80 protein-coding genes (2 of these 80 only partly in view) are annotated in these 115343 nt (G+C 34.0%); 24 read left to right on the forward strand and 56 right to left on the reverse strand.

Features of this window, described 5'->3' with window-relative positions:
* Positions 1-3719, reverse strand: partial view of a leucine-rich repeat domain-containing protein gene (locus OLM54_RS17420; RefSeq protein ID WP_264535836.1) — the 5' portion only. Its footprint begins 1741 nt before the window's first position; only the first 3719 of its 5460 coding nucleotides appear in the window; the start codon lies at positions 3717-3719; the stop codon falls past the left edge of the window.
* A 268-nt stretch (positions 3720-3987) separates the two neighbouring features.
* Here OLM54_RS17420 and OLM54_RS17425 point away from each other — a divergent pair, with 268 nt between their 5' ends.
* Positions 3988-5622, forward strand: coding sequence for a S8 family peptidase (locus OLM54_RS17425; RefSeq protein WP_264535837.1), 1635 nt, complete (start codon positions 3988-3990; stop codon positions 5620-5622).
* A gap of 62 nt (positions 5623-5684) precedes the next feature.
* Positions 5685-7565: a M1 family metallopeptidase gene (locus OLM54_RS17430; RefSeq protein WP_264535838.1), complete on the forward strand. Its 1881-nt coding sequence runs from the start codon at positions 5685-5687 to the stop codon at positions 7563-7565.
* A 70-nt stretch (positions 7566-7635) separates the two neighbouring features.
* Here the strand turns inward: OLM54_RS17430 and OLM54_RS17435 are convergent, their stop codons facing one another.
* From OLM54_RS17435 to OLM54_RS17445, 3 genes are all read right to left on the reverse strand, one after another.
* Positions 7636-8835: a DUF418 domain-containing protein gene (locus tag OLM54_RS17435; protein ID WP_264535839.1), complete on the reverse strand. Its 1200-nt coding sequence runs from the start codon at positions 8833-8835 to the stop codon at positions 7636-7638.
* Positions 8836-9026: 191 nt separating this feature from the next.
* Entirely contained in the window at positions 9027-10790 is a 1764-nt protein-coding gene (locus OLM54_RS17440; RefSeq protein ID WP_264535840.1) for a DUF885 domain-containing protein, read from the reverse strand.
* A 105-nt stretch (positions 10791-10895) separates the two neighbouring features.
* Positions 10896-11834, reverse strand: a complete 939-nt coding sequence (locus OLM54_RS17445) for an L-threonine 3-dehydrogenase (RefSeq protein ID WP_264535841.1) — start codon at positions 11832-11834, stop codon at positions 10896-10898.
* Positions 11835-12223: 389 nt separating this feature from the next.
* On the opposite strand from OLM54_RS17445, the gene OLM54_RS17450 reads away from it, so the two are divergent.
* On the forward strand, positions 12224-12850 hold the full coding sequence (locus OLM54_RS17450) for a hypothetical protein (RefSeq protein WP_264535842.1): 627 nt from the start codon (positions 12224-12226) through the stop codon (positions 12848-12850).
* Entirely contained in the window at positions 12843-16208 is a 3366-nt protein-coding gene (gene mfd, locus OLM54_RS17455; protein WP_264535843.1) for a transcription-repair coupling factor, read from the forward strand. Before OLM54_RS17450 ends, mfd begins: the two co-directional genes overlap by 8 nt.
* Positions 16209-16344: 136 nt before the next feature.
* Here the strand turns inward: mfd and OLM54_RS17460 are convergent, their stop codons facing one another.
* From OLM54_RS17460 to OLM54_RS17515, 12 genes are all read right to left on the reverse strand, one after another.
* Positions 16345-19446, reverse strand: a complete 3102-nt coding sequence (locus tag OLM54_RS17460) for an Ig-like domain-containing protein (protein ID WP_264535844.1) — start codon at positions 19444-19446, stop codon at positions 16345-16347.
* A 322-nt stretch (positions 19447-19768) separates the two neighbouring features.
* The gene (locus OLM54_RS17465; RefSeq protein ID WP_264535845.1) at positions 19769-21949 is read right to left on the reverse strand and encodes a glycoside hydrolase family 97 protein; all 2181 of its coding nucleotides are present in this window, start codon (positions 21947-21949) and stop codon (positions 19769-19771) included.
* 45 nt (positions 21950-21994) lie between these two features.
* A complete protein-coding gene (locus OLM54_RS17470; protein ID WP_264535846.1) occupies positions 21995-23374 on the reverse strand; it encodes an alpha-amylase family glycosyl hydrolase in 1380 nt (459 codons plus the stop codon).
* Between the two features lie 103 nt (positions 23375-23477).
* Positions 23478-24590 carry a SusE domain-containing protein gene (locus OLM54_RS17475; protein WP_264535847.1) on the reverse strand — a complete coding sequence of 371 codons (1113 nt, stop codon included), beginning with the start codon at positions 24588-24590 and terminating at the stop codon, positions 23478-23480.
* A gap of 11 nt (positions 24591-24601) precedes the next feature.
* Complete coding sequence (locus OLM54_RS17480) at positions 24602-26116, reverse strand: RagB/SusD family nutrient uptake outer membrane protein (RefSeq protein WP_264535848.1); 1515 nt, start codon at positions 26114-26116, stop codon at positions 24602-24604.
* Between the two features lie 8 nt (positions 26117-26124).
* Positions 26125-29340, reverse strand: coding sequence for a TonB-dependent receptor (locus OLM54_RS17485; RefSeq protein ID WP_264535849.1), 3216 nt, complete (start codon positions 29338-29340; stop codon positions 26125-26127).
* Positions 29341-29530: 190 nt separating this feature from the next.
* A complete protein-coding gene (locus OLM54_RS17490; protein ID WP_264535850.1) occupies positions 29531-30709 on the reverse strand; it encodes a FecR family protein in 1179 nt (392 codons plus the stop codon).
* 400 nt (positions 30710-31109) lie between these two features.
* A complete protein-coding gene (locus OLM54_RS17495; RefSeq protein ID WP_264535851.1) occupies positions 31110-31673 on the reverse strand; it encodes an RNA polymerase sigma factor in 564 nt (187 codons plus the stop codon).
* A 393-nt stretch (positions 31674-32066) separates the two neighbouring features.
* Entirely contained in the window at positions 32067-32723 is a 657-nt protein-coding gene (locus tag OLM54_RS17500) for an aspartate kinase (protein ID WP_042564741.1), read from the reverse strand.
* A gap of 114 nt (positions 32724-32837) precedes the next feature.
* The gene (locus OLM54_RS17505; RefSeq protein WP_264535852.1) at positions 32838-33209 is read right to left on the reverse strand and encodes a YraN family protein; all 372 of its coding nucleotides are present in this window, start codon (positions 33207-33209) and stop codon (positions 32838-32840) included.
* A 175-nt stretch (positions 33210-33384) separates the two neighbouring features.
* Complete coding sequence (locus OLM54_RS17510; protein ID WP_264535853.1) at positions 33385-34284, reverse strand: S66 peptidase family protein; 900 nt, start codon at positions 34282-34284, stop codon at positions 33385-33387.
* 159 nt (positions 34285-34443) lie between these two features.
* Positions 34444-35517 carry a serine hydrolase domain-containing protein gene (locus OLM54_RS17515; RefSeq protein WP_264535854.1) on the reverse strand — a complete coding sequence of 358 codons (1074 nt, stop codon included), beginning with the start codon at positions 35515-35517 and terminating at the stop codon, positions 34444-34446.
* 136 nt (positions 35518-35653) lie between these two features.
* Here OLM54_RS17515 and OLM54_RS17520 point away from each other — a divergent pair, with 136 nt between their 5' ends.
* The 3 genes from OLM54_RS17520 to OLM54_RS17530 all read left to right on the forward strand — a co-directional run bounded on the left by OLM54_RS17520 (position 35654) and on the right by OLM54_RS17530 (position 37951).
* Positions 35654-36754: an endonuclease/exonuclease/phosphatase family protein gene (locus OLM54_RS17520; RefSeq protein ID WP_264535855.1), complete on the forward strand. Its 1101-nt coding sequence runs from the start codon at positions 35654-35656 to the stop codon at positions 36752-36754.
* 154 nt (positions 36755-36908) lie between these two features.
* Complete coding sequence (locus OLM54_RS17525) at positions 36909-37448, forward strand: 3-hydroxyanthranilate 3,4-dioxygenase (protein WP_264535856.1); 540 nt, start codon at positions 36909-36911, stop codon at positions 37446-37448.
* 191 nt (positions 37449-37639) lie between these two features.
* Positions 37640-37951 carry a hypothetical protein gene (locus OLM54_RS17530; protein WP_264535857.1) on the forward strand — a complete coding sequence of 104 codons (312 nt, stop codon included), beginning with the start codon at positions 37640-37642 and terminating at the stop codon, positions 37949-37951.
* Positions 37952-37953: 2 nt separating this feature from the next.
* Here OLM54_RS17530 and OLM54_RS17535 read toward each other — a convergent pair whose 3' ends face one another.
* Complete coding sequence (locus tag OLM54_RS17535) at positions 37954-38244, reverse strand: type II toxin-antitoxin system RelE/ParE family toxin (protein WP_264535858.1); 291 nt, start codon at positions 38242-38244, stop codon at positions 37954-37956.
* Between the two features lie 86 nt (positions 38245-38330).
* Entirely contained in the window at positions 38331-39290 is a 960-nt protein-coding gene (locus OLM54_RS17540) for an MBL fold metallo-hydrolase (protein ID WP_264538580.1), read from the reverse strand.
* Positions 39291-39472: 182 nt separating this feature from the next.
* Between OLM54_RS17540 and OLM54_RS17545 the strand changes: the two genes are divergently transcribed.
* The gene (locus OLM54_RS17545) at positions 39473-41026 is read left to right on the forward strand and encodes an aldehyde dehydrogenase family protein (RefSeq protein ID WP_264535859.1); all 1554 of its coding nucleotides are present in this window, start codon (positions 39473-39475) and stop codon (positions 41024-41026) included.
* A 76-nt stretch (positions 41027-41102) separates the two neighbouring features.
* Here OLM54_RS17545 and OLM54_RS17550 read toward each other — a convergent pair whose 3' ends face one another.
* The 19 genes from OLM54_RS17550 to aspS form a co-directional block, all read right to left on the reverse strand.
* On the reverse strand, positions 41103-43937 hold the full coding sequence (locus OLM54_RS17550) for a T9SS type A sorting domain-containing protein (protein WP_264535860.1): 2835 nt from the start codon (positions 43935-43937) through the stop codon (positions 41103-41105).
* Positions 43938-44524: 587 nt separating this feature from the next.
* Positions 44525-45298, reverse strand: coding sequence for a Bax inhibitor-1/YccA family protein (locus OLM54_RS17555; RefSeq protein ID WP_264535861.1), 774 nt, complete (start codon positions 45296-45298; stop codon positions 44525-44527).
* 165 nt (positions 45299-45463) lie between these two features.
* The gene (locus OLM54_RS17560; RefSeq protein WP_264535862.1) at positions 45464-46855 is read right to left on the reverse strand and encodes an NADH-quinone oxidoreductase subunit N; all 1392 of its coding nucleotides are present in this window, start codon (positions 46853-46855) and stop codon (positions 45464-45466) included.
* Positions 46856-46918: 63 nt separating this feature from the next.
* A complete protein-coding gene (locus OLM54_RS17565; RefSeq protein WP_264535863.1) occupies positions 46919-48358 on the reverse strand; it encodes a complex I subunit 4 family protein in 1440 nt (479 codons plus the stop codon).
* Positions 48359-48368: 10 nt separating this feature from the next.
* Complete coding sequence (gene nuoL / locus OLM54_RS17570; protein ID WP_264535864.1) at positions 48369-50252, reverse strand: NADH-quinone oxidoreductase subunit L; 1884 nt, start codon at positions 50250-50252, stop codon at positions 48369-48371.
* A gap of 6 nt (positions 50253-50258) precedes the next feature.
* Positions 50259-50579, reverse strand: coding sequence for an NADH-quinone oxidoreductase subunit NuoK (gene nuoK, locus OLM54_RS17575; RefSeq protein ID WP_026982591.1), 321 nt, complete (start codon positions 50577-50579; stop codon positions 50259-50261).
* Complete coding sequence (locus OLM54_RS17580) at positions 50579-51118, reverse strand: NADH-quinone oxidoreductase subunit J (protein WP_264535865.1); 540 nt, start codon at positions 51116-51118, stop codon at positions 50579-50581. Before OLM54_RS17580 ends, nuoK begins: the two co-directional genes overlap by 1 nt.
* A complete protein-coding gene (locus OLM54_RS17585) occupies positions 51119-51664 on the reverse strand; it encodes a NuoI/complex I 23 kDa subunit family protein (RefSeq protein ID WP_264535866.1) in 546 nt (181 codons plus the stop codon).
* Positions 51665-51874: 210 nt separating this feature from the next.
* Positions 51875-52156, reverse strand: coding sequence for an ORF6N domain-containing protein (locus OLM54_RS17590; protein ID WP_264535867.1), 282 nt, complete (start codon positions 52154-52156; stop codon positions 51875-51877).
* A 93-nt stretch (positions 52157-52249) separates the two neighbouring features.
* The gene (gene nuoH, locus OLM54_RS17595; protein ID WP_264538581.1) at positions 52250-53302 is read right to left on the reverse strand and encodes an NADH-quinone oxidoreductase subunit NuoH; all 1053 of its coding nucleotides are present in this window, start codon (positions 53300-53302) and stop codon (positions 52250-52252) included.
* Positions 53303-53307: 5 nt separating this feature from the next.
* Positions 53308-54339: a 2Fe-2S iron-sulfur cluster-binding protein gene (locus OLM54_RS17600; protein ID WP_264535868.1), complete on the reverse strand. Its 1032-nt coding sequence runs from the start codon at positions 54337-54339 to the stop codon at positions 53308-53310.
* A gap of 82 nt (positions 54340-54421) precedes the next feature.
* Complete coding sequence (gene nuoF / locus OLM54_RS17605) at positions 54422-55789, reverse strand: NADH-quinone oxidoreductase subunit NuoF (protein ID WP_264535869.1); 1368 nt, start codon at positions 55787-55789, stop codon at positions 54422-54424.
* Position 55790: 1 nt separating this feature from the next.
* Positions 55791-56321: a complex I 24 kDa subunit family protein gene (locus tag OLM54_RS17610; protein ID WP_026982598.1), complete on the reverse strand. Its 531-nt coding sequence runs from the start codon at positions 56319-56321 to the stop codon at positions 55791-55793.
* A 160-nt stretch (positions 56322-56481) separates the two neighbouring features.
* Positions 56482-57720: an NADH-quinone oxidoreductase subunit D gene (locus OLM54_RS17615; RefSeq protein ID WP_264535870.1), complete on the reverse strand. Its 1239-nt coding sequence runs from the start codon at positions 57718-57720 to the stop codon at positions 56482-56484.
* 25 nt (positions 57721-57745) lie between these two features.
* Positions 57746-58267, reverse strand: coding sequence for an NADH-quinone oxidoreductase subunit C (locus tag OLM54_RS17620; protein ID WP_264535871.1), 522 nt, complete (start codon positions 58265-58267; stop codon positions 57746-57748).
* Position 58268: 1 nt separating this feature from the next.
* Complete coding sequence (locus OLM54_RS17625) at positions 58269-58817, reverse strand: NADH-quinone oxidoreductase subunit B (protein WP_041516812.1); 549 nt, start codon at positions 58815-58817, stop codon at positions 58269-58271.
* Positions 58818-58970: 153 nt separating this feature from the next.
* Positions 58971-59336, reverse strand: a complete 366-nt coding sequence (locus OLM54_RS17630) for an NADH-quinone oxidoreductase subunit A (RefSeq protein WP_264535872.1) — start codon at positions 59334-59336, stop codon at positions 58971-58973.
* Between the two features lie 241 nt (positions 59337-59577).
* Entirely contained in the window at positions 59578-59772 is a 195-nt protein-coding gene (locus OLM54_RS17635) for a cold-shock protein (RefSeq protein WP_007137066.1), read from the reverse strand.
* A gap of 286 nt (positions 59773-60058) precedes the next feature.
* Entirely contained in the window at positions 60059-61810 is a 1752-nt protein-coding gene (gene aspS, locus OLM54_RS17640) for an aspartate--tRNA ligase (RefSeq protein WP_264535873.1), read from the reverse strand.
* A 157-nt stretch (positions 61811-61967) separates the two neighbouring features.
* On the opposite strand from aspS, the gene OLM54_RS17645 reads away from it, so the two are divergent.
* Both OLM54_RS17645 and OLM54_RS17650 read left to right on the forward strand, forming a co-directional pair.
* Entirely contained in the window at positions 61968-62960 is a 993-nt protein-coding gene (locus OLM54_RS17645) for a TlpA family protein disulfide reductase (protein WP_264535874.1), read from the forward strand.
* Between the two features lie 208 nt (positions 62961-63168).
* Entirely contained in the window at positions 63169-63516 is a 348-nt protein-coding gene (locus tag OLM54_RS17650; RefSeq protein ID WP_264535875.1) for a toxin-antitoxin system YwqK family antitoxin, read from the forward strand.
* A gap of 49 nt (positions 63517-63565) precedes the next feature.
* Here OLM54_RS17650 and OLM54_RS17655 read toward each other — a convergent pair whose 3' ends face one another.
* The 8 genes from OLM54_RS17655 to OLM54_RS17690 all read right to left on the reverse strand — a co-directional run bounded on the left by OLM54_RS17655 (position 63566) and on the right by OLM54_RS17690 (position 76407).
* Positions 63566-64681, reverse strand: a complete 1116-nt coding sequence (locus tag OLM54_RS17655) for a PepSY-associated TM helix domain-containing protein (protein WP_264535876.1) — start codon at positions 64679-64681, stop codon at positions 63566-63568.
* Between the two features lie 61 nt (positions 64682-64742).
* A complete protein-coding gene (locus OLM54_RS17660) occupies positions 64743-66296 on the reverse strand; it encodes a PepSY-associated TM helix domain-containing protein (RefSeq protein ID WP_264535877.1) in 1554 nt (517 codons plus the stop codon).
* A 3-nt stretch (positions 66297-66299) separates the two neighbouring features.
* The gene (locus tag OLM54_RS17665; RefSeq protein ID WP_264535878.1) at positions 66300-66602 is read right to left on the reverse strand and encodes a hypothetical protein; all 303 of its coding nucleotides are present in this window, start codon (positions 66600-66602) and stop codon (positions 66300-66302) included.
* A 16-nt stretch (positions 66603-66618) separates the two neighbouring features.
* The gene (locus OLM54_RS17670) at positions 66619-66951 is read right to left on the reverse strand and encodes a hypothetical protein (protein ID WP_264535879.1); all 333 of its coding nucleotides are present in this window, start codon (positions 66949-66951) and stop codon (positions 66619-66621) included.
* A 61-nt stretch (positions 66952-67012) separates the two neighbouring features.
* Positions 67013-69439: a TonB-dependent receptor gene (locus OLM54_RS17675; protein WP_264535880.1), complete on the reverse strand. Its 2427-nt coding sequence runs from the start codon at positions 69437-69439 to the stop codon at positions 67013-67015.
* Positions 69440-69599: 160 nt separating this feature from the next.
* Positions 69600-72080, reverse strand: a complete 2481-nt coding sequence (locus OLM54_RS17680) for a TonB-dependent receptor (RefSeq protein ID WP_264535881.1) — start codon at positions 72078-72080, stop codon at positions 69600-69602.
* Positions 72081-72298: 218 nt separating this feature from the next.
* Entirely contained in the window at positions 72299-73555 is a 1257-nt protein-coding gene (gene odhB / locus OLM54_RS17685) for a 2-oxoglutarate dehydrogenase complex dihydrolipoyllysine-residue succinyltransferase (protein WP_264535882.1), read from the reverse strand.
* Between the two features lie 77 nt (positions 73556-73632).
* Positions 73633-76407: a 2-oxoglutarate dehydrogenase E1 component gene (locus tag OLM54_RS17690; RefSeq protein ID WP_264535883.1), complete on the reverse strand. Its 2775-nt coding sequence runs from the start codon at positions 76405-76407 to the stop codon at positions 73633-73635.
* 117 nt (positions 76408-76524) lie between these two features.
* On the opposite strand from OLM54_RS17690, the gene OLM54_RS17695 reads away from it, so the two are divergent.
* Positions 76525-77082, forward strand: a complete 558-nt coding sequence (locus OLM54_RS17695) for a hypothetical protein (protein WP_264535884.1) — start codon at positions 76525-76527, stop codon at positions 77080-77082.
* A 354-nt stretch (positions 77083-77436) separates the two neighbouring features.
* Here OLM54_RS17695 and OLM54_RS17700 read toward each other — a convergent pair whose 3' ends face one another.
* A complete protein-coding gene (locus OLM54_RS17700; protein ID WP_264535885.1) occupies positions 77437-77793 on the reverse strand; it encodes a hypothetical protein in 357 nt (118 codons plus the stop codon).
* Positions 77794-77834: 41 nt separating this feature from the next.
* The gene (locus OLM54_RS17705; protein ID WP_264535886.1) at positions 77835-78860 is read right to left on the reverse strand and encodes a LacI family DNA-binding transcriptional regulator; all 1026 of its coding nucleotides are present in this window, start codon (positions 78858-78860) and stop codon (positions 77835-77837) included.
* 164 nt (positions 78861-79024) lie between these two features.
* Between OLM54_RS17705 and OLM54_RS17710 the strand changes: the two genes are divergently transcribed.
* The 3 genes from OLM54_RS17710 to OLM54_RS17720 all read left to right on the forward strand — a co-directional run bounded on the left by OLM54_RS17710 (position 79025) and on the right by OLM54_RS17720 (position 84948).
* The gene (locus OLM54_RS17710) at positions 79025-81664 is read left to right on the forward strand and encodes a TonB-dependent receptor (protein ID WP_264535887.1); all 2640 of its coding nucleotides are present in this window, start codon (positions 79025-79027) and stop codon (positions 81662-81664) included.
* Between the two features lie 208 nt (positions 81665-81872).
* Entirely contained in the window at positions 81873-83093 is a 1221-nt protein-coding gene (locus tag OLM54_RS17715; RefSeq protein ID WP_264535888.1) for an MFS transporter, read from the forward strand.
* On the forward strand, positions 83083-84948 hold the full coding sequence (locus tag OLM54_RS17720; protein ID WP_264535889.1) for an alpha,alpha-trehalase: 1866 nt from the start codon (positions 83083-83085) through the stop codon (positions 84946-84948). The genes OLM54_RS17715 and OLM54_RS17720 overlap by 11 nt, the downstream gene beginning before the upstream one ends.
* A gap of 176 nt (positions 84949-85124) precedes the next feature.
* Here OLM54_RS17720 and OLM54_RS17725 read toward each other — a convergent pair whose 3' ends face one another.
* Positions 85125-86099 carry a polyprenyl synthetase family protein gene (locus OLM54_RS17725; protein WP_264535890.1) on the reverse strand — a complete coding sequence of 325 codons (975 nt, stop codon included), beginning with the start codon at positions 86097-86099 and terminating at the stop codon, positions 85125-85127.
* 278 nt (positions 86100-86377) lie between these two features.
* On the opposite strand from OLM54_RS17725, the gene OLM54_RS17730 reads away from it, so the two are divergent.
* From OLM54_RS17730 to OLM54_RS17750, 5 genes are all read left to right on the forward strand, one after another.
* On the forward strand, positions 86378-86899 hold the full coding sequence (locus tag OLM54_RS17730; protein WP_264535891.1) for a YceI family protein: 522 nt from the start codon (positions 86378-86380) through the stop codon (positions 86897-86899).
* A 107-nt stretch (positions 86900-87006) separates the two neighbouring features.
* Complete coding sequence (locus OLM54_RS17735) at positions 87007-87606, forward strand: TetR/AcrR family transcriptional regulator (RefSeq protein ID WP_264535892.1); 600 nt, start codon at positions 87007-87009, stop codon at positions 87604-87606.
* A gap of 10 nt (positions 87607-87616) precedes the next feature.
* Positions 87617-88951, forward strand: a complete 1335-nt coding sequence (locus tag OLM54_RS17740; RefSeq protein ID WP_264535893.1) for a TolC family protein — start codon at positions 87617-87619, stop codon at positions 88949-88951.
* Between the two features lie 9 nt (positions 88952-88960).
* On the forward strand, positions 88961-90028 hold the full coding sequence (locus tag OLM54_RS17745; RefSeq protein ID WP_264535894.1) for an efflux RND transporter periplasmic adaptor subunit: 1068 nt from the start codon (positions 88961-88963) through the stop codon (positions 90026-90028).
* Between the two features lie 71 nt (positions 90029-90099).
* Entirely contained in the window at positions 90100-93276 is a 3177-nt protein-coding gene (locus tag OLM54_RS17750) for an efflux RND transporter permease subunit (protein ID WP_264535895.1), read from the forward strand.
* Positions 93277-93373: 97 nt separating this feature from the next.
* Here OLM54_RS17750 and OLM54_RS17755 read toward each other — a convergent pair whose 3' ends face one another.
* From OLM54_RS17755 to OLM54_RS17785, 7 genes are all read right to left on the reverse strand, one after another.
* On the reverse strand, positions 93374-97000 hold the full coding sequence (locus tag OLM54_RS17755; protein WP_264535896.1) for a T9SS type A sorting domain-containing protein: 3627 nt from the start codon (positions 96998-97000) through the stop codon (positions 93374-93376).
* Positions 97001-97125: 125 nt separating this feature from the next.
* Positions 97126-102543, reverse strand: coding sequence for a T9SS type A sorting domain-containing protein (locus OLM54_RS17760; RefSeq protein WP_264535897.1), 5418 nt, complete (start codon positions 102541-102543; stop codon positions 97126-97128).
* A 48-nt stretch (positions 102544-102591) separates the two neighbouring features.
* On the reverse strand, positions 102592-103029 hold the full coding sequence (locus OLM54_RS17765) for a retropepsin-like aspartic protease (protein ID WP_264535898.1): 438 nt from the start codon (positions 103027-103029) through the stop codon (positions 102592-102594).
* Entirely contained in the window at positions 102981-105647 is a 2667-nt protein-coding gene (locus OLM54_RS17770) for a CHAT domain-containing protein (RefSeq protein ID WP_264535899.1), read from the reverse strand. The genes OLM54_RS17765 and OLM54_RS17770 overlap by 49 nt, the downstream gene beginning before the upstream one ends.
* Before the next feature lie 71 nt (positions 105648-105718).
* On the reverse strand, positions 105719-107671 hold the full coding sequence (locus OLM54_RS17775; protein WP_264535900.1) for a PKD domain-containing protein: 1953 nt from the start codon (positions 107669-107671) through the stop codon (positions 105719-105721).
* 300 nt (positions 107672-107971) lie between these two features.
* A complete protein-coding gene (locus OLM54_RS17780) occupies positions 107972-108961 on the reverse strand; it encodes a hypothetical protein (protein WP_264535901.1) in 990 nt (329 codons plus the stop codon).
* An 83-nt stretch (positions 108962-109044) separates the two neighbouring features.
* A complete protein-coding gene (locus tag OLM54_RS17785; protein ID WP_264535902.1) occupies positions 109045-109344 on the reverse strand; it encodes a hypothetical protein in 300 nt (99 codons plus the stop codon).
* A 131-nt stretch (positions 109345-109475) separates the two neighbouring features.
* Here OLM54_RS17785 and OLM54_RS17790 point away from each other — a divergent pair, with 131 nt between their 5' ends.
* Both OLM54_RS17790 and OLM54_RS17795 read left to right on the forward strand, forming a co-directional pair.
* Positions 109476-110060, forward strand: a complete 585-nt coding sequence (locus tag OLM54_RS17790; protein WP_264535903.1) for an RNA polymerase sigma factor — start codon at positions 109476-109478, stop codon at positions 110058-110060.
* A 2-nt stretch (positions 110061-110062) separates the two neighbouring features.
* A complete protein-coding gene (locus tag OLM54_RS17795; protein WP_264535904.1) occupies positions 110063-110788 on the forward strand; it encodes a tetratricopeptide repeat protein in 726 nt (241 codons plus the stop codon).
* A 36-nt stretch (positions 110789-110824) separates the two neighbouring features.
* On the opposite strand, the gene OLM54_RS17800 is transcribed toward OLM54_RS17795, so the two are convergent.
* Complete coding sequence (locus OLM54_RS17800; RefSeq protein WP_319802289.1) at positions 110825-110980, reverse strand: hypothetical protein; 156 nt, start codon at positions 110978-110980, stop codon at positions 110825-110827.
* Positions 110981-111545: 565 nt separating this feature from the next.
* Here OLM54_RS17800 and OLM54_RS17805 point away from each other — a divergent pair.
* The 3 genes from OLM54_RS17805 to OLM54_RS17815 all read left to right on the forward strand — a co-directional run.
* Positions 111546-113198, forward strand: coding sequence for a S41 family peptidase (locus OLM54_RS17805; protein ID WP_264535905.1), 1653 nt, complete (start codon positions 111546-111548; stop codon positions 113196-113198).
* Positions 113199-113422: 224 nt separating this feature from the next.
* On the forward strand, positions 113423-114202 hold the full coding sequence (locus OLM54_RS17810) for a TatD family hydrolase (RefSeq protein WP_264535906.1): 780 nt from the start codon (positions 113423-113425) through the stop codon (positions 114200-114202).
* A gap of 64 nt (positions 114203-114266) precedes the next feature.
* A protein-coding gene (locus OLM54_RS17815) for a 1-acyl-sn-glycerol-3-phosphate acyltransferase (protein ID WP_264535907.1) crosses the window boundary here: on the forward strand, positions 114267-115343 show its 5' portion. The gene runs 60 nt beyond the window's last position; only the first 1077 of its 1137 coding nucleotides appear in the window; its start codon is at positions 114267-114269; its stop codon lies beyond the right edge, outside the window.

Raw genomic sequence — 115343 nt, forward strand, 5'->3', positions numbered from 1 at the left:
GTTGTACTGTAAACAGCGATATTATCCTTACTTTTCCAGTTATAACTAGCAAACGAGGCGTTATCAACAAGAATACAAGTTAAATTTGGGTTTAACGTAAAATTAGTATCGTATAATGCAGTGTTGTTTCCGTTTTTTAAATTCAGACTTTCAAGCTGATTAGCATTACAATACAAAGTACCGAGCTCTTTGTTTTTAGTGAAATCAAGATTTTTTAATTGATTATGATCGCAACGTAACACGTTCATAGCTGTATTGGCAGAAAGATCCAGATTTGTTAATTGATTATTTCCGCAAATCAGTTCGTTTAATAAAGTATTTTTTGAAAGATCCAGATTTGTCAATTGATTTTTTCCACAGTAAAGAGAAGCTAATAACAGGTTTTTAGATACATCAAGAGTTGTAAGTTTATTGTCTTCACAGTTTAAAACCTCCAGGCTTTTAAAGTCTTCTATACCCGTTAAATCTGAAATAGAACTTGAAATAATAAATAATTGAGAAATTGAAGCAATACTTTTAGTCAGTACTTTTCCATTTTTTCCATCAGTGTCAATTTCATATTCGATAAGTTTATCTTCAAAATTAGAATCAGGAATCAAGGTAAAACCAGTGTCACAAAAAGTATCAGAATAAGTTGCTTCTTTATCTTTTTTCCATGTGATATAATTAGCAGTTGCTACAGCTGCATTATCAACCAAAATACAAAACAGGTTAGGATTGTACCCAAATGAAGCTCTTATTATTTTATTATTGTTTCCGTTTTTTGCATTTACATATTCAAGATTATTTGTACTGCATTCAAAAATGGTCAATGCAGTATTTTTAGAAGCATCCAGGCTTTTTAATTTATTATCGGTACAGGACAATTGTTTCAACTCAAGATTACCGGAAACATCTAAAGTTGCTATTTTGTTATAATTACAAAGAAACCATGTTAACGTTATGTTTTTCGAAATATCGAGATTCGTTAATTGATTTGTAGAGCAATTTAAATTTATCAAAGCCGTATTTTGACCAACATCTAAAGTCGCTAATTGATTTTGAGAACAATCTAAATAAGTCAATGCCTTATTTTTTGACACATTTAAACTTGTTAGTTTATTTCTGTCGCAAGATAAGGTCGTTAAAGCCGTATTTGATGAAAAATCAAGATTTGTAAAAGAATTAGAATAACAGGTTAATTTTGTTAAAGCAGTATTTTTAGAAAGATCCAGAGCTGTCAGTTTGTTCGATGGAATGAGCAATTCTGTTAAATTGGTGTTTTTTGACAAATCTATCGTTGTCATGATATTACTGCTACAATTTAAAACATTCAAATCTTTAAAACTTTGAATTCCTGTTAAATCAGATATTAAACTGCTCGCCACATTTAAAGAAGTTACGCCTAAAACGCTTGATATAGCGACCTGACCATTTTTACCATCTTTATCAATACCCAATTGAATTAATTTATCTTCAAAATAAGAATCCGGAATTAAAACAGAACAAGTAACTTCATTATAGCTTGCGATATTCTCTTTTGAATCTGCCCAATTTATATTAGAATAAGAAGCATTGTCTACTACAATACAAGTCAGTTTTGGGTTGTTTTTAAAATCCGGTTCAATCAGAAGATTGTTTTTACCATTTTTCAAATTCAGGTATTCAAGTTTATTTCTGTTACAGTTTAAATCGACTAGAGTAGTGGTTTTAGAAAAATCCAATACCGCAAATTGATTGCCCCCACAGTCTAAAGTTTTTAAAACTGTGTTTTTAGAAATATCTAATGTTTTTAATTGATTTCCATTAAAATTAAAACTAAGCAGTTTTGTGTTTTTAGAAACATTAATGTTCAAAAGCTGATTGCTGGCACAATTGAAATTGATAACATTGATATTCTGCGAAACATCTATAGAAGTTAAATTATTATTGCTGCAGATTAAATCTGTTAACAAAGTGTTTTTAGAAAGATTTAAAAAAATCAAATCATTTTTATCACAGTCTAAATAAGTCAGGTCATAATTTTGAGAAAGATCTAAAATACTTATGCTGTTTTCAAAACATATTAACGTTTTCAAAGAAGTAAAATTTTCAATACCCTTTAAATCGCTAATTGAACTTGCAGATACATCCAGCGTTGTTATCGTACTAATATTTGCAGTTAACACCTTTCCGTCAATACTGCCGGAATCAATGCCAAGAGCAATTAATTTAGTTTCGAATTTAACATCTGGAATTAAAGTATAAAGATCGCAAGTAGAGTGATTAAAGCTTGCTGAAGCATCTTTTTTAGTTGCCCAGTTTGTATCAGAATACGATTTATTATCTACCAGAATACAGCTTAACGATGGATTTGTTCTTAAATCAATAGTTTTTAAAATACTATTGTTGTTATTTTTTAAATTCAAACCCGTCAGACTATTATTGGAACAGTTTAAACTTTTTAAAGAAGAATTCAGGCTGAAATCTAATTGAGTTATTTTATTAGAAGCACTTGAAAAATTAACCAATGCTAAATTTTTTGATGTATCAAGTCCTGTCAGTAGGTTAGAATCGACTTTTAAATCAGTCAGCGCAATATTATTTGTAACATTCAGATTTGTCAACTTATTTGATGATGCATCTATATTAAACAATTTTAGATTTTTAGAAACATCTAAATTTGTCAGCTGATTAGAGGAACAATATAAAACTTGTAAATCGGCAAAATCTTCAATTCCCGTTAAGTCTGCAATAGAACTAGACGCAATACTAAGTGATCCAACTCTTGAAATACTAAACGTTAAAACTTTTCCGTTTTTTCCGTCCTTATCAATGCCGTCAGCAATTAATTTATTTTCAAAATTTGAGTCAGGAATCGCGGTATAACCATAACAATTTGTACTAAAAACAGATGTTGCTTCTTTTAAACTTAGCCAATAACGATTAGAATAGATTGGATCGTCGACCTGAACGCATGAAAGACCATAATTTCGTCTAATATCAAAAACAGTAAAATTGACATTATTGCCATTTTTTAAGTTTAAAGAAGTCAGAGAAGACACATCATTACACTTGAATGCCGTTAATTTTGGGCAATAAGAAATATCGATACTTTTAATTCCTGAACCTGAACAATCTAAATTAAGTAACTCCTTATTTTTAGAAAGATCTAATACCGTTAATGTTGGATTCGAGCAGATTAGACTTTTCAATGCCGTATTGCTAGTTACATCTAAACTTGTTATTGGGCAATATGAACTGTAAACATCGGTTAACAATACATTTTTAGAAATATCTATACTTGTAATTTTATTAGCGCCAAAATAAAAGGTTTTTAAGGCAGTATTGCTGGTGACATCTAAACTAACTAATTCACTTTTTTGAAGATCTAACGAATTTAAGTTAGTATTCTTTGAAAGATCAATTGTAGTTAACTTACTGGAAGAAACAGACAAAGAAGTCAAAGCTGTTAATTTTGTAATATCTAATGTTGTAATGTTGTTTTCGCCACAACTAAGCGTTACTAAACTAACAAAGTCCTGAATACCTGTTAAATCCGTAATGGAACTATTATGTACATCTAAAACTGTTAATTTAGAAATTTTAGAGGTAAGAACTCTACCGTCAGTAACACCAGAATCAATACCGGAAGCGATTAATTTTTTCTCAAAATTAATATCAGGAATTAAAGTGTATTGGGCGTAAATAGAAAAATTGGTTAAGAATAGAAATAAAAATAAGAGTAAAGTTTTTTTCATAAATCAGGTTTAGGTTTGCTACTACAAGAATACGAATTACAATTGAAGTTTTATTACGGAAAGGCGTATTAAAAAGGCTTTTCGTTTAATCTTAATATTAATTCAAAAAACCACAAAAATCAGTTTGTAAATAAAAGCTTTCTTTTACCGATAAAAATGCCTTAAATTGCCGCATTTAAATCATAACACAGTGTTAATCGTTAGTTTTTTGTAACAAAAAAGTATAATTTAGACCCATCTTTTAACTTTACATTTATAATATAGATACATGAGTCATATAAAACCTCTCAAATTATCTGCTTTTGCATTACTTGTACTTGCAGGCTGTAGTGTTAGTTTGCAAGCACAAACATCTACTACCAAACAAATAATTACAGCTCCTTTAACAGTTGTTAAAAAAGCACCTCTTAGCGAAAATGAACTAAAAAGATGGAGTCATCTTGACCTGATCAAAGATTCAATTCCGGGAATGAGCGTTGACAGGGCTTACGCCGAATTACTGCAAGGAAAAACAGGTAAAAAAGTAATTGTAGGTATTGTTGATTCCGGTGTTGATATCGAGCATGAAGATTTGAAAGGAATGATCTGGACAAATCCTAAAGAAATTGCAGGTAACGGAATCGATGACGATAAAAATGGTTTTATTGATGATGTTCACGGATGGAATTTTCTTGGAAACGCCGTAGGTGAAAATCTTGAAATGACCCGTATCATCAAAAAGAAAGATGACGGTTCTGCCGAATATAAAGAAGCTTTAGCGCAGTATACAAAAAAATATGAAGACGCTTTACAAGGTAAAGAAAGAATTGATTATTTATTGAACGCACATAAAACAGTAAAGGCAACTTTAAATAAAGACAAGTATACGATTGAAGACTTAAAATCTATTACTTCAACAGATCCAAACGTTGTAGATAGTAAAGATTTAATGATAAAAATTCTTACCAACGCAGGTCCAACATTTGATCCTGAGGCGGAATTTGAAGATTACAGAGAATATATTTACGATCAGTTAAACTACAACTTAAACAAAGAATTTGACGGAAGAAAAGTCGTAGGAGATAATCCGGAAGACATTAAAAACAATCATTACGGAAATAATATAGTTTTTGGTCCGGATAAAGAAAAAGCACTTCACGGAACTCACGTTGCCGGAATTATTGCACAAGTTCGTGGTAATAATTTAGGTGGAGACGGAGTTGCCAATAATGTTGAAATTTTAACTGTTAGAGCCGTTCCGGACGGAGACGAATATGATAAAGATATTGCTTTGGCAATTCGCTATGCAGTTGATAATGGAGCAAAAGTAATCAACGGAAGTTTCGGAAAAAGTTTTTCTCCACACAAACAATGGGTTTATGACGCCATAAAATATGCTGCTAAAAAAGATGTTTTAATAGTTCACGCAGCAGGAAATGACGGTTATAATATTGATGAAACAAAAAACATCAATTATCCAAACGACGCTGAAGATAACATCAAAGAATTTGCTGATAACGTGCTTACAATTGGTGCCATTAATAAATCATACGGACCAAATGTAGTAGCTGAATTTTCAAATTTCGGAAAAATAAATGTTGACGTTTTTGCTCCGGGAGAAGAAATCTATGCAACAGTTCCAAACAATAAATACAAATATTTACAAGGAACCTCAATGGCGTCTCCAAATGCAGCAGGAGTTGCAGCGTTGATTCGTTCTTATTATCCAAAATTAAAAGCATCACAAGTAAAACACATTTTAATGGATTCAGGAGTGGCACTTCCAGCAATGGTAGTTTTGGGCGAAAATCCAGATCCGGCTCAGGAACCAACACCGGTTTCATCTGCTGAATCATCAAAAACAGCTAAAATGGTAAACGCTTACAACGCTTTATTGATGGCAGAAAAAATGTCTAAAAAATAAAAAACATACAGTACTAATCCAATGGAAGAGTGTAAACTCTTCCATTTTTTATTATAACAACTATGCATAAAATTATTCTACTTTCTTTTTTGAGTTTTGGTTTAAACTCAGCGTTTGCACAAAATGCTCCGTATTGGCAACAACATGCCGATTATAAAATGGAGGTTTCGATGGATGTAAAAAACTATCAGTATAAAGGAAAACAAGAATTGGTTTATACCAATAATTCATCAGATACTTTAAAGAAAGTATTTTATCATTTATATCCAAATGCGTTTCAGCCGGGAAGCGAAATGGATGCGCGTTTGCATTCTATAAAAGATCCAGATGGAAGAATGGTAAACAAAGTAAAAGGTGCAGATGGTAAAGATGTAAAACAAAGCCGCATTGAAACGTTGAAACCAAATGAAACAGGATTTTTAAAAATCACAAATTTCAAACAAGATGGCGCAACGGCAGAAACAAGAACGTCGGGAACAATTTTAGAAGTGACTTTGGCGAAACCAATTTTACCAAATTCTAAAACAACATTTACGTTAGATTTTGACGGACAAGTTCCGGTACAAATTCGTCGTTCAGGAAGAAATAATAATGAAGGAATTGAACTTTCAATGTCACAATGGTATCCAAAATTGGCCGAATTTGATTTTGAAGGCTGGCATGCAGATCCATATATTGCGAGAGAATTTCACGGTGTTTGGGGAAATTTTGATGTAAAAATTACAATCGACAAAGACTACACAATTGGCGGTTCAGGATATTTACAGGATAAAAACGAAATTGGTCACGGTTACGAAGATGCCGGTGTAACAGTTACTTATCCTAAAAAAGCAAAAACATTAACATGGCATTTTATTGCGCCAAATGTTCACGATTTTACCTGGGCAGCTGACAAGCAATATACACATGATGTTGTAAAAGGACCAAACGATGTTGATTTGCATTTTTTCTATAAAAATGATCCAAAAACAACTGCAAATTGGAAACAATTAGAACCTTTAATGGTAAAAGTAATGGATTATTACAACCATAAAGTTGGTGCTTATCCGTATAAACAATACTCATTTATTCAAGGTGGAGATGGCGGAATGGAATATGCAATGTGTACTTTAATGTTAGGAAGCGGAACTCTTGAAGGAATTTTAGGAACTGCAACACACGAATTAGGACATTCATGGTTTCAGCATATTCTGGCTTCAAACGAATCAAAACACCCGTGGATGGACGAAGGTTTTACAACCTATATTGAAGACAGCGCTTTGAACGAACTAAAAGGAGATAAAAAAGAAGTAAATCCGTTTAAAGGAAATTATAACGCTTATTATAGCTTGGTAAATTCCGGAAAAGAACAGCCACAAACAACACACGGTGATCGTTACGACGAAAACAGACCTTACAGTATTTCAGCTTATGTAAAGGGAAGTATATTTTTGTCGCAATTGGCTTATGTTATTGGACAAGAGAATTTAGATGCCACTTTAAAAAGATATTTTAACGATTTTAAATTCAAGCATCCAACTCCAAATGATATCAAAAGAACAGCAGAAAGAGTTTCAGGAGCTGAATTGGATTGGTATTTAATTGACTGGGCAGAAACGGCAAACACAATCGATTACGGAATTAAAGACGTAGCTGATAATGCAGGAAAAACGACGGTAACTTTAGAAAGAATTGGAAGAATGCCAATGCCAATTGATTTGACTGTAGAATATACAGACGGAATTTCTGAAAGTTTTTATATTCCGTTAAGAATGATGAATTTCATTAAACCAAATCCAAACCCGAACGTAAAAAGAACCGTTTTGGATGACTGGGCATGGGCAATGTCGAACTATAGTTTTACTATCGATAAAAGCAAAACAGCAATTAAAAAAATCACCATAGATCCAAGCGGATTAATGGCTGATGTAAAAGCCGCCAATAATGTTTATGAGGTGAAATAAGCATCTAAATAAGCTAAAAGAAAAAGCCCTTAAAATATTTTTAAGGGCTTTTCTTTTTAAAATAAATCTATCAAACAGGTTTTACATCTGTTATAATTTCGCTTTGTGCTGTCTTTTTTAATGGAAACATCTTTCGGTAACTTAATACCCTCCAAAGCCATTCTACAGGACCATAATTGTATTTTGAAAGCCACCATTTGCTTATAAATAACTGAATTGTAAAAACGAAAATAGCCAGGAAAAAGTAAAACCAATAAGGCAGAGTATTGTAAATTTTGAAACCCATTCCCGAAAAAAGAAAAGCAGCAATAATATTTTGCATTAAATAATTGGTCAAAGTCATTTTGCCGCTAACCCTGAAATAACTAAAAATTGTTTTCAGTTTTCCATTGGTATATAATAAACAGATTCCCGATGCAATAAATATCATGGTATTTATTATGATCCAAAAAACAGGATGAAAATATGTAAAAACAAATTTCTGTTTAATTGCGATTTCAAAAAGAACACCAGCAATTATGGCTAAAATCAGTGTGATAATAACCGTTTTTTTTAATCCTTTTTTAAATTCAGGCAAACGATTAAAAAAGTTAATTCTTTGAGCATAAAAACCTAAAAGCATAAGAGCAAACATCACAACGTGCACCGTAACAGCATAACCAAGACTAATCATTTCCTGATAATAAGTGCCCAGCAAATTAAATTTGAATACATCGAGCCAGTTATCAGAGTAAAATAATTTTAAGTATGTAGCGGTCGATTGCACATCCGGCAATGTTTGTTTGATCGAATTAATATAGGCACTAAGAAACGGAATTATTAAAAGAAGTATTCCGCACGTTCTTAGAATTGTTTTAGATGAACTCTTATAAAAGAATAAAAGCAATAACCCTAAAAAAGCATAATCTTTTAAAATATCACCCAGCCAAAAAGCCGAATTTATAAAAGCAAAAATAAAAAGGATAAACATTCTCCAGCAAAAAAAAGAAACAGGATTTTTGCCTTTCTCCGCAACATTATTAATAAGAACAGCAAATCCATATCCAAACAAAATGCTTAACAAAGTCCAGGATTTAGCAGAAAAAATATACAGATTAAAATAGCTGATAATCTGAGAAAAAAGACCTTTTTTTAAAATAAAACGTTCTAATCCAATATAGCGATAATCAACATAATTTCCTATTGCGACTCCCAACAGGGCCCAGCCTCTTAAAATATCAACAATAGCTGTTCTTTTATCTTCCTGAATTGGCAAAAATGAATTTGTCATAGATTTAACTGGTTTTTTGGTTTTTATAATTATTTTGGTTTAAACTATTAGTAAAAGAGCTTCAAAAGTAAGAAAATTATAAGACCATGCGTTTTTATCTGAAAATAAAATTCATAAAAAAAAGCCTGTTGTTTCAGAAATTTTTTTCTCAAACAACAGGCTTTTTCAAAATAAAAAACGTTGCATTTTAACTACAAAATAGCGCCCCAGGTTTTTTCGTCTTTCAATAATATTTCTCTCAGGATTCGTATTGGCGGAGTTCCGTTATCCAGCATTGCATCATTAAATTTCTGCAAACTATAATTGCTTCCTTCCTGCTTTTTATAATCTTCTCGAAGTTTTAAAATCTGCAATTTTCCTAAAGTATAAAATAAATAACCCGGATCATAAGTACCGCGCATTGCCTCTTGTCGCGAAGGTTTATCGCCCTGGTACCAATTGTCCATAAAAAATTTTGTCGCTTCATCAACCGTCATTCCGTGACAATGCGTTTTTATAGAAACACATAAACGACAAATACGCAAAAGCGCATCTCCGGATTGTGCCAAACGATATTTAGCCGCTTTAACAGGATCTCCGGTATTTCCGTATCCGGCATCAATCATCATTTTTTCAGTATAATGCGCCCAGCCTTCCACATAAGCGTAACTCATAAATACCTTTTGAATTTTAGAAGTTTTAGCAGCATTCGAATGTAAAAACTGCGTGTAATGTCCCGGATATGCTTCGTGAATGGAAACAATATCTGTCGTATAATAATTAAACTGCGCCAGCCATTCTTCCTGTTGTTGCGGAGTCCATTTTGGATCTACAGGAGTGATATAATAAAAAGCCTGAGTCGCTTTCGTTTCAAACGGGCCGGGAGAATCCATTGAAGCCGTACTTGTTGCTCTTGCATAAGCCGGAGTTTCCTGAATTTTAACACGAACATCAGAAGGCATCGTCGTAATTTTATGATCAATTACATATTGACGAATTGCTTCAATATTCTTTCTTGCATGCGGAATCAAATCGGCAGCAGTTGGATGTTCTTTTTGCATGTCATTATAAACATCAACCGGTTTTTTATTCGGGTTGATAATTTTTGCTGCATTATTAAAAGATTGCTGTTCTTTTTTTAATTCTTGCAAACCAATGGCTAAAATGGCATCTGGAGACAATTTAATTTCTTCCTGATACAGCAGCATTTTTTTATAATTTTCTACACCAATAGCATATTTGTTGTTCGCTTTAGGTAATTTTTCTTTTTCTAAATAAGAAGCGTAATCATTAATGGCAGCGATTGCTTTTTTATTTGTTTCATTAAAAGCCTTCATTAAACTATCATTTTTTACCCCTTTTAAAGCTATTAAAAGATCGTTTCCTAAAAATGAAGCGGAACCTCTTGCAATGTTAATCGCTAAATTAATATGTGGCAGCGCCAGAGAATCCTGCAAAGTTTCTTTAGCTTCCTTAAACAATCTTGGAGCCTCTTTTTCAATTGCAATAATCGATTTTATCTGTTGTTCGATAGGAGCAAAATTGCGTTGAATATAAATATTAACATCAATAACTCCGGCATAAACCATTGGGTTTTTATGGTAAACCTTTAAATCTTCAATGCTGTATAATTCACTCTTTGCATTCGATTTAAGGATTTTCCAATCGTAATACGTTTTTTTACTTAAAGCAGAAGAATCAATTGCGGTCAATTCCTGATCGAACTTTTTAAGAGAAGCAGTTCGTTTGTCCAGATCACTTTTGCTGTAATGACCTAATTTGCCATCATATTCATGCAATCCCAAATAAACACCCAATTGCGGACTCCATTGAAGACTTTCAGTAATATATTTTTCAGATAATTTTAGAAAAGCTTCGTCGCCGGATCCGGAAGAAGCATCAGTATTGTCTTGTTTTTTGTTGCAGCTAAAGAGAACAAAAAGCAAAGTAAAAGAAAAAATAAGCGGTTTTTTCATATAGTTTTGGATTTGAAATTTTATGGTTTAACAGAATGATATTCAGTAAAATATCTATATCAAAAATAATAAAATTTCAAACCCAAAACAGAAATAGGAGTATTATTATCCCAAATGTTCCAACATATCTTTTGTCATCGATTCAAGATCAAAAGTATGTTTCCAGTTCCAGTCTTCCCTTGCTTCAGCATCATCAATACTTGCCGGCCAGCTATCTGCAATTTTCTGACGGAAATCAGGTTCGTAAGTAATCGTAAATTCAGGAATATGTTTTTTAATTTCAGCAGCAATTTCAGTTGGCGTAAAACTCATAGCCGCTAAATTGTATGAAGAATGTATTTTGATTTTTTCTTCCGGAGCCTGCATAATAGCAATAGTTGCATTAATTGCATCATCCATATACATCATTGGCATTTTTGTTTCTGATGATAAAAAGCATTCGTATTTTTTATCGGCAATAGCCTTATAAAAAATATCAACAGCATAATCAGTAGTTCCGCCGCCGGGAGGAGTAGACCAGCTAATTAAACCCGGATAACGAATGCTTCGAACATCAACACCGTAAATATTATGATAATATTCGCACCATCTTTCTCCCGCCTGTTTGCTAATTCCGTAAACCGTAGAAGGCTCCATAATCGTATATTGAGGCGTATTTTCTTTAGGCGTAGTTGGACCAAAAACAGCGATGCTCGAAGGCCAGAAAATCTTTTTTATTTTTTTTGCTTTCGCCAGATTCAAAACATGAAAAAGAGAATTCATATTTAAATCCCAGGCAAATGCAGGATTTTTTTCGGCTGTAGCCGATAAAAGTGCCGCCATCAAATAAATATCCGTAATTTGATGTACTTCAACAAGATGTTCTATTTGATTGAAATCTAAAGCATTGACAACTTCAAAAGGACCTGAATTAACAACGTCAGTATTTAATTTTCGAATATCAGAAGCAATTACATTTTCTGTTCCGTAGATTTTGCGTAATTTTTGGGTTAGTTCTGTCCCAATCTGACCGCAAGCCCCAATTATCAATATTTTTGGATTCATTTGTGTAGATTTTAGTATTGCAAATATAACGTTTTCGCAAATAATTTTACTTTTCAGAAACTAAAATTATAAAATTAACAACAATGAAGTTGGTTTTTTAGATTATTCTCTATCAGTTAAACTTTGTGTATTGCTTAGAAAAAGGTTTGCCACAGATTAAAAAGATTAAAAAGATTAAAAAGATTTTATTTTTTAGAAATAGAAATATTTTTTCACACAGATTTAACAGATTTATTTTATTTTCTGATCTGCTGAATCTGCAAAATCTGCGGGAAACCTTTTTTTACTTTATCCCGACATCGCTAGCTTATTTTTTAAAATCTTTAGCAAAAATCAGAATTCGTAATTGTAAATTTACTTTGTAACTTTGTAGCTTAATGTTTTACCAAATGAAATATAAAATATCTCTTTTTTTACTTTTGATTTTCGTGCTAAATTCATGTCAGGATGAAAATGAAAAACGCCGTGCTGAAAACGAAAAAGAAGCCAAAAAGAAAGAAAAAATCTTTAATAACATTAATAAAGCCTGGGTTTTTATTGATGAACCAATCAATGAAGTTTCAGAAAAAAATGCCGGCGAATGGAAAGAATGGCGTGATTTTTTAGAAGAAATTGGAGAAAAACCACGAAAAACAATTGGAGCATTTCAAAAAAAAGCAACAGCAATTTCCAAGAAAGCGTTTGCATTAAATAATAATATTCCGTCGCAATTTAATCAGCCCCAGATAAAAAGCCGAATTTCTATTTTGATTACAAAAGTCAAAATGATGGATTTATTTATTCATTTAAATCAAATTCCCGATGAGAAAGTAACTTTTTTAATTGGAGACATTAATAAAGAATTAGTTTCTTTAGAAAGACAAATGGATAACATTGTGGTAAAAAGTAAAATTCCTAAAGAACAGGGAGAAGAAGATTTCCTTAGAATGTTAGATACAACACGTGCTATTCCGAACACAAATACAGTTCCGGTTCCACCACAAAATATAGATCAAAAACCAGTAAAAGTTGAGTAAAAACGCCTTATATACTACATACGACAATTTGCCGAAAACACAGCAAATTGCCACACATTTACTAGAAAGTGGTCCCGTAAAAATGCATCTTAACGGATTGTTAGGATCGGCTATATCGTTTATAATTCGTGGTATTTTCAAAAAAACCGAACTGCCTTTTTTGATTGTCTTAGACAATAAAGAAGATGCGGCATATTATCTGAACGATCTCGAACAAATGATTGGTGAGCAGGACGTATTGTTTTATCCCGCTTCATTTCGTCGTCCGTACCAAATTGAAGAAACAGATAATGCCAATGTTTTGCTTCGCGCTGAGGTTTTAAACCGAATCAATTCGCGCAAAAAACCAGCCATAATTGTTACATATCCCGAAGCACTTTTTGAGAAAGTAGTGACGCGTCAGCAACTCGATAAAAACACATTAAAAGTCGCTTTAAACGATAAAATTTCGATTGATTTTATTAACGAAGTTTTATTCGAATACGAATTCAAAAGAGTAGATTTTATTACAGAACCCGGCGAATTTTCGGTTCGTGGAGGAATTGTCGATGTGTTTTCTTTTTCAAACGATCATCCGTATAGAATTGAGTTTTTTGGAAATGAAGTAGACAGCATCAGAAGCTTTGATGTAGAAACTCAATTATCTGTTGAAACACATAAAAAAATTACGATTATCCCGAATGTTGAGAATAAAATATTTCAGGAAAATCGCGAAAGTTTCTTAGATTATATTGCTGAGAAAACGGTCATTTTTATTCAAAATACTGACGGACTTTTTAGTCAGTTAGACAAACAGTTCGCAAGAGCAGAAGAAGCTTTTGAGAAACTTTCGGGAGAAATAAAACATGCTACGCCGGAACAATTATTCTTAAATCAGGCTTCGTTTATTAAACGTGCTTTAGATTTTTCTGTTGTAGAATTGGCTTCAAAGCCCATTTTCAAAACGACTAAAACATTCGATTTTCATATTCAGCCACAACCATCTTTCAATAAACAATTTGATTTATTGCTGAATAATCTAAGTGATAATCATTTCAACGGATATAAAAATTATTTATTCTGTTCGAATGAAACTCAGGCTAAACGTTTTCATGATATTTTCGAAACTTTAGACGAAGCTAATTCTGAGAATATCCGCAAGCAATATCATACTATTGTATTGCCTTTATATCAGGGTTTTATTGACGAAGAAAATCAGATAACGGCTTACACAGATCATCAGATTTTTGAGCGTTATCATAAATTCAACATCAAAAACGGCTATTCTAAAAAGCAAAATATTACGCTAAAAGAATTAACCTCGCTTTCGGTTGGGGATTATGTAACACACATCGATCACGGAATTGGTAAGTTTGGCGGATTGCAGAAAATTCAGGTTGAAGGAAAAACGCAGGAAGCCATTAAGTTGGTTTATGCAGATAATGATATCGTTTATGTAAGCATTCACTCGCTTCATAAAATCTCTAAATACAACGGAAAAGACGGAACGCCGCCGAAAATTTATAAGTTAGGATCGAACGCCTGGAAAATTTTAAAACAAAAAACCAAAGCGCGCGTCAAACATATTGCTTTCAACTTGATTCAGTTGTATGCAAAACGCCGTTTAGAAAAAGGGTTTCAGTTTGCGCCGGACAGTTATCTGCAAAACGAATTAGAAAGTTCGTTTATTTATGAAGATACGCCGGATCAAACCAAATCGACACAAGAAGTAAAAGCCGACATGGAAAGCGATCGCCCGATGGATCGTTTGGTTTGCGGCGACGTAGGTTTTGGAAAAACAGAAGTTGCGATTCGTGCCGCTTTTAAAGCGGTTGACAATAGCAAACAAGTCGCGATTTTAGTTCCAACAACTATTCTAGCGTATCAACATTACAGAACTTTTACGGAACGATTAAAAGATATGCCTGTTTCTGTAGGTTACTTAAACCGATTTAGAACAGCAAAACAAAAAGCGCAAACCCTAAAAGATTTAGCCGAAGGAAAACTTGATATCGTCATTGGAACGCATCAATTGGTAAACAAGAATGTAGTTTTTAAAGACTTAGGTTTATTGATTGTCGATGAGGAACAAAAGTTTGGAGTAAACGTAAAAGATAAATTGAAGACCATTGCAGCAAATGTCGATACGCTGACATTAACGGCAACACCAATTCCGAGAACTTTACAATTCTCATTGATGGCTGCAAGAGATTTATCTGTAATTACAACACCTCCGCCAAATCGTTATCCGATAGAAACAAATGTTGTTGGTTTTAATGAAGAAATTATTCGTGACGCGATTTCGTATGAAATTCAGCGAAACGGGCAAGTTTTCTTTATCAATAACAGAATCGAAAATATAAAAGAAGTCGCAGGAATGATTCAGCGTTTGGTTCCAAATGCCAGAGTAGGAATTGGTCACGGACAAATGGAAGGTGCCAAACTCGAAGAATTGATGTTAGGTTTTATGAACGGAGATTTTGATGTTTTGGTAGCAACCACAATTATAGAAAGTGGTTTGGATGTACCAAATGCCAACACAATTTTCATTAACAATGCCAACAATTTCGGATTATCAGATTTGCATCAAATGCGTGGACGAGTAGGACGAAGCAACAAAAAAGCATTCTGTTATTTCATCTGTCCGCCATATTCATCCATGACCGAAGACGCCAGAAAACGTATTCAGGCTTTGGAACAATTCAGCGAATTGGGAAGCGGTTTTAATATTGCCATGAAAGATCTTGAAATTCGTGGTGCAGGAGATTTATTAGGCGGCGAACAAAGTGGTTTCATAAACGAAATAGGTTTTGATACGTACCAAAAAATCATGAATGAAGCCATTGAGGAATTAAAAGAAAACGAATTCAAAGATTTATATCCGGCAGAAAACGATATTGAAACCAAGGAATATGTAAAAGATTTACAAATCGATACTGATTTTGAGTTGTTGTTTTCTGATGAATATATCAATAATGTCACCGAGCGTTTGAGTTTGTACAACGAGTTGGGCGGCGTGAAAAATGAAGCAGAATTGGTCATTTTCCAAAATAAATTAATTGACCGTTTCGGTCCAATGCCTCCGCGTGCCAATGCTTTGATGAATAGTATTCGCATCAAATGGATTGCGACCAATATAGGAATTGAGAAGCTGGTGATGAAAAAAGGTAAAATGATTGGCTATTTTGTTTCAGATCAACAGTCGGATTATTACCAATCGAAACGTTTTCATAAAGTGATAAAATTTGTGCAAACGCACAGTAATATTTGTACAATGAAAGAAAAAGAGACTTCAAATGGGTTACGTCTTTTATTGACTTTCGAGAATGTAAAATCGACCAAACGAGCTTTGGAGTTGATGGAAATGTTGGGAGAGTAAAAAAAGTTGCCACGAATTTCACGAATTTGGTGTTAATTCGTGAAATTCGTGGCAAAAAAAATAAAAAAGGGCGTATGAAATTTTCATACGCCCTTACTTTTTAAATATTAATTCGTGGAATTAGTGGTAAAAAAAATTATTTAACAATCAGTTTTTTAGTCACATTAAATTCATTCGAATTAATATTTACGATATAAATTCCTGAAGATAAATGATGATTAATTTGTCCTGAAGTTGAAAGTTTTTCTGTTAAAACAGTTCTTCCGTTCATGTCTGAAACTGTAATTAAAGCGGTATCGCCATTTTCTAATTCTGGCAATAATATATGAAACTGATTGTCAGTAGATGGATTTGGATAAATACCAATTACTTTTTCAGAACTTAAAATTTCTTCTGTTTTAATAGATTTTCCTGTTCCAACAGTTGTTGGTTCTAATTGCCATTGTGCACTGTACCAGCCATCTTGCGAGTTTCCGTATTGAGCAGAACCTGTTTGGTTTTCAACATGAATAATGTTTCCTGTTTGCCATCTGTTTCTGATTCTAACCCATGTTCCGTCGATATAATCACTAGACCATTGTGCACTCCAAAAAGTAGTATCGGTTACATTAGCCTGAACACTTCCGGTTTGACTTTCGATATTCATTAATTCGCCAGTTGCTACATTTTTAAGTACAAAATAAGTGGCATCGATCGCAATCTTTTGCCATTTGTAATTATTGTTTGCAATAGTTGCTCCGTAACCCACATTTGCTCCGGCATCAGATAAATAAGCGCCAGTCCATCTGTTTTTGATGGTGTAATAATTTCCTGTTGGTGTTGACGCATTTACAGTTACTGTACAAGTTGCCGTTTTAGCTCCATCCTGCGTTGTAACTGTAATTGTTGCAGAACCTGTTGCTATAGCCGTTATTAATCCGGAAGTATTTACAGTTGCAACGGCAGTATTGCTTGAACTATAAGTTACAGTTTTATTCGTTGCTGTTGCAGGTGCAACTGTTGGCGTTACTTGTTGTGTTGCGCCCACTAATAATGTGGCAGTTGTTGGCGACAATGTTACTCCTGTAACCGCTACACCAGTTCCCGGATTAGTATCATACCAAGTCGCATTCATATACCAGCCAGTTTTGTTTCGGTTTAAATCTGCTGATTGACTTGTTCCGTCATTAAAAATTAAATTGGTCGAAGTTACATTGGTAAACGTATAACTGTACCAGCCATTTCCGGCATTGGTCATGTTTACGCCCGGCCACGATGCGTCAACCAAAACTCCGGTTGGTAAAGCACTCCAATAATAAATTTTAATTCCGGTTCCCCAAGTTGATGGTTTGTAGAAATAAACCGTGAAATTAGTATTCGGATTTACAGTAATTGCTGCAATTGCGGTTTTGTTCCCGTCTTGCGTTGTTACTGTGATATTTGCTGTTCCTGCTGAAATTGCTGTAACCAATCCAGATGCATTTACAGTTGCAACTGCTGTATTACTGGAACTCCACGTTACGGTTTTGTTTGTTGCATTTGCAGGCGCAATCGTTGCCGAAAGCTGTTGTGTATTTCCTGCATATAAACTTGCAGAAGTTGGCGAAACACTAACTGAAGCAACAGGAATTGCTGCAACCGTTATGGCAGATGTTGCGGTTTTATTTCCGTCAACAGTTTTAACCGTAATAGTTGTTGTTCCTGCAGAAACCGCTGTAACCAATCCAGATGCATTTACCGTGGCAACCGCTGTGTTGCTTGAAGTCCAGGTTACGTTTTGGTTTGTTGCATTTGCCGGAGCTAATGTTGCATTTAATTGCTGTGTAGATCCTAAACCAACAGTCGCCGTTGTTGGACTAACCGAAACTCCTGTAACGGCTACAGCTGCAACATTTGTATTGGTTAAAACGATATATTGAAAAGCATTAAAAGATTGTATAGCTCCCGAAACCAATGTTACGTTAGCGCCAGTATAGGCATCTTTATAGGTTCCTGCCATTGCTGCCGGAATTACAAATGTTTTACTCGCATTTCTAAGGTTGGTCATTACAATAACTTTCTCTGTTCCTAATGTTTTTGTAAAGGCGCAAATATCATCACTTGCATACGGAGTCATTGTACCACGTCTGATCGCGGCACTGCTATTTCTAAAGTTAAGAATTTTAGCAAATTCCGGTGTAGCAGCTGTATTACTCCAGTTGATTTTTACACTGGTATAAGGCCATGGAATTACCTGATTGAAGGCTACTTCTTGCCCGCTGGTTAAAAAAGGAACTCCTTTCATATAACCCGAAACTAAGAAATTGGCAACTACTCCGGCATTACTTTTAAATACAGTAAAAGGAGCGGTATCGCTATTGTTTTCTGAGTCATGATTTGCGGTCCATCTTACTTCTTGCTGGCTTCCTGTTGCGTAGGTATATTCCATGTCGTTTGTAGTTTGGAATCTTGTAGAAACCGGACCTCCGCCTGCGACATTTTTCAAGGCATCGTAAAACCATTTGTCACCAAAATTCATATCAAATCCGGCTTGAAAATTTTGTAAACGATCTCCTTCGGCAAGCATTAATAAGTTATGGGAAGTGATTCCTCTTAAATTACTGATAATTTCTGTCCAGAAATCGATAGGAGGATTATTAGCAAAGTCACAACGATATCCGTCGATATTTGCTGCAAAAATCCAATAGCGCATGGCATCTTTCATTGCTGCACGAAGTGCCGAATTGTTAAGATCAAGCGCTGCAATATCACTAAAGTTTGCCAGCTGATTAATCGTTGTTCCGGTTCTTTGGTAATATTCCGGATGAGATACCGTCCACGGATGATCCCATGAAGTTCCGTTTACGGCAATATCAAGCATTACCGCCATACCTTTGGCATGCGCTGCATCGACCAGGTTACGCATGTCTGTAAGCGTTCCGTATTCTGAACCTACAGATTTATAATCTTTGATACAATATGGAGAGTTTGAACTCCTTGAATCAGTTCCATAAGGATAAATGGGCATTAAATAAAGCACATTGATTCCAAGTGATTTAATGCGGTCTAAATCAGATGTAACTGCGGCTAAAGTTCCGGATGCACTATGCGGACGAATGTGAACCTGATAAATATTGGCGTCTCTCGGGTCCGGAACTCCTGTATATGGCGTGCCATATTGAGCCGGATCCTGGGCATAAACTGAACTTGCAAATAATAACAGAAAACAGACTATTGTTTTCGTGAAATGAAATAATCTAGTGGTAATTTTGATTTTCATAATTTTTGTTTTTTGCATGCTTGTCAGCATCTTCAACTAAAATTCATTCTCACTCGCATTGTTTTTAAATTTGACAAACATTTTGTGGTTAATAGTTTTCAAGTAGTAAAATTTTTAATCTTTTTTCGTTGAGTATAAGGCATAACAATTTTTATCTAACACATAGAAACATAGATTTTATATCTAAAAAAGAGTTCAAAAAAGAAACAAATTTCTTCACACATAGATAAACTATGTTTGTTTTAATTGAATGAAATGCCTTTTTTTTGAGTTTACAAAATCTATGTTTCTATGTGTTAAAATAATTATGCACAACGAAGCATTATAACTTTTTCAATCCCTTCAATTCTGCGGTGTTTCCTTCTTTGATGCTAATGGCAATACCTCCGCCCGGAGCCAAATACTGTTTTAAAATTGTTTTTGAGGTTACAACAACTTTAGTTACGGTATATTTTTGTGGATTTTTGTTCCAATTGGCTTCTTTTGCATCGGCATAAATTGTGGCGATGAATTTTTTTCCGGCAGGTAAATAATCAAAAGTAATGTTGGCAGTTCTGGCGTTTTCATCGGTAATTCCTCCCACGAACCAGGCGTCTTTTCCTTTTGCTTTACGGGCAATTGTGATGTAATCTCCCGGTTCTGCTTCCAAAATATAACTGTTATCCCAATCTACAGCAACGTCTTTAATGAACTGAAATGCATCTGGAAAACGCTCGTAGTTTCCAGGGATATCAGCTGCCATTTGCAACGGACTGTACATTGTAACATAATACGCCAGTTGTTTTACCAAAGTCGTATTAACACGTTGTGAACTTCCTGTTCCGTAGTATGAAAGATCCGTCTGGAAAATTCCCGGAGTATAATCCATTGGACCGCCCATCAAACGTGTAAATGGCAAAATTGTCGTGTGATCCGGCGCTAATCCTCCCATAGATTCAAACTCCGTTCCACGAGCAGATTCCTGAGCAATCCAGTTGGGAAAAGTTCTGTTTAAACCTGTTGGACGAACGGCTTCGTGACTGTCAATCATGATTTTATAATCGGCGGCACGTTTGGCTACATTAATGTAATGATTCACCATCCATTGTCCGTCATGATGTTCGCCACGCGGAATAATTTTCCCGACATAACCTGTTTTTACAGCATCGTAACCGTTGTCATTCATAAACTGAAAAGCACGATCTAAACGACGCTCATAATTAGTTGCTGATCCTGAAGTTTCGTGGTGCATGATAATTTTTACTCCTTTTGAAGCGGCATATTCATGAACAGCTTTTACATCAAAATCAGGATAAGCGGTTACGTAATCAAAAACTTCTTCTTTCCAGTTTCCAATCCAGTCTTCCCAGCCAATATTCCAACCTTCGATCAGGATGGCATCGAAACCATTTTTAGACGCAAAATCAATATATTCTTTTGCACGTTCTGTTGTGGCTCCGTGTTTTCCATTCGGCGTAAGCTTAGAAAAATCATCGGTCAGTTTTACGTTGTTTTCTTTTCCAAAAGCCCAGGTACTTTTTCCGGCTACGAAATATTCCCACCAAATTCCGATATATTTTACCGGTTTTATCCACGAAACATCTTTATAACTTGTTGGTTCGTTGAGGTTCAAAATTAATTTTGAAGCCAAAATTTCGGTTGCTTTATCGCTGACTACAATGGTTCTCCAAGGCGATTGCGCATCAGTTTGCATATATCCTTTTGCACCCACGGCATCTGGCGCCAAATGACTTCTCATTTTGTTGTTTACAGCATCAACTTCAAGATACATTGCAGGATAATTAATTAAACCTGCTTCGTGAATGTTGATGTATAAACCATCATCAGATTTCATCATGGATGGCGTTTGAACGGATAATTCCTTAATAGGCCATTGCGAATTGATTTCGATAGTCGCTTTTTTCATCAACGAAGGAATTTCAGAAATTTTCGAAGTCGTATACGCATATTCGTTGGTATCATAATCTCCCGGAATCCAGAAAATTTTATGATTTCCAGCCAGATTAAATTCAGAACGTTCTTCTTTAATCACAAAATAATTCAAATCATTTTGCTTTGGAAATTCATATCTAAAACCTAATCCGTCGTTGAATAAACGGAAGCGAATGCGAATGTATCTGTTGTTGTTTTTTGCCTGCGCTAAAGTGACAACCAGTTCGTTGTAATTGTTGCGTATTGTTTTTTCTTCACCTAAAACAGGATTCCAAGTATCATCAACTGTAGATTGTGCTGTATTTGTAACGGTAAAACCATCCAAAAACGAAGGCATATTTTGAAGTTCTAAACCCAAAGAACTTGGTTTTATAACCGCTTTTTGTTTATATGATAATTGGTAAGACGGAACTCCGCCTTCTTTCAATTCAAATTTTAAAGAAAGATTTTTGTTTGGCGAAGTGATTTCCTGCGCCTGAATCCATAAAGAATTGGCACATACAATAAGACACAACGCGATTTTTTTGCCTAAACGATTTTGAAGCAATGATTTGTGGGATTGAAAATTCATGTTATTTAGTTTTTTGCAAAGCTAATTTTTAAAGTTGCTTTTTTATTAGTTTTTCAATACTAAATATTGAAAAGGTTCTAATGTTACTTCGGCATCAACGGTTACACTTGTTCCTGTGAAAGCATCTTTCCACGTTCCTTTTAAGGCAGGCGAAACCAAGTATTTTGCTGTTGAGCTGGTTAAATTTGAAAGTACTAAAACTTTTTCGGTATCGCTTATCATTGTAAAAGCGCTAACTGCATCGCTGCTGTATCCTGTATAAGTTCCTTTTTTAATGGCTTTGCTGGCATTTCTAAAGGCGATAATTTTTTTATACTCGGCAAGTATTTCTGTATCGGCAGTTGTCCAGTCAATAGGCGTGCGTGCGAAATAATTCAATCTTTGCGCATATCCAATTTCCTGACCGTTATAAATCATTGGTACAGATTTTAAATAAGCTGCAACAACAAATGTAGCTACAGATCCTTTTTTGCCTCCAAAAAGTTCAAGTGGTGTTCCTTCTGAAAGATTTACGTCATGATTACTGGTGTATCTTACAATTTTGTTTTCAGGATTATAATTGTTTGCATATTCTGTAGCGTTAGAATCCTGAATTGTTGTGGCGGGTTTACTTTCTTTAAAAACTTTTTCTAATGTGCTGAAGAAATTGAATCCGAAAGTATAATCAAAACCAGAAGTAAAATGATTGACTTTTGAACCTTCGGCGAGCATTAATATTTTTTGATTCTTTTTGATAGCTCTTAATTTCGCGATCGCATCTGACCAAAATGTCTGCGGAACCAAATCGGCATAATCACATCTAAAACCATCTATGTTTGTATTATAAATCCAGTATGACATGGCGTCGATCATAGCATCTTTCATTTCGGTATTATTGAAATCCAGCTGCGCAACATCAGTATAATTGGTTCCGGGAGGAATAATAATTTCTCCTTTTTCATTTTTTTGATACCAGTTTGGATGTTGTGTAATCCATGCATTATCCCATGCGGTATGATTGGCAACCCAGTCAAGAATTACGGCCATATTTTTTTTGTGCGCTTCTTCTACCAAAACCTGAAGATCCTGCAAAGTACCAAAATCAGGATTTACGGCTTTATAATCCTGTACGGCATATGGTGAACCTAATTCGCCTGAGGCTTTTACTTTTCCAACAGGATAAACTGGCATTAAATAGAGCACATTTGCACCCAATTCCTGAATTTGTGTGAGTCGTTCCTGAACTCCTTTTAAGGTTCCTGCCTGACTAAAAGCACGAATGTTAACCTGATAAATTATGGCATCTTCTTTATTTGGCATTTTATCGAAAGAGGTTCCATATTGGGTATAAGGAGAATCTGGAGTTGAATCGCTATCCGATGAACTACACGAAACAAATGCTAACGCAAGCAGTAAGGTATAGACGATGTTTATATTTGATTTCATATGTTTTGAATTTGGTTTAATAAGCAAGAGTTTAAGATAGCCTGCCTTTTGCTCAAAAAAGGCAGGTATCACTCAAACTAATCTAGCGTATTGTTGTGTTAGATTATTTTTTAACGATGGTACAAGTTGCAGTTGCAGGATAACCTGTAGTTGCAGGATCTGTTTCGTTTATAGTATACGTTATTTCGTAAGTTCCTGCTTCATTAATGGTATATGCACCGCCATTGTCTTTATTGATCGTGTTGGTTGATGAATCTGCAGGACCATAGTTTACATCCCAGTTATCGTTTAACCTAAATTTTAAAGCTCCCGGCAATAAATTAGCGGTTACTTTCCAAGTTTTGGTTTGATGATCGTATGACATCGGAATTGAATGATTCCATCCGTAATTAGGATCACTGGCAGTTTGATCTGCAGTTGCAGATGCCGGTCCGACAATTCCCCATGCATAAGGAGCAAAACTCCATTTTGAGGTATTTAAGTTTACTTTAATTTGATAAGAACCTGAACCCGGAAGTGAAAAATCGGTATCGCTCATGTTTTTCAAATCAAAATTAGTGGCACCTGCACCATAAAATTGTGCCCAGTTTCTGGCTATATTGAATTTAAATCCGGGACCAGCACCAACAGGAACGGTCATGTAACCCTGATAAATTCCTTTTTGAATTGCAGTTAATGCAGCGGCAGTTTCGATAGCCCATCCCTGATAACTTCCCGGCATATAAATTTCGCCAAAAACTACGCTTTTTTCATAAGGTGTTATGGTTAATGTGATAAGCTCAGAATAGATTTTTCTGTCCATAACGGCTTCTACACGAACAACTACTTTTCCTGCAACGCCAGGTTCAAGACCTAAGTCTATGGCGATTTTGTTTAAATCTCTGCCAATTAATGCTTTGCTTAAAACATCTTCGCCAACTTCAACTCGTTTGGCTTTTGGCCAGGTATTGGTGCCTCCTGTATCGCCAATTAAATCAAACTGAATAGCATAAGTTACAGGCGCGTCAATAGGAAATGTCACTTTAGGCCAGGACAGAAGTACAGCATTGGCATCAGCATTATCTTCTGTTAATACGATTGTACCGGAAGAAGCGACAAGCTGAGAAGGAAAACTTACTGCTTTTAAGGTTGTTACGTCTGCAGAATCATTTTCGCAGGAAGCACCCAAAAAAAGCAAGCTCCCTAATATGAATAATTTATTTATATATTTTTTCATGATGGTTTGTTTTATTGTGGGTAACCCGGATTTTGTTTTAGCGATGTATTCGCATTTATGGCAGCTGTTGGAATAGGAAACAGTTTTCTAAAAGCAGGAGATTCAGCTCTGAATTCGTTTGCCAATAAAAATTTATTAAAACGAATCATATCCTGTCTTCTGTGTCCTTCCCAGTTTAATTCAAAACCTCTTTCGTCATAAATATTATCCAGTGTTGGATTTGCATCAAGTGCATTAAGTCCTGCACGTTGTCTGATGGCATCAACAAAAGGTTTTGCTGCTCCGGGATTTCCTAAACGAACATTGCACTCGGCCATCATTAAAACGACATCAGCATATCTGTAAATTGGAAAATCGTTAGACGCTCCGCCTCCTGTATTTGTACCTGCCGGATAAAATTTTACATCACGAACCCCGGCTTGCGGATCTGCTCCCGGAAAATCTATAGACTGAACATCTAATGTATAATTAACTCCTCCTGGCTGAGGACCTGCTAAAAACTGTTTTTTGCGAATGTCATTGTCAGCATATTTCAGGTAAAATTCTTTAGGAACAATAGTCCCATTCCAACCGCTATAATTAAGTCCGGTAATACCATGAGCTCCATAAAGGCTTCTCACGGCGTAAACATTACGTGATAAAACATCAATCGTTGCATAAATAGATAAAATAGTTTCATCCTGAGGTGAAACATCACCAAATAGTTCGAAGTATTTATTGCCAAGTGGATTAGTCGCATCAGCAGCACTGGAGTGAAGTGAAAATCCGCCCTCGCTTACTTTATTACAAGCTGCTAAACATTCAGTCCATTTTGCTTCGCCTGTATAAACTTCGGCATTAAGATATACTTTTGCCAATACGGTATAAGCTGCCCATTTGTTGAATCTTCCGTAATATTCTCCACCTTTGGTATTCGAAAGTAATTCGGCATTATCGGTCAGTTCTTTTACAATAAAAGTATAGACTTCTTTACGGCTTGCTTGTGGAATTTTATCTGAAGGAGTATCATTGTCTGTATAAAAAGGAACATTTCCAAAATCATCAATCAACAAATAATAGAAAAAAGCACGTGTTACCTTAGCTTCGGCAATTTTAGAAGGATCTGCATGTGATTTTTCTAATAGGGAGATTGCTAAATTGGCTTTAAAAATACATCTGTACAGCCAGTTCCAGGTATTGTTGATAATACCTTCGCTTGGTAACCAGCCGTGTTTATGGAAACGTGCAAAATCCTGTTGCCAGTTACCGTCATTTCTATGCGGAATAACCTGTTCGTCTGATGACATACAGTTCATATCATACCAGCCATTATCTGCTCCTGCATAACCAACACCAACATAACCATCTCTGGTAAATTCTCCCGGAATTTGGGCATAAATGCTTGCCAGCAAACTATTGGTTCCTTCGGGCGTTGCATAAAACTCATCTTCAGGATATTGATCGTATACTGTTTCACTAACATCAGTACAGCTAATCAGGGCAAGGAAGCAAATACTTCCTGCCAATACTATATTTTTAATTTTCATCTCTTTTACTATTTAAATTTTACAGTTAAACCAAATGCAATACTTCTGGTGCGGGGATAAATTCCTTTGTCACCACCAAAGTTGTCTGCAGGGTTACCACTTCCACTTATATTTAATTCCGGATCCATACCTGTATAATTAGTAATCAGCCATAAATTATTTCCTGTAAGAGAAAGTCGAATCGAATCAATATATTTATCAGTAAAACGGAAGCTGTATCCCGCTGTAATATTATCTAATCGGATGAAAGAACCGTCTTCTAACCATAAATCAGAAGCGTATGTAGAAGTAACAATTCCTTTGTCGACAGCACTTTCCAAAACATTAGATTTACCAACGTTTTCCAGCATGCTTAGCCTTTGATTAAGGGCATTGTAGATTTTATTTCCTCCGGAACCTCTCCACAACATAGAAACATCAAAATCTTTGTATTTGTAAGATGGATTAAAAGCAAATGTATACGTTGGTAAAGCTGAACCTGCATAATAACGATCAGGGCTGTCAGCACTTTGATTGATTTCGCCTCCGCTTCCATCACGATCTGCTACGGTTTCCGCCTTATTGCCGTCTACGCCTGTAGATTGCAGAATATAAAATGCTCCCACTGGTTTTCCTTTTACCAAATAAGAGTTTGCAGCTCCCCAGCCTACGTAAGCAGTAGTTAAAGCTTCGCCATTATAACTTCCGCTTAAATTTAGGACTTCGTTTTTCATAAAGGAAACATTTCCCGCTAGTGTAAGTGTGCTGTTTTCAGTTCGGATTACATCATAAGCCAAAGAAATTTCTAAACCTTTATTTGAAATACTTCCCACATTCGCTTTTAGAGAATTATAGTCGTTGCTAACCTGAGATAATGTATAATCAAATAATAAATCATCTGTTCTGGAATCGTAAACGTCTACAGTACCTCTTAATCGATTGTCGAAAAGTGCAAAGTCAAGACCAATATTGGTTTGCTTTTTGGTTTCCCACTTCAAATCAGGATTATCATTTTGTTTTGTACCGTAATTCGTGATTTGCTGTCCGCCAAAATAAGTCAATCCGCGTTCGCCTATTAAAGCAATAGAATTTTGAGGAAGAAGACCTTGCTGATTTCCTGTTACACCATACCCTACACGCAATTTCAGTTCATTAAATAAATTTTTGGTTCCCATAAAAGGCTCCTTGTTTATTTGCCATGCTACTGATGCAGATGGAAAATCTCCCCATTTGTTATTTGCTCCAAATACTGATGCTCCATCTCGTCTGAAACTTCCTGTAAATAAATAACGATTAAGCAAGGAGTAATTAACGCGGCCTAGAAAAGACACTAATGTTCTGTCATTTTTATAGGATGACATATCGCCGGGTGAAACTTTTGAAAGATCACCAAACTGAAGCGCATTGTAAGTTGTTTTATCACTGATAAAGCCTTTTACCTGTGCATAATTTCCCTGATACGTTTGATTTTGCCATTCGTACAATGCCAGTGCATTTATGTTATGAACACCAAATGTTCCTTTGTAGGTAAGACTGGCATTCGTCAATCTTTCATTTTGTTTTTTGTTTCTAATGTTTGCGTATCCTTTTTGATCGATTGCATAAGCATTTGTTGATGCAGCAGGAAGATAATAACCATACATTTCGTTGGTTTTTCTCCAGCTTCCAAACCAGCTGGCTGTTAATCCTTTTGCCAGATCAAGATCAGCTTTCAGGCTTCCAAATAAATTATCTTCTTGTTTTTCATTCGTAACTGTTTGAGCAGCTGCATAAGGATTTAAATATTGAAACACATTAGGATCTGTAAAATAACTTCCATCAGGATTTAAAACAGGATCTGTTGGTCTCATTAAATAAGCATTTGTAATCAAATTAGACATATAGGCCGCTGTTCCGATGTCTCCAATGGTATTATTTCCATTAATAATACCATTCGTTAAATTAAAAGTCAGTTTTAATTTATCGTCAAGACCCATTTGAGTTGCCTGAATACGACCAATGTATTTTTTATTACTGGAGTTAATTACGACACCATCTTGTAAAATGGCCGTTACAGAAGCTCTGTAGTTAAATTTATCAGTTCCTCCGCCAAATGCTAAAGTATGTGTTTGTGTTAATCCGGTTTGAGTTAAAAGACCATACCAGTTTGTATCTGAACCATGATTTGATGAAGCCGGCACGCCTAAAGACTGCGCTGTTTTCCACCATTGGTCAGCACCCAGCATATCTAGTTTTTTAGGGATAAAATCTAATGATGATGAACCAATATATTCTATAGTTGTTTTTCCTGCTTTATTCTTTTTTGTGGTTACAATGATTACACCTGGCGCTCCTCTTGAACCATAAACGGCTGTAGCCGAAGCATCTTTTAAAACATCAATAGTTTCTATCTCACTTGGCGGAACCTGGTTTAATAAATCCATGTTTCCCTGAATTCCATCAACCACCACCAAAGGATCATTTCCTCCAATTAAAGAAGAAATACCACGAATACGAACACTTGGTCCTGAACCCGGTTCACTGCCAATTTGCGTAATATTTACACCGGCAGCTTTTCCGGCAATCAATTGTAATGGATTTACAATTGATCCCTGATTCATGTCTTTTGCAGCTATTGAAGAAACTGCTCCCGTAACATCTTTTTTAGCTACAGCGCCGTAACCAACTACAACAATTTCCTGCAAATTTGTAGCATCAGGAAAAAGCTGAATATTGATATTAGCCTGGGTAGCCGTTACTTTTTTTTCTTTATATCCTATAAAAGTTACAACAATTACAGAAGCGCTGCTTTCAACAGTAATTTTATATTTTCCGTCAAAATCAGTTACCATTCCGTTTTTAGTTCCTTCCTCAATAACCGAAGCTCCCGGCAAAGGCAAACCATTTTCATCCGTAATAATTCCGGAAACAGTTTGTTTTTCATATTGAATATTTTCGGTTCTTAATTCCGGTTTTTTTAAGATAATTTGAGTATCGCGAACTTTAAATTCTGTTGGAGTTCCTTTAAAAAGTTTGTCTAAAACAATATTTATTGGCTGATCTTTTACAGAAATAGAAATTACGCGGTCAAGATCGATATCATTCAGTTTGTAAATAAACCTGAAATCTGTTTTTTGTTCAATGGTCTCAATAACCTTTTCGATTGTTGAATTGTTTAATTCAAGGGTTACTTTTGTTTTTTGGGCATAAGTATTTCCTCTAATATTAAACATGGCGACCAAAATAAGTAATGTTGTTAGTTTCAATTTTAGGTCATTTTGGAACACTCGGTATAAAAACCCAGTATTCTTTGATTTTTTTTTCATAATTTTGTTAATTGATTGTAGTTAATTCGTTATATTCAATCACTTAGTAAATCGGAAATTGTTCGCAGCTCTTTCCGATTTTTTTATTCCTGTAATTTTAATGTTTCATAAATTGTCATGTTTTTAGTGGTTATTTAATTAGTATTTGATTGTTTTTTATCGTGTAATTAATGCCATGAATGTCATTAAAATAACTCATTACATTTTCTATAGATTCTTCTTTAAAACTTGCATTGAATTTTTCGTTCGCCAGTTTTTCATTTTTATTGATGATTGTAACATTATAACGTCTTTCGAGTTTTGTAATAATATTTTTAAAAGTCATATTTCTAAAAGTCAGACCACCGTTTATCCATGAAGTATAAATATCTGTAATAACAGGTTTGGTGATAATTGTGGCATTTTCTTTATTGAAACTTCCTTTGTAACCCGGTTTTAAAATCGTGTTTTTGTCAGCATTAAATTCTTCGCTGGTATTATACATTCCTACAGAACCTTCAACCAAAACAACATCTGTTGTAGCATCTTCAGGATAATTAGAAACATTAAAATGAGTTCCTAAAACGCGTACATTCAAATTATCAGAATTGACAATAAAAGGGTGTTTTTTGTCTTTGGCAACATCAAAAAAAGCTTCACCATCAAGAAAAACCTGTCTGTTTTCGCCCGCAATAAATTTTATCGGATATTTTAGAGTTGTTCCTGAATTCAGGTGAACAAGAGTTCCGTCTGATAATTGCAATTGGAATTTTTTACCGTACGGAATTTTGATGGTGTTGTAGGATACTTTCTCTAAATTGGAATTGTTTTCATAAACCAATTTGTTTCCGTTCTGATTTCCAACAACATTTCCTTTCGAATCTAAAACCTGAACCGAATTGTCTTCATGAATTATCTGAACTTTTCCATCTTCTAACTGCAAAACAATATCAGTACTTTTAAAATCGAATTTTGGCTGAACTATTTCATTTTGGACATTTTGTTTGTAGAAAAATCCAATTCCCAATAAAACAACAACCGAAGCAGCAATTGCAATGTATTTTCTGAAATTTGATTTTTTAGCAGAAATAGGGATAACGGTTTCATTTTCTTTTGTTGAAGTCAAAATGTTCATAAAAATGTCATCTGCAGTTTGCGGATTCATCTTAGGCATTTCGCCCAAAAGATTTTGAATATCTTCGACAGAAGGAAAATCATCTGTGAGTTTATTTTTTTTGTAATAGGCAATTACCTCGTTCGTTTCTTCGGGCGTACATTGGTTCAAAACAAACTTTTGTAATAGATTTTTTATTTCAGAATTTGAATTCATTAGGAATGATTTTATGTCTGGGTTTTATATAATACAGTTGAAAAGACTTTGAGTACTACTCAAACGTTGTAAATTTTTAAACTTTAACATTTTTGAGACAAGGAAATACTTGTGAAGTGTTGATTTTGCTGTCGTTTTTAATGAAAAATATTTTTAATTTTTTTTTATTATTGGGTCATTTTTTTGTCATTCTCGTTTTGTCATTTCGAGCGAAGGGAGAAATCACACAAGAAACCCGGCAAAGATTGTCTTTGCGAGGAACGAAGCAATCTCATTTGCTGAATCAATAATGACTCTCGTTAGTGAAGTTGCTTCGTTCCTCGCAATGACAAAACCGTTGTGGTTAAAACAAAAAAAATCACTCAAAAAGAGTGATTTAATTGGTTTAGGGTATTTTGGTTTAGATAATTTCGTCATGAACTTGAAAAAAGACCCGCATCGATTCTAATGCTTTGCTCATTTGGTTCCTGACTGTATTTATAGAGATGCCGAGTTCCTGACTTATTTCTTCGTAACTCATGCCTTTCTTTCGTGACATTTTAAAAATTTGCTTTCGCTTGGGCGGTAATTGCTTCATGGCTTCTTTTCGAAGTTTTTTGCAATCGGCTTCGCGAATAGCATAATCTCCATATTCATGTGATTTCTGACTTCCATAAAAAATTTCTTCTTTTAGCAGCGCTTCATTTGCTGCTTTATTTAAGAAGTTAAAAGCCTGATTTCGTGCAATTGTAAAAATATAGGCTTTAAAAGATTGTTCCAGATTTAAGTTCTCGCGGTTTTGCCAGACTTTCATAAACACATCCTGAACGTTTTCTTCGGCAGCTTCTTTTGATCTTAAAATACTAATACTGTACCCATAGATATCCTGATAGTATAAATCAAAAAGAGTACGAAAAGCTTTTTCGTTGCCATTTTTGAGTTCACTCACCAATAATTTTTCGCTATGGTTATTTGCTTCTAACATTAATTTAATTAGTCTTTAATTAAATCTAATTATATTATGATACTATCAAAATGTCTTGTCTGATATACTGACGGGTTAACAAATATATAAAAATATTATTCTCAATAAATGTTATTTAAAAAAACTTAATTCTGAATATTTTAATAGTTTTTATGAAAACATGCCGTTAAGTAATTCTTAAAGTGCTTTTTATCAGCTTAATAGGTTTTTAAGCTATATTTTATAAATTAATTATAATCAAGGATATTTATTGAGAATATTCTTATTTTGAATTAAAATAAATGTTAATTTGCTAATGGATAAACCAAAAAAAATCCTACTATCTTTATTTTAGAAAGATAATAGGATGTTATATAATGAATGAATCTTTTTGAAGATTGATTAAGTTTTGACTTAGTTTTTCAGGTCTTTAATAACTTTAAAAGCAACATCAACCTGATCTTCACCAACTAAAATAGTGAATTCATTTGAAGTCGAAATTACTTCGTTTATAATAATTCCTTCCCAAGCTAAACGCTGGAAAATGAAATAGTAAATACCCGGAACGACGATGTTTTCTTTTGGTAATTTTACGGTTATAGAAGCAAGATTATCTAATTTCTGAATTAGTTTTTCACGCATAAAATGTTTTTCAACCAAATGATTTACACTGCTACTAACCACGATGTTAGTTTCATTTACACCACGAGATGAGGTATAAAAAATATCAGATAAAACATTAATATCAGAAATTAAATCGGCTTGTTTGTTCAATACGGTTTCTGAAGCAGCAAATGTGTAATCTGTTAATTCAGAACGAACTGTAATCTCACCAATATTCTTAATTACCTTATTAATTTTATGGTTCAATTTAAAATCTAATTCTTCTGTGAGTCGTTTTAGCGACATTACAACAGCGCCTTGTTTTACTTCCTTACCAAATTCACTTTCCAATTCGGTCATAATGTTCCGGGAAAGAGAAGTTAAGTTGATAATTCCGAGCGATAACGCATTTAATAAAAAGGGTTTTGTCTTGATGTAATTTTCTACAATTGAAGAAACGGTTTTCATAATTCTTTTTTTTTTGTAACTTAATTGGGTTGGTTTAGTTGAATAGTTGTTATAAAACTTTGCAAATATAAATAAAAAAACAATTTGTTACAAATATAACAATAAAAAATTATGTTAAAAATGATAAAATGCGTCGGTAAGATGTTCAATAGCAAATGATTCTCCGTTTTTCTGGATAGCCATAATGTCAAATCTAATATTTATATCATCACAAAAATCCTTTTCCCTATAGTTTATGTAGGCATTTACTGCTTTTATAAGAAGTTTGATCTTTTTTGCCTTCACAAAATCTTGTGGTAAACCAAAATCTGTGCTAGATCTTGTTTTTACTTCAATTACAGCTAAAATATTTTCTTTTTGCGCAATAATGTCTATTTCGGCTTTCTTAAAAGTCCAGTTTCTATCCAGAATTTCATATCCGTTTTGAAGCAGATATTCTACAGCAAGTTCTTCTCCTTTTTTTCCGAGTTCGTTGTGTTCAGCCATTTTTTAATTGTGAGTTGTGAATTGTGAATTGTGAATTTTTTATGCTGTAAATGATAATTGTACGCAAAGACGCGAAGTTGCAAAGAATTGAATCAAACTTTGCGACTTCGCGTCTTGCGAGATTAGGATATGTGGTATTTAAAATTCCTTAGTTTAAGAAACTTCTGAGATAATATTATTTTTGAAATGAAACAGTACTTCCGGATGCATTCACATCAATTGTAACTGTGCTTCCCATAATTAAAGCTCTGTTGTCCTGAATATGTCCGGCAGGAAAATTAAAAATTACAGGAATATTGTATTTTTTGGTAACATCATCAACAATTTCAACTGCATTTTTTCCCCAAGGCACCTCATTATCTTTCATTTTCGTCATGGCACCAACCACAATTCCTTTTAAGTTTTCGATGCATCCGTTTCGACGCAAATTCATCATCATACGATCAATATGATATAAATATTCGTCTAAATCTTCGATAAATAAAATTTTATCCTTGCAGTCTATCGCTGATTGTGAACCTAATAAACTGTATAAAATAGATAGATTTCCACCAACTAATTCGCCTGTTGCAGTTCCAAAACGATTCATTTTATCCGGACCAACAGTATATGAAAGAGGTTCGCCAAACAAACTCGATTTCATAGAACTAATAGCCGCCGGAGTTGCACGCGGAATCGTTACCGGCATTACACCATGAATCGATTTATAACCCATTGTATTTAAATGATTGTGCAAAACAGTAACGTCGCTAAAACCAATAATCCATTTTGGATGTTGTTTGAATTTGGTAAAATCTAAAAGATCAATCATTCTAACGGTTCCGTAACCACCTCGAACACACCAAATTGCTTTAATATTAGGGTTGTCTAATTGTTTCTGAAAATCGGCAGCGCGTTGTTCGTCTGTTCCTGCCAATTGATTAAAATCAAGTCCAATTGTAGTTCCAACAACGGCTTCTAAACCCCAACTGTGCAATAAATCGATTGTTGGTTTTAGATTATCATCGATGTTTTTTCTGGCAGTTGCCAAAATTGCTACGGTATCTCCTTTTTGTAAATAAGGTGGTGTTATCATGTTTTGTTGGGATTGACAGGTGAATGATTGAAAAGCAAAAATAAGAAATACGAATTTATAGCAAGCAAAGTGTTTCTTCATGTGACGGAAATTTTTCGTTTTCATATTTTTTCTTTTGCTTAAAATTATAAATTATTTTTTAAAGTTCTGGATTGAATATTAACCACCGTAATTTTTTTGTAATTCTTCTAAAAGTATCAATAATCCTTTATCAGCTTCTTCAGACTGTACATTGGCAAACAGAATAAAAGCTTTGTTTATTGTGGGACAAATATACACTTTGGTTAAAAAAGTTCCCGGACTTCCGGTATGAAAAGAATATCTCAAATTATTTTTCTCTTTAATTTCAGATTCCCATCCAAATGAATATTCAGGCAAACTATAATGCATTTTATTAAAATCATCAGCACTCAATATTTTTGATTTTCCTAATAAACCCTGCAATTGCATTTGTGTAAATTTACAATAATCAGGCAAATTAACATTTATATTTCCTGCTGACGAAAGCCAATTAAGCTTATAATTCAACGCAGGTTTTTCGGCCTCTAAATTTTCATTATGTCCCCAGGGCTCATTTATATTTTTTACATTAGGCTGCCCAAAATCAAAATCGATTTGTAGACTTTTGCCTAATTCGTTTACTAAAGCTTCATAGGTTTTTCCGGTAGCTTTTTCAAGCATAAGTCCGGCGGCAACATAACTTGGATTTGACCAATAAACATCTTGTTTTTTTACAGGTATTTTTTGCTGAAAAAACCACTTTATGAACTCATAACGCTGTTGCTGATCGTTTCCTTTAATTTCGTCTTTTGTTGGAGTTTCATTGCCATAAGACCAAATACTAAGTTTAGCCCTAAAAGTTATAAAATCCTGTAAAGTAAAATTGTAGGTTTCGGGATTGCTTTTTGATTTTAGTTCCGGATATAAATCAAAGAATTTAGTATTCCATTTTATCTTTCCTTGCTTAACCAAAACCGTTGCCAAATAGCTTGTAATAGTTTTTGTTATAGATCCTAAACGAAATCTGTCATTAAGATTGGCTTTAAAATTGGTGTTAATTCGTTGATTGCCTATAACCTGAATTTCAAAAATGGAATCTGACGAAATAACAGCATAAGCCAACTCAGGAATATGATGTTTTACCAAGATAGTTTCTGCAAATGCACTATTTTTTTGGCTGTAAAAACTAATTGAAAAGATAAATAATACTACGGAAAAAAGGATTTTTTTCATTTTTTGATTCGGGAAATTGAGTCAGCAAGTTACAAGACAATTTGAAATAAAAAAAGTTAAACGAAAATTATAATACGTATAAATTTCTTACAAATAAATTAATGCTTTACTTTAGAGCTTTATTCAATCAAAGTATATGTACACGCCAAAATTAAAGTTCTGTTTAGTATTCCTTTTTTTAGGTTTAATTGTTCACGCTCAATCTAAAAAATACACGATTCATACGGTAGCTTTTTATAATTTCGAAAATCTTTTCGATACTATAAATGATCCAACAACGCACGATGATGAATGGACGCCAAAGGGAATTCAAAACTGGACGCATGAAAAATACCAGCAAAAATTACAAAACCTTTCCAGAGTTTTATCTGATATTGGAACGCCGGAAAATCTAAATGCACCAACATTAATTGGCGGATCTGAAATTGAAAACAGAGGTGTTCTCGAAGATTTAATCAAACAATCTAAAATAGCGAATTACGATTACGGAATTATTCATTTTGATTCGCCGGATAAACGCGGAATCGATGTGGCATTATTGTATCAGAAGAAATATTTTAAACCTGCGACATATTCAAACATACCTTTATATATCTACAAAAATAAAGAGGTTTTAAAAGAGGAAAAAAAGGAGGAAACTGACAATGAAGAAGCACAAATAATACCTCAGAATAACCGAATCTTTACTAGAGATCAGCTTTTGGTAACCGGATTTTTAGAAGGGGAAGAAATCAGTATTATTGTCAATCACTGGCCTTCGCGATCGGGCGGAGAAAAAGCTTCGAGTAAATTTCGTGAAGAAGCCGGAAAACTCAATCGAAAAATCATCGATTCGCTGCAGCGTATAAATCCAAATGCAAAAGTGATTACACTTGGAGATTTTAATGACGGGCCTTATAATAAAAGCATAAAGGAAGCTTTGGGCGCAAAAGCAAAAAGAGCGGAAGTTCCTGAATTTGGTGTTTTTAATCCTTTTGAAGAAATGTTTTATAAAGGAATGGGAACTTTGGCATTTCGAGATTCCTGGGATATTTTTGATCAGATTATTATAACTGAATCTTTGATAAAACCGGATTTTGAATCATTTAAATTCTGGAAAGCAGGCATTTTCAACAGATCTTATCTTATTCAGACTTCAGGAAAATATAAAGGATATCCGTTACGACACACTTTGACAGAAGTAGGTTTTAGTGATCACTTTCCGGTTTATATTTATTTGATAAAAGAGAAGAAATAATGCGCAGTTTATAGTTTACAGTCACAGTTTACAGTCACAGTTTACAGTCGCAACTTACTGAAAACTGAAAACTGTGACTGAATACTGAATACTGTAAACTGAGACTGAAAACTTTTCATTAACTTAGCTACTTAGAAACTTAGTACCTTAAAAAATGGCAATTGCAAAACCCTTCAACCTTACCAAATGGATAGACGAAAACCGTCATTTACTTAAACCACCTGTTGGAAATAAAAACCTTTATGTAGATTCCGGTGATTATATTGTAATGATTGTTGCGGGTCCGAATGCTCGAAAAGATTATCATTATAATGAAACCGAAGAACTTTTTTATCAACTTGAAGGAAGTATAAAAGTGGTGATTCAGGAAGATGGTGAGCGTAAAGAAATGGAATTAAATGCCGGAGATATGTACCTTCATCCTGCAAAAATTCCGCATTCGCCAGTTCGTTCTGAGGGGTCAATAGGTTTGGTGATTGAGCGCAAACGTGCCGGAAAAGGATATACAGATGGTTTGCTTTGGCATTGCGATAACTGTAATCATAAACTTTATGAAGTGTTTTTTGAACTTCATAATATCGAAAAAGACTTCTTGCCGCATTTCGAACATTTCTATAATTCTGAAGATTTAAGAACCTGCGATAAATGTGGAACTGTAATGGAAACTGATCCTAGATTTGTTGCGAAGAAATAAAATTAGATATACACAATTCAAACCCGACAGGTTTTTAAAACCTGTCAGGTTTACAAACGTAACGATTGAATTTTGTTGATATATAAGAAAGAATATTCCTGCTATTTACCTCAAAGTTTTTAATTTAATTCGTCTGGTTGATCAAAATATGAGTACATTTGTATCAGAAATGATATAAAAACAATTCATAAATGATACAGGAAATTATCACATATAAGAATATAGTAAATAGTATCGAGGATTTAATAGATAAGTCTCCATTTAAAAAAACGCATATTATTGAAAAAGCAGGTATACCTAGTCCTACTTTTTATAGAAAGTTAAAGACTCATACTTTTACTCCGGACGAAATGCTTTCTATTGCAAAAATACTTTCTCCAGAAGAAAATTTTAGAATGGAATTGATCAAAGGAATTGAACAAGGTAGACGTGATATTGAAAATGGAGATTTCATTACTCATGAAGAAATGTTGCTTGAGTTGAAAAGCAAAAAAATGCTATAAAATTATAAGTTCAAAAATTGTAATGGCTTTTGACGATTATCCTGTAAATTAAATATAAAAATAGAATCATTTCTTATTTCGTAATATAAAGATGTGTGTTTTGAAATTACTATTTCATTACATCGTAAATCAATTTTATATTTTCCTAAATGCGGATTATTCTTTATTAAATTAATGGTATGTACAACTTCGGCAACGAATTTTTGAGCTATCACCGAATTCCAATTTTGTTCTAAATATCCTTGATTATTATAAAACGCGTTTTTTGCTTCTTTTGACCAAATAATTTTCATTCATGAGATAATTTAATCACAAATTTATAAAAATTAACTTACAAACACATAATTTTAATATTCGTTTACTTTATTATAACGATTAGTTACAATTCAAATCTCTTACCTTGTTCCGGATAAATAATTTTCAATCCCAAATCATTTTGGGTTTTTAATTGCTCTTTAATTTTTACAATATTTTTAGTTGGAGGTTTCAAATGTGTAATAATAATTTTGAAACCTTTTAAAGAATCTTTCCCGGATAATTCTTCTAAAACATGCATTTCCTGCATTAAATGATTAGGCGTCAAATGACCAAACAAAAATTTGTCCGGCTGCTCATTTGGGAATGAAACTTCAATCAAAATTCCTTTTAATTGTTTTGTTTTAATAAGTGGCGCAATTGCGGTCCATAAATCACGTAAATAATTGCTTTTTTCTACAGTATCTGGACCTGTATCGCCAAGATATAAAGCATAATTATCTTCATTTTTGATTAGAAAAGCAGTGCTTTCAAAAGGATTGACATGACTTAGCGGAAATGCTTTAACTGTCATCGTGGTATTTGTTAAAGGAGTTTCTTCTCCGATATTTAAAGTCTGGAAATGATATTTTTTGAGCGGAACTCCAACTCCCTGATCGCCAAAATTAGCCCAGGTTTGATCGTTGAAATAATGGTTTTCCATCATTTCCATGCATTTATTTGTAGCGTAAACTGTTTTTGAAGAATCGGCAGGTGAATTTATAATTAAGCCGGAAACATGATCTAAATGTGCGTGCGAAATTAAATATCCTTTTATATATTTTCTTAAAACTTCACTTGTTGAAACTTTAAAAACTTTGTTGTCAATTGCTTTTTCGATTCCGGCATTTACCGTTCCTGCATCCAGGCAAATGAAATCTTTTGTATTCGTTGGAGCAATTAAATAAGCCGATAAATTTTTTTCATCAATTCCGCCTTTTGTCCCTAAAGGAACAATCTGAAAAGAAGATTTTTGTTCTTTCTGAGAAAATGCATTAAAGGAAATTAAAAAGAAACAAATTAAAAGTTTGTTGATAATGGTCATGTCTGGATATTTTTGTGATACAAATTTCATTAATTAAAGTGAATAAATAGGCGCTTATTTCTGAAATTCATATCAAATAACCCTAAATTTACGTTTATTTTAAAATCTCATTTAGATTGTATTTCTAGTCGAAAACAATATCTTTACATAAAAATATAACAATTTTAACCAAAAAAGTTACAATGACAACAATAGCATCGCAATTTGGAATGAATGAGGCTCTGGATAAATTGGGCATCAAATTGATAAATGAAGGAACATCAACTGGTATCAATAATTTTTCGTCTGGAGGAATTTTAGATAGTTTTTCGCCGGTTGACGGAAAATTGATTGCTTCGGTAAAAATGTCAACTCAGGAAGATTACGAAAAAGTAATGCAGGCTGTAACAGAAGCTTTCAAAACATTTCGATTGATTCCTGCGCCACAACGTGGAGAAATTGTACGTCAGTTTGGAGAAAAATTGCGCCAAAATAAAGACGCTCTTGGTAAATTGGTTTCTTATGAAATGGGAAAATCGTTGCAGGAAGGTTATGGAGAAGTTCAGGAAATGATTGATATCTGTGATTTTGCGGTTGGTTTATCAAGACAATTACACGGTTTAACAATGCATTCAGAAAGACCCGGACACCGTATGTATGAGCAATATCATTCATTGGGAGTTGTTGGGATTATTTCGGCATTTAATTTTCCGGTTGCAGTTTGGTCGTGGAATACGGCTTTGGCATGGATTTCGGGTGATGTTTGTGTTTGGAAACCTTCTGAAAAAACACCTTTATGCGGTATTGCCTGTCAAAATATTATAGCGCAGGTTATTAAAGAAAATAATTTACCGGAAGGAATTTCTTGTTTGATTAATGGTGATTATCAAATAGGAGAATTGATGACGGCTGATATACGAATTCCGTTAATTTCTGCGACAGGTTCAACCCGAATGGGAAAAATCGTTGCGCAAAAGGTTGCGGGACGTTTAGGAAAATCTCTTTTAGAATTAGGTGGAAATAATGCCATTATTGTCACTCCTGATGCGGATATAAAAATGACGGTAATTGGTGCTGTTTTTGGAGCTGTTGGAACGGCTGGACAACGTTGTACATCAACGCGAAGACTAATTATTCATGAAAGTATTTATGATAAAGTAAAAGATGCTTTGGTTGCGGCTTATAAACAATTACGAATTGGAAATCCGCTTGACGAAAATAATCACGTTGGACCGCTAATTGATACGCATGCAGTCGAAATGTATGCTATTGCTTTAAACAAAGTTGTTGCCGAAGGTGGAAAAATTTTAGTTGAAGGCGGTGTGCTTTCCGGTGAAGGTTATGAAAGCGGCTGTTATGTAAAACCTGCAATTGCTGAGGCGCAAAATTCATTTGCGATTGTACAGCACGAAACATTTGCCCCGGTTTTATATCTAATTAAATATTCGGGAGATGTTGATAATGCAATCGAAATTCAAAATGGAGTAGGACAGGGATTATCATCGGCTATTATGACAAATAATCTGCGTGAAGCTGAAAGATTTTTATCTGTAGTTGGTTCTGATTGTGGAATTGCAAATGTGAATATTGGAACTTCTGGCGCTGAAATTGGCGGCGCTTTTGGTGGGGAAAAAGAAACTGGAGGTGGACGTGAATCGGGTTCTGATGCCTGGAAAATTTACATGCGCCGTCAAACCAATACCATTAATTATACGACAAGTTTACCATTGGCACAAGGAATTAAATTTGATTTGTAATACAGGATTCAAATTGACTAAATATAAAAAGGCTTCCAAATTTTGGAAGCCTTTAATTTTAGGAATAGATTAGTATTTAGTTTTTAATAATTTTTTGGGTGAAAGAACCATCAGCCGTGAAAACTTTTGCTAAATAAGTTCCGGAGTTTAATTGGCTTATATCTGCACTTTCGCTTCCTTTCTGAATTATTTTCACAAGAGATCCGAAGATATTGTAGATCAAAACTTTTTCTACTTTCTGATTATTGTCAGATAAATACAAAGTTCCAGATGCCGGATTTGGGTATAAGAATACTTTTGATTCTGTATCACTTATAATTTCTACTTTGGCAACACGAAGCGTACCAGAATTATAAACAGTACTCATATAGAATAAATTAGCTGTGTCTTTTTTTGCTATTGTATGACTTCCTGCAGCAAGTGAAACGGTCACAATACCTCCAGAAGCAGTTTTATCTACATTGTCTACTTTAATTGTTGCTGCCGATTCAACAAATACCAGAGTAAGCGTACTTGCCTGAGTTGTTGTAAAAGTGATGCTCGTAGAAGATTCAATTTTAAGGCATTGTGTCAATGTTAAGCCGTTGTATGTTACTGTTCCTTTTGTTGTAGAAAGATTTCCGGTTATAGTATAAAAAGAACTTGTTTTTCCGGAAGCTGTAAAATTATGTATTTCATTTCCGGCTGGCGTTCCCGTTGTTACTGTTATAGTTCCGGATCCTGTTGCAGGAGAACCCGATGTTCCTGTTGTAGCAATTGAGTAAGATACTGTAGCTGTTGGTGTACCGCTAATTGTGATTGTTTTAGCTGTTGTATTTTTTACAAAGCTAATTCCGGATGCAGGTAATCCTGTTACAGTTGCATCAGTTGCAGTTCCTCCCCATGTGTATACAACTGAGGCTATGGCAGTGCCACTCGCAACAGTTTGGTTGTTGTTTGCTGGTGAAGTCAGCGTTTGTGATCCTGCTGCAGTAACAGTTATAGTTCCGGATCCTGTTGCCGGAGTTCCTCCTGTCCCTGTTGTAGCGATAGAATAAGATACCGTTGCTGTTGGTGTTCCTGTAATTGTGATGGTTTTAGCTGTTGCATTTTTTACAAAACTAATTCCAGATGCAGGCAATCCTGTTACAGTTGCATCGGTTGCATCTCCTCCCCAGGTAAAAACAATAGTAGCGATCGAAGTTCCGCTCGTAACTGATTGGTTGTTGTTTGCTGTTGATGTTAAAGTTTGGTTACTTGCAGGGGGATTTCCTTCGCCTTGCACTGCAACTAATGTTCCTGTATAATTGGTAAGTGCAGATTTTAATGCTGTAATTACAAGAGAAGATGTATCGTCTGTTGCATTATTAAAAATCCATTTTAAGTCACCTCCCGAAACACGTCCTGCATATTGCGATGTTTTAGTTTTGGCAACAGCAGGCTGATCCACAACTAGATTTTTGACATATAAAGCTGCATCGGTATCGAAATTATTATAAGTGTTTGCACCAGATTTAGATTTAACAGCACTACTTACAGTTTCACCTCTTGATGTTGCTACATAAGCATCAAAATCTGTTGCCGAGCTAATTTTACCTGAAATGTTATATAAAGGATTCGGATCATTATAAGCGACAAAACGCATGTTATTTGTTCCGTTTGAAGCATCAAAAGTGTTATTAAATGCTTTGATTGAACCTCCGGCTTCTCCGGAAAATGTTCCCATTGTTCCGGCATTATTTACCTGATTTGCTTCATCCCAAATATCAGTTCCCTGTAAAGATGTCATCATAGGATGTTTACTGTTGCGGAAATAATTTCCTTCTACAAAAACTGACGATCCCATAGTTGATCCGACGCCATATTTTGAAACTCCGTCGTAATAATTGTTATAAACATGTGCCGAATAGAAGCGAACACGAGGATGACGTGAATCAGAATGATCAAACCAGTTATGGTGATATGTAATATATAAACCAGTTGTAGTATCTTCGCTCAAGCCTAAAAGGCTTGCTTTTCCGTTATCCCAAAAGTGATTGTATGACAATGTGATATAAGTTGATGATTTATTGTCTAAAGCGCCATCACCTTTAATTTGGTCTGCGTCACTTCCTGCATTTCCATAGAATAAATCACAGTTGTGAACCCAAACGTGATCGTTATCTTGTTGCATTCCAACATTATCGCCGGCAGTACTGTTGCAATTCATAAAACCAAGATTGCTAACTTCTATATTTGATGCTGATTTAAGTCGCACTCCCCATCCATTTGCAACAGCGTCTGTTCCTACACCTTCAATAGTTACGTAACTTGCAGCATTGTTTGCGTTTTCGATAACGACGTCTCCGCCTTCCATAACGGTCATGTCAGTAATATTTCCGATTAAACGAAAAATAAACGGACGCGTATCTTTGCCTTTTTTTATAGCATATAAAATATTTTGCAAGCCAACGCAAGGATTCGCGCTTGCGCCTGTAATATTCATAGATACCGTATTTTTTGTGTTTTGTGTAATGTAAACGATTACAGCATTATCTTTTGGAGTTCCATCGGCTTTGTATCCGCCAGGAACTCTACCGCTTTCAAATGCAAAACCATTACGATCTTGTGCAACAGCTGTTAAACTGCCGGTTGTTGTGCCTGAGCCTTCTACTCCTGAGATAACTGGTTTAATTTTAACGGTGTAAGCACCGGCTTTTAATCCGGGAATGTCAGCGCGAAAATAAGTGCCATAACTACGAATAAGCTGATCTTCAATTTTTTTATCTGTAAAACCGTTTCCGGTATAATACACATTGTAAGATTGTGCATTGCTAACAGGCTGCCATGTTACAAAAACAGATTCGAGCCAGCCGGAGGCTTCATTAATTTGCTGCGCCCAAGTTTGAGCAGCAAGGAACATAAAAACTAAAATAAGTAAGTTTTTTTTCATAATGTTTAGTTTAAGTTAGTAAAATAAATTTTGTGGTTATTAAACTATTACAAAAAGTGGTTTTATTGTAATCGATTACACAAAAATAAGTAAAATTTCGATATTCAAAATTATTTTATCTTAAAAAAACATATATAATAAAAAAATGATAATTAATTTATATATTTTGTAATAAATTGCATTAAATGTAATTTATTACATATTTATATAAATCTTCCGTAAGTATTATTTTTACTACAGTTTTCAGTTTCGTTTATTTTAATTTTTAGAACTTTAATCTATGATTGAAGTATTTTCATGTCTCGTTAGAATGCAACATAAAAACAAAGAAAAATAGTGTTAATTTTTATATTTTTAAGTCGCGGTAGTAGTTAAAAATATATTTTTGTCAAATTTTTAAGTGAAGAAAGATCTTTAAGTAAGAATTAAAAGAAGTGAAATTTAATTTCTATAGAATTAATGGCATAAATCGAATACCTTTTTATGTAAATTTTCCGGACAAAACTTTGATCTGATTATGTAGGTTTTTGCCACAAAAAAAGCCTTTTTGAATTTCAAAAAGGCTTTCTATTTTTTATGTAAAAGAATTAATTTTTACGGGATAGTTTTGATAATAATCTTAAAAACTCAATGTACAACCAAACCAGCGTTATCATTAAGCCCATTGCACCATACCATTCCATAAATTTAGGCATTCTTTGTTGTACTCCTTTTTCGATTTGATCGAAATCTAAGAATAAATTTAAAGCGGCAACAACAATTACAAATACACTAATACCAATACTCATCATAGAATTTCCGTAATGTACAGGAGTAAAGCTTGTAAACATTGATACCAGCCATGAAATTAAATAATAAGTTGCGATTGCCAAAGTAGCAGCAACAACTACTGATTTGAATTGCTCGGTTACTTTTACAATTTTAAATTTATATAAACCTAAACAAACTAAAAAAGTAACTAAAGTCGCTCCAACAGCGTTGATTACAATTCCAGGATACATGGCTTCAAAAATAGCAGATATTCCTCCAATAAATAACCCTTCAAATAAGGCGTAACCAGGAGCTAAATAAGGAGAATATTGTGGTTTAAATGCTGAGATTACAACTAAAATAAGACCTACAATAGCACCACCAATTGTTGGAAGCATTGCATTCATTCCGTTAAATGCCATCCACCATGTTACCATAGCAGCTCCGCATAAAATTAAAAATAGAATAGCAGTTTTGTTGATTGTACCCGAAATACTCATTTCCTGATTGTAATCAATAATTTGTGCTTCGTGTACTTCTTGAGCTTTTGATACAGCATTTGATGAAAAACGCTTGTTGCTTAAAAATGGATTTTTTGAATTGAAGTTCATAGTTTAAAACATTTAATTGTGTCCAAATATATGGAGTTTTTTTGATGTGCGATTACTTCTGTATTTTTTTTAACATGATTTTTTCTTCTGAATTAGATTAGTATTTAAATAAAAAATCCACCCGTTTATTGCGGATGGATTTATGTATATTTTGAGTAGAATTTTCTATTTCAATAAATCTAAAACTAATGAAGGGAATAATCCTAAAGCAATATTTAATGCAATTGAAATTATGGCAACAGCATAAATAAGAAATGGTTTTCCGGTACGTTCTTCGTTAGGTTCTTTAGAATACATCGCCAAAATTAATTTGAAATAATAACCAACACTAATAATTGAGTTGATAACTGCTACTATTACTAAAGCAATATAACCTGCCTGTATCGTTTGGTTGAATAAAAATAATTTTGCAAAAAATCCTGAGAAGATTGGAATACCAGCCATTGATAACAATGAACCTGTTAATATTGCTGCCAACAACGGATTAGTTTTTCCTAAACCATGAAAATTGGTAATATCTTCATTATCCTGATTTTTGCAAACGTATAAAATAACACTAAAAGCTGCAATTCCGGCTAATGCATAAGCTGCAGTATAATAAAGTAAAACTCCTGCTGAAGTTGCAATACTTAGGAAAGTCATTAACATAAAACCTGCATGCGAAATTCCTGAGAACGCCAGCATACGTTTTACATTAACCTGACGCAACGCCATGATATTTCCAACGGTCATCGAGGCAATGGATATCGTTACAATAATATTTTCGAATGTTCCTAAAAGATCCTGATTATCCAGAGATGGAATAAAATTTAATCCCTCAATTAATTTATAAAGTGTTGCAATTGCTACAACTTTAGCCAACGTACTCATCAAAGCAGTTGTTAATGCCGGAGAACCTTCGTAAACATCAGGAGCCCAAAAGTGAAAAGGAACAGCAGCGATTTTAAAGAACATACCAATAATCATTAAGATCATTCCAATAGGGAACCAGATTGGCAATTCTGCAGATAAAGAACTTTCATGAATTTCAGCAACATCAAAACTTCCCATTGCTCCGTAAATCAGACAAATTCCAAATAAAATAATTCCAGATGCGAAAGATCCCATCAAAAAGTATTTCATACCCGCTTCGTTACTTTTTAAGTTTAAACGCTCGCTTGCTGCTAATACATATAATGCAATAGATAAAATTTCGATTCCTAAGAAAAACATAGCAAGGTTTCCAAAAGAAACCATAGCAACACCACCAGCTAATAAAAATACTTTTATAGCAATAAAATCGGAGATTTTAGTTGGATGGTTCTCGTAAAAATTATGGCTTAATGCAACCAGAAAAATAGTCAGGATAATAAACAATGACGAAAATGCAGTTGAGAATTTGCTCACTGTTATCATATTGTTATAGTAACTTCCTGTCGATCCAAATTCCGAAAAATTAAGAGCCAAGACAGCCAATAGACCTACTATTGTTACTGGAACAATGGCTTTTCTTAAATTAAGAATTTCAAATAATAGGCAGAAAATACCCAATCCCGTAATTGCTATTAATGTATTCATTTTTGCTTTTTTGATTTAGGAAACCAAAACTACTGATGTCCTACTTTATTTTTATTTAAAATATTAATTTTTATTGATAACGTTTAAAATCGTTTCTAAACTTGGTGTAATCAAATCTGTAATTGGTTTTGGATAAAATCCGAAGAACACTAATACAGCAATAATTACGACTAATGAAATTCCTTCGTTAACCGAAACATCTGCAAAAGTTTTAGGGTTTGTTTCGCCCAACATTACATTTTGAAACATTTTAAGCATATAATAAGCTCCTAAAATAATAGTTGTTCCGCCTAAAACAGCAAACCAAATATTAATTTGAGAAAGACTATACAAAACTGTAAATTCTCCAACAAAGTTAAAAGTACTTGGTAAAGCAACAGAAGCTAATACCAAAATTAAAAACATTGAAGTAAATTTTGGAGATTGAATACGAATTCCACCCATTTCGCTGATTTCTCTTGTTTCGAATCTTCTAAAGATAATTTCAGCAGCAAAAAACAATCCTACAACAACAAAACCGTGAGCAATCATTTGTAAAACAGCTCCGCGTAAACCATCAATTGTTAAAGTATACGTTCCTGCAGCAATTAATCCAACGTGTGCAAGAGAAGAATAAGCTAACAATTTCTTCAAGTCTTTTTGTCTTAAAGCGACAATTGATCCGTAGATAACGCCTGCAATTCCTAAAGCGATAAAAATATTCATGTATTCTTTTGCAGCAAGAGGCGCAATTGGCAATTGCCAGCGAATAACACTATATAATCCCATTTTTAGCATAATACCGGATAAAAGCATTGTTCCAACAGTTGGTGCTTTTTGGTATACATTTGCCTGCCAAGTATGAAAAGGGATAATTGGAATTTTAATGGCATAAGCTAAAAAGAATGCTAAGAATATCCAAAGCTGCTCACTTGCAGATAAATTTAATTTGTATAAATCTTCAATAAGGAAACTTCCGGCTTTTGTATACAAGTAAATAAAAGCAACGAGCATGAATAAAGATCCTGCAAGTGTGTAAATAAAGAATTTAATTACTGCTTTTCTACGTTCTTCTGCATCACCATTACCCCAAATAAGAGCAATGAAGTAAATAGGAATAAGTGCTAACTCCCAGAAAATATAATATAAAAGACCATCTGCCGCAAGGAAAGTTCCTGTCATTGCAAAGGCCATAAATAAAATCAAAGCATAAAAACCTTTTGCATTTTTGTATTCATTTCCAAAAGAAGAGAATATAATAATTGGCGTTAAAGCAACAGTTAACAAAAGCATTGCCATACCCAAACCATCAGCATTTAGAGCAAATGAAATTTTAGGCTGCGTTATCCATGCATTGATTACACTGATGTTTTCGCCCGCACAAAAATGATTTAATAAAACAATTGAACAACCTAAAGCGATTAAGCTAAAGAACAAAGCTACTTTTGATGCTAGTTTGTCACCAACAAAATAAGTGGCAAATGCACCAATTAAAAGAATAATTAATATAAGAGAAACGTTCATAGTTGTAAAATTATTTAGCTAAAAATATATAGGAAACAATGGCACAAAGACCTAAAACAAAAGCAAAAAGATATAATCCTATGCTTCCGCTTTGTAGTTTTTTACCTTGAAAACCTATTTCATTGGTTACTTTTCCTAATCCGAAAACAAGAGCAGACAAACCTGTTTCGATGCTGTCTCTAAAGAATCTTGATAATGCGTTGATAGAACGAACGAATATTACATCGTAAGCTTCATCAACATAATATTTGTTATAAAGAACTTTAGCTAAACCAGTAATGTTTTCGTCAGATTCAGGAACATTGTCTTGTTTGAAGTATTTAATGTAAGCAATCAAAATACCTAATAATCCGCCTAAAACGGCAACTCCCATTAAAGTATATTCTGTTGCGCCTAAATGGTGTTCTTCACCCGCTGCTTTTATGAAAAGAGGTGCTAAATATTCATTTAACCAGCTATTTCCTGGTAAACTAATTAGTCCGCCAAAAGTAGCAAGAACGGCTAAAATCATTAAAGGAAAAGTGATTAAACCATCGCTTTCATGTAAATGATGTTTTTGTTCTTCAGTTCCTCTAAAATCTTTAAAGAAAGTCAGGAACATTAATCGGAACATATAAAAAGCAGTCATAATGGATGCAATAGATCCAACAACATACAATGGAATGTTATGGTGGAAAGCCGTTAACAAGATTTCATCTTTTGAAAAGAAACCGGAGAAAAACGGAACTCCTGAGATTGCTAATGAAGACACTAACATTGTCCAGAAAGTAACTGGCATTGCTTTACGCAAACCTCCCATTTTTCGCATATCCTGTTCTCCATGCAATCCGTGAATTACAGATCCTGAACCTAAGAATAAACAAGCTTTAAAGAAGGCATGAGTAATAACGTGGAAAACGGCAACTTCATAAGCACCAAATCCTAACGCTAGAAACATTAAACCTAATTGAGAAACAGTAGAGTAAGCTAAAACCTTTTTAATATCGGTTTGAACTAAACCAATTGTTGCAGCGACTAATGAAGTAATAGCTCCAATAACCGCAATAACAGTTTGAACATCCGGAGCTAAATCAAATACAAAGTTTAATCTTGTTACCATAAAGATACCGGCTGTAACCATAGTCGCAGCGTGAATCAATGCAGAAACAGGAGTTGGTCCCGCCATCGCATCCGGCAACCAAGTGTATAACGGAATTTGTGCTGATTTACCACAAGCTCCAATAAACAAACATAAAGCAGCTAAAGAAAGTAATGGTAAATTAAGATTTGTTGTTCCGGCAATGGCTGTTTTTAAAGTAGCATAATCTAAAGTCGAGAACATTGAACCAATAATGAACATTCCGATTAATAAACCTAAATCTCCAATTCGGTTCATAATGAAAGCTTTTTTCGCAGCATCATTGTAATCCTGGTTTTTATACCAAAATCCAATTAATAAATAAGAGCAAAGTCCAACACCTTCCCAGCCAATAAATAAAACTAATAAGTTACTTCCGATAACAAGCGTAATCATGAAAAACACAAACAAATTCAAATAAGAGAAGAATTTGTGCATATTCTCATCATCATGCATGTAACTAATAGAGTATAAGTGTATCAATGAACCAATACCGGTTACAAAAAGCAACCAAAGTAATGACAACTGATCTAATAAAAATCCAAGATTGATGTGAAGATTACTAATCTGAATCCAGTCAAATAAAGTTATTTGAATGGCTTTTTCAGTTTGAGTAATTTGATTGAAAAAGAATAATGTTACAGCAAATGAAACTACAACAGCGGCAGTTCCGATAATTCCCGAAACTGTTTTTCCTAAGCTTTTTCCAAAGAAAACATTGATTAAAAATCCTAAAAAAGGAGCTAATACTAAAACAAGAGCTAAATTGGTATCCATTTCCATTTATCCTTTTAAATTTTTTAAATTATCGATACTAATCGAACCTAAATTTCTAAAGATCGAAACTAAAATAGCCAATCCAACTGCAACTTCTGCTGCTGCAACTGCCATCGAGAAGAATACAAAAACTTGTCCTTGCGCGTCTTGATGATACGTTGAAAAAGCAACAAATAAAAGGTTAACAGCATTCAACATGATTTCGATAGACATGAAAACGATAATAGCGTTTCGTCTGTACAATACACCAAAAACACCAATACAGAAAAGTACAACACTTAAAAAGATGTAGTTCTCAATACCTATTTGATTTAATATATTACCCATTATTTATTTAATTTTTCTTTTTTAGACAATAGTACTGTTCCAATCATTGCAACCAAAAGTAATACAGATGCAAATTCAAAGGGAACCATATATTCGTTCAATAATATTTTACCAAGTACTTTTATAGATTGAAAATCTTCACCGGTTGAATCGTAAGCGCCAACAATTGGTTTCGAATTGATAAAAATTGCAATCAATACAATGCAAATCAAACAGAAAGAAACAATAGCACCTAAACGTGTAATTCTAGGGCGGTGTACGTCTCGTTGTTCATTTAAATTCATCAACATAATCGTAAAAAGGAACAAAATCATAATTGCTCCGGAATAGACTATAATATGTACAATAGCTAAAAACTGAGAGTTTAGAAGTAAATAGTGACCGGCAATCGAGAAGAAACAAATCACTAAATAAATAGCACTGTGAATAGGGTTTCTGCTAAAAATAGTCAGGAAAGCCGTTATTACCGTGATAAACGCTAAAAAACAAAATATAACTTGAACAGTTGTTGCGTGTGCAAAATCAGGAATATGTATCATTTAGTTAGCATTATTAAGTTGAGCATTTTTGATAGCCACGTCAAGAGGCATCACTAATCTGTCTTTTCCAAAAATGAAATCTTCTCTTTCATAACTAGAAGGAACCAATACTTTTGATGTTGTTAAGTAAATAGCATCTTTTGGACACGCTTCTTCACATAAACCACAAAAAATACAACGTAACATATTGATTTCATATATCGAAGCATATTTTTCTTCTCTGTATAAATGTTTTTCGTCAGCTTTACGTTCAGCAGCTTTCATCGTAATGGCTTCTGCCGGACATGATAAGGCACATAATCCGCAAGCAGTACAGTTTTCACGACCTTGCTCATCACGTTTCAACTGGTGTTGACCACGATATACCGGACTCATTTCACGCACTTGTTCAGGATAGTGAATCGTCACTTTTTTTGTGAATAAGTGTTTAAGAGTGATAAGCAATCCTTTCACAATCGCCACAAGATACATTCGCTCTAAAAAAGTCATCTCTTTATTAGAGACCATCTTTTTTCTACCCGATAATGATATAGTTTCTATCGACATTTTTTTAATTTTTATTTTGAAGCTTAGTCCTGCTATCCGCTATATTTTTTATTTTTTAAAGAAAAAAACAAAAGGATGTCGCTTTTATCAGGGCTAGGACACTTTGGTATTAATGAAATTTATTTTTTATAACCAATTTTAGTTCTTTCGATTTTATTTTCCTGTTTATCCATTAACTCATCAAGATAAGTAAAGACTAATTCGATATTTTTACTCTGATTCGATAATTTTGTTTTTATCTCTAACATATCGTATGCCTCCCCAACTTGAGGTGCCAATTTGGCTCCTCAAGATTTCGCTTTCAATTTCAGTCAATTCAAACATAAAATCTTCTGGAAATCTTTCTATATTTCTACGAACCTGTCTTTTGAGTTGCTTAGTTTCTACTCCATAAAGTATGGCTAATTCAGAATCAAGCATTACCTTTTGTCCTCTAATAAGCAATATTTTGCTAACTATGAACCCTTCCGTAATCATTAATTCTTCACTCATTCCGTTATTTGTTATGCAGCGGTCATAATTTACAACCGTTTTTTTGTTTAGATATCACAAAATGTGATACCTAAAATTCTACGCAATTTTATTTTAGAACCCTAAAGCTGCAGCAATATCGTGTCTTAATATAACCGCACCCGTAATCATAATATTAATGATTGAAAGAGGTATCAAAATTCTCCATCCTAAGTGCATTAATTGATCGTATCTAAATCTTGGAATCGTCCAACGCACCCACATATAGAAAAATATGAAAAAGCATAATTTTGCAAACAATACTGCAATTCCTAATGTATTAGCAATATTTACTCCAGCATGTTCTGTCATCCAGCTCATTCCCGGATAGTTATACCCACCAAAGAATAGTACTGAGATAATTGTTGCAGAAATAAACATACTCGCATATTCAGCAAATAAATAGAATCCCATTTTCATGGATGAATATTCTGTATGGTAACCTCCAATCAATTCATTCTCACATTCTGCCAAATCAAAAGGTGTTCTGTTGGTTTCTGCAAACGAGCAAATTAAGAAAATCAGGAAAGATACAGGTTGGTATAAAACATTCCAGTGCCATTCTGATTGTTGTAAAGAGATTTCTTTTAAGCTTAAAGTTCCGGTCATCATTAACAATGCAATCATTGACAATCCCATAGGAACTTCATACGAAACCATTTGCGAGGCTGCACGAACAGCGCCCATTAATGAGAATTTATTGTTAGAAGCCCATCCACCAATCATGATGCCGTAAACTCCAACCGAAAGTACTCCAAAAATATACAATAAAGCAATGTTAATATCCGTTGCCTGTAAAATAACATCTCGTCCAAAAACGTGTAATTTGTCTCCCCACGGAATTACTGCACTTGTCATTAAAGCTGTACTCATTGCAATTGCCGGTCCAACAACAAACAAAAATTTGTTAGGTGTATTTGGGAAAAATTCTTCTTTTGAAAATAATTTCATACCATCAGCAAGAGGTTGTAATAATCCTCCCCATCCGGCACGGTTTGGTCCTACACGATCCTGAAGAAAAGCCGCAACTTTACGTTCAGCCCATGTAGAGTACATCGCCATAATCATTGTTACGGCAAATACCACAACAATTACAACACTTTTTTCTATAATAAATGCACCATCCACCATCGTTAAGAATTTTTGTTGTTTGTGTTTAATGGAATTTCAGCCATACTAATTTTTTTACGGTCAATATCTCTTCCTAAAAGAATATTTTTTTCTGTAGCGATTTCTACTTTCTCTAATTTTTGAGTGTAGTTATTTTGGTTGATAACAGAATCTTTTTCAAATTCTCTTGGTCCTTCAATAACCCAGTCATTAACATTTTTGTGGTCAAAACGGCAAGAGTTGCAAATAAATTCTTCAACTTCATGATACTCATCTTTGCGACCTGTAACACGTTGAATTTCTCCTCCAAACATCCAAACTGTTGTTTTTCCGCAACATCCCGGAGTTGTACATTCTCTGTGTGCGTTATAAGGTTTGTTAAACCAAACTCTTGACTTGAAACGGAAAGTTTTATCTGTTAAAGCTCCTACAGGACAAACGTCAATCATGTTTCCGGAAAACTCATTATCAATAGCTTTAGAAATTCCAGTCGAAATATTAGCGTGATCACCACGATCTAATACTCCGTGAACTCGGTTATCTGTCAATTGATCTGCAACTTGTACACATCTCTGGCATAAAATACAACGGTTCATATGTAATTGAATATTTGGACCAATATCTTCTGGTTCAAATGTTCTTTTTTCTTCAATAAAACGTGATTTTGGATTTCCGTGTTCGAAACTTAAATTTTGCAAATCACATTCACCCGCCTGATCACAAACCGGACAGTCTAATGGGTGATTGATCAATAAAAATTCTGTTACAGATTTACGGGCTTCCATAACTCTGTCAGAAGATTTACTGTTTACTTCCATTCCGTCCATACATCCTGTTACACAAGATGCCATAAGTTTAGGCATTGGTCTTGGGTCAGATTCACTTCCTTTAGAAACTTCAACTAAACAACAACGACATTTACCGCCGCTGCCTTTTAATTTTGAGTAATAGCACATGGCTGGCGGAACCAAATCTCCACCAATCATACGTGCAGCCTGCAGGATTGTTGTTCCTGGTTCTACGTCTATACTTTGACCGTCTATGGTTACTTTCATCTCTTTATTTTGTTTTTGTAGTTTCAGATTTAAAGTTTCAGGTTGAACTTGAAACTAAAAAATCTTGAAACTTGAAACTATTTTAAACTGTTTGTTTTCCTACTAAATGTTTCACTTGCGAGAAAGGTTCAGCAACAAAGTGATCTCTATTTCTAATTTTTTCAGGGAAACGAACATGGTATTCAAATTCATCTCTAAAATGACGAATTGCTGCGGCTACTGGCCATGCTGCTGCATCTCCAAGCGGACAAATTGTGTTTCCTTCTATTTTACTTTGAATGCTCCACAATAATTCGATATCCTCTTCACGGCCCTGACCGTTTTCGATTCTCCATAATATTTTTTCCAACCATCCCGTTCCTTCACGGCAAGGTGTACATTGTCCGCAAGATTCGTGGTGGTAAAAACGAGCAAAATTCCAAGTGTTTCGTACCACACAAGCAGTGTCATTATAAACGATAAATCCTCCTGAACCTAACATAGATCCGGTAGCAAAACCACCATCACTTAAAGATTCGTAAGTCATTAAACGATCTTCTCCATTTGCTGTTTTGAAAATTAATTCAGCCGGTAAAATTGGCACAGATGATCCTCCCGGAACAAAAGCTTTTAAAGGTCTGCTAGAAGACATTCCGCCTAAGTATTCGTCAGAATTCATGAATTCATCAACGCTTAATCCTAATTCAATTTCATAAACCCCAGGATTTTTAATATGTCCTGAAGCAGAAATTAATTTAGTTCCTGTTGAACGACCGATTCCGATTTTAGCATAATCATCACCAGAATTGTTAATGATCCAAGGCACAGCTGCGATTGTTTCTACATTGTTTACCACAGTTGGATTTGCCCAAAGACCTGAAACCGCTGGAAAAGGTGGTTTGATACGAGGATTTCCTCTTTTACCTTCCAAAGATTCTATAAGTGCAGTTTCTTCTCCGCAAATATATGCTCCGGCTCCACAGTGAACATGTAATTCTAAATCGTAACCTGTACCTAATATATTTTTTCCTAACCAGCCTGCAGCTTTAGCTTCGGCGATTGCTCTTTCTAAAATTTTGAAAACCCACATATATTCTCCACGAATGTAGATATATGATAAGTTAGCGCCTAAGGCAAAACTTGAAGTAATCATTCCTTCGATCAATAAGTGAGGAATAAATTCCATCAAATAACGATCTTTGAAAGTTCCCGGTTCAGACTCGTCGGCGTTACAAACTAAATGTCTTGGTTTTCCTGATTTTTTGTCAATAAAACTCCATTTCATTCCCGCAGGGAACCCTGCACCACCACGACCACGAAGCCCTGATTTTTTTACTTCTTCAACAACTTCGTCTGGTGTAAGTGTTTTTAAAGCTTTTTCTACAGATGCATAACCACCATTTTGGCGATATACTTCGTAGGTTTTAATACCAGGAACATTGATTTTATCTAATAATATTTTTTGTGACATATTATTTATCGTGTAATATTATTTTATCATCTCTGCAATCAGCGATTAACTGATCGATTTTTTCTTCTGTCAATTTTTCTTTGTAGAAATCACCTAACTGCATCATCGGAGCATATCCGCAAGCACCTAAACATTCTACACCGGCAATGGTAAACATTCCATCCGGAGTTGTTTCGCCCATTTTAATACCTAATTTTTCAGAAGTATAATCCATTAAATTTTCGGCACCATTTAAACAACAACAAGAAGTCTGGCAGAATTCGAACATGTATTTTCCAATTGGCTTTTGGTTGTACATGGTATAAAAAGTAACCACTTCGTAAACCTCAATTGGTTTGATGTGCAAAATTTCAGCAACTTTATCCTGCAGCTCTGTACTTAACCAGTTATCGTGTGCATCCTGCACTTCGTGCAAAACAGGTAATAATGCTGATTTTCTTTTGTCTTCAGGATAATGACTAATCAATTCATTGATGCGAGTCATCAATGCTTCAGTCATGTTTATTTCTTGTTTGTAATGTTTTCTTTCCATTCTTAATTTTAGATTTTAGATTTTAGATTTTAGATTTTTCCAATCTTTGTCCGTAATCCATATTCTGCAATCTTTTATTTATTTAGATTTTAGATTTCTGATTTTAGATTTTTCAATCTGCAATCTATCCCGAAGCTTCGGGACTAAAATCTACAATTTTTTAGGCATCTAATTCTCCGGCAATAACGTTTAAACTTGATAGAATAACAATTGCATCAGATAATAAAGAGCCTTTGATCATTTCAGGATATGCTTGATAATAAATGAAACAAGGTCTTCTGAAATGTAATCTATATGGCGTTCTGCTTCCGTCTGTAACTAAATAGAATCCTAATTCTCCATTTCCTCCTTCAACTGCGTGATAAATTTCTGCAACTGGTACAGGAACTTCTCCCATTACAATCTTAAAGTGATAAATTAAAGATTCCATTGAAGTATATACATCTTCTTTTGGAGGAAGGTAATAATCAGGAACTTCTGCATGATATTCATTTCCGGCTGGCATTTTTTCTAGTGCCTGACGAATAATACTTAAACTTTCCCAAACTTCAGCATTACGAACACAGAAACGATCGTATGTATCACCTGATTTTCCAACAGGAACACTAAATTCGAAATCTTCGTAAGAGGAGTAAGGTTGTGCAACACGAACGTCGTAATCAACTCCCGCTGCACGTAAGTTTGGACCTGTAAATCCGTAAGCCATTGCTTGCTCTGCTGAGATTGCACCTACGTCTACAGTTCTGTCAAGGAAAATTCTGTTTCTTTCAAATAAGTTAACAAATTCTTGCCAGGCGACAGGAAAATCTTTTAAAAAGATGTCTAGTTTTCGGAAAGCTTCTGGTGACCAGTCTCTTTCGAAACCACCAATTCTTCCCATATTTGTTGTTAAACGAGCACCACAAATTTCTTCGTAAATCTCGTAAACTTTTTCTCTAAATTGAAAAACGTACAAGAAACCAGTGTAAGCACCAGTATCTACACCTAGAATCGAGTTACAAATCAAGTGATCTGTAATACGAGCCAGTTCCATTACAATTACTCTTAGATATTGTGCTCTTTTAGGAACTTCAATTCCTAATAGCTTCTCTAATGTCATCCACCATCCCATATTATTTATAGGAGACGAACAATAGTTCATACGGTCTGTAAGAGGTGTAATTTGATAAAAAGGACGATTTTCGGCGATTTTTTCGAAAGCTCTGTGAATGTAACCAATAGTTGGTTCAGCCTCAAGAATTCTTTCACCATCCATCAACAGGATATTTTGAAAAATACCGTGGGTTGCCGGGTGTGTTGGACCTAAATTTAGTACTGAAAGCTCGCTTCCGTCTTCGTTTAGTTTCTCCTTAATTATTTTAGCATATCGATGCTCTGGTGGTAATAATAGTTCTGACATTTTATAATGTTGAATTATTTATTTTTTAGCAATTTGTTGTTGTTCTTCCAAAGAATCTGTCATCTTTATCTGTTCTTCCACTATCTTCCATCGGGAATTGCTTGCGCATTGGGAACGATATCATTTCATCCATATTCAAAATACGTTTCAATTGCGGATGTCCAATAAAGTTAACTCCGAAGAAATCGTAAGTTTCTCTTTCCATCCAGTTTGAACTTAAAAAAATATTTGAAATGGTTTTTATTTCCGGTTTTTCACCATTAAGGTAAACCTTAATTCTGATACGTTTGTTTTCGTACCAGTTATGTAGATGATATACTATTGCAAACTGACGATCTATTTCGTTATCCGGGTAATGAATACCACATAAGTCTGTTAAGAAGTGAAAACGTAAATCAGAGTCATTTTTCAAAAAAAGAATTAAAGCTGTGATTTTATCAGCGGTAGTTTCCAGTGAAAAAATATCTCTTTCTTCTTGAAAGTTAAAAACACTTGCGTCAAATGTTTCTGTAAGTTTATCCTGAATCAGGGTATTTTCTAAAGCCATTTTATGAAATGTTATAAGAAGCTAATAATTCTTGATATTCTGGTGAGCTTCTGCGTCTCACAGATTCGCTTTTTACCAATTCCTGAAGTTTCATTACACCATCAACAATTTGTTCCGGTCTTGGCGGGCATCCCGGTACGTAAACGTCAACGGGAATTACTTTGTCTATTCCTTGTAAAACTGAATAAGTATCAAAGATTCCTCCTGATGAAGCACAAGCTCCAACTGCAATTACCCAGCGAGGTTCTGACATTTGTTCGTAAACTTGTCTTAAAATAGGTGCCATTTTTTTAGAAATAGTTCCCATTACTAACAACATATCTGCCTGACGAGGAGAGAAACTCACACGCTCTGAACCAAATCTTGCCAAATCGTAATGAGAGGCCATTGTTGCCATGAATTCGATACCACAACATGAAGTTGCAAAAGGCAATGGCCATAATGAGTTAGCTCTTGCTAAACCTACTACATCATTTAGTTTTGTAGCGAAGAAACCTTCTCCTACAACTCCTTCCGGCGGCGCAACCATATTTACATTTGAATCGCTCATTTTATTTTAGATTTCTGATTTTAGATTTTAGATTTGGGAAATCGTAAAAGTTAAAATCAATTTTTTTAAATCAGTACATTAATTCGAAGAAGTCAAATTTTAAATTGTGGTTTTATTTAATCCAAAATCACCAATCTAAAATCTAAAATCGTGTTATTCCCAGTCTAATGCTTTCTTTTTGATGATGTAGAAAAAACCAACTAAAAGCAAAGCCATAAAAACAATCATTTTTAACATTCCTTCAACTCCTAATTCTTTGAAGTTTACTGCCCAAGGATAAAGAAAAATTACCTCTACATCAAACAATACAAATAAAATAGCTACAAGGAAGTATTTTACTGAAAATGGAATACGGGCGTTACCAACAGATTCGATTCCGCATTCGAAATTTTTATCTTTAGTTTCAGAAGTTCTTTTTGGGCCTAATTTTCCGGAAATGATGATAGTTCCTACCACAAAACCAACAGCCAGAATGAACTGCATTAAAATAGGAAGATAGCTGTATTGATCAGATTGCATAAACTTAGGGTTTTTACTTAAAAAATGAGCCACAAAGATAGGTCTCAACTCTGTAAATCACAAGCTAAAAAAGGATTTAAGTGTAGTGCAAAAGGGTGAATAATTGTAATTTTTATTGATTATAAATAACAATGTTCTTTTTTAAGTTTTTTTTAAGATTTGAGCAAAAAAAAACGTTTCGAAATAAATCGAAACGTTTTGAACCATTCAGAGGCAAAAAAAATAAATTGCTATATTTTTCTTAGATTACTGCTACTTTAGCAGCAACTTTCCCTTTTCTTCCTTCTTCTTCTTCATAGCTTACACGGTCACCTTCGCGTAATTCTTCCGCGTTAATTCCTGAAGCGTGAACGAAGATATCTTTTCCTGTTTCTTCGTCTGTAATGAATCCATAACCTTTAGATTCATTGAAAAATTTTACTGTACCTGTACGCATTGTAATTGTAATAATAATTTATAATGAAGCAAATGTAATATATAAATTCATACAAAAGACAATAAGGTGTTAATTTTTTGTAAAAATTATTGATTCACAGTGTTTTCGCTATTTATATTGCATCAATTTTGATATGGAACTATTTATTTTGAGAATCATTAATTGTAGGAATAAAAAGTAAGAAATTTTTAAATTATCTTCAAAAAGTATTTTTATATTTTACTAAGCAAAAAAAAACTGCAGTTATTTTTTAACTGCAGTTTTTGTATTTTAAATTTCTTATATATTATTGAATATCAACTTTAATATGAAGCTCTTTTAATTGCGCGTCATCAATTTTTGCAGGAGCATCGATCATAACATCACGTCCTGAATTGTTTTTTGGGAACGCGATAAAATCTCTAATCGTTTCCTGACCTCCTAAAATAGCCACTAATCTGTCCAATCCAAAAGCTAAACCTCCGTGTGGCGGTGCTCCAAATTGAAAAGCATCCATTAAGAAACCAAACTGAGCTTTTGCTTCTTCTTCGGTAAAGCCTAAATATTTAAACATTAATTGCTGAGTTGCTTTATCGTGAATACGAATTGATCCTCCGCCAATTTCATTTCCGTTTAAAACCATATCGTATGCATTTGCACGAACTTTTCCCGGTTCTGTTTCTAACAAAGCCATATCTTCTGGTTTTGGAGATGTAAACGGGTGATGCATGGCGTGATAACGACCACTTTCTTCGTCAAGTTCTAATAACGGGAAATCTACAACCCATAAAGGAGCAAATACTTCAGGATTACGTAATCCTAAACGAGTTGCCAATTCCATACGAAGTGCAGAAAGCTGAGCACGTGTTTTATCAGCCGGTCCCGAAAGTACAAAAATCATATCTCCGGGTTTTGCTCCCGTAATTTTTGCCCATTGCGTTAAATCTTCCTGATCGTAAAATTTATCTACAGATGATTTAAAAGTTCCGTCGTCGTTACATTTTGAATATACCATTCCGGATGCACCAACTTGCGGACGTTTTACCCAGTCAATTAATCCATCAATTTCTTTACGGGTATAATTTCCTGCTCCCGGAACTGCAATTCCAACTACTAATTCCGCAGCATTGAATACCGGAAAATCTTTGTGTTGTGCAAATTCGTTTAACTCGCCAAACTCCATTCCAAAACGAATGTCCGGTTTGTCGTTTCCGTATGTTTTCATAGCATATTCATAGGTAATTCTTGGGAATTTGTCTACTTCAATACCTTTAATTTCTTTTAGTAAATGTCTTGTCAAACCTTCAAAAACATTCAAAATGTCTTCTTGCTCCACAAAAGCCATTTCGCAATCGATTTGTGTAAACTCAGGCTGACGGTCTGCACGTAAATCTTCGTCACGGAAACATTTCACGATTTGGAAATATTTATCCATTCCACCCACCATCAACAATTGTTTGAAAGTTTGTGGAGATTGTGGCAATGCATAAAATTGTCCTTCGTTCATACGGCTTGGAACAACGAAATCTCTTGCACCTTCCGGAGTTGATTTAATTAAGTATGGAGTTTCAACTTCGCAAAAATCTAAATCAGATAAATATTTACGAACTTCCATCGCTACTTTATGACGGAATAATAAACTGTTTTTTACCGGATTTCTACGAATGTCTAAATAACGGTATTTCATTCTGATATCTTCCCCACCGTCAGTTTCGTCTTCAATTGTAAATGGAGGCGTTAAAGCTGCATTTAAAATGTTTAATTCAGAAACTAAAATTTCGATTTCACCAGTTGGTATATTTTTGTTTTTGGCTTCACGCTCAATAACAGTTCCTTTTACCTGAATCACAAATTCTCTACCAAGTGTTTTCGCCAATTCAAAAACAGTTTTATCCGTACGGCTTTCGTCGAAAATAAGTTGCGTAATTCCGTAACGGTCGCGTAAATCAACCCAATTCATGAATCCTTTATCGCGTGATTTTTGAACCCAACCAGCAAGTGTAACTTCGGTATTAATATTTGAGGCATTTAACTCGCCACAATTATGACTTCTATACATGATCAAAATTTTAGACTGCAAAAGTAAACACAAAAATCAAATTAATATAGTAAAGTGGAAACTTGATGCTCAATAATTTGAAATATTTTGTTAATTCTTAAATTTTGCCGCTCTAATTTCTTTAGATTTGAATCACTAAAAACAAACTTTAATATATATGAAGAAAATTTTTGTAACTGGTCTGTTGATTTTTAGCGCTTTGAATATCATCGGTCAAACCAAAAATCAAATTAAATTTACGGCTAAAATTGCGAATAGAAATAGCGACACTCTAGTCATTAAAGGAAATGATAATTTTAAACAAGTCATTCCGATTAATAAAAAGGAAACTTTTGTAGCTTCTTTTGATGCTCCAAAAGGATTTTATGTGTTTTCTGACGGAACTGAATCTTCAAGATTATATTTAAAACCGAATTCTGAGGTGAATTTAACGATGAATGCCAAAGAATTTGATGAAACTATTGTTTATAAAGGTAAAGGTGTTGACGAAAGTAATTTCCTGGCGCAACAAGCTTTAAGAAATGAAAAACTTGAAGAAGCTTTTTCTAAAGAACCAGCTGAATTTGCAGTAATACTAGAGGCTAAGAATAAGACAGATATGGAAAGTTTAGAGAAAGGGTCTTTTGATCCGGAATTTATAACTGCAATGAAAGGTAATTTTGAGCGTTTTAATGAATTTGCTATTAGGAATTATGAAAGTGCAGTTAAAGCAAATAAACACAACGGAAAACCTTCTCCTGATTTTGATTATGAAAATTTTAAAGGGGGAAAAACAAAATTATCTGATCTAAAAGGTAAGTATGTATATATTGATCTTTGGGCAACTTGGTGTGCGCCTTGCAGAGCAGAAATTCCGTATTTGCAAAAAATTGAGGAAAAATATCATGGAAAAAATATTGAATTCGTGAGTATTTCAATTGACAAATTGAAAGATAACGAAAAATGGAAAAAATTTGTAACGGATAAAAATTTAGGAGGAACTCAATTGTTTGCTGATAAAGACTGGGAATCTGAGTTTGTAACCAATTATGGAGTAACGGGAATTCCGAGATTTATTATTGTTGATCCAAATGGAAATGTTTTAAGCGCAGATGCTTCAAGACCTTCATCTCCAGAGCTTCAAACGCAATTAGATGCATTATTGAAGTAATTTATTACGAAATTTATATCGATATAGTAAAATGGTGTTTTTTTAAAATACCAGTAAAACCAAGGCATGAGCTTTGGTTTTTTTGTTTTATGCCTATTTCCAATGTTAAGTTTTTATTCAATGTTACCAAATTGTTAAGTAAAAGTTTGTTTAATGTAAACATTTAACTATATTTGATAACGATTTGATAACATTAATACCTAAAGATATGAAAAAATGTGTGATTTTAGTTGCAATGATGTTCTCTGGAATTTTAGTTGCACAAGAGGTACAGCCGGAATTAGAAGCTGTTGGAAATAAAGTAAAAGCTACTTATTACTATGAGAATGGTAAAGTACAACAACAAGGTTTCTATAAGGATGGTAAATTAGATGGCGTTTGGGTATCATATGATGAAAAGGGGAATAAACTTGCTGTAGGAGAGTACACAGACGGAGTGAAAACTGGAAAATGGATTTTCTTTAATGAAAACAATCTTTCTGAAGTTGCTTTTGAAAATAGTCAAATAGCATCGGTTAAAAATTTACAAAAAAATGCTTTAGCAAATAGAAATTAATACGATTTCGAAAATTTATAAAAAAACCGCTTATTAAAAGCGGTTTTTTTTATGTCTTTATTTTTTTGCAGGATTTCTTCTTTCTTCCATACCAAATTACAAATCCGGTTACAGGTAAAGCTGCGGCAATTAGACTTACGGTAAAAGCGATAATTTTTCCGGGTAAATCTAAAATCTGCCCTGTATGAATACCATAATTCATTTCGACAACCTGCAGTCCTAAACTCTTTTTATCGTAAGGCTGACTTTCAATTAATTTTCCGTCTTCGGGATGAAAATAATAGTTGCTTTGATGATCGTATCGCAACGTATGCGGATAAGCTCCGGTATTGATGATGTCGCCTTTTTGCTGAGGAATCATGACATAACACATTTCGGCTTTTGGCTGCATTTTCATGGTTTGTATAAAAGCACGATCAATTGCAAGAAGTGTATTTGATTTAAATTTTGCTGTATCGATTATTGGAGCTTTTGTTTCTAAAGCCTTATCTCCGCCAAAATTAAAGGTTTTATAAATGCCGTCACCAACCCATTCATACGTAAAAGTTAAACCTGTTATAGCAATAATAAGCGCAATAATAGATATGTAAAACCCCGATGTATTATGCCAGTCATAATTTACACGGCGCCACTTGGCTGACCATTTTACCGAAAAGCTTCTTTTGAGATCTTTTTTACGCTTTGGCCACCATTGAATGATTCCGGTTATGAGTAATAAAATAAAGATAATAGTGGCGCTGCCAATTATATGTTTACCAATATAATCGGGTAATAATAAATACAGGTGAATGTATTCTACAATAATAAAAAAATCAGTTTCGGGATTTTCTGTTTTTAAGTATTTTCCTGTGTATGGATTGAAATAAAGGTATAAATTTTCGGTATCAGAATAGGTGTAAACAATTGCCGATCGATTTTTTCCATAATACGAAACCATACTTGATTTATTATCCGGAAGAATTTCTTTTGCTTTTTCCTGTAAAACCGAAGGCATTAAGAAAGGTTTGTTTTGCGGTTCGACCAAACGCCATTCTTTACGGGTAATATCTTTTATTTCGTCATGAAAACAAAAGATGCAGCCGGTAATACTGACAATAAAAACAATAAGCCCGGAAATTAATCCGAGCCATTTATGTATGAATCTTATTTTCGTTTTGAATCCCATTTTAAATAAAACCGTAAATGTATACGGTTAATCCATAAGGGGCAAATAATTTGTAGTATTTTTAGGCTTTGCCAGCCGCTTTTGGCTTTAAATGATACACAACATAAAGTGATATTGAAGCCAGAACGATCCAAAAGACGTCTATGAAGAATATCTGAATATGATTTTGCATAAACGAATTCCAAAACCAATGTCCGGAAACAATTCCATTTGCAATTGGAATTAAAAACCCTAAAATACTTCCTGAAATCAGACAGAATTTATTGGTAAAACTATCATTCTTTTTAATGATAAAAAAGAGGGAAAGCAATAGCCATCCTCCAAAATAAAGCGTAAATAAATTAGATTGACTTAACGGATAAAAAACTTTAGCGGCAATAAAAGCAAGTGCCGTTATTGGATACATGCTTAAACAAATCGCCAAATAAATGCGAACAACCGCTGCATTGAAACGTCTTTTCTTTTCTGGTAAATTGTTTTTTTGTCTTGCAACAAGCCAGATCATAACTCCTGAAATGATGACAAAGCAAGTAATAATTCCTAAAATAAAACTCACTATTTTTAATGCATAACCTCCGTAATCAGCATAATGAATGCGATATAAAACATTTTTTACAACATCTAAATAACTGGTTTGTGTAATTGGATTTTTTCTGGCAACTTCTTTTCCGTCAGAAATACGATATACAATTTTTCCAACTCCTGTAAATTTTTTATCATTTGGCATTTCACCTTCTACCAAAACATGCATATTGGCGTCGCCATAATTTTGAATAAAAACACGTGTAACTTCAAAATCCTGCCAGTTGCTTTTTGCTTTTGCAACCAACTGATCAATATTAAATGGTGTTGTTAATTTTTTATTCTCAAATTTATAATCAGCATCTGTATATTCTAATTCTTTGTACAATTTATCCTGATCGCCATTATACAAAGCCATTACAGCCGGAGCAACGATTAAAAGTTTAATCATAAAAAATGCACCGGTTACGGCATATACAAACTGAAAAGGTAAACCAATCATTCCTAAAGCAGTATGCGCATCTGTCCATAATGTTTTTAATTTTTCCTTTGGACGGAAAACATAAAAGTTAGATACAATTTTTTTCCAGTGTAATAAAACACCGGTCACAATGGCAAATAGAAAGAATAAGGCAATAAATCCTGAAAGATAATATCCAATAGGATAGGGTACTTGGGCTAAGAAATGCAAACGATATAAAAATTCACCTAATGAATACGATTCTTCATAAGTAAAACTTTTAAAGGTTTTATTATCAAGGTAAAAGAACGATCCTTCTTTTTGTTTTGCCGGAGCTGTAGTATCTTTTGTTCCTTCTAAATAAATAGCAACCCTTCTTTCTACACTGGGTTTAGAAATGGTAATGTTTCTTCCGTGTAAAATATACTTTTTGTCTAGCGTATCTAAAGCGGCGTTATAGTCTAATTGAATTTCTTTGGTTATTGCAGTAGATTCACTTCTTTCCCAATTGATGATTTCATCTCTAAAAAAAGAAAAAGATCCCGCAAAGAAAATGACAAAAAGTACGACACTAATAACGATTCCACTAACGGTATGGGTATGAAAGTAGATATTATAATTACGGTTATTCATAAGTTATTGGGCAATTGGATTATAGGTTTGACCCAGATATATTAATAGAGAAAAAACCAGCGTTAGAAAGATGTAAATGGTCCAGATTTTCCACGCGCTTTTTGCTAAAAAGGCAATTACCATAAGTGCTACCCAAACAATAAAGCCGCTAAAAGCCATTGTCATTAGAATGTTTGCTCTGCCAAACCAGGCAGCCAAGGCCAAATGAAAAGTTACTGAAACAAAATAACCACCTAAAATGGCAGCGGTAATTTTGGCAAATCGTTGCCATGAAGACTGGGTTAAATATTTAGGGTTTGCTGGCATTTTGGTTAGAAATGATTTAGTTGTAATAAAGTTCTAATACAGCAACAATTATAAATATTGCTATAATGGCTTTATTGCTTATTTTTTTTAATGGGCTTAAAATAACGATCAAACTTCCAATTGTCATTAGCTGAATAAAAAACATCAAAGTTCCGCATCCTAAAGATTGTGTGAACAACCAGAATGCATAAGCTAATAAAAGTAAACTCAATCCGGTGATTTTGGTTTGTTTTGGATTGTTTTTCATCCATTTTTCAAAACCTAAATCATACGATAAAACAGCTCTTTTTGAAGTATAATACAAAGTGTAAAAAGCTAAAAAAACGATAAGGCTTGCAATTGTTATCATAATATTAGAATTAAAAAACACCTTTCTTAAATGATTTAGAAAGGTGTTTCATGTTATATTTTTAGAACTTATAGGCAACAGATCCCATAAACATTCTTGGCGATTGCACATTTATAGTCGTGTAACCATTAAAGTATAATTCATCTGTTAAGTTGTTTACTTTTAATGATAATCTGTATTTTGGCTGATCATAATACAATGCTGCATTTAATACTGCGTAAGATGGCAATGAGAATGTCTGAACATCGGCCATATTTCCGCTACCATTCGGATTTCTGTTGTAAATTAAAGTTTCATCGGCATAATTTCCTCCAAAACCAATACCTAAACCTTTAAATTTAGAAGTTTGTAAACTATAGCTTATCCAGTAATTTATTAAATTTTCAGGACCTGCAGTTTCCGGTCTTAATCCGTTTACATCTGCATTTGCATTGTTTAATTTACTGTTGTTGAAAGCGTATCCAAAAATAAAGTTTAATCCTGAAATTGGATTTGCTGTAATTTCGGCTTCAAAACCTTTACTGGTTTGATTTCCGTCCTGAACATTCGTGTTTGCTATTGGTCCTGTTCTTACAATATCTTTTACTTCAATATTATAGTAGCTAAAAGTGGCACTTAATTTATTTTGAAATGCATTTAATTTTACTCCACCTTCAAATTGATTTGCTTTTTCAGGATCAAAAGCTGTTATAGTACCCGAAGTATTCATTAAATAGCCTACATTTTTGAAACTGTTTTGGTAATTTCCAAAGACAGAAACCTGATCTTTTACGATTTGATATACTACACCAAATTTAGGAGATAATGCATTTTGAGAAAAATCGCCTGTTTTTGTATCAGCAGCCGGATCAAAAGTTCCGTCGTTTTGGTAATGATCAAAACGTAATGCAGCAGAAACAATTAATTTATCTGTAATATTGATTACATCTGCTACATAAGCACTATAACTTGTTAAAGATGTAATGGCTTTATATTTTGTTCCTTCTGCAAAAAGAGCTTCTGCAGCCTGTGGATTAAAATCGTAATAATTTGGATTTGCGGTTGTGTAATTAACGGTGTCAAAATAAAAGAAAGTAGGCAAATATCCGTAACCTGTTTTACTTTCTAAACGATAGATATCACCACCGGCCAAAAATCTGTGTTTTATTCCGAAAGTATCAAATTCGCCATTGAAATTTTGTTGAAATTCAATAATATTATCTCTACCGTCAATATTCCATACATTTCTTGACATTTCATTATTTCCTAACAAATAAAACCATGTTTGTGGTCCTTCTGATTGGTTTGAGCTTGTGCTTAAAATAGATTGAGATTTCCAGTTGTCTGAAATTTGATAATTTGCCTGTGCAAAAATATTACTTGTTTTTGTGTTCATCATGAATTCGTCGCCTGTAAACGATCTTGACCAATTCATTTTAATATCGTTTGCACTGTGTAAACCTAAACTGTTTGGCGTTTCACCAAACGGAATATAAATTAATGGCATTGATGAAGCATCTACATTCGATAATTCCGCATCAATAGAAATAGTTAATTTATCATTTACTTTATAAGAGAAAGAAGGTGCAAAAAAGTAGCTTCTTGTATGTCCGTAATCCTGAAAAGTATTTGAATTATTGTAAGCTCCGTTAATTCTTAAAAGAGCTGTATTGTCGTCATTTAAAGAAGTATTTACATCGGCTGTTAAACGGTTTAAACCATAACTTCCTGCCTGATACGAAATTTCGCCGCCAAATTGTTCCGTTGGTTTTTTAGTTACCCTGTTTATTAAACCTCCGTAAGAAGTTAATAAACTACCAAACAATGTTGCCGAAGGTCCTTTAATGCTTTCAAGTCTTTCAAGATTTGAAGCGTCAACATTATTGGTAATCTTTCCGGCTATTCCGTTTCTTAATAAACTTTGAGTAACAAATCCACGCATCGAAAAGTAAGATCCACCGTCACCAACACGACCTGTTGAAGCCCAAAGCTGGTATAATCCCGGAACATTTTTTAAAGCCTCGTCTTGGTTAACTACCAATTGATCTTTCATTAAATCTTTAGTAACTACACTATAAACCTGAGAGTTTTCAAGGTTTTTAATCGACATTTTAGAAACGTAATTGCTTTCGGATTTTGTATATTTATTAGCGTTTCCTTTTATGAAAATTTCTTCCAGTTGTTCAGAATTTGTGTTCAGGGTTAAATTTTCAACTGCTATCTGACCGGCACTTACTGATACTTCTTTTTCTTTAGTTGAATGTCCAACTTTTGTAACACGAATGGTATAATCTCCGGGCTCAACATTTTTTATTTCGTAAAAACCCTGATTATCTGTAACAGTTCCAATTTTTGTCCCTTTAAGCACTACAGAAACATTATCTGCCGCGTCATTATTTGCTAAGCTAATTTGTCCTTTAATAGTTGCTTTTTCCTGTGCCCAAGCTGATGAATTTATTAGCAGAACAAAGAAAAAACTTAATAGGGATATTGTGTATTTGAACCTCATGTTATTTAGAATTGATTTTAATAGCGCAAATCTAAGTTAAGAATCTAAACAAAACAAATTATTTTTATTTATTCTAAGTAGTATTTACAAAAACAAACTTGATATAATAAAAAACACCTGTTCATTAGTTTGAACAGGTGTTTTTTTGATTGAATTTTTATTAGAATCTGTATGTGAAACTTGCTGCTGCACTACGCATGTTTCTTGGGTGAATTGTAGACCATCCGTCATACGTATCAACATTTGCGATATTATCAATCTTCAAAGTTAATGTGAATTTTTCTGTTCCGTAAAATATTGAAGAGTTCATCACTGTATATTCAGGAAGTGTAAAAGTTCCAACAACTGTACGGTTCATGATTTTGTTTTTGCTGGCATAATTTCCTCCAAAACCTAAACCAAATCCTTTTAAATCACCTTCAGGGAATTTATAGCTTGCCCATAAGTTTGCTAAATTTTGCGGTCCTCCACTTTCTGGTCTGTGACCTACGAAGTCTGGATCACCGGCAAGTAAAATAGCATCATTATAGCTATATCCGGCAACGATGTTTAATCCGTCAATTGGGTTTGCAACGATTTCTGCTTCAAAACCTTTGTTTTTTTGTGCTCCATCCTGGAAAGCTGTTTGCGTTGTAGCGCCATAAACAACATAAACCTGATCTTTTACTTCAATGTTATAATAACTGAATGTAGCGTAAAGTTTATCTTTAAATACATTTAATTTTGTTCCAACTTCAAATTGATTAGCATGCTCCGGATTAAAAGTTCTTGGACGTGTACTTCCGTCAGATAAAATTTCAGTTACAGGAGCTGAATTAGCAAAACCATCCATGTAATTAGCAAAAAGAGATACTTTATCAATAATTGGCTGATAAACTAATCCGAATTTTGGAGAGAAAGCTGTTTGATTAAAATCATCTGCATTTGTACTTAAATCACCCGCTGTAATAAAACGGTCAACACGTAAACTAGCCATGGCAGATAAAGCAGGAGTAAAGTTAATTACATCTGATGCATAAGCACTGTATACTTCTTGTTTTGTTTTATTGCTGCTTAAACCTGCACCAGCAATAAGAGCATCAGTTCCGGCTTTAGTTAAATTTCCACTATCACCATTAGTAATATAATTAGCAGGATTAGTAATTCCATAAAGGTATTGATTTACTGTTGCTAAATCAAGATTACCAATATATACATTACCATTTGCTACATAATTAGAACCATTGTCAACAGCTCCTCTGTTGAAGTAATCTAAACCAACAACGATTCTGTTTCTCATATTTCCCAGCTTAAAATCGCCAATGAAATTTTGTTGGATGTCAGTTGTAAGTGTTGTAGAATTTTGGTAATTCATAGAACGTCCCAAAACAATTCCTTCACTTATTTCAGCTGGAGCATATTGTGTACCTTCATATAAATAAGAATAATATCCTTGTGATGAAGATGAACCTCTTGAAACTACAGTTTGAGAAGTCCATTGGTCATTAAATTTGTAATTCATTTGTCCTTGAAGACTGTACGATGGAGTTTCAATTGCAAGTTGATTACTTGTATAAGAACGTTTGTTATCATAACCTAATTCATCCATGTTGTGAACTCTTAAAGGAGTGCTTCTGTCTAAAAACAACATTGTAGCGTTTGTCTGTCTGTTGTTCATGAATTCTGTATTAATGAAAAACGAAAGTTTGTCACTAACCTGATACGATAAAGACGGCGCAAAAAAGAATGATTTTCTAAATCCGGCATCCTGAAAACTATTTTCTGTGTGGTAAGCACTATTTAAACGGAAATTGATTTTATGTTCGTCGTCTAATGGCGTGTTTACATCTACAGTAACTCTGTTTAAACCGTTGCTTGCAGCAGTATAATTTACCTCACCGCCAAAATGGTCGTATGGTCTTTTTGTAGTAATATTAATTAAACCTCCGTAAGAGATTAAACTGCTTCCAAATAAAGTTCCTGATGGTCCTTTAATTACTTCAATTTTGTCAATGTTTGCCGGATCTAAACTTCCGTTAGTTAATCCCGGCAATCCGTTGATCATAGTTGGCTGAACAGCAAATCCTCTTAATGAGAAATAACCTGCTCCATCACCTCCACGTCCTGTTGAAGCCCAAAGTGGTGTTAATCCCGGGGCATTTTTTAAAGCGTCGTCAAGATTTGTAACAACCTGCTCTTTTAAAAGTTCACTTGTAATTGTAGTGTAAACTTGTGGATTTTCAAGATTTTTAAGAGGTAATCTTGATACTTGTTGTGTTTCCTTACGGGCAAAAGTATTTTTTTTGTTTCCGTTTACAACAATTTCATCTAATTCTTCAGAATTTGGAGTAATAGAGAAATTCTCAATTAATTCGTCTCCGGCATTAATAGAAATGCTTTTTTCTTTCGAAGAAAAACCAACAGCAGAAACTTTAACAACATAGTTTCCCGGTTTGATGTTTTTAATTTCGTAATAACCGTTGCTGTCTGTATTAGTTCCTATTTTAGTTCCTTTTAAAACTACCGAAGCATTATCTGCAGCATCGTTGTTCGTTAACGTAATTTGACCTTTAATGGTTGCTTTTTCTTGCGCCGAAACGATTGTTGTAGTCAACAAAGCAAAACAAAAACTCAAAAAAGAAATTGTAAATTTATATTTCATGTTATTTAGAATTGATTTTAATAGCGCAAATTTAGTTTTTGAAAACAAACCAAACAAGCTATTTTTATTTATTCTAAATAAAATTGTATATTAAAAAGTAAAATTTGCATTTATTTATAAATTTAACAATTAATTACGGTTTTAATTTCACATTTACAATAAAAAAGCCTGTTCAAATGAATGAACAGGCTTTTGATATATTAAGAAAATTATTAAAATTATAATTCTAAAGCACGTTTAGCATCGCCATTCATCAATAATTCTACCGGATTTTCTAAAGCTTCTTTTACCGCAACAAGAAAACCAACAGACTCGCGTCCGTCAATAATTCTGTGGTCATAAGAAAGAGCAACATACATCATTGGGTGAATTTCAACTTTACCGTTTACAGCAATTGGACGCTCAATAATATTGTGCATTCCTAAAATTCCTGATTGTGGAGGGTTGATAATTGGTGTACTTAACATACTTCCAAAAACACCACCATTCGTAATTGTAAAAGTTCCTCCTGTCATATCATCAACAGTAATCTGACCGTCACGCGCTCTAAGTGCCAATCTTTTAATTTCAGCTTCGATTCCGCGGAAAGTTAAAAGTTCAGCATTACGAACAACAGGAACCATTAAACCTTTTGGTCCTGAAACCGCGATTGAGATATCAGCAAAATCGTAAGCAATTTTATAATCACCATCCATCATTGAGTTAACATCAGGATATAATTGTAAAGCTCTTGTAACTGCTTTTGTAAAGAAAGACATAAAACCTAAACCAAGACCACCATGTTTTGCTTTAAAAGCATCTTTGTATTCATTACGAATTTGGTTAATTGGCGTCATGTTAACTTCGTTGAAAGTCGTTAACATAGCAGTTTCGTTTTTAGCAGCTACTAATCTTTCTGCTACTTTACGACGTAACATAGATAATTTAGTACGCTCAGTTCCACGGCTTCCACCAGTTGGAGTTCCCATTGAAGGTACTGCATTCAAAGCATCTTCTTTAGTAATTCTTCCGTCTTTACCAGTTCCTGAAACTGTAGTTGGCGCTATATTTTTTTCGTCTAATATTTTTCTTGCAGCCGGAGATGGAGTTCCTGCTGCATAACTTGTAGCTGCCGGAGCTTGTACTGGTGCTGCTTTTGGTCCCGAAGCTTCGGGATCAGCTTTTACTTCTGCCTTTGGTGCTTCTGCTTTTGGAGCCTCAGCCGCTGGTGCAGCCGGAGCATCACCTGCAGGTTTTACACCATCAGTATCAATTAAACAAACTACAGCTCCTACAGCAACTGCATCACCTTCTTCTGCTTTTAGCGTAATAATTCCGCTCATTTCAGCCGGTAATTCAAGAGTTGCTTTGTCTGAATCAACTTCAGCAATAGCTTGATCTTTTTCTACATAATCTCCGTCTTTTACTAACCAAGTTGCAATTTCAACTTCTTTTATTGATTCCCCTGGTGATGGGACTTTCATTTCTAAAATCATCTTTGTTTTTGTTTAAGGTTTTTATGGTTCCTGGTTTCAGGCTGTTAAACCTGAAATCTGAAACTTGAAACATTTTTTTATCTGAATAAATTTTTATCGAAAACCATTCTAATCGCATCTGCATGACGGCGTTTAGCACGTGTATAACTTCCTGATGCCGGAGCAGCGTAAGCTTTTAATGAGGCTAATCTCCATTTTACAAGATCAAAGTTCATTAACATAAAGCTGTAAGCCCCCATGTTTTTAGGCTCTTCCTGTGCCCAAACATAATCATCAGCGTTTGGATATTTTGCAATAATTGCTTTTAATTGTTCAACCGGTAATGGGAACAATTGTTCGATACGAACAACTGCAACATCATTTCTTCCGTTGTTTTCTCTCTCAGCAACAATATCATAATAGAATTTACCAGTTACGAAAACTAATGTTTTTACAGCTTTTTTGTCTACTGTATTATCATCAATTGTTTCCTGGAAACTTCCTGTTGCCAATTCATCTGCTGTAGACACACATCTTGGATCACGCAATAAACTTTTTGGAGAAAAAACTACCAAAGGTTTACGGAAATTTGTTTTCATTTGTCTTCTCAACAAGTGAAAAAAGTTCGCTGGTGTTGTACAATCAGCCACATACATATTTTGTCTGGCACAAAGCTGTAAGTAACGTTCCATTCTTGCAGAAGAGTGTTCTGCACCTTGTCCTTCATATCCGTGAGGCAATAATAAAACGATACCATTTTGGTTGTTCCATTTATCTTCACCACATGAAATATATTGGTCAATCATGATTTGAGCTCCATTAGAGAAATCTCCAAATTGCGCTTCCCAAATTGTTAATGCATTTGGGTTTGCCAATGCATATCCATAATCAAAACCAAGAACACCGTACTCAGATAAAAGTGAATTGAATACGCCGAATTTTCCTTTTTTGTTTTCGATACCATCCAATAGAATTACTTCTTCTTCAGAATCTTCAACTTTAACAACGGCATGACGGTGAGAGAATGTACCACGCTCTACGTCCTGACCAGAAATACGAACATCAAATCCTTCTGTTAAAAGAGATCCGTAAGCCAAAGCTTCTGCAGTTCCCCAATCGATAGTGTTATTGTCGTATCCTGATTTTCTATCCGTAACAATTTTAGTTATTTTGCTAATGAATTTCTTGTCAGATGGTAATGTTGAGATTGTATTGATGATAGAATCCAATCCTTTTTTGTCAAAAGAAGTATCTACTTTTTGAAGCATTTGTGTATCAGTTACCTGAACAAATCCGTTCCATTCGTTTTTCATGAATGGCGTTATAATTGTCAAATCTTTTTTACGTGAAGCTTCTAAGTTCTCCTCCATATTCGATTTGTATTCTTTTTCTAAACCATTTACATAAGTAGCATCGATTACGCCGTCAGACAATAATTTTTCAGCATAAATATCTCTTGGATTTTTATGTTTTGCGATGATTTTATATAAAACAGGCTGCGTAAAACGAGGTTCATCACCTTCGTTATGACCGTATTTTCTGTATCCTAATAAATCGATAAATACATCACGTCCAAATTGCATTCTGTAATCTAATGCAAAAGATACCGCGTGTACAACAGCTTCAGCATCATCAGCATTTACGTGCAATACCGGCGAAAGTGTAACTTTAGCAACGTCTGTACAATAAGTAGATGAACGAGCGTCTAAATAGTTAGTAGTAAAACCAACCTGGTTGTTAATTACGATATGAATCGTTCCTCCGGTTTTGTAACCGTCAAGTTGCGCCATCTGAATAATTTCATATAAAATACCCTGACCTGCGATTGCAGCATCTCCGTGAACGGCGATAGGTAATACTTTAGAGAAATCATCAGCATAATATTTATCTTGCTTCGCTCTTGTGATTCCTTCAATTACAGCTCCAACCGTTTCTAAGTGTGAAGGGTTTGGTGCTAAATTGATATTGATATTTTTTCCTGATCTTGTTTTTTTGTCGGCAGTAAGACCTAAGTGGTATTTTACGTCACCATCAAAATATTCCTGATCGTAATCTTTACCGTCAAACTCACCAAAAATATCCTGAGTTGATTTTCCGAAGATGTTTGCCAAAACGTTCAAACGGCCACGGTGAGCCATTCCCATTACGAATTGTTCAACACCTTTTTCAGCAGCTTGCTCGATCAAAGCATCCAAAGCAGGAATGATAGATTCTCCACCTTCCAGCGAGAATCTTTTTTGACCAACATATTTAGTATGTAAGAAGTTTTCGAAAGAAACAGCTTGATTTAATTTGTTTAGGATAGTTTTCTTTTCTTCAGAAGAGAAATTTGGCTGATTAACATTTACAGCTAATTTATCCTGAATCCATTTTACAACGCCAGGATTTCTAATATACATATATTCAATACCAATGTGCTGACAGTAAATAGATTTAAGACGAATAACAATGTCTTGTAATGTAGATGGTCCCACTCCGATAGTCTGAGCGGCATCAAAAACCGTTGAAAGATCAGCAGTTGTCAGTCCGAAATTTTCAATGTCTAAAGTTGGAGATGATGTTCTACGGTCACGAACAGGGTTTGTTTTTGTAAACAAATGTCCTCTTGTGCGGTATCCATCAATTAATTTCAGAACATTAAATTCTTTTTGCAGTTTTTCTGAAACCTTACTGTAATCTGTGTTGTCGCTAGTCACATATTCAACAATCCGTTGAACTGGATTTTCGTCATTATAAGTCGTTTGTCCAAAGTCGAAACCTTGAAAAAAACTTCTCCAGCTTGGCTCAACGCTATCTGGATTTACTAAATACTGATCATATAATTGTGCGAAAAACTCTGTATGCGCTGCATTTAAAAATGAAAACCTATCCATAATATGAGTGAATATACTTTTTGTTAAATAGAAAGGCAAAAGTACAACAATCGCATTTATTTAAATCTTTTTTTTGCTTACTTTTACGTAAAAATTTGTTAAAAATAGTGTTAACCTATGAAAAAAAATCAAATTTCAATCGTTTTCAAATCATTATTTATGATTTTGATACTGCTCTTTTCGAAACTAAGTTTTGCTCAGGAAGCACAAAAGTATGTTATTGACAATAGCAATCATTTTTGGGATAAGGTGCAGTTTGGAGGCGGTCTGGGACTTGGGATAGGTTCCGGTTACACTGATATCTCTGTAATGCCAAGTGCCATTTATAATGTTAACGAAATTGTAGCAGTTGGTGTGGGATTGCAATTTGGATATCTTTCTTCAAAAAATTACTATGACTCTTTTGTTTACGGAGGAAGTTTAATTACGCTCGTAAACCCAATTCCGGAAGTCCAGTTATCTGCAGAATTAGAACAAGTTCGTGTTAATACAAATTATGATGCAACGCCTTACAGACCATCATACTCAGATAATTTTTGGAATACCGCCCTATATCTCGGAGCCGGTTACAGAACCGGAAGCGTTACAATTGGAGCCCGTTACGACGTTTTATTTAATGATGAAAAAAGTTTGTACGGATCTGCGTTTATGCCTTTTGTGAGGGTGTATTTCTGAGGTTCAAAGGTTCAGAGTAACAAAGGCTCAAAGGTTTTTTTAGCAATCATCCACCCTACAATATGTTTTGTTTCTCCGGAACTCTTAAAGAAAAATTCCGGAGGAATGATTTATTTTGTAGCAACGTCCCGAAGCTTCGGGATTAATCCGTTCAAACGAATAAGAAATTGAGATGATAAGATTGCGTTTCATTTTTACCAAATATTCATTCCTAAAAGCATATCTCGTAGAGATTACATATTGATAGAATTTTAATACACCACCAACATTTTGTCCCGTAGGGACTATACCGTTTTAAAATTTAAAGCAAAAAGAAAACCTCTGTTCCTTTGCAACTTTGCCCCTTTGTACCTTCTATTTAGAATAATGATTTCGAAACCAAACCTTCTGCCATTCCCTCTTTAAAACCAAAAAAGAAACTTGTTCGGCTAGAATTACTAAATCAGAACCGTCTAGTTTTTTGATTTCAGTTTCTGAGACATCGATAATATAAAGCAGGTTTAAATATTCAGCAAATTTGTACTGAATCATTCGGTAGATTTTTTCGTGAAGCTGAATTTTTAGTTCTTCGGGAGAAATACTTAATGGAAAATCGATTCCTTCATTCGCTAAATTAAAATCCTTGTTAATTTGCTCAATTAAGTTGAGATATAAATTTTCGCTTTCGGCATCAGCCAATAAAAAATCGGTATTTTCAGGAATTGGAAACATTGATGCTTTTTAAAGATTGGCACAAAGTTAAAACTAAAAAATCATTTAACGGTCGATTCTCTTTCTATGATTCTCGTAGGAAGTTCTATAATTTGATGCGTAACAGGTCGATGTTCTTTAATGTCTGCAATTTCATCAATTAAAATAGAAACCGCAGCATGTCCCATTTCAAATCCCGGCTGATCAATTGTGGTTAATTTAGGTGAAATAACCGTGCTCATAAACCAATTGCTAAACCCGAAAACGGCAACCTGCTCAGGCGTTTTTATTCCTGCTTCATTAAAATATTTAATAATTCCGATAGCGACCAAATCAGTAATCGCAAAAATGGCATCAATATCAGGATGTTCCGTCATGATTTTCTGGGCATTTTCGTAACCGTCTTCAAAATCGGTATTATTATCGCAAACATAAACCAGCTTAGAATCATACTCAATTCCATGCGCTTCAAGCGCTCTTTTATATCCTAAAAAGCGATCGATAGAATTTTGCGGAACATACGAACCACGAAAATGTGCAATTTTTTTATAGCCTTTATTAATAAGGTACGTCACAGCATCATAAGCCGCTTTTGCATCATTAATAACAACTTTAGAGCAATCGACTCTTTTAGCAATTTTATCAAATAAAACAACGGGAGTATTTTTCCGAATCGCTTCATTAATATGAGAGAAATCATCCGTTTCATTGGAGAGCGACATTAAAACGCCGTCAACCCGTTTTTGAATCAATAAAGCAAGCTGTTTTTTCTCTAATTCATACTTTTCGTTTGACTGTAAAATAATAACCAGATAACCTCTTTTTTCGGCTTCTTCTAAAATACCGTTTAATACACTCGAAAAAAAATGATGCACCGTTGCGGGAATGATCACACCAATTGTTTTGGTCTCATTGGTTCTAAGGTTTACGGCAACAGAATTAGGCATATAATTCATTGTTTCAGCCATTTCGATAACTTTTGCACGCGTAGATTTACTAATATCAGTATATCCTTTTAATGCTTTTGAAACCGTTGTAACTGAAATTCCTAATGCCGAAGCAATGTCTATTAGTTTTGTGTCATTCATGAAATAAAAGTAGTAAAAATAAAATGTATTGGTAAAATATTAACTTCCGAAAACGTTTTAGGTGTTTTCGAAAACGTTTTCGATTCCGAATTCTTAAATTGAAGTTAAATAGTAATTAAGTTTACATTCAATAAAGAAAACTTTACTAACCAAACCGAAAAAAAATGAAAAAGCAACATTCTTATTTAAGCATAATATTTTTATTATTGTGCTTGGTTTTTGCTCCAAATAATCTATTTGCCCAAGCAAAAAATACTGTTTCCGGAAAAGTATCAGACGAAACCGGACAAACAGTTCCGGGAGCAAATGTATCTTTAAAAGACACGGGAAAAAGTACGGTAACAGATGAAAATGGAAATTATATTTTCTCAGATGTTATTGCCGGAAGTTATACTGTAGAAGCCACAAATGTAGGTTACAAAACATACAGTAAAGAAATTACAGTTAAAGAAGGCGAGTCATTACAAGTAAACTTATTGCTTGAAGGCGAATCACAAAACTTAAAAGAAGTAGTGGTAACGGGATCTTCAACGCCAAGATCAAAACTAGAATCAAGCGTTGCAATTACTACAATGGGCGCAAAAGCAATAGAAGACAGAGCACCATCAAGTACGGCGGCTTTATTGCAAACAATTCCCGGATTTGTGGTGGAAGCATCAGGAGGAGAAATTGGAAATAACCTTTTTGCAAGAGGAATTCCGTCTGCCGGAGCGTATGAATATGTACAAATTCAGGAAGACGGTTTGCCGGTTTTTGAAGACGGAGCTTTGCAATTTGCCAACGCCGATACTTTTTACAGATTAGATGAAACCGTAAGCAAAATGGAAGCCGTTCGTGGAGGTTCTGCCTCTATTTTTGCCAATAATGCTCCGGGTGGAATCATCAACTTTATTTCAAAAACGGGTCAGAATGAATTTATGGGTAGAGCAAAATTCACGACTTCAGATTATGGAATGTTCAGAACTGATCTTAATTTATCAGGCGCTTTAATTCAGGATAAATTATTTTTTAATGTCGGCGGATTTTACAGAGCCGATAATGGCGTAAGAAATACCGGTTTTACAGCAAATAAAGGCGGACAAATAAAAGGAAACATTACGTATAAATTTGATGACAGCGATTATTTAAGAGTTAACTTCAAACATCTTGATGACAGAAATACGTTCTATTTGCCAATTCCGCTAAAAAGTAATAACGGAAAAATTGAAGGAATTGATGGTTTCAACCCAAATTACGGAACATTGACTTCGGTAAATTTCAGTCATTTAAACGTGCCTCAATATGGCGGCGGAACTTTTAGCGCAGATTTAGAAGATGGTTCTCATCCGGTTATCAACTCGATTGGAGCTGAATTTAAAAAGAAAATATCTGAGAAAGTTACGTTCAAAAATGCATTCAAACAAACGAGCATTGACTTGAATTATAATGCTATTTTCCCAAATGGCGGACCTTGGACTCAAGATGCTTATGCAACAGATATTCAAAATACAACTGCCGGAAATCTTGCTTATTCGTATGTCGATAATGGTGCGGCTTTAGATCCAAATGCTTTAATTATGAGGGCAGATCTTTGGCACATCCAGAAAAAGATGAACAATTTTGCTAATAATTTTTCTTTTTCTTTTGATTTAGATCCGGTGAAATTAACGGCTGGTTACTACTATTCTAACTGGAAATCAAATCAATACTGGAACTGGAATTCTTATTTAGTAAGCGTTTCAGACAATCCAAGATTATTAAATGTAAAAGATAATACGACTGGGGTTGATCACACCTGGAATGGCGTAGAAAGAATTACGTGGCTTGAAAGAGATGCGCAAACAAAAGGGCTTTTGAATGATATTTATGCTGACGCCGAAATTAAAGCGACAGATAATCTGACTTTCAACGCAGGTTTAAGATACAATAAAGACAAATATTCAGGATACAGAGACAACGCCAGATTTTTTGCTGAAGATTTAGGAATTTTAGACAACAATACGGCCGATGATGCGGTTACAACTGTAAAAGGAAATCCGTATACGTATTGGAGATATGACGTGAGCGAATGGTCTTATACTGCGGCTGGAAACTATAAATTTAATGATAAAATGGCTTCGTATGTGCGTTACAGCCATGGCTTTAGATCACCAATTGAAGAATCATTTTATGATAATGCAGCCGATTTAAGTAAATTGGAAAATACACAAGTAAACCAGTTTGAATTGGGTTATAAATATGCTAATTCGTTCTTCTCTGTAAATGCGAATTTATTTCACATGGGTTTAAAAAATGTGGCTTTCACCGATATTTTATCTGACGGTTCTTCTGAGAATAAATTTGCCGATGTAAATAATATTGGTCTTGAAGTAGAAACGAATGCGAGATATGAAATGGTAAAACTGAACTTTACATTCACCGTTCAAAAACCGGAATATGATAATTTTACAGGAACAAATGCAGATGGTTCTACTTTTGATTTTAACGGAAACACAGCAAGAAGAATCCCTAAATTTTTCTGTAACCTAAGACCGGAAGTTGATATTACAAAAGATTTTACGGCTTATGTTCAGTTTTCTTATTACGATAAAAAATTCACGAATCAGGACAACAGACAGGTTTTACCGGCTTATAAAGAAGTTGGAGCAGGTTTAAATTATACCTATAATAATCTTCGTTTTGCAGTTGATGCTTCGAATTTATTTAACGAAATTGGTTTAACAGAAGGAGATCCGAGACAAACAACATCTGCAGCAAGTGATGTATTTATGGCAAGACCAATTTTAGGCCGCGCCTTTAGATTTTCGGTTGCCGTTAATTTCTAAATTTAGATATAAACCATAAAAATATTAAACACATAGAAACATAGATTTTATCTTTAAAAAGAGCAAAAAAGAAACCAGTTTCCACACATAGTCTATGTTAATTAATGTAAGTGAAACGCCTTTTGAGTGCAATCTAAACTATGTTTCTATGTGTTAAAATTACAACCAACGAAATGACCACAAAGCATAGACAAAACAAATTAAAAAAATGAAAAACATAGGAATCAAAATCTCTCTTTACCTTAATTATTTTGTCTTTGCTATTTTATTAAACAGCGTAGGAATCGTGATTTTAAAATCGCAGAGAAATTACGGAGTTGATGAAGTTCAGGCCAGTATTTTAGAGGCTTTTAAAGACATGCCAATCGCTATTGTATCATTTTTTATCGCTTCTTTTTTACCAAGAATTGGCTATAGAAAAGCGATGCTTACGGGTTTAGGTTTGGTTACTTTGGCTTGTATTTCTATGTATTTTGGAAACTCTTTTGATAATGCTAAAATCTTGTTTGCAACCGTTGGAGTTTCGTTTGCTTTGATAAAAGTTTCGGTTTATTCATTAATAGGAACCGTGACCGAAACCAAGAAAGAGCACAACGCTTTAATGAGCAGTATTGAAGGTTTTTTTATGGTTGGAATTGCTTTGGCTTATTTTTTATTCCCGGCTTTTAATAACGAAAACGATCCAAATTCATGGTTGAATGTGTATTGGTTTCTGGCTGGATTATCATTGCTTTCGTTCTTGTTTTTATTTTTTGTAAAATTCGAAGAAGCCGAAGTTTCAGCAGGCGCAAACCTTAAAGATGATTTCATGCAAATGTTCAAATTAATGGCAAAATTGCTTACTGTTATTTTTGTTATTAGCGTCTTTTTATTTGTAATGATCGAACAGGGAATCCTTTCCTGGTTGCCAACATTCAATACAAAAGTGCTTCATTTACCGGAGAATATCAGTATTATGATGGCTAGTATTTTGGCAATTTCATTAGCTATCGGAAGATTGATTGCAGGCATTGTAACCAAAAAAGTAAACTGGATCTGGGTTTTAAGTTTCTGTATTATATCGGCAATGTTGCTGGTTATTTTTGTGCTCCCAAAAACTGTTGGATTAGAAGTAAAAAATATCAATACACTTTCAGATATACCTTTAATAGGTTTTGCATTTCCTTTAATCGGATTGTTTATTGCGCCCATTTATCCGTTATTAAATTCAATTGTATTAAGTGCTTTGCCTAAAAATCTGCAAAGTTCAATGACCGGATTAATTGTAATTTTTTCTGCTCTTGGCGGCACATTAGGTTCCAGAATTACAGGTTGGCTGTTTAAAAATGAAGGACCGGAAAAAGCTTTTTATTTTACCTTAATTCCGATGTCTTTATTACTGATATCATTTTTTATTCTTAAAAAAATAACTGCAAGAGATGAAATTTAAATTACATATAACCCAAACCATCGAAAAATTATTGGCTCAGGAAGATACTGACGGCGATAAAAAAATAACGATTGATGATAATGGTCCCAAAAGCTTTTTATTAAACGATGTAAATGGGAATTATGCAGTGATTAAAGGAACTTATCAGCTTTCGAATTTATTGCAGGAACTGGCTTTAGCCAAAAAAAATAATGTCGAATTTGCCGAAATTGACCTGAATGAAATTACAGAAGATCCGGTAAAAAGAATTTCACGAAAAATAAAAGACTTATACTGGAATGGTCTTACGCGAACAATTGATGCAATTGGCGTTAAGAAAATTCTGGAAGATGATAAAATAGAAAATGAAACAGCGTATTTGTATGTACCGTTTGGAGATGAAATTGTTTTTGATTATTTCAAAAAATTAGAAGCTTCAACTCCAAAATTAAAAGTGGTACAATTGCCTAAAAATATTTCTCCGGAATATGTTTTATCGCTCAATAAAAAACCGGGAATTTTAGCTTTGGCTCTTCAAATAAAAAACAATGAAATTCTTGGAGTTCCGTTTGTCGTTCCGGGCGGAAGATTTAATGAAATGTACGGTTGGGACAGTTATTTTATTGCCAAAGGACTTTTGATTGATGATAAAATCAATCTTGCTTTGGGCATTGCAGAGAATTTTAAATATCAAATTGATCATTACGGAAAAATTCTAAATGCAAACCGTAGTTATTATTTAACCCGTACGCAGCCGCCGCTTTATACATCGCTGATTATTGATGTTTTAGAAAAGTCAAAGCCGGATATTTTTTGGATTGAAAGACATTTAAAAACGGCAATAAAAGAATACAAAACGGTTTGGATGGAAGAAGGAAAACGACTGACAGCAAATGGTTTAAATCGCTATAAAGCAGAAGGAATCGGACTTCCGTTTGAAGTTGAGGAAGGGCATTTTGATGATATTCTGGAACAATATGCGCCAAAATATAATTTATCGACTCGAGAATTCGAAAAGAAATATCTGGAACGAGAAATCGTCGATCCGGAACTTGATAAGTATTTTACACACGATCGCAGTATGCGCGAAAGTGGTCACGATACCACACACAGATTGGTTGGAATTTGTGCTAATTTAAATACGGTTGCCATAAATAGTCTGCTTTATAAATATGAAACAGATATTGCGTTTTTGATTAAAAAATATTTTAAAGATGAATTTCAGTATTTTGAAGACAAATCGTATTCAAGCGATTATTGGATAGCAAAAGCAACTTCGAGAAAAGAAAAAATCAACGAATTGTGCTGGAATCCTGAATACGGAATTTATTTTGATTATAATTTTGTAAACGAAGAACAGCATTTTTTTGAAGCTGCAACTACTTTTTACCCGCTTTGGGCGAAAATAAGCACTCCCGAACAAGCAGAAGTTTTGGTAAAAAAGACGCTTCCTAAATTTAAAATGAAAGGCGGAATTGCCGGAAGTACTAAAGAATCAATTTCTGAATTAGATAAAAATTCACCAACACGTCAATGGGATTATCCGTTTGGCTGGGCACCGCATCAAATGCTTTTGTGGGAAGGTTTACTGAATTATAATTTTAATGAAGAAGCACAGGAAATGGTCTATCGCTGGCTTTGGCTCATTACCAGAAACGCTGTTGATTATAATGGAACGATTCCTGAAAAGTTTGATTTATCGATAAGTTCACACAAAATTTTTGCAGAATACGGAAACGTAGGAACGGAATTTAATTATATAACCGAAGAAGGTTTTGGCTGGATGAATGCTTCGTATCAATATGGTTTAACGATTTTAAAAGATAAGCTTAAACAAAAATTATCAGACTTAGTTGATCCTGATGAGCTTTTCTAATTATCCGCAAATGGCAAACCTAACAGGTTTTCAATCCCGAGGCTTCGGGACTATCGGGTTTACTATGCATAAAAAACAGCCACAGATTAAAAGATTAATCTGTGAAAATCTTTTAATCTGTGGCTTAAATTTTGCCTTTTCAGTTTACAAACTTGACTGAAAACTGAGACTGAAAACTAAACTTTCCTCCCCATTAAATTCTCCCCAAAAGTTCTAAGAATATCTTTCTTTTCAGCATTAATATCCATTTTATCTAAAGTTTCAAATGCTTTGTACGTATACATTTCAATCGCTTCCTGTGTAGCTTTTGAAGCGCCTGATTCGTTAAAAATCGCTTTTGCAGTTTCGATTTTTTCTGAATTATCTTCGAGTTGTAAACTGAATAATTTTTGTAATTCAGAAGCTTTTTCGGTCGAAGAAAACTCTAATGCTTTTATATATAAAAACGTTTTTTTATTCTCGATAATATCACCGCCAACTTGTTTTCCGAATGTTTCGGGATCTCCAAAAGCATCTAAAAAATCATCCTGAAGCTGAAATGCCAACCCTAGATTTAGTCCGAAATCATAAATTAAATTGGCTTCTTTTTCAGAAGTTTTGGCTACAATTGCACCCATTTTCATGGCTGCCGCGACTAAAACTGCCGTTTTATATTCGATCATTTTCAGATATTCGGGAATCGTTACGTTGTTTCTTTCTTCAAAATCAACATCCCATTGCTGCCCTTCGCAAACTTCAAGCGCAGTTTTGCTAAACAGTTTTGCTAAATCCCTGAAAATGGCTGGATCATATTGTTCAAAATACTGATAAGCCAGAATAAGCATGGCATCTCCGGATAAAATTCCGGTATTGATATTCCATTTTTCATGAACAGTTACTTTTCCTCTTCGCAAGGGTGCATCATCCATAATATCATCGTGAACCAGCGAAAAATTATGAAAAACTTCAACGGCCATTGCTGCCGGAAGTGCCACTTTATAATCAGTATTAAAAACTTCTGCCGCCATTAATGTTAGTACCGGACGCATTCGTTTTCCTCCAAGACCTAAAATATATTCAATTGGTTCATAAAGGTTTTTAGGTTCTTTGGTAATGCTTTGGCTTTCTAAATAACTAATAAAAAAATCCTGGTACTGACTAATATCGTGCATAATAAAATTCTGATTATCGAAGCTCAAAGATACAACTCAAATATGAATTATTAGTTTCAAAGTTTTAAAGGAATGCAGTTTCCATTTCGTTTCCATAAAAAGAAAAGCGAAAGCCTTTATTTTTAGGAAGTTAGAATTATTTTTGAAAAAACTTGGAAACTTTTTTGGTGTTTAGAGTTTCCTGTCTATATTTGCACTTTCAAAATGGAAACTTATAACACTTAAAAAGTTTCCATGGAGAGTTTGAGTAATTTATAAACTCATAAAATAAGATACTTATGATAACAACGTGGACCATAGATTCTAATCAATCAGATGTTTTAATTAAAATGAGACATTCTATAATCGCTTATTTGGGGGGAACTACCAACAAATTTGATGGTTATGTTAATATTGAAGACAATGAAATTGAAGATGCTTCGGTTGAGTTTTCATTGGATATAAATAATAAGGCTGATAGTTTTCAGCAAATTGATACGCATTTACAATTGAATGATTTGTTTAATGTAAACGAACATCCGATTATTAGTTTTAAATCGACTTCTTTTCAGAAATTAAATAATAATATCAATTTCTTCAAAGGTGATTTAACAATAAAAGATGTAACTAAAGTGGTAGAACTTGATGCTGAGTTTATTGGAATCAATTCTTATAACGGGGAGCGAAAAGTAGCTTTTGAAATTAAAGGCGATATTAAACGTCAGGATTTTGGATTAGACTACAATTCATACAATCACAACGGCGGATTGGCGCTTGGAAAAGATATTAAGCTAATAGCAAATCTGGAATTTAGCATATAATTCTTATACAAGGAATAAATTAATGTAAAATTATTACAAAATAGCGGAAACTATTTTTTTTAAAACGAGTTTCCGAATTATATTTGTAAGGCAATTTGAAAATTAAGATGAAAGAAAAAATCATAGCAAAAGCAAGCGATTTATTTTTAAAGTTAGGCTTTAAAAGTGTGACGATGGATGATATTGCAGGTGAAATGTGTATTTCAAAAAAAACGATTTACAAATATTTTTGTAATAAAGAGGTTTTAATTGAAGAAAGTACTTCGATGGTTCACAGACAAGTACACGAAATTATTGACTCTATCGTAGCGAAGAATCACAACGCGATTCAGGAAAATTTTGAAATTAGAGAAATGTTCAGAGACATGTTTAAAAACAATATTGATACGTCTCCTATTTATCAGTTAAAAAAACATTATCCGGAAATATATCAAAATGTATTGTCACACGAAATCGATCAGTGTACGCAATATTTTACAGAAAATATACAAAAAGGAATTCGGGAGAAACTGTATCGCCCGGAATTAAACATAGAGATTTATGTGAAATTTTATTACACTTTAATTTTTCACATTAACGAAAACACGATTTCAGAGAGAGAAGCGCAAGAAATTGAATTAGAAGCTTTGGAATATCACACCAGAGCAATGGCAACACCAGATGGAATACTAGAATTAGAAAAACAACTTAAAAAAATTATTACTTAATCATCAATCTATGAAACGAATAATTCTTATATTTTTGTGTACAATTGGCTTGACTGTCAACGCACAAGTCCAAACCTTAACCCTGAAAGATGCTCTTACGTATGCGCTTCAAAACAAAGCGGATGCGAAAAAATCTAAATTGGAGGTTGAAAATAGCGAGTATAAAATTCAGGAAATACGTTCAAGAGCGTTGCCTCAAATTTCTGCAAACGGAAATTTAACGTACAATCCGGTAATTCAGACAACAGTTATTGACGGAGCAGGATTTGGTCAGCCGGGAACTACAATTCAGGCGGCATTTGGTCAAAAATGGACATCAAATGCAGGAGTTTCTTTAACTCAGGCAATCTTTGATCAATCTGTTTTTACAGGATTAAGAGCAGCGAAATCAACACGTGAATTTTATCAAATAAACGATCAGTTAACAGAAGAACAAGTTATTGAAAGAGTTGCAAATAACTACTATTCTGTTTATGTGCAAAAAGAAAGACTGGTTCTTTTAGACAGCAATTACGTAAATACTACAAAGGTTCGTGATATTGTAAAAGGACAGTTTGACAATGGTTTGGCTAAAAAAATTGACTTAGATCGTATCGTTGTAAAAATGTCTAATATCGATACAGAACGTCAGCAAATTAAAAATCAAATTACTTTACAGGAAAATGCTTTGAAGTTTTATATGGGAATGCCTATTGAAACTCAAATTGATATGCCAAAAGAAGAATTTGAAGTTGTTCCGGCTGCTTTAACAGAAGTTCCAAATGTAGAAAACAGAACAGAATATTTGCTTTTGAAAAAACAAGAAGAACTTTTAGTATTTAATAAGAAAGCGGTTGAAGCAGGATATTACCCAACACTTTCATTAACTGCAGGATACAATTATATTGGTCAGGGACCACAAATGCCTTGGTTTGCAAAACCTTCAGATGGTGTTTATTGGTCTGATTACTCTTCAATTGGATTGAATTTACATGTACCAATTTTTACAGGTTTTGGAACTCGCGCTAAAGTAAGACAAGCCGATGTAGAAATCAGATCGCTTCAGGAAGACATTAAAGACACCAAACTTTCTCTTGATTTAGATTATAGAAATGCAATGGCTCAAATCGAGAATAACCTTGTAACGATCAATAATCAGAAAGAAAATATGCAATTGGCATCTGAAATTTTAAGCAATACAAAAAACAATTACCTTCAGGGATTAGCATCTTTAACAGATCTGTTAGATGCTGAAAATGCATCACTTGAAGCTCAAAATAATTACACAAGAGCAGTTTTAAATTATAAAATTGCCGAAGTATCACTAATCAAATCAAAAGGCGAACTAAAAACTCTTATTAAATAACTAATTACAATGAAGAAAACTATTATAACAATCGTAGTCATAATCGCAGCATTAGCTCTGATTGGATTTATCTTAAATAATAATAAGAAAGAGAATAAAGCAAAAACAGATGTCGTTGCAGAGAAAAATGCTGCAGTTTCGGTAAAAGTAACTCCTGTAAAAACAGAAGAGATTTCTTTGGACTTTGTGGCAAACGGAAACTTTCAGCCTATTCAGGAATTAACGTTCTCTGCTGAAAAATCTGGAAAAGTAATCAGTGTTTTGGCTAAAGAAGGAGATTACGTAAGAGTAGGTCAAACTTTATTGACAGTAAGAGGAGATGTAATTAATGTTAGTGCACAACAAGCTCAGGCAGTTTATCAAAATGCAAAATCTGATTATGCGAGATATGAAAATGCTTTTAAAACCGGTGGTGTTACAAAACAACAATTAGATCAGGCAAAATTAGCATTAACAAACGCACAATCGAGCTTAACACAAGCAAACATTAATGTTGGAGATACTAAAGTAAAAGCTCCTATAAACGGATTTATCAATAAAAAATATATTGAACCGGGATCTATTTTAGCAGGAATGCCGGCAACTGCATTATTTGATATTGTAAATGTTTCTAAACTTAAACTAGTAGTTACAGTAAACGAAACTCAGGTTGCAAGTTTAAAAGTAGGTAACCAGATTAAAGTGACTGCAAGTGTTTATCCTGATAAAACTTTTTCCGGAAAAATTACTTTTATTGCTTCAAAAGCAGATGAGTCTTTGAATTTTCCTGTTGAAATTGAAATCGCAAACAATGCAAATAACGACCTGAAAGCAGGTATGTACGGAACTGCAAATTTTGCATCAAACCAACAAAAACAAAACCTTATGGTTGTACCTAGAAATGCATTCGTAGGTAGTGTGAGCAGCAACGAGATTTTTGTAGTTGAAAAAGGTATTGCTAAATTAAGAAAAGTAACTGCTGGAAGAATTTTAGGTGATAAAGTAGAAATTATCAATGGATTATCTGACGGAGAAACTGTAATTATTACAGGTCAAATTAACTTACAAGACGGTAATACAGTAGAAATTATTAAATAATTTAAAGCATTAAGCAATACGCGATTAGCATTAAGCTTATTGCCTAAAGCCTACAGCCTAAAGCAAAAAATATGAAATTAGCCGAAATATCCATAAAACGTCCGTCGTTAGTAATTGTATTGTTTACAATTCTAACACTTGGTGGATTGTTCAGTTACAGCCAATTAGGTTATGAGCTGATCCCGAAATTTGAACAAAACGTTATTACAATTTCTACTATTTATCCGGGAGCTTCTCCAAGTGAGGTAGAAAATACAGTAACCAAGAAAATTGAAGATGCGATTGCATCCCTAGAGAATGTTAAAAAAATTGACTCTAAATCGTACGAAAGTTTGTCTATCGTTTCGATTACTTTGACATCAAATGCAAAGGTCGATTTCTCTTTGAATGATGCACAGCGTAAAATAAACGCGATCATTAGTGATTTGCCTGATGATGTTAAAACACCGGCTCTGACCAAGTTCTCGCTGAGTGATTTACCAATTATGACGCTTGGTGCCAATGGAAAAATGGATGAAGCAGAATTTTATGACTTAATTGACAAAAAAATTGCTCCTATTTTATCTCGTGTACAAGGTGTTGCTCAGGTAAATATTATTGGTGGTTCTGAGCGTGAAATTCAGGTAAATCTTGACGCTGTAAAAATGCAGGGTTACGGATTATCTGTTCCGCAGGTACAACAAAATATATTGACTTCGAATTTGGATTTCCCAACAGGAAACATCCAGACTCGTAATCAAAAGATATTAATTCGTTTAGCGGGTAAATATAAAAGTGTTGAAGAATTAAGAAACTTAGTAGTTTCTTCTCAAAACGGAATCCAAATTCGTTTGGGTGAAATTGCAGATGTTCAGGATACTCAAAAAATCGCTGAAAAAATATCACGTGTAGATCAAAAAAGTGCCATTGTTTTGCAAATCGTAAAACAATCTGATGCAAATGCGGTTGCGGTAAGTGAGCAATTATTAAAAACAATTGCAACTCTTGAAAAAGATTATTCAAAAAATAAATTAAAATTAGAAGTTGCAAAAGACAGTACCATTTTTACTCTTGAAGCGGCAGATTCTGTAGTTCACGATTTATTAATTGCGGTAGTTCTGGTAGCATTTGTAATGTTGTTTTTCCTTCATAGTATTAGAAACTCATTGATTGTAATGGTGTCTATTCCGGCATCGTTAATTGCTACTTTTATTGGTATTTATTTAATGGGATATACCCTGAACTTAATGAGTTTATTAGGTTTATCTCTTGTGGTTGGTATTCTGGTCGATGATGCGATTGTGGTCCTCGAGAATATTTACCGACATATGGAAATGGGTAAAAGCCGAATTCGTGCATCTTATGATGGAACTGCAGAAATTGGCGGAACTGTAACTTCGATTACCCTGGTAATTGTGGTGGTATTCTTGCCTATTGCAATGAGTTCGGGATTGGTATCTAATATTATTACACAATTTTGTGTAACGGTAATTATTTCAACGATGCTTTCGCTTTTAGCTTCGTTTACAATTATTCCTTGGTTATCATCCCGTTATGGTAAATTAGAGCACATTGAAGGAAAGAATTTATTTGGAAGAATTATTCTTGGTTTCGAAAGTTATCTGACACGTTTTACAAACTGGGTTTCTGAATTGTTAACTTGGTGTTTAGATCATTATATTAAAACTATTATCGTTGTTGTTGTATTATTTTTCGCTTCAACAATTGGATTAATGGGTGGTGGTTTCATTGGTGGAGAGTTCTTTGCTTCTTCTGATAGTGGGGAGTTTCTTGTTCAAATTGAAATGCCAAAAGATGCTTCGTTAGAACAAACGAACTTCATGACACAAAAAGCAGAAGCTTATTTGAAAGCGCAGGAATATGTTCATAGTCAAATTACTACGGTAGGACAAACCAGTGAAGGTTTTGGAGCATCGCAGGCAACGGCTTATAAAGCAGAGATTGACGTAAAAATGATCGAACAAAAAGATCGTACGGATGATGCTAACGTTTACGCAGCAAAAATCAAGCGTAAACTTGAAAAAGTATTGGTTGGAGCAAAAGTAAAAACGGTTCCGGTTGGTATTTTAGGAACTGCCGAAGATGCCACTTTAGGATTAATTGTAACTGGTCCTTCTACGGAAGCTGCAATGAAATTTGCAAAATTAGCAGAGGCTGAATTACGTACAATTCCCGGAACAACGGAGATTAAATTAACGGTTGAAGACGGAAATCCTGAAATTAACGTTAAGGTAGATCGTGATAAAATGGCTGCTTTAGGATTAACACTTCAAACAGTTGGTTTAACCATGCAAACTGCTTTTAGTGGTAACACTGACGGTAAATACAGAGCTGGTGAATACGAATACGATATCAACATTAGATATAATGCATTTGACAGAAAAAGTATTACAGATGTTAGTAATTTGATTTTTGTAAATGCGGCAGGTCAGCAAATTAAATTATCTCAATTTGCAGATATTACAGAAGGTGCAGGACCTAGCCAGTTAGAGCGTAGAGATAAATCTGCTTCGGTAACTGTAAAAGGACAAAATGTTGGGGTTCCTTCAGGAACAATTGTACAACAATGGCAGGTTAAATTAGATAAACTTGAAAAACCGGCTGGAGTAAACTATATCTGGGGTGGTGATCAGGAAAACCAAAGTGAAGGTTTTGGTACTTTAGGAATCGCTTTATTGGCCGCTATTATCTTGGTTTACCTTGTAATGGTTGGACTTTATGATAGTTTTGTTCACCCGTTTGTGGTATTGTTTGCAATTCCGCTTTCGTTTATTGGAGCGATGTTAGCATTAGCTTTAACAAATAACTCATTGAACATTTTTACCATTTTAGGTATTATCATGTTGATTGGTCTGGTGTGTAAGAATGCGATCATGCTTGTCGATTATACCAACCAAAGAAGAGCAGCAGGAGAATCAATCAGAACGGCATTAATTCAGGCGAATCACGCTCGTTTACGTCCGATTTTGATGACTACTATTGCGATGGTATTTGGTATGTTCCCAATTGCATTGGCATCTGGAGCAGGAGCTGAGTGGAAAAACGGATTGGCTTGGGTAATTATCGGAGGATTAATTTCTTCTTTATTCCTAACCTTGATCGTAGTTCCTGTAATTTATAATATCATGGAAAAAATAATTGCCAGAGTTAGCAAAGGAGAAAAAATCGATTACGAAGCTGAAATGGTTGCAGATTATGTACCGGCAGAAGTTAGTGAAGATGGTTTTAATCCTAAACATACCCATTAATTGTTGATTTGATTTTAGAATGAAAAAATCCCAAATTCCGTAAGGAGTTTGGGATTTTTGATTTATAAGAAGTTCCTAAATTGGAATTTAGTATTCTTTATTTCTTCACAATTTTAATCGTTTTAACTTGTCCTTCCGATTTTACTTTTAAGAAATAAAACCCGGACGAAACATTCGATAAATCAATTTCAGATTGTGTGTTATTGATTTTCTTCGCCAAAATAGATTTTCCTGAAACAGAAATTATTTCAACCTCATCAATATTCGAAGTATTGCTAATACTTAAAGTATGCTCAACAGGATTTGGATAATAGGCGAAATTAGGCAAAACAAAATCCGGTGTAGAAAGTGAACCTTTTACTTTTGCCGTAACCGCAAGACGTTCCGGGCTTTCTATTCCGTTTATGGTTTGTGATGCATAATAGGTCGTTCCATCAACTAAAATGGTTGATAAAGGCAAAGAAGCATCAGCAGATTTATTTGTTTTTCCGGCTAAAGAACTTGTACTATACCATTTAATATTTTGACCCTGAACAACAAGATCACCTAAAGTTTGTCCAGCTGTAAATTCAATAGTAGTTGTGTTTTTACCATCAATTAAAGGTGCTGGCGGATCGATAGAAACATTGATTGCCAGAGCACAGCCATTTTGATCTCTTACAAGTACTTGATGAATGCCATAAGATACATTTGTAAAAATATTATTTGTTTGATAACCTAGCCAGTCCAAACTATAATCGTATGATCCATTTCCTCCGGTAGTATGAACAGTTATTTTTTGATCATCTACAACGAGCGTAGCAAATAACATTGCAGGCTCTGTGATATATACTTCTACTGACATAATACAGGCACTATTAGCATCTGTGGTGGTTACTGTGTAAGATCCTGCGCTAAGATTACTAAAAATAGTATTGATTGAATTGGGAATAATTATCATTCCATTTTTAGAAAGAGAATAAGTGTATAATCCTGAACCTCCGGCAGCATTAATTGCTATTGATCCGCTATTGTCTCCATAACAATTTGCATCTGTATGATATACGTTTACAGTTAATGGTGTTAAAGGCGAAATAGTTACAGATAATGAAGTTACATAGCCTGAAGTATCTCGTGTGTCTATATGGTAAACTCCCGGATATAAATTGTTAAAAACATTATTTGATGTATACGGCTGACTATTAAAAGAATATTCATAAGGAGCTATTCCGCCAATTGCCTTAACAGTGATCGAACCTTTCTCATTTATGCAAGAAACCGGAGTAACAGTCGCAATTGAAGTTAAAACTGCAGGCGCTGCAATAGTTACACGCATTAGCATTGAAGAACAACCTTTGGCATCTTTAACAATTACACCATAAGTTCCGGGTGCGAGATTATTAAAAATCGAAGAAGTTTGTTCTGGAACTAATACTACATTGTTACTGTTTAAAAGGGAATAAGTATATGGAGCAGTTCCACCGCTTGCACTCATTGTTATACTTCCATCATTACTATTCGTAGTTGTAGTATTTGTAACCGTCAAAAGTGTACTTACCGGTAAAGTAGAAAAAGTTATTGTAATGTATGTTGATGCAATACAACCATTATTATCTTTTACAAATAAAGTATAACCTCCCGGAGACAATTCATTTGTATTTACAGCAGAAAAAGTATTTCCTCCTGTAAAAGAATACGTATAAGGAGACTGACCTCCGGTTGCATTCATAGTTACAGAATCTTTACCTCCACAAACTGCGGCTTGGGTAACAATTGCATTTACAACTAACGAAGCAGGTGATTCTATAACTAAAGATGTAGTAAAAAGACATCCGTTAGCATCTTTAACGTTAACAATATGTGTTCCGGGCGCTGCACCAAAAAACATATTACTCGCCTGAAAATTATTTATACTATTTGCTGAATATTGATAGGGAGCCTGACCGCCACTTGCTGTAATTGTTATGGTCGAATCATAATTTATAGAGCAATTTGTGATTGGTGTATTTGTAACTGCAGCAGTTAAAGGAATATAAGGCGCTATTGTTATTGTATTTGTAACTGAGACTGAATTTACAGCATCTTTTACAGTTACAAAATAAGATCCTTCTGTTAGATTATTAAAAACATTGCTCGCTTGATAAGGTCCTCCGTTTATAGAATAAGTGTAAGGAGATTGTCCGCCAATGCCGGTAACCGTAATTGTTGCAGCACCATTACAATCTAAATTTTTCAAAATAGCCGTTGTTAGCCCAGGTGGAATTGTCGCTATCATCGTTATTTCACAGCCCTGTGCATCTTTCACTTTTACAGTGTAGGCTCCGGCAGTTAAACCTGTAAAAACATTACTTGTCACATAATGAATTCCATCTAAAGAATATTTATAAGGAGCTACTCCTCCTTGTGGACTATTAATGGTTATTGTTTGTCCTTCTACTGTAAAACTGGCAGTAATAGGAAGCGGGTTTGTTATCGTATATATTAATTCTGAGATACAACCGTTAGCATCCTTTACTTTGATACTATAAGTACCGGAATAAAGATTAGTAAAAACATTGCTGGCGATGTAAGTGTTATTATTTATTGAATATTGATATGGAGCCTGTCCTCCCGTTACACTTACCGTTATGGATCCGTCTTTTGAACCATAACACATTGCATTTGTTCCGGTTGCAGTAATATTTGGACCACTGCCTACTGATTTGACCTCGACATTTGATGTGTACGTCAAACATTCATTAGCATCCTTAGTGTAAACGGTATATATGCCCGGACTAAGATTAGTAAATACATTTTTGGCTTCATAACCACCATTGGTTATAGAATAAGTATATGGAGGAATACCTCCGGTTGCACTTGCCGTGATAGTTCCGGTATTACTAGTGCAGGCTGCGGGAGTAGATGTTGCAGATATAATTATACTTGTGGGCTGAACAATTTCTATTTGTGTTATTTCTGTAGAACAGCTATGTTCGTCTGTAATTCGGATACCGTAAGTTCCTGGTTTTAATCCGCCAAAACCAGTATTCAAATAAGAATTTTTATAACTTTTTAATACAGTTCCTGTGCTATTTAAAAGAGAATAGGTATAAGGAGCAGTACCACCTTGAAAATTTGCCGTTATTTCTCCATTATCTCTTCCAATACAATTGACATCTTTTTTAGCATGATCAGTGATAGAAAGCGGCAAATAAGGATTAACAGTCACATCTCCGGAGGCTACACAGCCTAAAGCATCTTTAACAAAAAATGTATAAGTACCGGGAACGACATCTGTAATGGTCGAAGTATCGTTAAAAGTAATATTATCAGATGAAAACTGAATGGGTTGTTTTCCTCCTAATCCGGTTATGTACACAGTTGCCTTTTCATTACTACAAGTAATTGGCTTAACTCCGGAGCTAAAAATAAAAATAGGACTTACAATTACATTAAAATAATTCGTTGTAACAGTTCCGTTATTATTAATTCTTGCATAAATAGTTTTAGAACTTGCAGCAGTTAGCGTACTTGCAGCGACTACATAATTAGTTGGGCTTGCAATTGCATTCAAATTATTTTGAGCATCTGTTAAACTTAAATGATAGCTAACCGTAGTTTGAGCAGGATCTAAATTGCCAATTAAAAGTGTTTTTTGAGAAGTTAGATTAAAGGAAGTATCTCCTCCGCAATGCTCAATATTGCTGACTTGAGCATAAAAAATAGTAGTAAACAATAAAAGAAAAAAAAGTAGAGTTTTTTTCATACGTATAGGTTTGTTAAATTTGTTAAACAAATATATACAAAAAATCGAGTCTTAGTTCAAATATAAAAATCCCAAATTCCAATTAAGGAGTTTGGGATTTTTTAGAATTTGAATTTTGGTATTCTTTATTTCTTCACAATTTTGATTGTCTTTGTCTTTCCTTCAGATTTTACTTTTAAGAAATAAAACCCGGACGAAACATTCGATAAATCAATTTCAGATTGCGTATTATTTATTTTCTTCGTTAAGATTGATTTTCCTGAAACAGAAATTATTTCAACCTCATCAATATTCGAAGTATTGCTAATACTTAAAGTATGCTGAACAGGATTTGGATAATAAGTGAAATTAGCTAAAACAAAATCCGGTGTAGAAAGCGAACCTTTTACTTTTGCCGTAACCGCAAGACGTTCTGTACTTTCTATTCCGTTTATAGTTTGTGATGCATAATACGTAGTTCCATCAACTAAAATTGTTGATAAAGGCAAAGTAGTTTCAGCAGATTTACTTGCTTTTGCAGGTAAAGAACCAGAAGTGCTGTACCATTTAATATTTTGACCTTGAATAACCAAATCTCCTAAAGTTTGTCCAGGCGTAAATTCGATTGTTATTACCTTTTCACCATCGATTACAGGAGCTGGCGGATCTATAGCAAAACTGTTTACTGCAATACAACCACTTTGATCTCTTGTATATACCTGATGAATTCCATAAGATAAATTCGTGAAAACATTACTTGACTGATACGGACCTCCATCAAGGCTAAAGTCATATACTCCGCTTCCGCCAGTTGTGGTAACAGTTATCGTCTGGTTTTCTACAATTACTGAAGCAACTAAAAATGGTGTTGCCTCTACTGTTATCGTGACAGTATCTGTACAGCCATTAATGTCTTTTACTGTTACAGTATATACACCGGCATATACACTAAAAGTAGTTGCAGACAAATATGCTCCTCCATTTAATGAATAAACATAAGGTGCCTGACCTCCGGCTGCGATTGCTTCTATTGTTCCCGGACCAGTACAAGATTGCTGAGAAGTAATGGTTGCATTAAGATGAACCGGGTTTACAGGAATAATTACGGCATTGAAAGTAAATACATTATTTAGAGAATCTTTAACTGTTATAGTATAATTGCCGGGTTGTAAATTTGAAAAGACATTTGAAGCATAATAATGCGCTTCGTTGTCTATAGAATATTGATAAACTCCTGAGCCTCCCATTGCAGTTACTGTTATTGTTCCCGTAGGATTATCACAAGTTACCTGATTGATAGTTGCTATTGCAGCAAGCGGGTCCGGAAGTACATTTACATTAGATAATGATACACTACATGCATTTACATCAACAATATTTAAGGTATAAAGACCTACAGGCACATTAGTAAATTTATTACTGGTTTGAGCCACAGATGTTACACCATTTTTGTCTGTTAGAGAATAGGAGAAAGGCGCAGTTCCTCCAAAAACATTAGCTGTGATACTTTGCTTAGCACCCATTGTAGCAGTTACTTTTAAAGGTGCCGGCTCTTTTACCTCAACAGTTAGGGTATAATCACAACTATTCTGATCGCTCACTCCAACCACATAAGTTCCCGGACTTAATTCATAAAATGTATTTGCATTGGTATGATGTTCGCCATTTATCGAGTAACTATAAGGGGCTTTTCCTCCGGTTGCCGTTACTGTAATAATTCCATTGTTATTACCCTGACAGCTTACATTAGTAACAGCTGCAGTGGCTCTGATAACAGACCATACAGGATTTACAGTAACTGACTCTGTAACCGTATTAAGGTTAGAATCACGAACTTTAGCAGCATAGGTAAAAGGAGGTAAACTAACAAAAAGATTTGATGCTGAATAAGTACTTCCATTATTTAATGAATATTGATATGGAGGTGTACCTCCGGTAGCTATTAAAGTTACCCTTCCTGTGGTAGAACAAGTTTGATCAGATACAACTGAAACTACAGTTAATGCTGTTGATGATGGAGCTTGTACAATTATTCCAGGGATATTAAAAAAACAACCACGAGAATCAACGGCTTTTGCAGTATAATTTCCAGGAGCTAATGCAGGAAATTTGCCACTTTCTAATAGTCCTAATCGATCTCCTGTAGCCGTATTTTCAAGATAATAACCATAAGTCCCAGTTCCTCCAACAGCAGATACAGATACAGTCTGACCATTTACAACTGCGGTAGCAGATAAAACAGGTGGATCTGTTAATGTAATTGGAGTAGTGATAGCTACGCATTCATCACTATAATCTTTTAAGGTAATAGTATAAGTGCCAGCCTTTAGATTAGTAAAATATCGACTGCCCTGAAATTTAATTCCATCAATAGAATACTGATATAAACCAGAACCGCCTGTTGCTGTACAAAAGATTAAACCACTAGTATCGCCATTACAATTTACAGGAGTTAATATTTGGGCAAAAACTTTTAAAGGAGTAGTCTGTGCAATAGTTGCATTAAGATTGACAACAGTATTTAGTGCATCTTTAACTTTTAAAGAATAATTGCCGGCAGTTAAATTAGTAAATGTATTTGATGCCGAATAATTAGCTCCGTTATCTATTGAATATTGATATGGAGTAATACCTCCTGATGTAGTAAAAGTTACTGTTCCTCCAGGATTACTACAAGTTACATTAGTTGCAATAGCCGTAGCAGAAAGTGGTGTTGATGCTACAACATTTATATTAGATACTGACGTAGTGCATGCATGAGCATCTATAACCTTTACGGTATAAAGACCAATAGGTAAATTAGTAAATGTATTATTGCTTTGAGACGGAACGACTACTGCACCGCTTCCGTTTTCTACAGAATAAGAATATGGAGCAGTTCCTCCTGATGCATTAGCAACGATACCTTGATTAGCACTTGCGAAAGCAGTTGCAGATAAAGCGGTCGGTTCTGTTACTACGACCGTTAAAGTACTTTCGCAAATATTATTATCTCGAACACTTATATTATAAGTACCAGCTGCTAAATTGTTAAATGTAGGCGAATCATAGAAATAAGTACCTCCGTTTAGTGAAAATTGAAAAGGACCAGCACCACCATAACTTATTACAGTAATAGAACCGGTACTACTGCCTTTGCAGCTTACATTTGTTACATCAGCATAAATCGATGGAGGATATTTATAGTCTATTTTAACCGAATGACTAGTCGTGTTCAAATCAGCGTCACGAACTTTTACCGTATATGTATTTGGCGTAAGGCTGCTAAAAACATTTGATGAAGAATAATTAGTACCATTATTGATCGAATATGAATAAGGTTCTCTACCTCCCGTAGCAGCTATAGTAATTCTTCCATTAAATACACAACCTGCAGGATCTACAACTGAAATAGCAGCTAATGCCGTTGATGATGGAGCTTGTATATTTATTCCCGGTATAGTAAAAAGACAGCCATTAGAATCAAGCACCTTTGCAGTATAAACTCCAACAGGCAACTTAGTAAATGTGCCAATTGTTTCAGGGCCAAGTTCAGTTCCCGTAGTCGTATTTTCAAGATAATACGTATAAAGTGTAGTTCCTCCGTCAGGAGTAATAACTATATTTTGATCATTAACAATTTTGGCAGTAGCCGATAAAGCAGGTCGTTGTGTTACTGCAATATTAATCAAGGCCATACATCCATTTGCATCTTTTACCGTAACATTATAACTGCCGGCTTTCAGATTGTAGAAAGTCTTGGCAGATTGAAATGTAATACCATCAATAGAATATTTATAAGGCTGTAAACCACCCGTTGCCGTAGCAGTGATAACACCGGTTTTATCTCCATTACAAGCTATAGAAGCCGCTTGTGTTTTGGCAGATATCGTTAGTGTCGTTGCCTGAGTAACTGTTGCAGTAGTGCTGACAACAGTGTTTTGTGCATCTTTAACTTTGACACTATAAGTTTTAAGATCCAGGTATTTATATACTGTTGAAGAATAATAGTTAACCCCGTCATCTATAGAATATCGATATGGAGCAACTCCTCCCGTTGCAACAATAGTAATTGATCCGTTAAGATTATCGCACGTTACATTACCAACAGTTACGTTAACAGCAAGTGTTGATAATGCGGCAATGGTAACATCTTTCACGGAAAAACACCCGCGAGAATCGATAACCTCAACCTTGTAGGATCCTACAGAAAGACCGGAAAAAACATTAGAAGCTTGTTGAGATATTAAAACATTTCCAGTAGCATCTTTAAGAGAATAGAGATAAGAATTACTTCCTCCCGAAGCCGCAATAGTAATTGATCCGTCATTATTTACGCTCGAATTTACAACACTTTCATTAATCAGTATAGGATCAGGCTGCAATATCGTTAAGAAAGAGGTGATACCACATCCTGTAGCATCTTTTACAGATATTGTATGATTTGAAGCCGATAAATTATTAAAAACATTACCTGAGCCATAAGCACCATTATCTATTGAATAAGAATACGGAGCTACACCGCCGGTTGCCATTATTACTGCAGTTCCGTCATTAGAGCCAATACAGCTTAAATTTGTATTATTCCATGTAATTGCAATAGGTGAATAAGCCTGTATTGTAATTGCAGTTGGAGTCGAAACCGTATTTTCGGCATCAGTTACAGTTACAGTATACGTACCAGCCGTTAAATTATTAAAAATATTATTTGTTTGATACGCTCCACCGTTTAAAGAATAACTGTAAGGCGTTTTTCCGCCCACACCATTAGCCGTAATCGAAGCAGTACCAGTACCCAAACAATCCAATTGTTTCGTGATAACAGCCGTCGAACTTAAAGGAGGTTGTACAGTAGCCGCTACATATGTCCTACATGCCGGAGAATCAATTACTATAATATTATAGTTTCCGGGGCTTACATTTGTAAAAACATTACTGGATTTAAAATGGTCACCGTCTATAGAATATTGATAAGGAGGAAATCCTCCCGAAGCGGTAACAGTAATCGTATTTTTATTTACACTCGCAATGGCAGCCACAACAGCTGGTTCTGTTATTGTGTAACTAAAAGATCTCGTACAACCCGTAACAGTATCAATTACGTCAAAATTTTTAACTCCCGGGCGCAGACCCAAAAAAACATTATTAGTGATAAATTCACCCCCGTTCAATGAATATTTGTACGAACCGCTTCCACCCGAAGCATTAATAGTTAAATCCGCAGTACGGCCATTGCATGCAATTGGCGTAAGCGAAGGTGTTACACTTAAATAATTGTGAATAATAAGATTAAAATAATTGGTTGTAATATTTCCATTATTGTTAATTCTCGCATAAATTGTTGTCAAAGAAGTCCCGGCTATATAATAAGTAGGATCAGGCAGCGCATTTGTATTATTGGTTGCACTTGCAAGACTTAAATGATAACTAACTGTAGTTTCTGCAGGATTTAAATTCCCTATTAATTCTGCCTTTTTAGACGTTAAATTAAAAGCGGTTTCTCCAGAGCAGTGCTCAATATTACTGACTTGAGCGTGAAAAATGGTGGTAAATAGAAAAAGAAAAAAAAGTAGAGTTTTTTTCATACGTATTGGTTTGTTAATTGTTTTAACAAATATATACAAAAACTACTCTTATTTTAAATACAAATAATGATTAAAATAATCTATTATTGCTTTGCCCTCAAGCAAAACATCAGCACCAATAATTCCGTGAACAGCTTTTGCTTTATAAGCTTCAAGAGCTTCATTTACGTGTGAAAGATCAAAAATTACCAAGCCAAAATCCGTATTTTTCCAACTCCCGATCTGTAAATTATTATGAGCCGAGACTTCTGTTTTCATACCAGTTCCGCCGGCTCCGGAGGCTTTTGTTTTCGATTTTTTTGATGAAATCTCAAAACGTTCCATACTTTCAAAACCAATGCAGGTATTAGACGCTCCGGTATCTAAAATAAAATTTCCCGAAACACCGTTTATTTTGGCTTTTATTAAAAGATGCTGCGTTTTGGTAACTTTAAATTTTATTTTTTTGTATTTCTCTTTTTTGAGAACCTCGTGAAGATTTTCCATTTTCGGTAATGATTGAAAACCAAAAATAAGCCAATTACAGCCAATAAACTAATCATGTAAAAGATATAATTGCTCGGTTTTTCTTCTGCAGCAATAGATCCGTAATAAACAAAAGAACTCCAATAATAAGGCGATTTCTTAGCATTTGAAATCGATTTATCATTCAAAAAGTCCAGTTTTGCATTTGCATTCGCTTCAAAATAAGGAACATTATTTTTGATGTTTTTATAAAAATCAGTCATAAAAACAGATGTTGTATAATCGTTCACTTTCCACAGCGAAAATAATAAATTCTGCGCTCCCGCAAACTGAAAACCCCTTGCAACGCTCATTGCGCCTTCCGCTTTGTAGAGTTTCCCAATTCCGGTTTCGCAGGCACTTAAAACCACCAAATCCGGATTTATATTAAGATTGTACAATTCAGAATATAAAATTTCCTGATCATAAAACTTAATACTCGCCGGAGTTTCAATATCACCCGAAGAAGCATGCGTACTCAAATGTAAAATCGAATATTGATTTGCATTATTTTTAAAATTGGCAAATGAAGCCTGAGCATTTTCTAAATATTTCCCCTTAAAACTACTTCGAATCGATTCCAGTTCATTCTTCGAATAACCCAATTCAAAAGCTGTTTTTTCGAAAACCGGAAAAACGCCCAAAACTGTTTTTTCTGAATTTGAAACAGGTTTAGAATTGAGATAAAAACTAGCCGAAGTATTATACCCAATTTTAAAATCATTCAGCAAATAATGCATTTTAGCAAAATTTGTTGTAGAAGATTCTTTCGTAATTAAAGCTTCAAAAGGCAGAAAATTTAAAATACCGTCAGGAATAATGATGAGGTTTTTATGGATTGTATTTTGAGGTAATTTCAACATATGATAAACATCGTATCCAGTGTGATTATATCCCGAAATATTATTAATAATATTATTTGAGCTGTTGAAATAATCAAGAAATGTTGCAATTGTCGGAATTGCAGTATCAGTAATATAAATATGATTTAGAGTAATTCGGTTCTTTTGCAAAGTGAAATAATATAGAAATTCAGAACCCATAAAATAATAAACCATAACCGCTTTATCTTTCTCTAATTTTGAGAATAAAGCTTTTAAATCAAAATTTTCAGGAATATAATCCAGATTTTCAGACTCGATTTTTTTCAGCGAAAGCATCAGTTCATTTTGCTTTTTTATTGCCGAATTTATATTCGAAATATTCGCCGAATTTCCTTTTTGCTGTTCTTTTAAAATAACATTATTTAAGTTTTGAAGTTGCTGTAAAAGCTGTTTTTCTTCTGCAGAAGCACTTTTAATATTCGAACGATAACCTTTCAATATTCCTGATTTTGTTCTTTCAGATAACTGAAAAGCTTCTTTCAGATATTCGATTTTGTTTTCCTTTTGATACAATCTGTCATAAATCGAAATGCATTTTTCTGTACGATTTCGTGCCCGAATTTGTGTAATGATTTTCGAATTTTCATAAACCACAAGGTTCATCAATAAATCTTCAATACGAAAAGAAAGCCGAAAAGCTTCAAGCGTTTTTTTAAGCTGATTTTGTCGAACGAAAATTTCTGCCTGTAAATCAAGAACATCAATTAAAACCGTTTCTGCATACAATTCATTTTCATTAGGAAGAATATTTTTTGAATTGTAATTCGGAATCAGGATTTTAAAAATAGCCTGGATTTGCTTTGCACTTTCATCAAATTTTTGTTCATCAAAAAGTAGTAAAGCTTTTTCATAATACAGCTTTGCAATTTTTCTGGGTTGTTGGTTCGGAGTTTCAAAAAACAGTTTTTCAGCTTTTTCTAAATAAGAATCCGCAATATCAAAGTTTTGCCATTGCCTGTTTAATGAAGCTAAATTTCTATAAGAATTCGATAACGTTTCAGATTGATCTTTTTCGTTTTTTAAATACTGTATTGAAGATTCAAAAGCCTTTTCGGAATTATCGCGGGAATTTACAACGAACACCAATTTCTGAGAATCTAATAAATAACTATTCCCCAAATTATTCAGTAAAATGCCTTTTTGAACATTCGATAATTGCTCTGTTTTTAAAGTGCTTTCTAATAATTCAATTGCCAAAGAAGTTTTACCGGAACTCTGATACACATTTGATAAATTGAGAATTGCAGCAAATTTTTGTTTCTGAGATTCAGGATAGTTTTTAGACGTATTTACGATAAAAAAATACTGCTTTATAATGTTTTCTGCGTTGTCATAATCGCCCAAAACAGTATATAAGTTACCCAAAGGTTTCAGGCAAAATTCAATAATATCATAATTAGAAAGCTGTTTTTTCTGATAGATTTGCCATGCTTTTTCATAACTTGAAATCGCTTTTTGAGTTTGCCCAAATTGGTTTTCATAATACGCTTTATTGCAGTTTAAAACCACAATCGCCAATAATTCATCTTTAGTTTTAGGCTTAGCGTTTTTCCAAAAAGCAGTTTCAGTATTCGTTAAATTTTGCAAAGCTTTCGCCGAAGGATTCGCCACAAAAACATCAATTGCATTATATATTTTATCTTCAGAATTCAGCGATTTCTGCCCGAATAAAATCAGAGTTGAGAAGAATAAAATAGAGCAATATAGTTTTGTCATAAATGATTATTTTTTTTCCACAGAGATTCACAGAGAATTAAAAAAGAACTTCGTGTATCTCTGTGTTATGGCTAAAACTTCCAAATACCATAAAACTGGAAATAATTAAAACCCTGTTCAAAGTTAATGACGTAACGCGCGCCTAAACTCGGCCCGATTCTGGCAAAACCAGCGGTTAAATCAAATAAAAGCCCCGTTTTAAAATCAGCAAAAGAGTTTTTTACTGTATTCGATGTTGTAGTTGTGCTGATTAAAAAATTTTCTTTATCACCTTCAAAAGTCTCGATTTTTATATTCTGATTTTGTTCTTCCGAAACATTTATATTCGCCTGAATTCCGGCGCCAATTCCAATATAATTATTAATATTATAGCGAAGCAAAATTGGAACTTCCCAATTAACGTTCTTATTTTCAGCAGTTGTAGTGGTACGCACCAATTGCCTTACGCCGTTTGGATTTGTATTTACTACATCTGTAATAGTAATGTCGTTATCGTATTTGTTTAAGGCATTTATCCATTCTGCCTGCCAATAAAAGCGATACGATTTAAAAGGTGAAATCGTTGCGCCAACAAAATAACTGGTCGATTTATCTAAATCAGGATACAAATTATAACCTGCTTTTACACCAATCGAAATTCCGGGTAAAAATCGCGTCGTGGCATAATTGGTAATAATAGGTTCATTTTTATCAAAAATAATCGCCGTTCTGCTTCGGGTTTTTACTTTATGAAAATCTTCGGCAAACTTCATCGAATATTTTACAAAACCTTTTGTACTGTCTTTTTCGTGTACATTTTTTTGCTCGCTTCCCGGTAAATAAATATTTTTGAAAGTAAAAAAAATCTGTTTTTGCTTAATAATAGTATCGAGACAACTTACGGTTGGTTCTTCACCTTTTGGGCAAATTGGACATTTTGGATACATATCTTCAATCTGGAATGTTTTTTTATCAAACATATCCGGAACATCCGTTTCTAACCGAATCATTCTCGCCGGACCTTCGCCGTTGTTTTGAAAACGGGTTTTAAAATTTACACGTTTAAAACGAACCAATCTGTAATTCATAAAACTTCCGTTCGAGCCCATTTTGTTGGGATCGTGAGAAGTTACAATTTCCATTTCCAGATTTTTTATTTTGTGGTTTTTATAACTTCTGTTTGGTACAAAAATACCGCGCATGGTAACTGTTGCGCTCGTATCTTTTATCATTTCGGGAGTTGTTTTAAACGTATAAAAAACATTATGCGTTTCTCCCGGATTGGCATCATCAAATTCTAAAACCGAAACATTATGATAGGTTTTATTCGCGTCTAATAACGAAGCATCAAGATCTTCTTCTGTAGTTGTATTTCGGTATTTTTTAATTTTGAGAATATTTTCAGCAGAAGCCACATAATTATTAGAATCGTCAATATCGTTAACAGAAGCAACAGTATTTTCTTTTACTTCGCGTTCGTTTGCATAAGTTCTAAAATCGACTAATTCAAAATTATTGCTTTTAAATTGTTTCTCATTATAGAATAAATACAGCTTTCCGCTCGCAACATAATTCTCCATATTTTGATAACCTACTACAACTACCATTTCCTGTTCCGGAATTGGATCGCAGTTTTTAATTATTGCAAATCCGTTTTGATCTGCCAGTGATGCAATGTCTTTATAATTAGTATCTGTAATGTCGTTTACAGCTACTTTTTTTGGTCGTGTTGCCGGAGGTTTTCCGTTGTCGTAATTGTTGGTTACGGCAAGTCTTGTGGTATAAGTTCCTTTGTTTTTATAGACATGTTTTGGCTCTGCTTCTTTACTGTAATGACCGTCGCCAAGTTCCCATAAATAAGAATAACTTGGTTTTGGCGCACCCGAAATTGGTATTAACGGCGGGGTTTCAGGCTTATAAGTAACGGTATTTCCGTTTAAGATAAAACCAATATTGGCTCTGCGGGTTATGGTGTCTTTTACTTTGGTTTGTCCTATTGAGAAAATAGAAAATAGAATAAAGAAAATAGACAGTTGTGGTTTCATAACTAGATAATTTTGAGTTCTAAAATAATCAGAATTAAACTATTGGGTACAATTCGTAAAAATTTAATTTAACACATAGAAACATAGATTTTCTTCTTTTAAATAAGGATTAAAATAAATGATACATCATTTACATAGCTATGTTTATTAAAATAAGTGAAAAGTCTTTTTTGCGCATGCAAACTATGTTCTATGTGTTAAAAATAATTACAATTGATTCAGAATTAATTTTAAAACAGGATTAAATGTAAAAAAAAGTGATGAGCAAATCATCACTTTTTCTTAAAAGTATTTTGTAAGTTACTGAATAGCATTGATTGCAGCTACCAATTGCGCTTCTGTGCCAACTGTTGTTTCGGCAATAGTAAAGGTATAAACATCATTTGCAGCAACAGTTACGGCTTTAATTGCATAACGCCATTGCCCATTATCTTCGGTCACAAAAATCACGTGACAAGCTAAACCTATAGGAATTTGTCCGTAGTGTTCGCTAAATAATCCTTGAGCTGTATAAGTGTCAAGTTTAGCAAGCGCATTTGTTCCTTCGCCATCGTAAGAAAGATAAACAGCACTGTTTTCGTTGTCATAACCTTCCGGAGCATCAACAAGAAGCGTAGTTTTTGGTCTTGGATCACTGTAAAAACGGTCAACGTTTGTCCATCCAAAATTTCCAAATGTTACATAATAATTCGCTCCTTCGCCTTGTACGCCGCCTTTTCCGTTACCGCCGGTTCCATCGGCATTTGGTCTTGCATCTTTCCAGGCTAATTCGCCTTTATCATCGATTACGCCAGTCCATAAAGTCATGGCATTATCAAGACCGTCCGTTAAAGCAGTTGGAACAATTAAATTCATCGTACAAGATGTTTGAAGTTCAACCCCGCCTTGTGTTGCTTTTATAAAAAATTCACCACCAGAAATTAATAAGTTTTTCTTTCCGTCAGCAGTAATTCCCATTGTAGGTTTGTTGGTAACCAACATCGTTCCTTTATCAAAAAGCTCGATGTATTCAATGTCAACAGATCCCGTTACAGGAGCTCCGTTTTTAGTTAAACAGTCACCGTTAATGCTTAATTTTACCCCTTTTGCAGATGTGATGGTTTTAACACCATCTCCCGCCATAATGGTAAATCTTTGTTTTGTGCTTGATACCCCTTTTTCGCTAATGCTTTTAAACGCTCCAGAAGTTGGCGGAAGAATAACGTTGTCATCTCCGTCGCTGTTGTCGCAGCTTACTAATGAAAATATTGCTAAGAATAAAAGTCCGAATTTTTTAAAATTTGTGTTCATGATTTCTAGTTTTAAATAGTTAATTATAGTTATAGATGTTCGGGGTTGAAATTTTGTTACCCCTGTTTTTTATTTTTTTTAATTTATTTTGAAAAGCACTTTTCTTCAAATAGATTTCCGTCTTCGTCAAGTGCCACCAGAATATCTTTTTTCTGCGAAAGCGTAATAATTAAACAGATCCAGATAATCGACCAAATACCCAAAGTTGCAATCGTTAAAAAAAGATGTAACGAATGATTGATTTCTTTTTTTTCTTTGGATAAAACAGCATAAGGCAGTTTTTCGTTATGCTCGATAATGATAAAACCGTTTCTGATTTTTGCAGAAAGTGTTTTATGAAACTGATCCAGATTCTTTTGGTTTATAAATTGATAACTTTCCATTTTCTTTTAATATTTAATGGTTTTTAAAAGAGTTTTGTTTTGCTATATCAATTTGATTTTATAATTGTTACCCCATTATTGAGAATTTATTTTGAGATTCTTTTTACATTAGCTATCTAAAAGTTGTTTTTATGAGCAAAATCAAAATTCATCCGGATCAAAAATATATTGAAGGACTTGCGGCGAATAACTCGGCGATCATTCAGGAGATTTATAAAAAGTTTGTTCCAAAAGTGGTCTTTTATATAAAGAACAATTCCGGCGATCAGGATCATGCACAAGATGTGGTTCAGGAAATCATGATTTTGCTTTTTAATCAGGCAAAAGCCAAAACATTAGAATTAACCTGCCCGTTTGATGCCTACTTTTTCTTGTTATGCAAAAGAAAATGGCTCAACGAATTGAAAAAAATATCAAATAAAGGGGTAACAATTCAGGAAGATGTGGGATCTATAAATGAAGCCGGACTGGAATTGGTTGAACAAACAGAACAGTTTAATGAAAAACAGCAGCTTTTTGATGCTATGTTTCTAAAATTAGGAGACAAGTGCCAGGAATTGCTAAAGCTGAGTTTTACCATCAAATCGATGGAAGAAGTCGCCGAGAAACTAAACGTTACATACGGTTATGTTCGCAAGAAAAAATCATTATGCATTGGCCAGTTAACACAATGGATTCAGGAAAACAACAACTTTAAATCCCTAAAAAATAATTAGTCATGAACGAGGAACGTTACATAGCATTCGATCAATATCTTCAGGATGAAATGACTGCTGAAGAAAAAAGTGTTTTTGAAAAACAATTAGCCGAAGATCATGAATTTGCGTCAGAATTTGAGACTTTTAAAACGATCCATCTTCAATTAGAGACTAAATTTGGATATGAACAGGAAAGAGAAGCTTTTAAAGAAAATGTATTGAAAGCGTCAGATAAACATTTCAATCAGCATAAAACAAAAGTAATACCGCTAAGACCTTGGTATTATGGTGTTGCGGCATCAGTAGTTGTTTTAATTGGATTGTTCTTTTATAATGCCAGTCAAAAACCATCTTTTGAAGATTTTAATCATCCCGAACAAGCAACTTTTACAGAAAGAGGTAATGTTGACGTACAATTAAAACAGGCAGAAAAAGCTTTTAATTTAAAAGAATATGCAAAGGCAATTGCGCTTTTTGAATCTTCTTTAAAAGAAAAAAACACACCCGAAATTCAATATTTTTATGGCGTTTCATTATTGCAAAAAAGTGAAATTAAAAAAGCCGAAGTTGTTTTTAACGAGTTAAAATCAGGAACTTCTGTTTATAAAGATAAAGCAACATGGAATTTGGCATTAATTAAACTGAAACAAAAAAAATACAAAGCCTGCAAAGAAATCTTACTTACGATTCCTGACGATTATGAGGATTATGTTGAGGTTCAGATTTTGTTGAAGGAATTGGAATAAAACAAAAAAAGCGACTTATAAAGTCGCTTTTCTATTTTATTCAACATCCAGATAAGGATTTAAAATCTCGGCTAATTCATTGAGCCAATAAAAACCATCTTCGACGCTTTGTTTGTCAATTTGCAGGGTTTGATAATCTCGCATGATGCTTAAAGCAAGAATATAATTTAGTTTACGGATTGTTTTTGCCATTGTTTTTCCGGCTCAATCGATTTGTTAAAAAAATCAATTAGCCTCGTTTCGGCTTCTTTTGAAAGGGTGTTTGTACTCATGATTCAATACTTTTAGGGAATATAAACCCGCGTGGCTAAGGTGTCCTACGCTGTAAAGATAGCGTTGCAGTTGTTTCCAATACCGCCACCATACCACACGGGCAAGAATTTTTTCTGAGTTCATAATCTTTACTATTAGGACTGCGAAGATACCAAAAAACGCGGGCTTTGAGCATCAATCAATAAAGTTATTGTATGTCATTGCGAGGAACGAAGCAATCTCATACAGTTTATCATCAAAGTTTGTTTATTGTTAGTGTGGTTGCTTCGTTCCTCGCAATGACTTTGTTTGCGTTTAAACCGTTGTCAGTTTATTATGTGTATTCAAACCCGACAGGTTTTTAAAACCTGTCGGGTTTACAGAATGTGAATTACAAAAAACAGTTTACGTAAAACCGTATTCGAATTTGGATTTTTAATTCTAAATTCGATTTTTATTTTATCAAAACAACCAAAAACAATTTACCGATTTTAACCTTTATTGAATGAAAAAAATTACCGTCTTTTTTCTCTTAGTTTTTTCACAAATTACCTTTTGCCAAGCCAAAATTACCGAAACCGAAAAACTTGCGGCAACCTGCAAAGTTTGGGGTTTCTTAAAATATTATCATCCCAAAGCTGCCAGTGGCGCATTAAATTGGGACCAGCAACTTCTCGATATTTTACCTAAAATAGATAAAGCCGAAACTAAGGCAGAATTTTCATTAATTATCGAAAATTGGATTGATAATCTTGGTCCAATAAAAGAAATTGCGCCAATTGTAATTCCAAAAGATGTTGAATTATTTGATGAAAACTTCGATTTAAGCTGGTTTAATAATAAGTTGTTTTCGAAAAAGCTTTCGAAAAAATTAAAATTTATTGAAGAAAACAGGTTTCAGAGCAATGAAGAATTTGGACCGGATTTTGACGGTTTTAAAAATTTGAAAAACTATTTCGATCTTGATTATAATAACAAAGGTTCCAGACTTTTAATGTTGTTTACCTATTGGAATGTGATAGAATATTATTTTCCGTATAAATATGTAATGGATCAAAAATGGGATACAACCTTAAATAAAATACTGCCTGAAGTTATTGAAGCAAAGAGCGAAAAAGATTTTTATATAGCATTAAGAAAAGCAGCTACTAAACTTAATGACAGTCATGTTGAATTTATATTATACGAATCTTTAAGTAAAAAGGGAGCTAATTCATTTCATTATTTTCCGGCTACAGGTAAAATAATCGATGAAAAATTGGTTGTTACAGAGATTTTAGGCGATAGTCTGGCAGAAGCTGATAATATAAAAACAGGAACTGTAATTACTAAAATAAATGGCAAAACAATAAAAGAATTTGCTGTAGAGAATCGGGATGTAATTTGTGCCTCAAACGAACCTAAATATCTGGATAAAATGACTTTGCCATTTTTAAAAAGCGACTCTGAAAATGTCGAAGTTGAGTTTTTAAAAGACGGAAAGTACGAAACAAAAGCCATGAAATGGTTTGATTATCATGACTCTCATAGAAATGAATTTAAAAAGGGAGCCATTAAAAAAAAGGATAAATTCAAACTTCTGGACAATAATATAGGTTATGTTAATATGGGCGAAATAAAGAACAAGCATATTCCTGATATGATAGAAACCTTAAAATCTACAAAAGCGATTGTTTTTGATATGAGAAATTATCCGCTAGGCACCTGGAAAGAGATTTCGAATTTCTTAAATCCTCACGAAAAAATGTTTTGCGTTTATACCATGCCGTATCTAAATTATCCCGGACGATATGCATGGACGGAAGGAAGGAAGTGCGGATTTGAAAATAAAAATAATTATAAAGGAAAAGTGATCGTATTGCTAAATGAAGATTCTATAAGCCAGTCAGAATGGACTGCAATGTGTTTTCAAACAGCAGGAAACACTACAATAATAGGAAGTCAAACGGCAGGGGCAGATGGAAACGCGTTTGAATTTGATTTTAAAGGATTTCATACCATATTTACAGCAATGGGAGTATATTATCCGGACAGACGCAAAACCCAGAGAATTGGGATTGTACCAGACATTGAAGTTAAACCAACCATAAAAGGAATTCAGGAAGGAAAAGATGAGGTTTTAGATCGTGCTTTAGCGTTTATTGAAACCGGTAAATAATCGTGGTATTATTTTGCAACTCTATTGAAGGAAGAACCAAAGTTTATACGTATTCAAACCCGACAGGTTTTTAAAACCTGTCGGGTTTAGCAATCTTATCGTTCCTCAGCCTGACAAAAAATCTGCGTTTTCACGAAGTGAATCCGTAAAATCCGCGTCCCAACCATCCAATTGGAAAGTCTTTAATATTGTCGTAATTTTGAACTTTTTAAAAATTAAAACAATTGAATTCAACACCAATTATTACCGATACGCACACTCATTTATATTCTGAAGAATTTGATCAGGATCGCGACGAAATGATGCAAAGAGCCATAAACGCAGGAGTTACGCGTTTTTTTATTCCGGCAATCGATGCAGCTGCAACGCAATCTATGTACGATTTAGAGCAAAATTATCCTGATTATGTGTTTTTAATGATGGGTTTGCATCCCACTTACGTGAAAGATAATTACGAAGAGGAGTTGCAACATGTTGAAAATGAATTGGCAAAAAGAAAATTCTACGCTGTTGGCGAAATCGGAATTGATTTGTATTGGGATAAAACGCACTTAAAAGAACAGCAAATTGCTTTTAGGAGACAAATTCAATTAGCAAAACAATATAAGTTACCAATCGTAATTCATTGCAGAGAAGCTTTTGATGAGATTTTTGAAATTTTGGAAGAAGAAAAATCAGATGATTTATTTGGAATTTTTCATTGTTTTAGCGGAACTCACGAACAAGCTTTACAAGCGATTTCATACAATATGAAACTTGGAATTGGCGGAGTCGTAACTTTTAAAAACGGAAAAATCGACCAATTCTTAAATCAAATCGATTTAAAACATATAGTTCTCGAAACCGATTCGCCTTATTTAGCACCAATTCCGTATCGTGGAAAAAGAAATGAAAGCAGTTATTTGGTCCATGTTTTGACAAAATTATCTTATATTTATACTATATCTGAAGAAGAAATTGCAGCAATTACGACCCAAAACTCAAAAGACGTTTTTGGTATTTAATAGACAACTAACAATAGTTTAAATTTTTTTTTGTTCTTTTGCCCACTTTTAATAAATATTTATAATGCAGAGATTTGATGCCATTCGACCGTTTTATGATTCTGAAATAAATGAAGCACTTCATGATGTTGTTAATCATCCGATGATGAAAACCATGATGAACTTTACCTTTCCGGAAGTAGATGATGAGGTTTGGAAAGAGCAGCTTAAAAAAACACATTCTATTCGTGATTTTCAATGCAACTTTATTTATAATACAATACAAAAGGTTCTTGAAAAAAGTTCTGAAGGACTTACAACTTCGGGATTTGATAAACTGGAAAAAAACACCTCTTACTTATTTATTTCTAATCATAGAGATATTCTTTTAGATACAACCTTATTAAATGTTTGCCTTTTCGAACATGGTTTGGTAATGACCGCATCTGCAATTGGCGATAATTTGGTTAAAAAAGCATTTTTAAGCACTTTGGCAAAACTAAACAGAAACTTTTTGGTTTTAAGAGGTTTAACGCCAAGAGAAATGCTGCAAAGTTCTAAATTGCTGGCAGAATATATGGGACAATTATTGCTTCGTGAAAATCGTTCGGTTTGGATTGCTCAAAGAGAAGGGCGTACCAAAGACGGAAACGACGAAACAAATCCGGGCGTTTTAAAAATGATCGGAATGGGTTCTGACGAAGCCAATTTGATGGATTATTTTAAGAAATTAAAAATCGTTCCCGTTTCTATTTCATACGAATACGATCCTACAGATGTTTTAAAAATGCCACAATTAATGGCAGAAGCAAATAATGAAGTTTATATTAAAGATAAAAACGAGGATTTCATGACCATTTTAAGTGGTATTATGGGAACCAAAAAAAGAATACATATTTCTGTTGGCGATGTTCTGGATAATGAAATTGATCAGATTGTTGCCGAAAATGACAATTCAAACAAACAAGTTCAGGCATTGGCACAAGTTATTGATGATTCTATTTTGAGAAATTATCAATTGTGGCCAACTAATTTTATTGCTTACGATATTTTAAACGAAACAGATAAATTCTCTCATTTGTATAAAGAGAATGAAAAATCGCTTTTTGAGCGTCGTTTAGAAATGAGAATCGGAAGTGATAATCCGGTTACAAGACAAGGA

Source organism: Flavobacterium sp. N1736, from assembly GCF_025947065.1.
Taxonomy (GTDB): Bacteria; Bacteroidota; Bacteroidia; order Flavobacteriales; family Flavobacteriaceae; genus Flavobacterium.

What these genes read in the sequence shown, in the direction of transcription:
- OLM54_RS17560 (WP_264535862.1), bottom strand. Translation starts at nt 46,855, where the DNA reads ATGAATACATTAATAGCAATTACGGGATTGGGTATTTTCTGCCTATTA.
- OLM54_RS17610 (WP_026982598.1), bottom strand. Translation starts at nt 56,321, where the DNA reads ATGGAAAGAAAACATTACAAACAAGAAATAAACATGACTGAAGCATTG.
- OLM54_RS17800 (WP_319802289.1), bottom strand. Translation starts at nt 110,980, where the DNA reads ATGGCAAAAACAATCCGTAAACTAAATTATATTCTTGCTTTAAGCATC.
- OLM54_RS17710 (WP_264535887.1), top strand. Translation starts at nt 79,025, where the DNA reads ATGAAAAAGCAACATTCTTATTTAAGCATAATATTTTTATTATTGTGC.
- OLM54_RS17520 (WP_264535855.1), top strand. Translation starts at nt 35,654, where the DNA reads ATGTACACGCCAAAATTAAAGTTCTGTTTAGTATTCCTTTTTTTAGGT.
- OLM54_RS17675 (WP_264535880.1), bottom strand. Translation starts at nt 69,439, where the DNA reads ATGAGGTTCAAATACACAATATCCCTATTAAGTTTTTTCTTTGTTCTG.
- OLM54_RS17740 (WP_264535893.1), top strand. Translation starts at nt 87,617, where the DNA reads ATGAAACGAATAATTCTTATATTTTTGTGTACAATTGGCTTGACTGTC.
- OLM54_RS17735 (WP_264535892.1), top strand. Translation starts at nt 87,007, where the DNA reads ATGAAAGAAAAAATCATAGCAAAAGCAAGCGATTTATTTTTAAAGTTA.
- OLM54_RS17555 (WP_264535861.1), bottom strand. Translation starts at nt 45,298, where the DNA reads ATGAACTTCAATTCAAAAAATCCATTTTTAAGCAACAAGCGTTTTTCA.
- OLM54_RS17660 (WP_264535877.1), bottom strand. Translation starts at nt 66,296, where the DNA reads ATGAATAACCGTAATTATAATATCTACTTTCATACCCATACCGTTAGT.
- OLM54_RS17505 (WP_264535852.1), bottom strand. Translation starts at nt 33,209, where the DNA reads ATGGCTGAACACAACGAACTCGGAAAAAAAGGAGAAGAACTTGCTGTA.
- OLM54_RS17665 (WP_264535878.1), bottom strand. Translation starts at nt 66,602, where the DNA reads ATGCCAGCAAACCCTAAATATTTAACCCAGTCTTCATGGCAACGATTT.
- nuoF (WP_264535869.1), bottom strand. Translation starts at nt 55,789, where the DNA reads ATGTCACAAAAAATATTATTAGATAAAATCAATGTTCCTGGTATTAAA.
- OLM54_RS17695 (WP_264535884.1), top strand. Translation starts at nt 76,525, where the DNA reads ATGAAAAAAAATCAAATTTCAATCGTTTTCAAATCATTATTTATGATT.
- OLM54_RS17470 (WP_264535846.1), bottom strand. Translation starts at nt 23,374, where the DNA reads ATGAAATCAAATATAAACATCGTCTATACCTTACTGCTTGCGTTAGCA.
- OLM54_RS17635 (WP_007137066.1), bottom strand. Translation starts at nt 59,772, where the DNA reads ATGCGTACAGGTACAGTAAAATTTTTCAATGAATCTAAAGGTTATGGA.
- OLM54_RS17745 (WP_264535894.1), top strand. Translation starts at nt 88,961, where the DNA reads ATGAAGAAAACTATTATAACAATCGTAGTCATAATCGCAGCATTAGCT.
- nuoL (WP_264535864.1), bottom strand. Translation starts at nt 50,252, where the DNA reads ATGGATACCAATTTAGCTCTTGTTTTAGTATTAGCTCCTTTTTTAGGA.
- OLM54_RS17445 (WP_264535841.1), bottom strand. Translation starts at nt 11,834, where the DNA reads ATGAATCCAAAAATATTGATAATTGGGGCTTGCGGTCAGATTGGGACA.
- OLM54_RS17680 (WP_264535881.1), bottom strand. Translation starts at nt 72,080, where the DNA reads ATGAAATATAAATTTACAATTTCTTTTTTGAGTTTTTGTTTTGCTTTG.
- OLM54_RS17450 (WP_264535842.1), top strand. Translation starts at nt 12,224, where the DNA reads ATGAAATATAAAATATCTCTTTTTTTACTTTTGATTTTCGTGCTAAAT.
- OLM54_RS17720 (WP_264535889.1), top strand. Translation starts at nt 83,083, where the DNA reads ATGAAATTTAAATTACATATAACCCAAACCATCGAAAAATTATTGGCT.
- OLM54_RS17730 (WP_264535891.1), top strand. Translation starts at nt 86,378, where the DNA reads ATGATAACAACGTGGACCATAGATTCTAATCAATCAGATGTTTTAATT.
- OLM54_RS17715 (WP_264535888.1), top strand. Translation starts at nt 81,873, where the DNA reads ATGAAAAACATAGGAATCAAAATCTCTCTTTACCTTAATTATTTTGTC.
- OLM54_RS17550 (WP_264535860.1), bottom strand. Translation starts at nt 43,937, where the DNA reads ATGAAAAAAAACTTACTTATTTTAGTTTTTATGTTCCTTGCTGCTCAA.
- OLM54_RS17525 (WP_264535856.1), top strand. Translation starts at nt 36,909, where the DNA reads ATGGCAATTGCAAAACCCTTCAACCTTACCAAATGGATAGACGAAAAC.
- OLM54_RS17645 (WP_264535874.1), top strand. Translation starts at nt 61,968, where the DNA reads ATGAAGAAAATTTTTGTAACTGGTCTGTTGATTTTTAGCGCTTTGAAT.
- OLM54_RS17770 (WP_264535899.1), bottom strand. Translation starts at nt 105,647, where the DNA reads ATGACAAAACTATATTGCTCTATTTTATTCTTCTCAACTCTGATTTTA.
- OLM54_RS17530 (WP_264535857.1), top strand. Translation starts at nt 37,640, where the DNA reads ATGATACAGGAAATTATCACATATAAGAATATAGTAAATAGTATCGAG.
- OLM54_RS17750 (WP_264535895.1), top strand. Translation starts at nt 90,100, where the DNA reads ATGAAATTAGCCGAAATATCCATAAAACGTCCGTCGTTAGTAATTGTA.
- OLM54_RS17545 (WP_264535859.1), top strand. Translation starts at nt 39,473, where the DNA reads ATGACAACAATAGCATCGCAATTTGGAATGAATGAGGCTCTGGATAAA.
- OLM54_RS17705 (WP_264535886.1), bottom strand. Translation starts at nt 78,860, where the DNA reads ATGAATGACACAAAACTAATAGACATTGCTTCGGCATTAGGAATTTCA.
- OLM54_RS17440 (WP_264535840.1), bottom strand. Translation starts at nt 10,790, where the DNA reads ATGAAAAAACCGCTTATTTTTTCTTTTACTTTGCTTTTTGTTCTCTTT.
- OLM54_RS17765 (WP_264535898.1), bottom strand. Translation starts at nt 103,029, where the DNA reads ATGGAAAATCTTCACGAGGTTCTCAAAAAAGAGAAATACAAAAAAATA.
- OLM54_RS17535 (WP_264535858.1), bottom strand. Translation starts at nt 38,244, where the DNA reads ATGAAAATTATTTGGTCAAAAGAAGCAAAAAACGCGTTTTATAATAAT.
- OLM54_RS17460 (WP_264535844.1), bottom strand. Translation starts at nt 19,446, where the DNA reads ATGAAAATCAAAATTACCACTAGATTATTTCATTTCACGAAAACAATA.
- OLM54_RS17585 (WP_264535866.1), bottom strand. Translation starts at nt 51,664, where the DNA reads ATGTCGATAGAAACTATATCATTATCGGGTAGAAAAAAGATGGTCTCT.
- OLM54_RS17495 (WP_264535851.1), bottom strand. Translation starts at nt 31,673, where the DNA reads ATGTTAGAAGCAAATAACCATAGCGAAAAATTATTGGTGAGTGAACTC.
- OLM54_RS17475 (WP_264535847.1), bottom strand. Translation starts at nt 24,590, where the DNA reads ATGAAAAAATATATAAATAAATTATTCATATTAGGGAGCTTGCTTTTT.
- OLM54_RS17480 (WP_264535848.1), bottom strand. Translation starts at nt 26,116, where the DNA reads ATGAAAATTAAAAATATAGTATTGGCAGGAAGTATTTGCTTCCTTGCC.
- OLM54_RS17650 (WP_264535875.1), top strand. Translation starts at nt 63,169, where the DNA reads ATGAAAAAATGTGTGATTTTAGTTGCAATGATGTTCTCTGGAATTTTA.
- OLM54_RS17465 (WP_264535845.1), bottom strand. Translation starts at nt 21,949, where the DNA reads ATGAATTTTCAATCCCACAAATCATTGCTTCAAAATCGTTTAGGCAAA.
- OLM54_RS17500 (WP_042564741.1), bottom strand. Translation starts at nt 32,723, where the DNA reads ATGAAAACCGTTTCTTCAATTGTAGAAAATTACATCAAGACAAAACCC.
- OLM54_RS17615 (WP_264535870.1), bottom strand. Translation starts at nt 57,720, where the DNA reads ATGTCAGAACTATTATTACCACCAGAGCATCGATATGCTAAAATAATT.
- nuoK (WP_026982591.1), bottom strand. Translation starts at nt 50,579, where the DNA reads ATGGGTAATATATTAAATCAAATAGGTATTGAGAACTACATCTTTTTA.
- OLM54_RS17780 (WP_264535901.1), bottom strand. Translation starts at nt 108,961, where the DNA reads ATGAACACAAATTTTAAAAAATTCGGACTTTTATTCTTAGCAATATTT.
- OLM54_RS17540 (WP_264538580.1), bottom strand. Translation starts at nt 39,290, where the DNA reads ATGACCATTATCAACAAACTTTTAATTTGTTTCTTTTTAATTTCCTTT.
- OLM54_RS17430 (WP_264535838.1), top strand. Translation starts at nt 5,685, where the DNA reads ATGCATAAAATTATTCTACTTTCTTTTTTGAGTTTTGGTTTAAACTCA.
- OLM54_RS17700 (WP_264535885.1), bottom strand. Translation starts at nt 77,793, where the DNA reads ATGTTTCCAATTCCTGAAAATACCGATTTTTTATTGGCTGATGCCGAA.
- OLM54_RS17725 (WP_264535890.1), bottom strand. Translation starts at nt 86,099, where the DNA reads ATGCACGATATTAGTCAGTACCAGGATTTTTTTATTAGTTATTTAGAA.
- OLM54_RS17775 (WP_264535900.1), bottom strand. Translation starts at nt 107,671, where the DNA reads ATGAAACCACAACTGTCTATTTTCTTTATTCTATTTTCTATTTTCTCA.
- OLM54_RS17755 (WP_264535896.1), bottom strand. Translation starts at nt 97,000, where the DNA reads ATGAAAAAAACTCTACTTTTTTTTCTTTTATTGTTTACTACTATTTTT.
- OLM54_RS17490 (WP_264535850.1), bottom strand. Translation starts at nt 30,709, where the DNA reads ATGAATTCAAATTCTGAAATAAAAAATCTATTACAAAAGTTTGTTTTG.
- OLM54_RS17655 (WP_264535876.1), bottom strand. Translation starts at nt 64,681, where the DNA reads ATGGGATTCAAAACGAAAATAAGATTCATACATAAATGGCTCGGATTA.
- OLM54_RS17580 (WP_264535865.1), bottom strand. Translation starts at nt 51,118, where the DNA reads ATGATACATATTCCTGATTTTGCACACGCAACAACTGTTCAAGTTATA.
- OLM54_RS17590 (WP_264535867.1), bottom strand. Translation starts at nt 52,156, where the DNA reads ATGAGTGAAGAATTAATGATTACGGAAGGGTTCATAGTTAGCAAAATA.
- OLM54_RS17630 (WP_264535872.1), bottom strand. Translation starts at nt 59,336, where the DNA reads ATGCAATCTGATCAATACAGCTATCTTCCTATTTTAATGCAGTTCATT.
- OLM54_RS17790 (WP_264535903.1), top strand. Translation starts at nt 109,476, where the DNA reads ATGAGCAAAATCAAAATTCATCCGGATCAAAAATATATTGAAGGACTT.
- OLM54_RS17785 (WP_264535902.1), bottom strand. Translation starts at nt 109,344, where the DNA reads ATGGAAAGTTATCAATTTATAAACCAAAAGAATCTGGATCAGTTTCAT.
- OLM54_RS17565 (WP_264535863.1), bottom strand. Translation starts at nt 48,358, where the DNA reads ATGAACGTTTCTCTTATATTAATTATTCTTTTAATTGGTGCATTTGCC.
- OLM54_RS17805 (WP_264535905.1), top strand. Translation starts at nt 111,546, where the DNA reads ATGAAAAAAATTACCGTCTTTTTTCTCTTAGTTTTTTCACAAATTACC.
- odhB (WP_264535882.1), bottom strand. Translation starts at nt 73,555, where the DNA reads ATGATTTTAGAAATGAAAGTCCCATCACCAGGGGAATCAATAAAAGAA.
- OLM54_RS17510 (WP_264535853.1), bottom strand. Translation starts at nt 34,284, where the DNA reads ATGATAACACCACCTTATTTACAAAAAGGAGATACCGTAGCAATTTTG.
- OLM54_RS17760 (WP_264535897.1), bottom strand. Translation starts at nt 102,543, where the DNA reads ATGAAAAAAACTCTACTTTTTTTTCTTTTTCTATTTACCACCATTTTT.
- OLM54_RS17435 (WP_264535839.1), bottom strand. Translation starts at nt 8,835, where the DNA reads ATGACAAATTCATTTTTGCCAATTCAGGAAGATAAAAGAACAGCTATT.
- OLM54_RS17425 (WP_264535837.1), top strand. Translation starts at nt 3,988, where the DNA reads ATGAGTCATATAAAACCTCTCAAATTATCTGCTTTTGCATTACTTGTA.
- OLM54_RS17515 (WP_264535854.1), bottom strand. Translation starts at nt 35,517, where the DNA reads ATGAAAAAAATCCTTTTTTCCGTAGTATTATTTATCTTTTCAATTAGT.
- OLM54_RS17690 (WP_264535883.1), bottom strand. Translation starts at nt 76,407, where the DNA reads ATGGATAGGTTTTCATTTTTAAATGCAGCGCATACAGAGTTTTTCGCA.
- OLM54_RS17625 (WP_041516812.1), bottom strand. Translation starts at nt 58,817, where the DNA reads ATGAGCGATTCAAATGTAAATATGGTTGCGCCGCCGGAAGGAGTTGTA.
- OLM54_RS17670 (WP_264535879.1), bottom strand. Translation starts at nt 66,951, where the DNA reads ATGATAACAATTGCAAGCCTTATCGTTTTTTTAGCTTTTTACACTTTG.
- OLM54_RS17600 (WP_264535868.1), bottom strand. Translation starts at nt 54,339, where the DNA reads ATGAAAGTAACCATAGACGGTCAAAGTATAGACGTAGAACCAGGAACA.
- aspS (WP_264535873.1), bottom strand. Translation starts at nt 61,810, where the DNA reads ATGTATAGAAGTCATAATTGTGGCGAGTTAAATGCCTCAAATATTAAT.
- OLM54_RS17620 (WP_264535871.1), bottom strand. Translation starts at nt 58,267, where the DNA reads ATGGCTTTAGAAAATACCCTGATTCAGGATAAACTTACAGAAACATTT.
- OLM54_RS17795 (WP_264535904.1), top strand. Translation starts at nt 110,063, where the DNA reads ATGAACGAGGAACGTTACATAGCATTCGATCAATATCTTCAGGATGAA.